A 115,343-nucleotide genomic window follows, 5' to 3' on the forward strand; every position below is an offset into this window, starting at 1 on the left:
TGCCGTCGAGCGTTTGTCTTTGCAAAAGAAAAGAGAAACGGAAATCCTGCATGCACTGAACTTGGAAGTGAAGGGGATTTCTGAAACCTTACATGAAAAACAAAAAAGCCTGGGCCTTTTCAATAGTGATATTGAAGCGATGATCGAAGCGAAAAAGAGTGACTATATCGAGTGGCTGAACAAGCAGGCATCGGCAAAAAACGAAAAACAATACCTGCTCCAGCAATTAACGCAGCAGGAACATAAAAATGCTAAACTTGATATGGAAAATGAAAAGTTCTTAACCGAAAGAATGGATATCACTGCTAAAAAAATGGAATATTCACAGCTGATGGAAAATATGACTAAGCAGCTTGAAGAGCATGTCACTTATTTCCGAAATCAGCAGAATAAATTGAATGCTGCAAAAGATACGTATCAAAAACAAGAAACCACCCTTTATAAGGCCTATCAATTCCTTCAACAGGCAAAATCTCGTAAAGAACTTCTTGAAGAAATGGAAGATGATTATGCAGGCTTTTTCCAGGGTGTAAAAGAGGTTTTGAAAGCGAAAGAAACCCTTCGAGGCATTGAAGGGGCAGTTGCGGAATTGATAAAGGTTCCAAAGGAATATGAAACGGCCATCGAAACGGCTCTGGGCGGAGCGATGCAGCATGTTGTCGTGGAACGCGAGGAGCATGCACGGGAAGCCATTTCCTTCTTGAAGAAAAATAGGTATGGGCGTGCGACGTTCTTGCCTTTATCAGTCATAAAGGCAAGAGAGGTATCAGCTAACCAACTATCGATGCTGAAGAGTCATCCAGCTTTTGTGGGGACAGGTTCCTCATTGATACAATATGATGATAGGCATGCAGCGATTGCTGAAAATCTATTAGGAACGGTGATGATCACCACTGATTTAAAAGGTGCAAATGACCTGGCGAAAATGATGCAGCACCGTTTCCGCTTCGTAACACTTGAAGGGGATATCGTCAATCCAGGTGGCTCAATGACTGGTGGAGCCTTAAAGCAAAAAACGACCTCCCTGCTTTCAAGGAAAACGGAATTGGAAGAGCTCCATCAAAAACTTGCTGCAATGGAAGCTAAAACGAATCAGCTAGAAAAGCAAGTCAAACAGCTCAAAGTGGATTTGGGTGTTCAAGAGCAAACGCTTGAACAAACCAGAAAAACAGGAGAGAGACTTCGATTACAAGAACAAACCCTTAAGGGCGAGCTCCGTGAAGTGGAGCTGCAGGAAAGAAATGTGAATGAACGGCTGCATCTTTATGATTTGGATAAAAATTCATATTTAGAAGAACAACAGCAAAAAACAGCAAGACTTGAAGAGCTGGAAGAACTTTTGGAATCATGTAAAACTGAGATTGAAGGGCTGGACCGGTTGATTTCCGAAATGACCGAACAAAAGCAATCTCAGCAATCCTCAAAAGAGAGCCTTTCTGAAGAAACGAATGAACTGAGGGTAATGCTTGCCTCTAAGCGCGGCCAGCTGCAAAACCAAAAAGAGAAGATGGAACGCATTGAATCGGATCTTTCAAAGGAAACAAGCAGGCTTGCCGAAAACAAAGATGATTTAGGGCTCCTGACCAATGAAATGACAGACAGTTCAAGCGGGGAAGAGTCCCTGGAAGATATGGCTCAGCAGAAATTGCTCGATAAAAATGGAGCAATTGAAGGAATCGCCATGAAAAAACAGGAAAAAAACGAGCTTCTCACGGAAGTTGAAACGCTTGAACTGTCCTTGAAAGAAGAAAATCGACTTTATAGAGGCATTGTCGAAGTGATAAAGGATGAAGAAGTGAAATTAACTCGTCTGGATGTCGAACTGGAAAATCGCCTCGACCACTTGAGAGAAGAATATACCCTTTCCTTTGAAGGTGCTAAAGAACAGTATCCATTGATGATGCCTGCAGAAGAGGCTCAAAAAAGGGTGAAGTTAATCAAGCTTGCAATCGAGGAACTGGGGACGGTGAATCTAGGTGCAATTGATGAATACGCACGTGTAGCTGAACGCTATGAATTCCTTCTTAGTCAAAAGGAAGATCTTCAACAGGCGAAAGATACATTATTCCAAGTCATCGATGAAATGGATGATGAAATGAAGCGGCGCTTTGCCGAAACCTTCTATTCGATCCGTGAAGAATTCGAACAAGTCTTCAAAGCTTTATTCGGCGGAGGCAGAGCGGAGCTGAAGCTGACAAATCCGGATGATTTACTAAATACAGGAGTAGATATCATTGCACAGCCTCCCGGGAAAAAACTGCAAAATTTGAGCCTCTTATCCGGGGGAGAACGAGCATTGACAGCCATAGCCCTTTTATTCTCCATTCTAAAAGTGCGTCCGGTGCCTTTCTGTATCCTTGATGAGGTCGAGGCAGCGCTTGATGAGGCGAATGTCGTCCGGTTCAGTCAATTTTTAAGGAAGTTCAGCAGGGAAACGCAGTTCATCGTGATCACTCACCGCAAAGGCACGATGGAAGAGGCGGATGTCCTATATGGAATTACGATGCAGGAGTCAGGTGTCTCCAAACTTGTTTCCGTCCGGATGGAAGAATCAGAAAACTTTATGGAAGTTTAAAATTCATGAATTAGAGGAAGTGGGACAATGAGTTTTTTCAAAAAGCTAAAAGAGAAATTTACGACCCAGGAAGAAAAAGAAAAATCAGTTGAAGCAGAAATATCCATAGGAGAAAAATTCAAACAAGGTTTGACAAAGACGAGGAATTCCTTTACGGGAAGGGTTAATGAACTTGTTGCCCGTTATCGGAAAGTGGATGAGGACTTTTTTGAAGAACTTGAAGAAATCCTGATACAGGCAGATGTAGGCTTTGATACTGTGATGGAACTGATTGATCAATTAAAAATGGAAGTCAAGCTTCGCAATATCTCTGATACGAGGGAAGTGCAGTCCGTTATCTCCGAAAAGCTTGTTGAAATCTACCAAGGTGATGATGAAGCGACTTCAAGCCTCAATATACAAGAAGAAGGTTTGACGGTCATTTTGTTTGTAGGGGTTAATGGGGTAGGTAAAACGACGACCATTGGTAAACTCGCCCATAAATTCAAAACAGAAGGTAAATCTGTCGTATTGGCTGCCGGGGATACCTTCCGTGCCGGTGCGATCGAACAGCTTGAGGTTTGGGGAGAGCGTGTCGGTGTCAGTGTAATCAAACAGGGTGAAGGCTCTGACCCTGCAGCGGTCATGTTCGACGCCATTCAGGCCGCCAAGGCACGAAAAGCGGATATACTGATCTGCGACACGGCCGGCCGCTTACAGAATAAAGTTAATTTAATGAAGGAATTGGAAAAGGTGAAACGTGTAATTGAACGTGAAGTACCAGGTGCACCACACGAGGTGTTGCTTGCCCTTGATGCTACAACCGGGCAAAATGCCCTTATTCAGGCCAAGACATTCAAGGAAGCGACCAATGTTTCCGGGATTGTTTTAACAAAGCTTGATGGCACCGCAAAAGGTGGGATTGTTTTGGCAATTCGTAATGAATTGGCCATTCCCGTTAAATTTGTCGGGCTAGGTGAAAAAATGGACGATCTACAGGAATTCGATGCTGAGAAATATGTTTATGGCCTTTTCGCTGATATCATCGATAAAGAAGAGGTTTAGAAAAATTGTAAGCCGGAAGAGATAATTCTCTTCTGGTTTTTTGTTCACAGTGTTTATTTGGAGGAACAATTGCAGAAAGGTCTAAAAAAGCGGCGGAAAAAAGAAAAAAATAATGCTTTGCAATCAAGTGGTAAGGAGTTTAACTTGACATCAAATAAACAAGGCTTTACAATATAAACTTGTAAAGGGTTTTCACTTAACAGCAGGGAGGCTTGCTAAGATGCTTGAAAAGACAACGCGGATTAATTATTTGTATGACTTTTACCAATCGTTGTTAACGGAGAAGCAGCAGAGCTACATGTCCCTCTACTATCTGGATGATTACTCTCTTGGCGAGATTGCCGAAGAATACGAAGTCAGTAGGCAGGCAGTCTATGATAATATAAAAAGAACGGAAGCGATGCTTGAGGAATATGAAGCAAAGCTTTTGTTATTTCAAAAATTTCAAGAGCGTAACCAGTGGATTGCGAATATGAAGGGACTCATAGAAAAGGATTCCTTTTCAAAAGAGGAGCTGCTTGACGCAATCACAACGCTTGAGAAGTTGGATTAGGAGGCGGCAATATGGCATTTGAAGGATTGGCCGACCGACTGCAAAGCACGATGCAAAAAATTCGCGGAAAAGGGAAGGTCAACGAAGCGGACGTAAAAGAAATGATGCGTGAAGTCCGATTGGCCCTGCTTGAAGCGGATGTTAACTTTAAAGTCGTGAAGGATTTTGTAAAGCGTGTCAGTGAACGTTCGGTAGGTCAGGAAGTGCTGAAAAGCTTAACCCCCGGTCAACAGGTAATTAAAGTAGTTAAGGAAGAATTGACGGAGCTGATGGGCGGCGAACAAAGCAAGATTGCCGTTGCCTCGAAACCGCCGACTGTCATTATGATGGTTGGGCTTCAGGGTGCTGGTAAAACGACGACCACCGGAAAGCTTGCCAATCTTCTTAGGAAAAAATACAACCGCAAGCCATTGCTCGTTGCGGCTGATATTTACCGTCCGGCGGCGATTAAGCAGCTTGAAACACTTGGCAAACAATTAAGCATGCCTGTTTTCTCCCTTGGGGACCAGGTCAGCCCTGTTGAAATTGCCAAACAGGCAATTGAAAAAGCTAAGGAAGAACATCATGATTATGTGTTGATTGATACCGCAGGCCGCCTTCATGTTGATGAAAACTTGATGGGCGAACTGAAGGATATCAAAGAGTTGACAAAACCTGATGAAATCTTCCTGGTTGTCGATGCGATGACAGGTCAGGATGCGGTCAATGTAGCCCAAAGCTTCAATGAACAGCTAGGCCTGACTGGAGTCGTCTTAACGAAACTTGATGGGGATACACGTGGTGGTGCGGCACTTTCAATCCGTTCAGTCACCGACACGCCGATTAAATTCGTCGGTATGGGGGAAAAATTGGATGCACTTGAAGCGTTCCATCCAGAACGGATGGCGTCAAGGATTCTCGGCATGGGTGATGTATTGACCCTAATCGAAAAAGCACAGGCCAATGTAGATGAAGAAAAAGCGAAAGAATTAGAGAAAAAGATGCGTACAGCCACTTTTACCTTTGATGATTTCCTTGATCAGCTTGGTCAGGTGCGGAATATGGGACCGCTTGATGATATTCTGAAAATGATTCCCGGTGCGAATAAAATGAAAGGGATGGACAACCTTCAGATCGATGAGAAACAGATCGGTCATGTGGAAGCTATCATCCGTTCAATGACTACGCATGAAAAGGAACATCCGGAAACCATGAATGCATCCCGCAAGAAACGGATTGCCAAGGGAAGCGGCAGATCGATTCAAGAAGTGAACCGTCTACTGAAGCAATTCGAAGAAATGAAAAAGATGATGAAACAGGTTACGAACATGCAAAAAGGAAAGAAAAAGGGATTCAAATTCCCGTTCATGTAAGGTTTATTTTAGGTCGAAACTGAAGTGAAATACAGGTCAAATCCATGTATTTCAACACTTTTTTTACCTGTTAAGAAAAAAACCTTTACAAACATGCAAGACATTTGATATTATACTATCTTGTGTGAAACTATTCGGAGGTGCTTATTTAAAATGGCAGTAAAAATTCGCTTAAAACGTATGGGAGCTAAAAAATCTCCTTTCTATCGTATTGTAGTTGCAGATTCTCGTTCACCACGTGACGGACGTTACATTGAAGTGGTAGGAACTTATAACCCGGTGTCTCAACCAGCTAAAGTTGAAATCAACGAAGAGCTTGCTCTTAAATGGTTACAAGATGGAGCTAAACCATCTGATACAGTTCGTAACTTATTCTCTACACAAGGCATCATGGAAAAATTCCATGTTGCAAAAAACAGCAAGTAATCGACGGTAGTTGATGAAAGCACTGATTGAAACGATTGTTTCAGCACTTGTGGATTATCCGGAAGAGGTCATCGTGAGCTCCAAGGAAGAGTCCGACCGGATTGTTTATACCCTCTCCGTTCATAAAGAGGACATGGGCAAGGTGATCGGTAAACAAGGGCGTGTTGCTAAGGCGATTCGGACTGTGGTATATGCAGCAGGATCTTCACAGCAGAAGAAAATCTATTTGGAGATTTCCGAATAAGGAGGGTTAATACCCCTCCTTTTTTTGTACTTCAAGAAAGTGAAATTCCGACTTGGATCCTTATTGAATAGACCAGGACTTTAAACTTTACGCCTTTTTAAGACGCATCTTTTAGCGATTTACGTTATACTTAAGAGAATGACCCCCATTTCAAAAAGATTACCCCATCATACATATTTTTTGAAGGAAATAAGAAATCATAGATAATAGGAGGTGCTGGAATGAAAATTCTCCAAAATGTAATCGTTAACCAAGTATTAACGGAATCCAGCAAGAATCAGCTCCTCGAGAAATACAAGTCAAAACGCCTTCAGCTTCAAAAAGAGAGTGAACAGCTTCGCTTTGAACTGAAAAAACTTGAAAAAACAAGAACTCTCCAACCTGCTAGTCTCCGTGCTCATTTTGAAAAAGAAATAAACCAGAGGCAAGAAAAAATTAAACTGCTTGAATTTCAAATGGAGCAGTTGGAGATCCTTCCCGCAGGTAGTGAATTGAAGGAACGGGAAGTTCAAAGTATCATTGATGTGGAAATTGGGGCAGATTGGGACGAAATTATGGCAACGAAGACCATTGTCATTAAAGATGGAATCGTCTCGGAAATTCGTTAGAGGTGAAAGAATGGAAAAATGGTTTAATGTAGGTAAAATTGTCAACACACATGGTCTTTTAGGAGAGGTCCGTGTTATTTCTTCAACAGACTTTCCAGAAAAACGATACAAAGTGGGAAATACTCTGTATTTGTTTAGGGACACGGAGAAAAAACCTTTGCCGCTTATCGTCAGGTCGCATCGCACCCATAAAAATTTTAACCTGTTGACGTTCGAGAACTATTATAACGTCGGACAGGTCGAGGCTTTTAAAAACGGGGTCCTGAAAGTCAAGGAAGCACAGCTTGGTAAATTGGACGAAGGTGAGTTCTACTTCCATGAAATCATCGGCTGTTCGGTATTTACGGATGAAGGCATGGAAGTTGGGGAAATCATTGAGGTTCTTACTCCTGGTGCCAATGATGTTTGGGTCATTAAGAAAGCTGGCAGTAAGGACATCCTGATCCCGTATATTGAACAAATTGTAAAAGAAGTGGATATTTCCGCTAAAAAGGTCATCATTACACCGATGGAAGGACTTTTGGACTGATGAAAATCGATGTGCTTTCGCTTTTTCCAGAAATGTTCGAAGGGGTATTTGGTTCGTCAATCTTAAAAAAGGCTGCGGAAAAGCAGGCTGTCAGCTACAAGGTGACCAACTTTCGAGATTATGCAGATAATAAACATTCGACGGTAGACGATTATCCGTACGGCGGCGGTGCCGGAATGGTATTGAAGGCACAACCGATCTTTGATGCTGTGGAGGCTCTAAAAGGGCAAGGTGAGCTAACCCCAAGGGTAGTCCTGCTTTGTCCCCAGGGAGAGCGTTACACGCAGAAAAAAGCCGAAGAGCTTGCTGGAGAGGAACATCTCATTTTCATTTGCGGGCATTATGAAGGGTATGATGAGCGCATCCGGGAGCATGTCGTCACTGATGAAATATCGATTGGTGACTTTGTGCTTACAGGAGGGGAATTGGGTGCAATGGTCATTATTGACAGCGTTGTGCGCTTGCTTCCTGGCGTTCTGGGAAATGTTGACTCCCCGATTCTTGATTCCTATTCTTCTGGTTTGTTAGAGCATCCCCATTATACTAGGCCTGCAGATTTCCGGGGGATGAAAGTTCCCGATCCGCTAATATCCGGGAATCATAAAAAAATCGATGAATGGCGGATGAAGGAATCTCTGCGCAGAACTTGGATTCGACGTCCGGATTTGCTCGATAGTTATGAACTATCGGAAGTTGAAAAAAAATTATTATCCGAGATTAAAAAAGAAGACTGATGGCTATTGCATCGTCGTTTATAGTATGATAGGATATAACTTGTGACTTGGGCAAAATGCTCAGTCTTATAACGATGTTCCGCTGCAAACAATGAGTATTTGCAAGAGCGTCCAGGAGGAGTTGAAATCGATGCAAAATCTTATTAACGAAATCACAAAAGAACAACTTCGCTCAGATCTTCCATCATTCAGACCTGGTGACACAGTACGTGTACACGTAAAGGTTATTGAAGGAACTCGCGAACGTATCCAGTTGTTTGAAGGCGTTGTAATCAAACGTCGTGGCGGCGGAGTTAGTGAAACTTTCACAGTGCGTAAGATCTCTTACGGCGTTGGAGTAGAACGTGCTTTCCCTGTTCACACACCAAAAATTGCGAAACTAGAAGTTATCCGTCACGGTAAAGTACGTCGTGCGAAACTTTATTACCTACGCGAACTTCGTGGTAAAAAAGCACGTATTAAAGAAATTCGTCGTTAATTCTTCGAATATCTTCATGCGGGTTTACCATGATCCACATAAGGTGAATAACCAAACAGTATCATGCAAAAAAAGGGAGCTTGTTTATCAGGCTCCCTTTTTGCACTTTAAGAAACGATGAATACACATACGGTGAGAACTATATAGAATCCTGCTCGCTATAGCGTCCGTATCATGTTAAAATAATTGTTGATATGCTTCAAAAAGGGTGGGTAAGGATGGCGAAAAAGAAAAATGAATTGTGGGAATGGACGAAGGCGGTCATAATCGCGGTTATAGCGGCGACGCTGATTCGTTATTTCCTCCTGGCTCCTATTGTTGTGGACGGTAATTCCATGATGCCGACATTAAAGGATACGGACCGCATGATCGTTAATAAAATCTCCTATTCGATCGGCGAACCGAAAAGATTTGACATTATCGTTTTCGAAGCTCCAGAAGGCAAAGATTACATAAAGCGGGTCATCGGATTGCCAGGGGAAAAAGTGGAATATAGAGATGATACTCTTTACGTGAATGGAAAAGCTTATGATGAGCCATACTTGGATGAATATAAAGAACAATTGATTGATGGCGGGGATTTGACGGAGCCTTTTACATTGAGCGATGTCATAGAACAAGGAACGGTACCTGAAGACACCCTATTCGTCCTAGGGGATAATCGCCGTTTTAGTAAGGATAGCCGCCATATTGGCGTGGGTGTCGTTCCTTACGATAAAGTGTTAGGAAAAACTAAATTAGTTTATTGGCCAATTGAAGACTTTCGGTTGGCGGAATAGTAGGAAGGTGGATTCCATTGACAATACAGTGGTTCCCTGGCCATATGGCCAAAGCAAGACGGGAAGTAACAGAGAAATTAAAACTGATCGACATCATCTTTGAACTTGTGGATGCCCGGATTCCGGCGTCTTCACGAAATCCGATGATCGATGAAATCATACAGCATAAACCGAGGGTTATCCTTTTGAATAAAGCTGATATGGCCGATCCGGTTAAAACCAATATGTGGCTTGAGCATTATAAATCGCAGGGGAAAACGGCGATTGCCATTAATTCGCAGGCAGGAAACGGTTTAAACCAGATTACGGCCGCTGCCAAAAAACTTTTAAAAGAGAAGTATGAGCGGATGGAATCAAGAGGAATAAAGCCGAGAGCGATCCGTGCCATGATAGTAGGCATTCCGAACGTGGGGAAATCGACACTGATCAATCGACTTGCCAAAAAGAACATTGCCAAGACAGGGAATACTCCTGGCGTCACGAAAGCGCAGCAATGGATAAAAGTTGGTAAGGAATTGGAATTGCTGGATACGCCGGGGATTCTCTGGCCGAAATTCGAGGATCAAGAAGTTGGTTTGAAGCTTGCATTGACAGGTGCGATCAAGGATACGATTTTAAACTTGCACGAAGTCTCTTTATACGGTCTCCGCTTTTTGGAAAAAGAATATCCGGATAGAATGAAATCCCGTTATAACCTGGATGTAATTCCGCAGGAAACGCTCGAATTGTTCGATGCGGTCGGAAAGTTCAGGGGCTGTTTGGCTTCTGGGGGCTTCATCGATTATGATAAAACCGCAGAGTTGGTCGTACGTGAAATCCGTTCTGAAAAGATGGGCCCGCTTACGTTTGAGGTCCCGTTGGATTATGAAGAGGTTGATATCCCCGATTAACATGAAGTGATACGGAGCTGGAGTTGGATGTCGAAAAGGTATTTCTTTTTGATGTCTCTTTTCCGCTCCGTATTTTTGTCTGAACTGAAGAAAGGAAGCAGTACTGCCGATAATTAATATGATGGGTGATAAAAGATGATAACTGCAATGAGCATTAAGGAAATCTCCTTAAAGTTAATGACTATAAGAGAGCCCGAAGATTCATTTTTACAAGAATGCCGGGAGGACGGAAGAAAGGGTGTAACCGACTTAGTAAGCAAATGGCAAAGAGCTTATGAAAAAGAACAACAGGTAAGGGATGCATTCACGGAAATGACGGAGTTTGAACGGCAATTGCGAAAACAGGGGTTTTCCATTCTGGCCGGTATCGATGAAGTTGGAAGAGGACCGCTCGCAGGACCAGTTGTGACGAGTGCAGTCATCTTGCCTGAATCTTTTTACTTACCAGGTCTTAATGATTCTAAAAAAATTCCAGAGTCAAAAAGGGAACGGTTTTATGAGATGATTTTTAAGGAAGCACTATCCATAGGTGTGGGTGTTGTACATAGCGAAGTTATTGATGAAATCAATATATATCAAGCCACGAAAAAGGCAATGGTGGCCGCAGTGAACGATTTGTCAGAACTTCCTGATCATTTGTTGATCGATGCGATGGAACTGGATGTGCCGATTCCGCAGCTTTCACTCATAAAGGGGGACGCAAGAAGCATTAGCATCTCTGCGGCCTCCATAATAGCAAAAGTGACCCGTGATAGGATGATGAAGGAATATGGTGAAAAATATCCGGAATATGGTTTCGAAAAGCACATGGGCTACGGGACTAGCCAACATTTAGAAGCACTCCGCACACATGGGCTTACACCTTGGCATAGAAGAAGTTTTGCACCAGTTAAGGAAATCGCTGCACGAACGAAGGGCTAGGGGGGATGAGTGGTGCAATCTATAACAAGCGGGCAACCCGTTTCTTCACCCATTGAAGTAAAAGGATCTTTGAGTTTGAAAAACCGGGCAAATCCTTATCGGAAAGGTGAATAAGGTTTATCCTGATCAAACGGCCGAGGTACAGATTGTCCATCAAAAAATGATTGCCAATCTCGAAATCCCGCTACGGACAGGAGAAAGGTACTGGTTTCAAGTGAAGCACCCTATAGAAGGGGGTGTGGTGTTAAAAGCTTTAAAATCCCCCGATTTGAACCTTTCCGGCTTAAAGGGAACGGCTGCGCAATTGATCGCTCATCTCGGCATGACGCCTGAACCGGCCGCAATGAAGCTTGCCGAATACCTTCTGACAAATCGGCTTCCGATAACAAAGGAAACCTTTCAGTCCGCCTTGCAATGGTTAAAAGCTGCGGATGCTGCAGAAACTGGTCTGCCTATAATAAAATCGATGTTCAATCAGCAACTGCCATTTGTAAAAGATGTATTTGATGCATGATTCACACAGTCCAAAGGTGAACCTTTCCACAAACTACTCAGTGCCTTCAAGCAACAGCTGCAAGATGTCGGGGCAGTAACGAGGACGTCCGTCAAGCTTATGGAGGTATTGGACTCTTTACATGTTGTTAAACGGAACCAGCTTCAACAAAATGGTTTGCAAAACCTAGTGACCACTTGGCTGGATCCCGATTCAACGCCAGAAATGAAATCCGGTGCATATTCCCTGCTTCAAAAGACGGGTTTAATTCCAAAGGGAATTGCAGAACCTGTCTTTCTGGAAAACTTAATGGATGGAGCTGAGGCAAGGTCCGGTATGGCCAAGAATTCAGTGATTGATAAATTACATCAAGGATTGCAGTTACTTTCCGGGGCAAAAAGCGGTGCATTTGCAAAAGTTGAAGAGATCGAAACGGCCATTTATCGCTTATTTAACGGTCATGATCATGAGGGTGCAAACCTGCCATCTGGTATCCACTCGATACAGAGAAAAAACATTTCTGCCCTCTTGCCTTTCATTTACTCCAGAGTGCTTTTACCGAAGCGACAGCTAAAAAGGCAATAGGCGAAAAAAAGAAGTGAATGATCTTATAGGCTACTTGAATATGGATACAGAGCAAATAGTGGAGTCGAAGGGTAAGGTAGCTGAATTACTGTTCCAATCGCTTATTAAGCTTCCTGAGGCCCGATACGTTGGGATTAATGAGAAGCTTGTCCTTTCACATGTACTGGAAACTGAGTTTCAAACAATCGATTTCACCAAGGGGCCTTCCGTTGCACACCAACTAAAAGAAATGACCAAGGTCCTTGGCCTTCAGCTGGAGCATGCACTCATTAATCTTTCTGGTGATGATATGAATGAGATCCCCAATGACTTAGAAACACTTAAGCCGCTGCTGCTTAAATTGCTGAATGAGCAAATTCCGGCATCTATCAAGGAGATGGCAGAACAAATCCTGAATCGGATTACTGCGCAACAGATCCTTTCGCAGGAAAATGGGCCGATTCAGAATTTGCTCCTGGCACTTCCACTTAATTTGGGATCGATTCAAACGGACCTAACTTTACAATGGAGCGGAAGGAAAACAATAGATGGCAAAATAGACCCGGATTACTGCCGAGTACTATTTTATTTAGAATTGGAACGTCTTAAAGAAACGTTCATCGACATGCATGTTCAAAACCGAATCATAAAAGTGACGGTCATCAATGGGCATGGTGCGGTCCTTGAAGAGGCAGCCGGTCGATATCTTGACATCCTAAGAGAAAATCTTGGAAAAATGGATTACAGATTATCAGGGGTTTCATTTGTAAAACCCGTGAATGAAAAAGAGCGGGACCTAAGGGTGAAACCGATTCCTTACTCAGAAGCCGGTTCATATAGCGGAGTGGATATTCGAATATGATAAATGATCATCGAAAAGAAGCGATTGCCTTAAAGTATGATCAAAGAACATCCAAAGCGCCCGTCATATTGGCGAAGGGGAAAGGTAAAACGGCTGAAAATATTCTGGAAAAGGCCATGAAACTGGATATACCGGTCCAGAGGGACGAATCGCTTGCTGCACTTTTAGGTCAATTGGATATAAATCAAACGATTCCGGAAGAATTATATGGAGCAGTTGCAGAGGTGTTTGCATTCATTTATAAAGTTGATAAGGACATGAATCGGTAGGATCCTAGTTATCCATGTGATTTCACCAAATGGAGTTCTGTTGGTTTATGTAGAATATTAGGGAAATCACTAGCGTATTTTCATTATATTAAAAAAATACTAAACTATTTACAAAAGGACAAGGCAATGGCTTTGTCCTTTTGCTTTTATTTAGGGCCAGACAAAGGATATCCGTAATTTCTCATGAAAAGGTCTCTGAGTCAATATAATGAAAAGGCTTTCACGGTAGTGTTTTAACTAGATTTATAACTGTAATGCCCCTTTTTTTGTAATAGAATTTCAAAGCAAAAATAAATGATTTTAATAAGAAAAAAACAACGGCAAAGAAGGATTTTTCCATTTTACACAGGGGTATGGAAGTATATTATAATAATATTTTAAAAATTTCGTGAAAGAAAATTATGCACGAAGGAGAATTTTGTTGTAATATGGTAGAGAAAACACGCATTAAATTTCGAAGTTGTTTTTTAGTAGATAAGGAGGATGGGAAATGAATATCCATGAGTATCAGGGGAAAGAGATATTGCGACAATACGGGGTATCCGTTCCAAATGGCCGGGTTGCCTTTACTGTTGATGAAGCAGTGGAAGCAGCGAAGGAGTTAGGTACGGAAGTTGTTGTCGTAAAAGCTCAAATTCATGCGGGCGGCCGCGGGAAAGCCGGCGGAGTCAAGGTAGCGAAGAATCTTGATGAAGCACGTACATATGCAGAAGAGATTCTTGGCAAGACGTTGGTGACCCATCAAACAGGACCTGCAGGCAAGGAAGTTAAGCGTTTACTTATTGAAGAGGGCTGCGACATTACGAAAGAGTATTATATCGGGCTGGTCCTTGACCGTGCTACGAACAGTGTCGTGTTGATGGCTTCCGAAGAAGGCGGAACGGAAATTGAGGAAGTGGCAGAAAAGACGCCAGAGAAAATTTTCAAAGAAGTAATCGATCCGGTTGTCGGCCTGACTGGCTTCCAAGCACGGAGAATTGCTTTCAATATAAATATTCCGGCTTCACTAATAAATAAAGCTTCCAAGCTGATGGTTAACTTATATACTGCTTTCGTTGAAAAAGATTGCTCTATCGCAGAAATCAACCCATTAGTGGTTACGGGCGACGGCAATGTAATGGCACTTGATGCTAAGTTGAATTTTGATGATAATGCGATTTACCGCCAAAAAGACATCGCGGAATTCCGTGATTTGGATGAAGAGGATGCAAAAGAGATTGAAGCATCGAAACATGGCCTTAGTTACATATCGCTTGACGGAAATATCGGATGCATGGTAAATGGTGCCGGGCTTGCTATGGCAACGATGGACATCATTAAACATTATATGGGAGATCCGGCTAACTTCCTTGACGTTGGTGGCGGCGCCACTGAGGAAAAAGTGAAAGAAGCTTTCAAAATCATCCTTTCCGATAAAAATGTTAAAGGCATCTTCGTTAATATCTTCGGAGGAATCATGAAATGTGACATCATCGCAACAGGCGTCGTGGCTGCTGCTAAAGAGCTTGGTCTTGATGTCCCTCTTGTTGTTCGTCTTGAAGGAACGAATGTGGACCTTGGCAAAAAGATTCTAAAAGAGTCAGGTTTAAATATTACGGCTGCTGAATCAATGGCTGATGGAGCGCAAAAAATAGTATCACTTGTAGGATAATAGGCAGGGGGGAACATAATGAGCGTTTATATTAATAAAGATACGAAAGTGATCGTTCAGGGAATCACTGGTGCAACAGCATTATTTCATACAAAACAAATGTTGGAATACGGCACGAAAATCGTTGGAGGAGTCACTCCGGGTAAAGGTGGGACAGAAGCGGAAGGGGTACCTGTATTCAATACAGTTTCCGAAGCTGTCACTGAAACCGGAGCGAATGCTTCCGTTATCTATGTACCGGCTCCATTTGCTGCCGATGCAATTCTGGAAGCCGTAGACGCAGAACTTGATCTTGTCATTTGTATCACGGAACATATTCCTGTCCTGGATATGGTCAAGGTTAAGCGGTACATGGAGGGCAAAAAAACTCGCTTGATCGGACCGAACTGCCCAGGTGTCATTACTCCTGAAGAGTGTAAGATTGGTATCATGCCAGGGTATATCCACAAAAAAGGCCATGTAGGTGTAGTTTCACGTTCTGGAACTTTAACGTACGAGGCCGTTCACCAATTATCGCAAGCAGGCATCGGGCAATCGTCGGCTGTCGGTATCGGTGGGGATCCAGTTAACGGAACGGATTTCATTGACGTATTGAAGGCATTCAATGATGATCCTGAAACACATGCTGTGATCATGATCGGGGAAATCGGCGGAACGGCAGAAGAAGAAGCAGCAATCTGGGTGAAGGAAAATATGACTAAGCCAGTTGTTGGGTTCATTGGTGGCCGTACGGCTCCTGCCGGTAAACGCATGGGACATGCTGGTGCCATTATCTCAGGAGGAAAAGGGACTGCTGACGAGAAAATCCGCGTCATGAACGAATGTGGAATTAAAGTTGCCGAAACTCCATCCGTAATGGGTGAAACATTGATTTCCGTTTTGAAAGAAAAAGAGATTTACGAACCTTGTAAAACTCATTAATTTAAGCTGGGCCGACCTTTCTTTGGGTCGGTCTTCTTTTCCCTCCAATTTCCTCGGGAGACACCGAGTACATCACTATCAACCTACCTTTAAAAATTTCCGTTTAGGGGCGTTTCAAATTGAATAAAAAAGAAAAGTTAATCCATCTCCATCATTGCCGAGGGGCAGGATGGAAATCAATCCAAACAATCATGTCCATAGACCCATCATTATCTTCCCTGTTCACGACGGATTACGTTGAGTGGGCAAAAATGCTTCCTATCCCTTCAAATAAGCTTAACCTCTTTTTCAAAGATTTACATTCACTCAATACCATCGATAAACTTAAAAATTACGAAGATAGCCAAATCCATTGTTTGACGATCTTCGATGATGGATATCCTTTTTTGCTGAAGCAAATATTCGATCCTCCGTGGGTTCTTTATTATAAAGGTGATAAGAAGCTTTTAACAAGGAAGAATACGCTAGGTGTTGTTGGAACGCGTAAGCCAACCTCGTATGGTCTGGAGGCCTTAAAATCGATTCTATTACCGCTTGTAAAGAAAAAGTTCGTGATCATAAGCGGAGTGGCGGCTGGAATCGATGCAGAGTCACATAAGATCACATTAAGCGAAGGCGGAGATACGATTGGGGTTTTAGGAGGGGGGATCATGCAAATATATCCGAAATCCAATGTTACCCTTGCTGAAGAAATCACCAATAACGGCCTGCTAATATCTGAGACTCCACCGGAAATGAAGGCGGAACCTTGGATGTTTCCGCTTAGGAATCGAATCATCAGTGGATTATCACAGGGAGTATTCGTGGTCGAGGCAAAAGAAAGAAGCGGTTCCCTTATTACGGCACAAGCAGCTTTGGAACACGGCAGGGAGGTATTTGCGCTTCCTGGCAATGTTACGAGCCCTGAATCATTGGGTACCAATCAATTGATTTCCGATGGTGCCAAACTTGTTTTGAGTTCCAGGCAGATCGAGGAAGAGTTTTAAACAATATAATATAGAAGATAGACGGAGAATCAAACGGGAAAATAGAAAAAAAGGTGCTTTTTTGGAAGGATGGGTTGAATTATTAGACAAAAAGGTTGAAAATATTGTAAAACTGTTATAAGTTTTGCAAATGGCACCTCTTGTCAAAATACCTATTAATAAATGAATCAGCATGCTTTGAAAAGTAAAGAGGTGTTGACAAATGATTTTTGAATGATTAATAATAGTGAAGATTTATATTACCTCTTTGAGGAGGATTTATTGGATGTCAGAATACTTAGTGATTGTGGAATCGCCCGCAAAGGCGAAAACAATAGAACGTTACTTGGGAAAAAAATATAAAGTAAAGGCTTCCATGGGGCATGTTCGAGATTTGCCTAAAAGTCAAATGGGTGTCGATGTTGAACGTGAATATGAACCTAAATATATAACTATCCGCGGCAAAGGCCCGGTTTTAAAAGAATTGAAAACCGCTGCGAAAAAAGCGAAAAAAATCTATCTCGCGGCTGACCCCGACAGGGAAGGGGAAGCCATTGCCTGGCATTTGGCCCACAGTCTTGATGTTGACGTTAACTCGGATTGCCGAGTGGTATTCAACGAGATCACGAAAGAGGCTATCAAAGAATCATTTAAATCACCGAGGCCAATAAATATGAAATTGGTTGATGCCCAGCAGGCAAGAAGGGTCTTGGATCGTTTAGTCGGATACAATATAAGCCCGCTTTTGTGGAAAAAGGTGAAAAAAGGCTTAAGCGCGGGACGGGTCCAATCGGTTGCTGTACGGATGATCATTGACCGGGAGAAGGAGATCAAAGATTTTATCCCGGAAGAGTATTGGACAATCAAGGCTGATTTTGTAAAAGGAAAAGAACAGTTTGAAGGTTCCTTCTTCAGTCTAGGCGGCGAGAAGAAGGAATTAAATACCGAAGAGGACGTCAAAAAAGTCCTCGCTTCTTTAAATGGCGGCGAATTTACGATAGGAGCCGTGGCTAAAAAGGAAAGAAGACGCAATCCAGCTGCCCCTTTTACAACTTCTTCCCTGCAACAGGAAGCGGCACGTAAATTGAATTTCCGTGCAAAGAAAACCATGATGCTTGCTCAGCAGCTTTATGAAGGAATCGAGCTCGGCAAGGAAGGTACAGTCGGGTTAATCACTTATATGAGAACCGATTCAACCCGGATTTCCGATGTTGCGAAAGAGGAAGTCCATACCTTCATTCAAAATAATTATGGTAAAGATTATGTACAGGCTGAACAGCGCAAGGAGAAAAAACAAACTAATGCCCAGGATGCCCATGAAGCAGTCAGGCCAACAAGCACATTACGTGAACCGGGTGTAGTCAAGGAGTTCTTATCCAGAGATCAATTCCGTCTTTATAAATTGATATGGGAACGATTCGTTTCTAGTCAAATGTCTTCGGCGGTCATGGATACGATGAGCATCGACCTGCATAACGGGGATGTCATCTTCAGGGCAAATGGTTCAAAAATTAAATTTCCGGGTTTCATGAAGGTATATGTTGAAGGGTCCGATGACTCGGTGGAAGAAAAGGAAAATGCACTTCCGGATGTAAAAGAAGGAGATCAATTCTTTTCAAAAGATATCGAGCCGAAGCAGCATTTCACACAGCCTCCGCCCCGATATACTGAAGCCCGTCTTGTCAAAACCCTAGAGGAACTGGGAATAGGCCGTCCTTCTACATATGCGCCTACCTTGGATACGATTCAAAAACGGGGCTATGTTACCTTGGATAATAAACGGTTCATCCCGACAGAGCTTGGTGAGATCGTTCTTGAATTGATACGCGAATTCTTCCCGGATATTCTTGATGCAGAGTTCACTGCCAAGATGGAACAGGAATTCGACAGCGTCGAGGAAGGCAGTATCGAATGGATAAAGGTCATTGATGAATTTTATAAAGAATTTGCAGTTCATCTGGCCAAAGCCGAAGTCGAGATGGAAAAAATTGAAATCAAAGATGAACCTGCTGGTGAAGATTGTGTGGAATGCGGACATGGGATGGTCTTTAAGATGGGGCGTTATGGAAAATTCATGGCATGCAGTAATTTCCCGGATTGCCGTAACACAAAGCCAATCGTTAAAGAGATCGGTGTCAAATGCCCAAAATGTAAAGAAGGAAACATCATTGAAAGGAAAAGTAAAAAACGCCGCCTATTTTACGGATGCGATACTTACCCTGGATGTGACTTTATATCCTGGGATAAACCGCTGCCGCGGAGCTGTCCAAAATGTGAAGGTACACTTGTTGAGAAAAAACTCAAAAAAGGCGTCCAGGTCCAGTGCATGGAATGTGATTTCAAAGAAATGCCCCAGGCATAGAAAAAACGATGAAATCGTTTACTTTCCCTGTGAATTATCGAAAAACCCTAAATATAAATTGACTCGGCGTCTGCCGGGTTTCTTTATGTTCAGGAAAGTATGATATCATGATAATATGTGGATTCGCTTCCAAGAAGAAAATGGATAAAGCTTGAAACTTTTTTATTTAGGCCATGTGATGTAAAATTCAGTGGACAAGTACATTCTTTTAAAGATATAATTCCTATTTGTGTCCGTTACCCTTTTAGAAAAGACGGATTGCAGGAAGAATGCCGGCTTTGAGGCATATGCTTTAAAATTTTCGTTAGCAGGAATGAGTATTTCGGGTATAAATACATAGATATCGTTAAAAATGAAACTTTTATGAAAGCAGTTTTAATGATAAATGATCCTGTCTTATCATATCTATACATGGAGGTTCGAAAAATGAAAGAAACAAAAGTAAGTGTAATCGGTGCTGGGCTTGCTGGAAGTGAAGCGGCGTGGCAGTTAGCTAAAAGAGGAATTAAAGTCGATCTATATGAAATGCGCCCCGTAAAACAAACGCCAGCCCATCATACCGATAAATTCGCTGAACTTGTTTGTTCCAATTCACTTCGGGCAAATACTTTAACAAATGCAGTTGGTGTATTAAAAGAAGAAATGCGTATACTGGATTCGGTCATCATGTCCGCAGCAGATGCTTGTGCTGTACCGGCTGGCGGTGCATTAGCTGTTGATCGTCATGAATTTGCCGGTCTTGTTACGGAAAGGGTCAAAAATCATCCAAATGTGACGGTCATTAATGAAGAAGTGACGGAAATTCCGGAAGGTCCTACCGTCATTGCAACCGGTCCGCTTACAAGTCAGTCACTATCAGACAGCTTAAAGCAAATCATGGATGAAGAATACTTGTACTTCTATGATGCCGCAGCGCCAATTCTTGAAAAAGACAGCATCAACATGGATAAAGTATATTTGAAATCCCGTTATGATAAAGGGGAAGCAGCTTATTTAAACTGTCCGATGACGGAAGAAGAGTTTGACCGCTTTTATGAAGCATTGATCGCTGCTGAAACAGTACCACTTAAAGAATTCGAAAAGGAAATCTTTTTTGAAGGCTGCATGCCCATTGAAGTGATGGCATCACGTGGGAAGAAAACGATGTTATTTGGTCCATTGAAGCCAGTTGGCTTAGAAGATCCAAAAACGGGAAAACGTCCTTTTGCTGTAGTTCAATTGCGTCAAGATGATGCGGCAGGAACACTTTACAATATTGTTGGTTTTCAGACACATTTGAAGTGGGGGCCACAAAAAGAAGTATTGCAGCTCATACCTGGATTGGAAAATGCGGAAATTGTGCGTTATGGAGTCATGCATCGAAACACTTTCATAAACTCACCTAATGTATTGAAGCCTACGTACCAATTCAAGAATCGGGATGATTTATTCTTTGCTGGTCAGATGACTGGTGTCGAAGGGTATGTAGAGTCTGCTGCATCAGGACTTGTTGCAGGTATCAATGCTGCAAGGATCGTCCAAGGATTGGAGCCAATCATATTCCCTGCGGAGACGACGATGGGCAGCATGGCAAGGTACATAACGTCGACGAATGGTAAAAGCTTCCAACCGATGAATGCCAATTTTGGATTGCTTCCAGACCTGGAAGTGAGAATCAAATCCAAAAAAGAGCGGAACGAAACGCATGCTAAACGCGCTTTGGACACAATTCAGAACTTTGTGAAAAATTTGTAAAATATTTGCCTGCTGTTTTAAAGTATGATACTATTTATTAGCCTTTGCGAGGTGTTTCCATGATTAATCAAAAAAAGGCATTATCATCCTACATCGAATATTTACAAATTGAAAAAAACAGTTCACAATACACCATTGAAAATTACAAACGTGATATTCACGAATTTTTTCTGTTCCTTAATGAACAGGGCATTGAGGATATCACGTCCGTTGAATATTTTGATGTCCGGTTATATTTAACGAATTTATATGAGAAAAACCTTTCTAAGCGCACTGTGGCAAGAAAAACTTCTTGCTTGCGGAGCCTTTATAGATTTTTACTGCGTGAAGGCGATGTGAAGGATAACCCTTTTTCTTTGGCTTCTTTACCTAAAAAGGATCAAAGATTGCCACGTTTTCTTTATGAGAAGGAAATGAATCAGTTGTTTTCTACTTTAAAGAAAGATTCACCGATAGGAATAAGGAACAATGCCTTACTGGAATTATTATATGCAACAGGAATTCGTGTAAGTGAATGTTGTGAGATTAAACTGCAGGATATCGATCTTTCCTTAGGGACGGTACTGATCCATGGAAAAGGAAAAAAGGATCGCTACGTTCCGGTTGGTAGTTATGCACAGGAAGCGATAGATTTATACATACGTACAGCCAGGATGGAATTGACTTCGTCTGACGCCAAGGCGCATGTTTATTTATTTGTTAATTTTCGTGGAGACCCTCTGACACCTAGGGGAGTTCGCTATATATTGAATGAATTGATTAAAAAGTCAGCCGCAGATGGAAGTCTTCATCCCCATATGCTAAGGCATTCTTTTGCTACACACCTATTGAATAATGGGGCGGACATTCGCACGGTTCAGGAATTGCTTGGTCATTCTAAAATTTCATCAACGCAAGTGTATACGCATGTTACAAAAGACCAATTGAAAAAAGTCTACAATGCATCACATCCGCGGCCTTAAATGTTGAAAGGGGACACTTTATGACAACGATATTTGCAGTGCATCATAAAGGTGAATGTGCCATGTCCGGTGATGGGCAGGTTACTTTAGGAAATTCAGTAGTGATGAAGCATACGGCGAGGAAAGTGAGAAAAATCTTTAATGGTAATGTCCTTGCAGGTTTTGCAGGTTCCGTTGCAGATGCATTCACTTTATTTGAGATGTTCGAAGCTAAACTTGAAGAGTATAATGGCAATCTTCAGCGCGCTGCCGTCGAAATGGCAAAGCAATGGAGAAGTGACAATGTATTGAGAAAGCTGGAAGCCATGTTAGTAGTGATGGATAAGAACCATTTGCTGCTCGTTTCTGGCACCGGGGAAGTAATTGAACCGGATGATGGGATTCTCGCCATAGGATCGGGCGGAAATTATGCACTGGCTGCCGGCAGGGCATTAATGCGGTTTTCCAGTGACCATTTATCGGCAAAGGAAATCGCTCAATCATCTTTACAAATTGCAGCGGAAATTTGTGTATTTACGAATACGAATATAATCGTGGAAGAGTTGTAAGGAGGAGCGCAAATGTCAAAAAAAGCTAATTTAACACCGAGGCAAATCGTTGAAAAACTGGATCAGTATATCGTAGGGCAGCGTGAGGCAAAACGGGCAGTGGCAGTGGCTCTTCGGAATCGCTACCGACGTTCCCTTCTCTCGGATCAACTTCGTGATGAAGTCGTTCCGAAGAATATATTAATGATTGGACCGACAGGCGTTGGGAAAACAGAAATTGCTCGGAGAATGGCTAAATTGGTAGGTGCTCCTTTTGTAAAAGTTGAAGCAACGAAATTTACGGAAGTCGGGTATGTCGGCCGGGATGTAGAGTCGATGGTTCGTGATTTGGTGGAGACTTCCGTCCGCCTCGTGAAGGAAGAAAAGATGGCAAGCGTTAAAGAGCGGGCAGAAGAAAATGCAAATCGCCGCTTAATAGAACTTTTAGTGCCATCAACAAAAAAACAGAGTAATTTCAAGAATCCTCTTGAAGTCTTTTTTGGAGGCAATAACAATCAAGACGAACAGGATTCGGAAGAAAATTCCGAAGATTTAAGTTTGCAGGAAAAAAGAAAAATCGTCGCTGAAAAGCTGGCTAATGGTGAGTTAGAAAGTGAAATGATAACGGTCGAAGTGGAAGAGCAGGCCGCTTCGATGTTTGATATGCTCCAAGGTTCGGGAATGGAACAAATGGGGATGAACATGCAGGACGCTTTAGGAAGCTTGATGCCGAAAAAAAGCAAGAAGCGCAAATTGAAAGTAAGTGAAGCAAGAACCGTTTTAGCAAATGAGGAAGCGGCAAAATTGATTGATATGGATGAAGTCACTTCCGATGCAGTATACGGGGCTGAGCAAAATGGGATTATCTTCATCGATGAAATAGATAAAATTGCCAGTAAGCAATCTGGAAGTTCATCAGCGGATGTATCAAGGGAGGGTGTCCAAAGGGATATCCTGCCAATTGTTGAAGGTTCAACAGTAGTGACCAAATATGGTTCAGTTAAAACGGATCATGTCTTATTCATTGCTGCAGGGGCCTTTCATATGGCTAAGCCATCCGATCTTATCCCTGAATTACAAGGTAGATTCCCAATCCGTGTAGAATTGAACAAACTGACTGTAGATGACTTTGTACGGATTCTTCATGAACCGGATAATGCCTTGTTAAAACAATATGTTGCTTTATTAGAAACTGAAGGTATAGAAATTGAATTTTCTGACGATGCTGTTCGTAAGATAGCTGAAGTGGCCTTCGAAGTAAATCAAAACACAGACAATATTGGTGCAAGAAGACTTCATACCATTTTGGAACGGTTGCTTGAAGACTTATCTTTTGAAGCTCCGGAAATAACGATGGAGAAGATTACAATTACGCCCCAATATGTCGAAGGTAAGCTTGGTTCTATCGCACGGAACAAAGATTTAAGCCAGTTTATCCTTTAATTAAGAAACAATTTTGGCAATGATTTGCCTAAGCAATGAACATAAAATTACGGAAATACAACTTCATAGTTATTGTGAACCATGGTATTTTTAGGAGGAACAAATCAAATGAACTTATTAGCAAAAACAAGAAAAATCAATGCAATGCTCCAAAAAGCAGCAGGTAAAGCAGTTAACTTCAAGGAAATGGCTGAAAGTTTAAGTGAAGTTATCGAAGCGAATGTATTCGTCGTCAGCCGCCGCGGGAAATTACTTGGCATAGCGGTAAGTCAGCAAATTGAAAACGAACGCATGTACAAAATGCTGGAAGATAAACAATTCCCTGAAGAGTACACAAAAAACCTGTTCAATATTCCTGAAACCTCTTCGAATCTTGATATTGAAAGCGAATATACTGCTTTCCCAGTCGAAAACAAAGAGCTTTTCGCAACTGGATTAACAACGATCGTACCAATTATGGGTGGAGGAGAACGTTTAGGAACATTGGTTCTTGCGCGACTACAAGAAAAATTTCACGATGATGATTTAATTTTGGCTGAATATGGTGCGACTGTAGTCGGTATGGAAATTCTACGTGAAAAATCAGAAGAGATAGAAGAAGAAGCTCGTAGTAAAGCTGTCGTTCAAATGGCAATTTCCTCGTTATCTTACAGCGAATTGGAAGCAATTGAACACATTTTTGAGGAGCTTAAAGGTAATGAAGGTCTGCTTGTAGCATCCAAAATTGCAGACCGTGTTGGCATCACCCGTTCCGTTATCGTAAATGCACTAAGGAAACTGGAAAGTGCCGGAGTCATTGAATCCCGCTCATTAGGAATGAAAGGTACTTATATCAAAGTATTGAACGATAAATTCCTTCTTGAATTAGAAAAGCTAAAAAATAATTAACATACAAAAAAAGGCAGTCCTTTAAAAAGGGCTGCTTTTTTTTGTGGTATTTGGATCTGTTGCTTTCTGGGACTAATAAGCAAAAGCAGGTCAACGTCAGGGGTGAGAAAGGAAAAAGAGGTAGTTCGAATTAAATGGAAACGTAAATATAGGCATGTTTTCTATTAGAATTGAAAAAATAGTTAAATTCTTTAAAAGGGTAATTATATTATTATAACTGTTGTAATAGTGAAAATGAACGTTGCTGTAACTTTTTGATTTTTAAAACCCTATGGATAACAGGTTTTAGCCATTAGGGAATTTTGTCGAATGAATCAGCGTATTGATGACAGTAATCCTTTGTTTTCTTATGAAACCTTTATTTTAAAGGGTTAAATCAACTAAATTGAAATAATTAATTGAAAGCAAATGTAAAAATTAGTTCTAAAGTATCAGGTATATAGATTTGTTTTTCGATATGATATAAAAGATAATGGAAGGAAAATTTGGTTAATATGTATAAAATCATATTAAAATGTAATATTACGTAATATTAATCCTATAATCATACTAAGAAAAACGACAAATTTAAGCAGTTTGTGACAATTTTCGACGATAATAGGTCTGAAGTCTGTGTATTGTTTATGGACATAGTTATAATGTTTCTTTAAAATTAAAACGTAAATGCACTGGGTTAATTTATTGATAATGTAATTAAATGTTGGTTATGGAAAGAGGTGATCGATGTGGAATTATTTTCAAATACTTTTCATGAGGGGAATAGATGTCGGAGGATATGAAAGTAATCGTATTTCAAATTAAGGATAAAGAATATGCAATTCCAGTGGATAAGGTCAGTGGTATCGAAAAACTTATGCATATTACCAGAGTTCCAAAGGCAGTAAAATTTGTAAAGGGAGTCATAAATTTAAGGGGTGTAATCACTCTAATTATTGATTTACGGATTCGTTTTGGTTTCGAAGAGGTTGAATACGATGTATCAACGAGGATTATCGTCGTCATCCTGGATGATATCGAAGTGGGGCTAATAGTGGACTCTGCCAATGATGTTTTGGATATTCCAGTGGAGAGTATCGAACCCCAGCCTGAAGTTGTGGGACATTTGACTTCAGAATACATTAGCGGAGTGGCTAAAATTGAGAAGCGACTGCTCGTCCTAATTAATTTGGAGAAGGCCTTTAGTCTGGAAATGACTGAAAATATGTTAAGAGAAGGATAATCATATGTCATTCATTGAGAAAATCAACCCTCTTCAACTCGATATTTTGAAGGAAATCGGTAATGTAGGTGCAGGGAACGCAGCAACCGCGCTTTCTGCCATCCTGAATAGGAAAATTAAAATGAATGTTCCTAATGTCCGAATCGTTTCCTTTGATGAAATGATGGAAATGGCTGGGGGGCCGATCACGTCGTTGCCAGTGTTTTCCTTAGAATGGAAGGTGATGCTTCAGGGAGTATGTTTTTAATCCTTTCGCTACCTGTAGCTGAATACTTGATTCGTTAAATGACTGGTGATGTGACCTTTTTGATAGATTCAGCACCTTATACTGAATTGGCACTCTCTTGCCTTTAGGAATTAGGGAACATTTTATCTAGATCCTATCTCTCTTCCCTTTCTGATTTCACCCGATTGAATATTCATCCATCCGTTCCATCCTTGAGCATCGATATGGTAGGTGCAACGATCAGTTATGGATTATTGGAATTACCTCAAGTAAGTGACGCAGCCATCGTCATTGATACAGTATTTGATAAAGACCAGCTTTTTGCTGACTCCATTAATGGTCATTTCTTTCTATTACCTGATCCCGATTTTTTTGATATCATTTTTCCGCTTTAGGAGTGTCTCCTAATGACTGAATTGTTAAAGGCCCAGGTTGTTAAGGTTGGAATAGCGGATATGAATATAATAAAACCTCCCAATACGATTCGTACTTCCGGGTTGGGGTCGTGTGTTGGTGTCGTGATTTATGATGAAAAAAAAGAAATTGCAGGTTTGGCCCATATCATGCTGCCTGACTCTTCACTCGCTAAATCTGGACAGATCAACATTGCCAAATTTGCAGATACGGCGATAAAGGAATTGGTACAGATCTTAGTAAAAGAAGGCGCAAGAATGTCATTTCTAAAAGCGAAGTTAGCTGGCGGGGCGCAAATGTTTCAATTTGCCTCCGGAGTGGATTTAATGAGAATAGGGCCCCGGAATGTGGAAGCTGTCCGGAAAGAGTTATCTGATTTACGGATTAGAGTCGTTGCCGAAGATGTTGGCGGGAATAGCGGAAGAACGATCGAATTCAATTTAAATGATTGTTTGCTAAATATCCGGTCCGTAACTAAAGGGACTAAAAACATATAGAATCGGAATTGGTTTTTGAAAAGCCAAAAATATGACAGGTACACTTGCTACTGAATTATTATTGCATTTATGGCTTTAAGGGCCATTTTGATCACAAATCGTATAACAATGTTAGGGGGATGTCCAATGTCTAATCTGACCATCGAAGAAGAGCAGTTATGTTGGAAAAATTGGGTGGATTGCAGAGATCCGCTAGCCGGGGACATTTTGGTAAAGAAATACATACCTCTCGTATCGTATCATGTTCAACGTATTTCAGTAAGTCTTCCTAAAAATGTGAGCCGGGATGATATAAGGAGTTTAGGGATGATGGGGTTATTCGATGCCCTGGAACGATTTGATACGAAGCGTGACCTGAAGTTTGATACATATGCGTCGTTTAGAATTCGTGGTGCTATTTTAGATGGATTAAGGAAAGAGGATTGGCTTCCACGGAGTGCAAGAGATAAAGCCAAGAAAATTGAATCTGCAATAGAAAAGCTGGAGCAGCAATACCTGAGGAACCTTTCGCCAAATGAGGTTGCCGGTGAATTGAATATTCCGGAAGATGAAGTATATGCTGCATTAAATGAGAATTTCTTTGCCAATGTACTATCAATTGATGAAAATCCCCAAGAGGACGATAAAGAAAGCACGAATTTTCATATTAAAGATGAAAAGGCGGATTTACCTGAGGAACATGTATTAAGGGAAGAACTGTATGTGGAATTAGCCAAAGTCATAGAAACGCTTAATGAAAAAGAACAGCTGGTTTTACAGCTTTTTTATAAGGAAGAACTAACATTAACCGAAATCGGACATGTGATGAGCCTATCTACGTCCCGGATATCCCAAATACACTCGAAAGCGATATATAAATTAAGAAACACGATGCAAGGTCTAAATATTTAATCATGATATTTTGATAGAAGAGGGCTTTGGGGTCTGTGGAATTTCCAATTGAACGAAGAAAGCCCCTATATGTCAACTTGGAATTATTCTTACGGGTACCCGCATCAATAAATGTTTCGAAATCACAGAATGTTCGAACTGTGCTTTGTCATGAAAGCAAGGGAAAAGTAATCAAGGCAAAACAACAGTGAAAAAAGATCCCCATCCTTATTAAGGTAACAGGATTGACTATTCCGGTTAATTAGGAGGCAACATGTCAGCGTTTTTTATATTTCTGTTGTTTGTATTAAACATATTCACCATCTTCGCCATCATCGTTTTATATCTTCGCCATCATCGTTTTATATCTTCGCCAAAATCGTTTAAGTAAGTTGGAAAAAGACCAAAAAGCCATCATTGGGGAAATGGAACAACTTTTGTCTGGTTATTTAATGGAAATGATAGAGGACAACGAGACATTGGTAACGGCATTCACCAATTCGCTGGCAAAAAATCACGATCATGGACAAAAAGGACAAGAACATGGTTCAATCAAAGAAACAAAGGAAGATAAACAAGAACAAAACATGCTGATTGGGTATGAAGAGGGAAGTCGTGCCGCAGCTAAAATGCAGGCGATTAACGCTTATAAAATAATGCCTGAAGAAAATGAGGCCAATGCTTTACCCGTAAAAGTCGAGGACGAATTGGAACTTTCATCGGCTGCTGCTTTCCCTCAAAACGAGGGGAAGCCGGCTGGCATGGAATTTTCGGACGTGCTGCAGGCTTCGTTAAATGAACGGTCATTAAATGAAAAAGTGGATATGTTAGCGGATCAAGGGAATTCAATAGAGGAAATCGCCAAAAAGTTAGGTCGCGGTCAAACGGAGATAGAGCTATTATTAAAGTTTCGCAAGAATAGATAAAGTTATCTCTTGATTGTACAGAGCCATTATGGTATATTATGAAATGGTGTTAATACACACGCCCCGTGATTCTTGCAGATGGTGCTGTTACGACAGTTTCTGTATGAAAATGATCGGTGCGGAGGAAAAACAAAACCATTTAGGAGGAACTAAAATGTCAGTCATTTCTATGAAACAATTGCTTGAAGCTGGTGTGCATTTCGGACACCAAACACGTCGCTGGAACCCGAAAATGAAGAAATATATCTTCACTGAGCGTAACGGCATCTACATCATCGACCTTCAAAAAACAGTTAAAAAGGTTGAAGAAGCTTATAACTTCGTGAAAGAACTAGCTGCTAACGGTGGTACTGTTCTTTTCGTCGGAACTAAAAAACAAGCTCAAGAATCTGTTAAAGAAGAAGCTATCCGTTCTGGTATGTACTATGTAAACCAACGTTGGTTAGGTGGAACTTTAACAAACTTTGAAACAATCCAAAAACGTATCGCTCGTCTTAAAGATATCGAGAAAATGGAAGAAAACGGAACTTTCGAAGTCCTTCCTAAAAAAGAAGTTATCCAACTTAAAAAAGAATGGGATCGCTTAGAAAAATTCTTAGGCGGCATTAAAGATATGAAGACTCTTCCAGATGCGATCTTCGTTATCGACCCTCGCAAAGAGCGTATTGCTGTTGCGGAAGCACACAAACTACACATTCCACTTGTTGGTATCGTTGATACAAACTGTGATCCGGATGAAATCGATGTAGTTATTCCTGCGAATGACGATGCAATCCGTGCTGTTAAATTATTAACAGGTAAAATGGCAGATGCTATCTTAGAAGCTAAACAAGGCGAAGAAACAGCAACTGAAACAACTACTGCTTAATAAGTAAAAAAGGTTGCTTATTCAGTAAGAAAAAAGGTGATAAGAGGATAATGCCTTTTATCCCTTTTTTTTGCACTAAATAAACATACATAAAATCACTGTACGGAATGTTTTTTTTTAAAGGTATGGGCGATTTTTGAGGGATGAAAATCATCAACTGGTTTAGTTCCGTCAAATTGACTGAAAAAGTTGATGTTTTTTTAGGAAAATTGTCAAGACTCGTTATTTTCTTTGATGATAACAAGTATTTTTGGCAATAATGGGTAAAGATTGAATAAACTGCATTTAATTTGAGGAGGATATATATTATGGCAATCACTGCACAATTAGTTAAAGAATTGCGTGAAAAAACTGGTGCCGGTATGATGGACTGTAAAAAGGCACTTGTACAAACAGAAGGCGATATGGAAAAGGCAATCGATTTCCTACGTGAAAAAGGGATTGCAAAAGCTGCTAACAAAGGCGACCGTATTGCTGCTGAAGGTTTAACTTCAATCGTTGTGGAAGGAAACCAAGCGGTTATTCTTGAAGTGAACTCAGAAACTGATTTCGTTGCTAAAAATGAAGGCTTCCAAATTCTTGTTAAAGAATTGGCTGCATTCCTTCTTGCTAACAAACCTGAAAGTGTTGAAGCAGCTCTTGAGCAAACAATGGAAAATGGAGCAAAAGTTGCAGATCATATCAATGCTGCTGTTGCAAAAATCGGGGAAAAATTAACTCTTCGCCGTTTCCAAGTCGTTTCTAAAACAGATAACGACGCATTTGGTGCATACCTTCACATGGGTGGACGCATCAGCGTACTATCAGTTCTTGAAGGTACAACTGACGAAGAGGCAGCTAAAGGCGTTTCAATGCATATCGCTGCAATTAACCCTAAATATATCTCTCGTGACCAAGTAGATGCCAGCGAACTAGAACGCGAACGCGAAGTTCTTACTCAGCAAGCACTTAACGAAGGAAAACCTGAAAAAATCGTTGCGAAAATGGTTGAAGGACGTATCAATAAATTCTACGAAGAAATCTGTGTTAACGAACAAGCTTTCGTTAAGAACCCTGATCAAAAAGTGGGACAATTCGTTGAATCAAAAGGCGGAAAAATCCAATCATTCGTTCGTTATGAAGTAGGGGAAGGTCTTGAAAAACGTCAAGAAAACTTTGCTGAGGAAGTAATGAATCAAGTTAAAAAAGACTAATTGTCAGATAATTAATAATAGGGAACACTCTTGTGTTCCCTATTTTTTGAAATGTCATGAATTTTTGGTAGTATTGCAAGAAAGCATGATGAACGAATGAAAAGATTACATAGTTGGAGGTTCTCATGAGTAACGCTAAATATAAACGTGTCGTTCTAAAACTAAGTGGTGAAGCATTAGCCGGTGAAGAAGGATTTGGAATTAACCCTGCAGTAATTAAATCCATTGCTGAACAAGTCAAGGAAGTGGCTGAGCTTGATGTGGAAGTGGCTGTTGTTGTCGGCGGCGGAAACATTTGGCGCGGAAAAATAGGCAGTGAAATGGGCATGGATCGTGCTAATGCCGATTATATGGGGATGCTGGCTACAGTCATGAACTCATTGGCATTACAAGACAGCCTTGATCAGCTTGGAATTGAAACGCGCGTGCAAACTTCCATTGAGATGAGACAAGTCGCAGAACCATACATTAGACGCCGTGCAATCAGGCACCTAGAGAAAAAGAGAGTGGTGATTTTTGCAGCTGGTACAGGTAATCCATACTTCTCAACGGATACCACTGCCGCCCTGCGTGCTGCTGAAATTGAAGCTGATGTCATCTTGATGGCGAAGAATAATGTGGATGGCGTATACAATGCAGATCCGGTTAAGGACAAAAATGCAGTGAAGTATGATAAACTTTCCTATCTTGATGTGATTAAAGAAGGGTTAGAAGTAATGGATTCAACTGCGTCCTCACTATGCATGGACAATGATATTCCATTGATCGTCTTCTCGATCATGGAAAAAGGCAATATTAAACGGGCCGTTTTAGGCGAAACGCTTGGAACTATCGTAAGGGGGAAATAAAAGATGCCGAAACAAGTTATTTCGAATGCGAAAACGAAAATGGAAAAAGCCATTGGAGCGTACACACGTGAATTAGCAAGCATCCGTGCCGGAAGGGCAAATGCCTCATTGCTTGATAGAATCTCGATTGATTATTATGGTTCGCCGACACCAGTTAATCAAGTGGCTGGCATTTCTGTCCCGGAAGCTAGATTATTAGTCATTCAACCATATGATAAAACGGTATTGGGTGAAATCGAAAAGGCTATTTTAAAGTCAGACTTAGGCTTAAATCCTTCTAATGATGGATCGGTCATAAGGATAGCCATTCCGGCGTTAACTGAAGAGCGCAGAAAAGAGCTTGTGAAAGTTGTGAAAAAAGAAGCGGAGGAAGCGAAAATAGCTGTCCGTAATGTGCGTCGAGATGCTAATGATGATTTGAAAAAGCTTGAAAAAAGCGGTGAAATCACTGAAGATGATTTACGTGGCTATGCCGAGGACATCCAAAAGATGACAGATGGCAATATCACGAAAATCGATGAAATTACAAAAGATAAAGAAAAAGAAATTTTGGAAGTATAATTTCCGTTGAAGAATTGATTAAATAAAGAGGGCCGAATCCAAACCGGGTCATGTCTTGGTTCTAACATATAGGTGTGCTTAAAGGAGAAAACTGTTATAATAAGGTTTCTCCGATAATGATTACTCCTTGAGTTAGTATGTTGCATGCAAACGTTGGAGGTGGTCCTTTTTTTGCATTTTTCATGGTGATCATAACCGGATTTACAAAAAAAGAAGTAATGATTTCTCCCTTTCTAGCTTCTAATGAAGAAATAATTTTCATAATAATAATATGAGAACCAGTTTTTTTTTGATATTATAATATAGATTCTTTTTAAGCGGCAGAAAGCTTGCTATACATAGTGCACGAAAACTTTGCCTTTGTAGAGAGATAAGTACAACCTGATGGGGGACTAACATATGTATTCACTTTGGAAGCGTTTCGTTAAAAAAGATGCTTCTTCCGATGTAACAAATAGGATTCAGCATATTAAACAGTTTGATGTTCCTCAGCATATCGCCATTATCATGGATGGGAACGGCCGTTGGGCCAAAAAGCGTGCATTGCCACGTGTGGCGGGTCATCATGAAGGTATGAAAACCGTTCGTAGAATTACGAAAGTTGCCAATAAATTAGGGGTCAAAACTTTGACAGTCTATGCGTTTTCCACTGAAAATTGGAAACGTCCGAAAAGTGAAGTCGATTTTTTGATGAAGCTTCCACAGGAATTTCTTGGGACATTTTTACCCGAGCTCATTTCTGAAAATGTAAGAGTTGAAATGATAGGGGACTTGTCTCTCATTCCGTCACATACTCAAAGTGCCGTTAAACGGGCAATGGAAGACACGAAAGGCAATGATGGGATGATTCTGAATTTTGCCCTGAATTATGGAAGCCGCGGGGAGATTGTATCTGCAGTGAATAACATCATTCAAGATGCTAAGAATGGTATAATAATGGAAAATGTAACTGAGGAAATGCTATCCAGTTACCTGATGACCAAACATTTATCGGATCCTGATTTACTGATCCGTACAAGCGGTGAAATCCGTTTAAGTAATTTCATGCTTTGGCAGGCGGCTTATACTGAAATGTGGTTTACTGAGGTGCTATGGCCGGATTTTAGTGAAGAGCATTTATTGCAGGCAGTTGAGGAGTATCAAAAGCGTTCACGAAGATTCGGTGGCGTTTAATGTAGAAGGCGAGGAAAATGGAATAATGAAACAACGAATTATTACGGCGGTCGTAGTTGCCGCTATCTTCATTCCACTAGTCATTTTAGGGGGCACTCCCTTTTTACTGACGGTTTATCTGTTAGGGTCAATTGGTTTGTATGAACTGATGAAAATGAAAAAGTTACGTGTACTGTCTTTTGAAGCATTTCTTTCACACATATTATTGTGGGTGCTTTTATTGCCTAATGAGCATACCGCTTTTTTAGCGGAAATAAATTACGATAAAGTTCAAGTCTTCTTAATCGGGGTTTTGCTGCTGTTACTTTATACAGTCGTTTCAAAAAACCGTTTCACATTTGATGACGCAGGCTTTCTGGTGATTTCAATCCTATACTTGGGGATAGGTTTCTACTACCTATTTGAAACACGTGACTCTTTGGGGTTGGGGCTGATCTATATCCTGCTTACCCTATTTACGATCTGGGCAACCGATTCCGGAGCCTACTTCATTGGTAAATCACTTGGTAAAAGAAAGCTTTGGCCAGAAATAAGTCCAAACAAGACGGTGGAAGGATTTATCGGCGGGTTATGTTCCGCTATGGTAGTGGGTGTTCTATTTTACGCATTCTCCAACCTTGACTACACGTTATTCCAATTATTATTGATTTCATTAATCATTGGTGTATTCGGGCAATTGGGTGATCTTGTCCAATCGGCGTATAAACGTCATTATGGCGTAAAAGATTCAGGGAAGCTTCTTCCGGGACATGGAGGAATTTTGGACAGGCTTGATAGCGTGATATTCATTTTACCGATTTTGCATTTATTGCATGTTTTATAATATAAATATAGGCAAGCGTTATTGAATTAGGAGATGAACAATTTGAAAAGTATCAGCCTTATGGGCGCGACAGGATCGATTGGTCAACAAACAGCGGATGTAGTTAGGTCCCATCCAGATCAATTCAAGATCGTGGCGCTTTCTGCTGGAAAGAATATAGAATTGGTCAGGACTTATATACAAGAGTTTGAACCGAAACTGGTTTCAGTCCAGACGGAAGAAGATTATCATGTTTTGAAAAGTGAATTCTCCAGCCGCAAAGATATCGAGTTCATGTATGGAGATGAGGGATTGACTGCTGTTGCTGTTTATGGTCAGGCGACGATATTGGTCAATGCTGTCATCGGAAGCGTGGGTCTTTATCCGACCCTTCAAGCAATAAAGGCTAAAAAAGATATTGCTATCGCCAACAAGGAGACATTGGTGACAGCAGGTCATTTGGTCTTAAGTGAAGCAAAAAAAGCGGGGATCAGATTGCTGCCGGTTGACAGTGAGCATTCCGCTATTTTTCAGGCATTGCAAGGTGAAAAGGAAAAAAATATAGAACGTCTGGTCATTACCGCTTCGGGAGGCAGTTTTCGAGATCGGTCCAGGGAAGAACTGAAGGATGTAACGGTGGAAGAGGCACTGAACCATCCGAACTGGTCAATGGGAGCTAAAATCACGATCGATTCAGCATCAATGATGAATAAAGGATTGGAAGTTATTGAGGCCCACTGGCTATTCGATCTTCCCTACGATAAAATTGATGTATTGCTACATAAGGAGAGTATCATCCATTCCATGGTTGAGTTTCATGACTCCAGCGTGATAGCACAACTGGGTACGCCGGATATGCGGGTGCCGATACAATATGCACTTACATATCCAGACCGTATTCCGCTTGCAGGTCGCAAACGACTTAATCTTGCTGAAGCAGGCAAACTGCATTTTAGCGATATGGATTTCACCAGATATCCTTGTTTGCAATTCGCATATAAAGCAGGTAAAATGGGCGGAACGATGACTACTGTGTTGAATGCCGCCAATGAAGCCGCAGTCTCTGCATTCTTATCTGGAAAGGTAACCTTCCTTGAGATTGAAACGTTAATTGAAAAAGCGCTGAATCAGCATTCCGTCATAGCCCTTCCAGATTTAGAAATGATTCAGGAAGTAGATAATATGACAAGGCAGTATATAGAATCTTTAGTGAAAGATAGGTGACCGGAACATGCAGACTTTAGAAACGATTATAGCGTTCATCATCATTTTTGGAGCTTTAGTATTTTTCCATGAGCTTGGGCACTTAGTGTTTGCAAAGCGAGCAGGAATTTTATGCCGTGAGTTCGCAATCGGTTTCGGGCCAAAAGTATTCACATATAAAAAGAAGGAAACCGTATATACCATTCGATTGCTCCCTCTTGGCGGGTACGTGCGTATGGCTGGTGAAGACGCTGAGAATATAGAATTGAAGCCCGGCTATCGGGTGGGATTGATGTTTGATAATGAAGAGAATGTTACCAAAATCATTTTGAACAATAAAGATAAATATCCTGATATTCGTCTTGTGGAAGTTGAAGTGATCGATCTTGATCATAAACTGATCCTTACTGGTTATGAGGAGGGCGAGGAAGATACACTTAAAACGTTTGCCATTCATAAAGAAGCGGTGATCGTTGAAAATGGTGTAGAGAACCAGATTGCTCCTTTTGACCGGCAATTTGCCTCAAAGTCGCTTGGTCATCGTTTCCTGACGATTGTAGCTGGACCGGCAATGAATTTCGTTTTGGCTTTTGTCATTTTTGTGTTGATCGGCCTGTTTCAAGGAGTCGTGGTGGATGAAGCGAAACTTGGTGAGTTGACTCCAGATGGTTCGGCTGTAAATGCCGGTTTAAAATCGGGAGATGTCATTCAATCCATAGAAGGTACGGAAGTCTCCACTTGGGGAGATGTTCAGGAAAGCATTCAAAAGAATCCCGGGCAAGAGATCGAGTTCGTCGTTGACAGGGACGGGAAAACATTAGAAGTTCCGGTTGTTCCACAAGAAGTGGAGAGGGAAGGGAAGAAAATCGGCATTATCGGTGTTTACCCTCCGGTTGAAAAAGCACCGATTAAAGCTATACAATATGGTTTTACAGAAACGTATTTTTGGACAAAACAAATCTTCATCATTCTTGGTGACCTCGTAACTGGTGGATTTACGATCGACAGTTTATCCGGTCCTGTAGGAATATATAAATCAACTGAGGAAGTAGCGAAACAAGGTATATTCACGTTAATGAAATGGGCAGGGCTGCTCAGCATTAACCTGGGTATCATGAACCTGCTTCCGCTACCGGCATTGGATGGGGGAAGACTGTTATTCTTTGTGGTCGAATTCTTAAGAGGGAAACCAATTGACCGTCAAAAAGAAGGAATGGTCCACTTCATCGGCTTTGCTTTGCTGATGTTATTGATGATTGTCGTTACATGGAATGATATCCAGCGATTCTTCCTGTAAGACATGTTGGATAATGCAAAACAGGCCAGCAGATTTATCTGTTGGCCGTTTTCTTATCTGAAGGATTTCCTAGTTTTTTAACCGTTTTAGGAAAATTGTTTGTTTTCTAGGGAAATCGTAAGTATAATCGAGAATGAGTATATTAAATTAGCTTTTCTGAATAACGCGGAAAGTCTTTTTTGTATGAAATGACCGTATTCAAGTTGCGGTATGAATTTTACCGTAGCCGCAAGTAATTTATAGGAAATATTGAAGAGGTGCAGATATGAAACAAAGTATGACGTTGATCCCTACATTGAGGGAAGTGCCTGCAGATGCTGAAATCAAAAGTCATCAGCTGCTATTACGTGCAGGATTTATGAGACAAAACTCCAGCGGGGTTTATAGCTTTATGCCGCTTGGAAAGAAGGTGCTTCAAAAGGTTGAGGCGATCGTTCGGGAAGAGATGGAAAATGCTGGTGCAGTGGAACTGTTGATGCCGGCTCTACAGCAAGCCGAATTCTGGCAGGAATCTGGACGCTGGTATACCTATGGTCCAGAGTTGATGCGGCTGAAGGATCGCAACAACCGTGAATTTGCGCTTGGTGCTACACATGAAGAAGTGATAACCAGCTTAGTTCGTGATGAAGTGAAATCCTATAAGCGTCTTCCATTAACGGTTTACCAGATCCAAACCAAATTCCGTGATGAAAAAAGACCGCGTTTCGGATTGTTGCGTGGACGTGAGTTCATCATGAAGGATGCGTATTCTTTCCATGCCAATCAAGAAAGCCTGGATGCTGTTTATAAAAATTTATATGCGGCATATTCGAATATATTCAGCCGTTGTGGGTTGAACTTCCGTGCCGTCATTGCCGATTCCGGGGCAATGGGTGGTAAAGATACACATGAATTCATGGTCCTGTCTGATATTGGGGAGGATACCATCGCATATTCTGATACTTCCGATTATGCAGCTAATATTGAAATGGCACCTGTGAGCGTAAAATACGAAAAAAGCTCCGAAGAACAAATTGCACTTGAAAAAATTCATACACCAGGTCAAAAAACGATTGAAGAAGTTGCTTCATTCTTGAAAACGGGTGCAGAGAAACTAATAAAATCGTTATTGTTTAAAGTGGATGAAAAGTATGTGCTTGTTTTGGTACGGGGAGATCATGAAGTCAATGATATCAAGCTGAAGAATTTCTATAACGCTTCAATCGTTGAATTGGTCGATCCAAATGAGACGAAAGAAGTCTTAGGATGTACAATTGGATCTCTTGGACCAATCAATGTCACTTCTGAAGTCGAAGTGATTGCGGATGTTGCCGTCGAGGTCATGGTTAATGGAATTTGTGGTGCAAATGAGGAAGACTACCATTATGTGAACGTAAATCCCGCTCGTGACTTTAACGTGGCCAATTATATAGATCTTCGTTTCATCCAAGAGGGAGACCCATCACCGGACGGAAACGGAAATATTAAATTTGCCAAAGGGATTGAAGTAGGCCACGTATTCAAACTGGGAACTAAATATTCTGAAGCTATGAATGCGACATTCCTGGATGAGAATGGACGGACGCAGCCTATGATAATGGGCTGTTATGGCATTGGTGTTTCCCGTACACTTGCCGCTGTTGCTGAACAATTCAACGATGAAAAAGGATTGGTTTGGCCAGCGAATTTAGCGCCATACCAAGTCCACTTGATTCCAATCAATATGAAGGATGAGGCTCAGGCTGCCCTGGCAGAAGATTTATATAATGATCTAAAGGCACAAGGCATGGAAGTTCTTATGGATGATCGTCAAGAACGTGCGGGCGTAAAATTCGCAGACTCTGACTTGATGGGTCTTCCTGTAAGGGTGACTGTTGGCAAAAAGGCATCCGAGGGAATCGTCGAAGTGAAAATCCGTAAAACGGGTGAGGTTCTTGAAATTGAAAAAGCTGAACTGACTCAAAAGCTTCACGAAATAATGGCATAATTTAAAAATAGGGAATTAGGCATCATTCAATTGGATGATGCCTTTCCTTTTCATGGATTTGGATACTAGTGAAACATTCATGATATGTTATAATAGCCTCTGGTATCAAAAGAAAATGATAGTGAAAAATAAGAGATAGTAGATAGGGGAGAGAGGGAATGGATCAAAATCCAAATAGCGGTAGAGAGAGATTTCAACTCTTGCTCCAGCAAATGGGCTTGACTGAGGATGCCTTTGTGAATTATTTCATAGGTGCCGAAATTGATAAACTCTCAATCGAGAGGGAGTCCAAAACATGGCATTTTGCCTTTAATATACCTGCATTAATTCCCTGCAGTGTTCATACAAGACTTGCTACTCATCTAGCAAGTACGTTTTCCCATATTGCGAAGGTCACATTCAATTTGAATGTGGCCAATCCGCAAGTGACGGAACAATTGGTGAAGGAGTATTGGAAAAACTGCATTGGCGAGCTTGAAGGCATGTCTCCTGCACTGTTATCACTTCTAAATGAACAAGTGCCGACGGTGAATGGATATAAGCTTATCGTTAGCGCCCGGAATGATGCGGAGGCTGGTCAGTTGAAACGAAAATACTCCGGCATCATTTCGAATATCTACCAAACATTCGGTTTTCCTCCATTGACACTTGAAGCGGAAGTGAAGGAAACTGTTTCGAATCCTGATTACCAGAAGTTCTTAGAAGAGAAACAAAAGGAAGACGCAGAAAAGGGACTTGCCGCCCTAGTGGAAATGCAGAAAAAAGAATCGGAAAAAGGCGGCGACGATGCCGTCTACGACGGACCGGTTAAAATTGGCTATACGATTAAAGAAGATGCGGATTTCCGCAGAATCGAACAAATTATCGATGAAGAGCGCAGGATTGCTATCGAAGGCTTCGTATTTGATGCAGAAGTGCGTGAGTTACGCAGCGGACGAAGCCTGTTGACTTTTAAAGTCACTGATTATACGAGCTCGATATTGGTCAAAATGTTTTCGCGTGATAAAGAAGATGCTGCCATACTTGCCCGAGTGAAAAAAGGGATGTGGGTACGTGCCCAAGGCAGCATCCAAAATGATACATTCGTACGTGACCTTGTAATGATCGCAAATGATATAAACGAAATTTCCAAACAAGGACGGCAGGATAAGGCTCCAGAAGGGGAAAAGCGTGTAGAACTGCATATGCATACCCCAATGAGCCAGATGGATGCAGTGACACCTACTTCTGCGCTTGTTGCCCAGGCTGCAAAGTGGGGGCATAAGGCTGTGGCCATTACAGATCATGCGGGAGCACAATCATTCCCTGAAGCATATAGTGCCGGGAAAAAGAATGGTATCAAAATCCTTTATGGTGTCGAAGTGAATCTTGTAAATGATGGTGTACCCATTGTTTATAATGAGGCGCATATCGCTTTGGCAGATGCCACCTATGTTGTGTTTGACGTAGAGACGACAGGCCTGTCAGCCGTGTATGATACGATCATCGAATTTGCTGCAGTGAAAATTCGTGACGGTGACATCATTGATCGATTCGAGTCATTTGCTAATCCGCATCACCCACTATCCAATACGACGATAGAATTGACAGGAATTACTGATGATCTTGTAGAAAATGCTCCGGAAGTCTCGGAAGTACTTGAAAAGTTCAAGGAATGGGCGGGGGATGCGATTCTGGTTGCCCACAACGCAGCCTTCGATATGGGGTTTTTGAATATAGGCTATAAAAACTTGGGTTATCCCAAAGCTTCCAATCCTGTACTTGATACATTGGAACTTGCCCGTTTCTTATATCCGGAGTTTAAAAATCACCGGTTAAATACATTATGTAAAAAGTTCGATATTGATTTGACCCAGCATCATAGGGCCATTTATGACGCCGAAGCTACAGGTTACCTTATGCTGAAGATGCTAAAGGATGCAATGGAAAAGGAGATTACCCATCATGATCAACTTAATGACAATATGGGTAAAGGAAATGCTTATCAGCGTTCCCGGCCGTCCCATTGTACGCTGATTGCGCAAACACAGGCTGGCTTAAAAAACCTTTTCAAATTAATTTCAATATCACACATCGATTATTTCTATCGTGTGCCCCGACTACCACGTTCACAACTTAAAAAGTATCGTGAAGGAATCTTGGTCGGATCGGGATGCGATAAAGGGGAAGTTTTTGAAGGGATGATGCAGAAGGGTTTTGAGGAAGTCGTCGATATTGCCGAATTCTACGATTATCTTGAAATCCATCCGAAGGAAGTGTATCAGCATCTGATTGAGCTTGAATATGTACGGGATGATAAATCATTGGAAACGATCATCTCCAATATCGCCAAGCTTGGTGAAAAATTGGATAAGCCAGTAGTAGCCACGGGAAATGTGCATTATTTGGATCCGAATGATAAAATTTACCGTAAAATCCTTGTGAATTCACAAGGTGGCGCAAATCCGCTGAATCGTCATAAGCTTCCTGACGTCCATTTTCGGACAACGGATGAAATGCTACGGGAATTCTCCTTCCTCGGTTCTGAGAAAGCCAAAGAGGTCGTGGTAACCAACACGAATAAAATCGCTGATATGATTGAAGAAATCAAGCCAATCAAGGATGAGTTATACACACCTAAAATTGAAGGTGCAGATGAAGAGATGCGTCAGATGAGTTATGGCATGGCAAGGAAGATTTATGGAGAGAACCTGCCGGAAATCGTGGAAGCCCGTCTTGAGAAAGAATTGAAAAGCATCATTGGCCACGGTTTTGCCGTAATTTATTTAATTTCTCACAAGCTTGTTAAAAAATCCTTGAATGATGGTTATCTAGTTGGCTCAAGGGGATCGGTTGGGTCATCTTTCGTTGCCACCATGACTGAAATTACAGAGGTGAATCCGCTTCCGCCGCATTATGTATGTCCGGAGTGCAAGAAATCCGAATTCTTCAATGATGGTTCTGTAGGTTCCGGGTTTGACCTGCCAGATAAAGACTGTCCAGATTGTGGCATTGCTTATACAAAAGACGGGCATGATATCCCGTTTGAAACTTTCCTTGGATTTAAAGGGGATAAGGTTCCCGATATTGACTTGAACTTCTCCGGTGAATATCAGCCGAAGGCCCATAACTATACGAAGGTCTTATTCGGTGAAGAATATGTATATCGTGCCGGAACGATTGGTACGGTCGCTGAAAAAACGGCGTATGGATATGTAAAAGGGTATTCCTCTGATAATAACATCCATATGCGTGGAGCAGAGACCGATCGCCTTGTTGCCGGTTGTACTGGTGTGAAAAGGACGACTGGACAGCACCCGGGCGGAATTATCGTTGTTCCGGATTATATGGATATCTATGATTTCACACCAATTCAGTTCCCGGCAGACGACAGGAATTCCGAGTGGAAAACAACTCACTTTGATTTCCATTCCATTCACGATAATATTTTGAAACTTGATATACTTGGTCACGATGATCCGACTGTAATCCGGATGCTTCAAGATTTAAGTGGCATCGACCCAAAGACCGTTCCTACCGATGATCCAGAAGTAATGAAAATATTCAGCAGTACTGAATCATTAGGAGTTACCGAAGAACAGATCATGTGTAAAACGGGTACGCTTGGCATCCCGGAATTTGGTACGCGTTTTGTCCGGCAGATGCTTGAAGATACGAAACCTACGACATTTTCCGAGCTTGTTCAGATTTCAGGGCTTTCCCACGGTACGGATGTATGGCTGAGCAATGCACAGGAACTGATCCACAACCGCATATGTACACTAAGTGAGGTTATAGGCTGCCGGGATGATATTATGGTTTATCTGATATACCAAGGTCTAGATCCTTCCCTAGCGTTTAAAATCATGGAATCTGTACGTAAAGGGAAAGGGCTCTCGGAGGAATTCGAAGAGGAAATGAGGAAAAATGAGGTGCCGGAATGGTATATCGATTCATGTAAGAAGATTAAATACATGTTCCCGAAAGCCCATGCCGCAGCTTACGTCTTAATGGCTGTCCGGATTGCCTATTTTAAAGTACATCTGCCTTTATTGTATTATGCAGCCTATTTCACAGTACGTGCCGATGATTTTGAAATCGACGCCATGACACGGGGATCGCAAGCAATCAAATCAAAAATGGAAGAAATCATGGTAAAGGGATTGGATGCATCCACAAAGGAAAAGAATACATTGACGGTTCTTGAACTTGCTTTGGAAATGTGTGAACGCGGTTATTCATTCGCTAAAGTGGATTTGTACAAATCCAGTGCAGATCAATTCTTAATTGAAGGAAATACTTTGATACCGCCTTTCAATTCGATACCTGGTCTTGGAACGAATGCGGCGATCAATATCGTAAATGCGCGGAAAAATGGTGAATTCCTTTCCAAAGAAGACCTTCAACAACGGGGGAAGGTTTCGAAGACCATCCTTGAATACCTTGATAAACAAGGCTGTCTGGAATCATTGCCTGAACAAAATCAGTTATCTTTATTTTAAAGAGGAAACTGATTCCAAAAAGGAAGAAACAGACATCATATTTGCATAAATATCTTGATTATGGTATATTTTTATTGGAAATACTAAGAGGAACCAATGGCAAGAGTGGGGAAACCCACTCTTTCGTGTTGTATTGACCATTTAATTTTGAATCCGAAACCAAGCGCATACAACGCACGTATGGAGGAAACAAATGAGTAAAAAGGTAACGGAAGTCGTAGAGGAATTAGCATTACCAATTCTTGAAGAATTGCAGCTTGAATTAGTCGAAGTGGAGTATGTGAAGGAAGGTAAAAGCTGGTTCCTTCGAGTGTACATTGATAAAGAAACAGGCGTAGATATTGATGATTGCGGAAATGTGAGTGAAAAACTCAGTGAAAAGCTTGATGAGGTTGATCCGATTCCACAAAATTATTTTCTCGAAGTTTCATCACCCGGAGCTGAAAGGCCTCTGAAAAAAGAGAAGGATTTCCTTAATGCTATCGGTAAAAATGTTTACATAAAAACATACGAGCCCATTTTAGATGAAAAAGAATTCGAAGGAATCTTAACCAGTTTCGATGGTACAGAAGTGACACTCGAAGTCAGAATCAAGACAAGAAAGAAAACGATCATCATACCATTCGAAAAGGTAGCCAAAGCGAGATTGGCGATTACCTTCTCTTAAGTCAAGCAAATCATTAATTTAAATATCCGTAAGGGGGATCACCATGGGCAATGAGTTATTGGATGCTCTCTATATTTTAGAAAACGAAAAAGGAATTTCCAGGGAGGTTTTGATCGACGCGATTGAATCTGCCCTTATATCGGCATATCGCCGTAACTTTAACCAAGCACAAAATGTACGTATCGACTTGAATCTTGGTAAAGGAACTATGCGTGTATTTGCCAGAAAAGACGTTGTTGACGAAGTGTTCGATTCACGTCTGGAAATTTCTGTTGAAGAAGCAAGAGCAATTGATCCCAACTATCAGTTAGAGGATATTGTCGAAATGGAAGTAACACCTAAGGATTTCGGCCGTATTGCTGCACAAACAGCAAAACAGGTCGTCACTCAAAGAGTGCGTGAAGCTGAACGGGGCATCATTTATGCCGAATTCATCGATCGCGAAGAGGATATCATGACTGGCATCGTTCAACGCCAGGATTCCCGATTCATTTATGTGAGCCTAGGTAAAATCGAAGCTTTGCTCCCGGTGAATGAGCAAATGCCGAATGAACAGTATAAACCTCATGACCGCATTAAAGTTTTCATCACTAAAGTTGAAAAAACTTCCAAGGGTCCGCAAATTTTTGTATCCCGTTCACACCCTGGCCTTTTAAAACGTTTATTCGAAATCGAAGTGCCTGAAATTTTTGATGGAACAGTAGAAATTAAGTCAGTTGCCCGCGAAGCAGGCGACCGTTCAAAAATCTCCGTGCACTCCGATAACGAAGAAGTCGATCCTGTCGGTTCTTGTGTAGGCCAAAAAGGACAGCGTGTTCAGGCCATCGTCAATGAATTGAAAGGTGAAAAAATCGATATCGTTAAATGGTCGGAGAATCCGGTCATTTTCGTTGCGAATGCTTTAAGCCCTTCAAAAGTACTTGAAGTTATTGTTAAAGAAGAGGAAAAGGCGACGACTGTAATCGTTCCGGATTATCAACTTTCCCTGGCAATTGGTAAGCGTGGACAAAATGCCCGTTTAGCTGCCAAGCTTACAGGCTGGAAAATTGATATCAAGAGTGAAACGGAAGCCCGCGAAGCTGGTATTTATCCTGTGGAAGAACAGGAATTCCTTTTGAGCAGAGATAGTTATGTTACTGAAGAGGAAACAGATTTCGAAGAGGATAACGAGTAATTCGAGGTGAAAAAGATGAATAGCCGAAAAAAAATCCCGATGCGTAAATGTGTGGCAACAGGCGAAATGAAGCCGAAGAAAGAACTCATTCGCATCGTTCGATCTAAAGAAGGGGAAGTCAGCCTTGATCCGACCGGAAAAAAATCGGGAAGGGGAGCTTATTTGACTCTTGATCGGGATGTTATCGAGCTGGCCAAAAAGAAAAATGTGCTGGCTAATCACCTTAGTACCCAAATCGATTCTTCCCTTTATGAACAATTGCTTGAATTAGTGAATAAGGAGAACAACTAACAACATGACCCAACAACAACAATGGATGTCTCTATTAGGTTTGGCCAATCGAGCACGCAAGCTAATTTCGGGTGAAGAATTAGTGGTTAAAGAGATTAGAAGCGGTAATGCCAAAGTTGTTATTTTATCCGCGGACGCTTCAAAAAACACTGAAAAAAAAATATCTGATAAGTGCGCATTTTATCAGGTTCCTTTAAAAAGAGTCGAAAGCAGGTCAATGCTCGGCCATGCGATAGGTAAGGATGCTAGAGTTGCCGTCGCAGTTCTGGATGAAGGTTTTGCACAAAAACTCCGAACGCTGCTCGATTAAATTTTACGGGGGTGAACGTATGACAAAATTGCGTGTATATGAATATGCAAAACAAAAGAACGTTTCAAGCAAGGATGTAATAAATAAACTTAAAGAAATGAATATAGAGGTAACAAACCATATGACAGCATTAGACGATTCAACTGTAAATAAATTAAACGATTCAATCAAACCTAAAAATGAAGAAAAAAACCAAGCTGCTGAACCAAAAGCTAACGCTACCGTCGCGAAGTACGAAGCTGAAGCGGATGAAAAGAGCACAGTCAATAAAGAAAAACTGAAGAAGAAACCACCAGTTAAACCTGTAGGTACGAAAAAACCAACAGGTGGTCAGTTCAACAAGGGTCGCAATAACAAGAATAAAAATAATAAACAAAGACAACAAGCGCCTCAGGCACCTGTTACTAAACGTAAAGAAAGAGAACTTCCAGAGAAAATTACGTTTTATGAGTCTTTGACGGTTATGGAACTTGGAAAAAAACTTCACCGTGAACCTTCTGAAATCATTAAAAAGCTCTTTATGCTTGGTGTTATGGCAACAATCAACCAAACTTTGGATAAAGATGCAATTGAATTGATTTGTGCGGAATACGGTGTAGTGGCAGAAGAAGAGATTCGTGTCGACCTAACAGACCTTGAATCACTTGTCACTGAGGACGCTTCTGAAGATTTGATTGAACGTCCGGCTGTCGTGACGATCATGGGACACGTTGACCATGGTAAAACGACATTGCTTGATTCTATCCGACATACAAAAGTTACTGAAGGCGAAGCTGGCGGAATCACTCAGCATATCGGTGCATATCAAGTTAAAGTTAACGATAAGAAAATAACTTTCTTGGATACACCAGGTCATGCCGCGTTTACAACAATGCGTGCCCGCGGTGCACAAGTTACCGATATCACCATTCTTGTCGTCGCTGCGGATGATGGCGTCATGCCTCAAACGATTGAAGCGATCAACCATGCCAAAGCGGCAGAAGTTCCAATTATCGTCGCTGTCAATAAGATGGATAAAGAGGCTGCCAATCCGGACCGTGTCATGCAAGAATTGACAGAACATGGTTTAGTTTCTGAAGCATGGGGCGGAGACACGATTTTCGTACCAATTTCAGCTAAAAACGGTGAGGGTATCGATAGTTTGCTTGAAATGATTCTTCTTGTCAGTGAAGTGGAGGAGTATAAAGCGAATCCATCTCGTAAAGCAAATGGAACGGTTATCGAAGCACGTTTGGATAAAGGGCGCGGATCGGTTGCCACATTGCTTGTTCAAAACGGAACGTTGAAAATCGGTGATCCGATTGTTATCGGTAATACATTCGGACGTGTTCGTGCTATGGTCAACGATCTTGGACGCCGTGTTAAGGATGCAGGTCCTTCAACACCGGTTGAAATCACTGGATTGAACGAAGTGCCACAGGCCGGCGATCGTTTCATCGTCTTTGAAGATGAGAAAACGGCCCGTCAAGTTGGGGAAGTGCGTGCACAGAGACAACTTGCTTCACAACGTAATGAGAAATCCCGTGTAACCCTGGATACATTATTCGAGCAAATGAAAGAAGGGGAAATTAAAGAATTGAACATCATTCTAAAAGCTGATGTTCAAGGTTCTGCGGAAGCAGTAGCCGCTTCCCTGAATAAAATAGAAGTGGAAGGCGCTAAAGTGAAAATCATACACATTGGCGTCGGTGCAATTACAGAGTCTGACATCATCTTAGCTACAGCTTCGAATGCAATCGTCATCGGATTTAATGTCCGTCCTGACGTGAATGCGAAACGTGCAGCTGAATCAGAAAATGTTGATGTCCGTCTTCACCGCATCATCTATAAAGCGATCGAAGAGATCGAGTCGGCTATGAAAGGGATGCTTGACCCTGAATTCGAAGAAAAAATCATCGGTCAGGCTGAAGTCCGTACGACTTTCAAAGTATCCAAAGTAGGTACGATTGCCGGTTCTTACGTTACAGAAGGAAAAATTACACGTGATAGCGGAATTCGCTTAATTCGTCAAGGTGTCGTCATTTACGAAGGGGAAATTGATGCATTGAAACGTTTTAAAGATGATGTAAAAGAAGTGGCAACGAACTATGAGTGCGGTATTACGATTAAAAATTACAACGACCTTAAAGAAGGCGATGTAATTGAAGCGTTTGTAATGGAAGAGATCGAACGTAAATGATCGTTGGCTCTGTCCAATGTGAATGCATCATCCATGACACCCATTCTTTGAAAGAAAAAAGGGCCGTGCTTCAGCGTGTCATGACACGGCTTAAGCAGAAGTTCAATATTTCTGTAGCAGAGACCGATTTTCAGGATTTATGGCAGCGGACAAAGATTACTATCGTAACCGTAACATCCTCAAGGAAGGCTACTGAACGGGAACTTCAGAATGCCCTTAAATTTCTAGATTCTTTTCCGGAACTAGAGCGAACAATAACAGATATAGACTGGCTTTAGGCTATCGAGGTGATATTATGAGCCTTCGTTCAAATCGTGTTGGCGAACAAATGAAAAAAGAGCTGAGTGAAATTATCGGCCGAAAAATTAAAGATCCAAGAATCGGATTTGTAACAGTGACGGATGTCGCGGTTACAGGCGATTTACAACAGGCAACAGTTTATATTTCCGTTTTGGGTGACCAGGAACAAAGGGAGAAAACCCTGCAAGGTCTTGCTAAGGCGAAAGGATTCATGCGTTCAGAAATTGGGCAGAGAATCCGCCTGCGCAAAACCCCTGAGCTGTTTTTTGAATTTGATGAATCGGTCGATTATGGTAATCGTATCGAGTCGTTGATTTCCCAAATCAATTCAGAGGATAAACCGGCTGAAAAAGACGAGGAATAAGCAAGCAGTAAAAGGAGGCCGACTCAATAAGTGCTTTGCACTTCTTGAAGTCGGTCTCTTTTTTTTGAAAAAGGAAAAACACCTTTCGGAATTGGAATTCATTTTGCTTTATGATAGTCGTTTAGGGTGTTTTATAAATGATGAGGTGAAAGTGTGAACGGTATTCTTCCATTATGGAAACCCAAGGGATTGACATCCCATGATTGTGTTTTTAGATTAAGAAAGATTTTAAAGACAAAAAAGGTTGGGCATACAGGTACTTTAGATCCTGAGGTAACAGGGGTATTGCCTATTTGCATTGGCAGGGCAACTAAGATAGCCGAATATTTGACAGAAGCCGGTAAAGCGTATGAAGGGGAAGTGACCCTTGGTTTTTCAACGACAACTGAAGACGCTAGCGGTGAAAAAGTGGAAGAGAAGAAGATTGATCAAGTGATTCAGCGTAAACGGATTCTTGAAGTACTGGAAACATTGACTGGGAAAATTGAACAGACGCCGCCGATGTTTTCAGCGGTAAAAGTAAACGGGAAGAAGTTATATGAATATGCCCGTGCAGGGATAGAAGTGGAGAGGCCGACAAGGGAGGTGACCATCTATGAAATCACCCTTCTCGATGATCGTTCTGAATTTAAAGGGGAAACCATTTCTTTTCGTTTTCGGGTCAAATGCAGCAAAGGAACGTATATTCGGACGCTTGCAGTCATGATGGGTGAAGAACTGGGTTTTCCTGCCCACATGTCAGACTTGACACGTATTGAATCAGCAGGTTTTAAGCAGGAGGACTGTTTCACATTTGCTGAAGTGGAAGAGTTCATGGAGAGTGGACAAACGGATGAATTTCTGTTGCCTTTGGAGCGGGGATTATTTCATTTGCCCAAATTTAAGATTAGTGATAAAGTAGCAAAGAAAGTACTTAACGGTGCGGTATTGGAACAAACAAAGGATGTTGTTGTTGAAAAAGGGAAGCCTTTTGTGATGGTCGATCCAGCAGATAAGGCCATTGCCATTTATCAAATACATCCGACAAAAGTGGGATTAATTAAACCTGTAAAAGTATTGGCACAAGAATTATAGACCGTTTTACCGCCGGAAAGAGGAGATTGAAAGGTGAAAGTGATCGCAATAGAGCATCCTCATCAATTTAATTCGGATGATTTTCCCGAGCTTGTAATGGCGCTTGGATTTTTTGATGGTATACATAAAGGTCATCAGATTGTCATTCAAACCGCCAAGAAAAAAGCCGATGAAATGAATCTTAAGTCAGCAGTCATGACATTTGACCCGCATCCTTCTGCAGTACTGGGTAGGAAAACGGAAAATATCCGCTATATCACTCCACTTGAAGATAAGGTGGATATCATAGAGTCGATGGAGATCGATTATTTATTCATTGTCCATTTCAGCAAGGAATTTGCTTCGGTACTGCCGGAACGGTTCGTTGACGAATACATTGTCGGGCTGAATGTCCGTCACGTAGTTGCTGGCTTTGATTATTCATACGGTCGCTATGGACAAGGAACGATGGAAGATTTGCCTGTTTACGCACAGGGAAGGTTCTCGCAGACAGTCGTTGAAAAACAGACACTTGAGGATGAAAAGGTTAGCTCGACTAGAATCAGGGAAACGCTCGGTAATGGCAACTTTTCCGACTTTTATCATTTGGCTGGCCGCCGCTATTTAACGAAAGGTAATGTCGTACACGGTGAAAAGCGGGGCAGGAAGTTGGGTTTCCCCACCGCTAATATTGAAGTAAGTGACGATTATATCTTCCCTGCTGCAGGCGTATATGCCGTCAGGATCAAAATAAGCGGTAAATGGTATAATGGTGTTTGCAATGTCGGGTACAAACCTACGTTCCACGAAGAAAAGCCGAAGTATCCCACTGTAGAGGTTCATGCATTGGAGTTCTCGGGAGATATTTATGGCAACCAGGTATCGGTGGAATGGCATACAAGACTTCGGAGTGAACAAAAATTTTCCGGACTTGAAGCATTGGTCGCACAGATCGAAACGGATAAGCAAAATGCAATAGCCTATTTTGCAAAGCTTGGAGCATAAAAGACAAGACTTGCAATTTTAATGAAAAACATGTATTCTATTGTATGTATGAAAATAACCATTGCTTGGCTAGTCGAGACTCCGACGCTGGCTCGGTAATAGGTGATTTTACAGAATTTTAGGAGGAATAATAACATGGCAATTACACAAGTACGCAAAAACGAACTTATCGCTGAGTTCAGAACTCACGATACTGACACTGGATCTCCAGAAGTTCAAATCGCAGTATTAACAGAAGAAATCAACAACTTGAACGGTCACTTACGCACACACAAAAAAGACCACCATTCACGTCGCGGTCTTCTAAAAATGGTAGGTAAACGTCGTAATCTTTTAACTTACCTACGTAACAAAGACGTTACTCGTTACCGTACACTAATTAACAAATTAGGTCTACGTAGATAATTTTTTCAGGAAGGCGGGAAATTTCCCGCTTTTTTGATGTTAATCAAATGATTTGGACGTGTTCTACTTAAGGCTGGGCCTTCGTCCTTGGGACTCGGCAGGAGCCGGGTCCTTTTCCATTTATAAATGATCAGGATATACATAATCAAATGAATGAAATTTTTATTCATTTTACTGTTAATGCTTGTTTTTTTCGTGCATAATAGGAATAGTTTGGTTTTAACTCGAGTTCAGTTACTTTCACATATAAATGATTTAATCCAATACAGGTTTAGGTAAACTAAGCCTCTAAATGAAGATCCAGAGAGGGGTTTAATAAATGGGACAGGAAAAACATACGTATTCATTTGACTGGGCCGGCCGTAATGTAACGGTAGAGATAGGGCAATTAGCCAAACAAGCGAACGGGGCAGTTTTAGTCCGTTATGGAGAAACTGCTGTATTAAGTACTGCGACAGCGTCAAAGGAACCTAGAAATGTCGACTTCTTCCCTTTGACAGTAAACTATGAAGAAAGACTTTATGCAGTCGGTAAAATTCCGGGAGGTTTCATCAAACGTGAAGGACGACCAAGTGAAAGGGCAATTCTTGCAAGCCGTTTAATCGATCGTCCAATCCGTCCGCTTTTCGCCGATGGTTTCAGGAACGATGTTCAGATCATCAGCATGGTCATGAGTGTCGATCAAGATTGCTCTACGGAAATGGCAGCTATGCTAGGTTCTTCCCTTGCACTTTCAGTTTCCGATATTCCGTTCGAAGGTCCAATTGCTGGAGTTGTGGTGGGGAGAATCAATAATGAATTCATTATTAACCCTACTGTTGACCAACTGGCCAAAAGTGACATCAATCTGACGGTTGCCGGCACTAAAGATGCTATCAACATGGTTGAAGCCGGAGCAAATGAAGTACCAGAGGAAACCATGCTTGAAGCAATCATGTTTGGACATGATGAAATCAAGAAGATCATTGCATTCCAAGAGAAAATCGTTGCTGAAATCGGCAAGGAAAAAATGCAGGTCACTTTATATCAAGTGGATGCTGAACTGGAAGCAGAAGTGAAAGGCCTATGTGAAGCAGACTTGAACAAAGCTGTACAAGTTCAGGAAAAACATGCTCGTGAAGACGCGATCAAAGCAGTAAAAGATCGTGTGTTGGTTCATTATGAAGAAGAAACTGATGAAGAAAAATTAAAGCAAATCAAGGAAATCCTGAATAAATTGGTCAAATCCGAAGTCCGCCGTTTAATCACGGAAGAAAAAGTGCGTCCGGATGGCCGTAATCCTGACGAAATCAGACCATTATCATCGGAAGTTACCATTCTGCCCCGTACACATGGTTCCGGATTGTTCACGCGCGGACAAACTCAAGCGCTATCCATCTGTACATTAGGTGCTCTCGGTGATGTGCAGATTCTGGACGGACTTGGAACCGAAGAGTCAAAACGTTTTATGCACCACTATAATTTCCCGCATTTCAGTGTTGGTGAAACTGGCCCTATCCGTGGGGCAGGACGCCGTGAAATCGGTCATGGTGCACTTGGTGAAAGAGCATTGGAGCCTGTCATTCCAAACGATAAAGACTTCCCATATACAATCAGACTTGTTTCTGAAGTCCTTGAATCAAATGGTTCAACATCACAAGCAAGTATCTGTGCAAGCACTTTGGCAATGATGGATGCCGGTGTTCCATTGAAAGCTCCAGTTGCCGGTATTGCTATGGGTCTTGTCAAAACAGGTGAGCACTATACAATCTTAACGGATATTCAAGGTATGGAAGATCATCTGGGAGACATGGACTTTAAAGTCGCAGGGACTTCAAAAGGTGTTACTGCCCTACAAATGGATATTAAGATTGAGGGTCTTTCAAGAGAGATTCTTGAAGAAGCTTTACTACAAGCCAAACATGGCCGGATGCATATTTTGGAATCAATGATGTCAACAATCAATCAACCGCGTGAGCAGTTATCCAAATATGCTCCAAAAATCGTTACAATGTCCATAAATCCGGATAAGATCCGTGATGTAATTGGACCGAGCGGAAAACATATCAACAAAATCATTGAAGAAACTGGCGTGAAAATCGACATCGAACAGGATGGAACGGTATTCATTTCTTCTACTGATGAACCAATGATCCAAAAAGCGAAGAAAATCATTGAGGATATCGTACGTGAAGTCGTAGTGGGCGAACTATACTTAGGTAAAGTTAAACGTATCGAAAAGTTCGGTGCCTTCGTTGAAATCTTCAATGGTAAAGACGGTTTGGTACATATTTCTGAACTGGCTGAAGAAAGAGTCGGAAAAGTGGAAGATGTCGTTTCACTTGGCGATGAATTATTGGTCAAAGTTACTGAGATCGATAAGCAAGGAAGGGTGAACCTTTCCCGTAAAGCGGTCTTGAAAGAGCAAAAAGAGGCAGCCAACCCTTCTCAATCGTAATGGAAAATGAAAATCCGGCATGCGATTCCTTGTGAATCTGCATGCTTTTTTTGTTTGAAAGTATTGGAATATCCATTTTGCGAATGGCGTTATAAGCATGTCATGTTCTACCTTGTCCGTTTTCTTCATACATTTTGGTATGAAGGGGGCGTAAAAAATGAATAATAAGTGGAAGCAGATAGTTGCGATAAGTGCCATTGCAGGTATATCATGGTTATTAGTGCAAAATCCATATACACAAGTTTATTTGACCCAATTAACCAATGATTCAGTTGCTTCAATGAAGCAAGAAGACGAGCTTCTTTTACAAATAAAAGAATCAACAAAAAAATATGAGATTGCACCACAGGATGCACGAATAGATTCTGTTTGGAAAACCGTTCCTGCATATAACGGCCTGAAGGTAAATATTGATGAATCGTATAAAGCCATGAAGAAGGAGGGCGTGTTCGATAAGGATAAGCTGGTATTTCAGCAGGTCCCTGCAAAGATTCATATGGAGGATCTGGATCCGGCTCCGATTTACCGGGCCCACCCCGAAAAGCCAGTGGTTTCATTTTTAATCAATGTGGCCTGGGGGAATGAATACTTACAAGATATGCTTGCCGTGTTAAAAAAGAATAATGTCAAGGCCACTTTTTTCCTTGAAGGGAATTGGACCAAGAAAAATCCTGATTTGGCCAAGATGATTAAGGGCGGCGGGCATGAAATTGGAAATCATTCTTATTCACATCCCGATATGAAAAACATATCCGCACAAGCTACACGTGAGGAAATTCGAAAAACGAATGAAGTCATTGAAGCGGTTACAGGTTTGAAAATGAAATGGTTCGCACCACCAAGTGGAAGCTACCGGGATGAAACGGTGAAAATCGCGGATTCTTTCGGTATGGAGACCGCCATGTGGAGTGTGGATACGATCGACTGGCAAAAGCCAAGCCCTGAAGTCCTTCAACAAAGAGTGCTTTCTAAGATACACCCTGGAGCATTTATATTGATGCATCCGACGGAATCTACCGCAAAATCATTGGAGACGTTAATAATTGAAATAAAAAAGAAAGATTTAGATGTTGTTACCGTTTCGGAAGCAGTAGATGAAGAGCGATCGAATCCATAAAACATTGGTAACGATAGCAGCATAGAATGATTGGGAGGAATGTTAGTTGATTAAGAAATACACGTGTCAAAATGGAGTTAGAATTGTATTGGAGAATATTCCAACTGTACGCTCAGCAGCAATTGGAGTATGGATCAAAACAGGTTCAAGAAATGAAACACCAGAATTGAATGGGGTTTCACATTTCCTGGAGCATATGTTCTTCAAAGGGACAACTACGAGAAATGCGCGGGAAATTGCCGAGTCGTTCGATAGTATTGGTGGACAGGTGAATGCATTCACTTCAAAAGAATATACATGCTACTATGCCAAAGTGATGGATAACCATGCAAGCTATGCGCTTGAAATCCTTGCTGATATGTTCTTCAACTCAACATTTGATGGGGAAGAATTGAAAAAAGAAAAAAATGTCGTCTACGAAGAAATCAAAATGTACGAAGACACACCCGATGACATTGTCCATGACCTCTTAAGCAAGGCGGTATATGAAAACCACCCCCTTGGCTATCCTATACTTGGGACGGAAAATACGCTTGAAACCTTCAATAGTGATACATTAAAAAAATACGTCCATGATATGTATACACCCGATAAAGTAGTAGTGTCGATTGCTGGGAACGTGGATGAAAAATTGATCCAGGAAGTCGAAAACTATTTTGGCTCATATCAAGGAGGGGAAGACCGTCTTGAATTGGTCAAACCTTCCTTCCATGAAAATAGGATCACCCGTAAGAAAGATACCGAACAAGCCCACTTATGCCTTGGTTACAAAGGCTTGGAAATCGGCAATGATAAAACATACAGCCTGATCACCTTAAATAATATTCTTGGAGGGAGCATGAGTAGCCGCCTATTCCAGGACGTCAGGGAGCAACGCGGCCTTGCCTATTCCGTTTACTCCTATCATTCCAGCTATCAAGATAGCGGTATGGTGACAGTATATGGGGGGACAGGCACAAACCAGCTTGACAGCCTTTATGAAACCATTCAGGAAACATTGGATACTTTAAAAAGGGATGGCATTACGGAAAAGGAATTACGGAATAGTAAAGAGCAACTTAAAGGAAGTTTGATGCTCAGCCTTGAAAGCACGAATAGCCGCATGAGCCGGAACGGAAAAAATGAGCTAATGTTGGGTGAGCACCGTTCCCTTGATGATATCATCATCAAGATTGACGAAGTGACAGAGGATACCGTCAATGAATTGGCAAATCAGATCTTTACGGAGCATTCCTTGTCATTAGTGAGCCCGCTGGAAAACTGGGACAAATAATAACGACTAAGCCTGAACCTTCCTTTTATTAAAGGGAGGTCAGGCTTTTTTTCTTTGAATGTGGGAGGGTCCAGTGTTTTGGACAATATTTGGATAAATGCCTTCTAAGTTTACCTTTTTCGGATATAGATTGAATAGAAGGCGAAAAAGGGGGAACCAATTTTGAGGTTAAGCGAACTGAGCGGTAAGGAAATAGTCGATGTGAATAGGGCGGAAAGATTAGGAATCCTTGGTCAGACGGATTTGGAAATAGATGAAACTGGACAAATTACCTCGTTGATCATCCCATCCGTCAAATGGTTCGGCCTTTTAAGGAATGGCAGTGAAATAAGAGTGCCATGGGATCACATAAAAAAAATCGGTGCGGATATGGTCATCATTGATTTTCAAGAAGGACTTTCACTAAAAGACGGAGAGCAAATGGACGGATAATGACGTTCGCGCCCACTCCGTGGAATTTCTCGAAATGCAATCCCGAAAACGCCTTAGCTGGCAATAGCTAAGGCGTTTTATGATTTCTTATCACCGTTTTTTAACTAAAAACATAAGATGGCAGGGTAACTAGAGAATGTAGCAAAAACCGAATTGCTTCCTGAAGGGATTGTATCACGGGGCAAGGAATGTTTAGGATCTTTTATATAAAGAAGGTGACGGTTTTAATGCTCACAGGCATGCAAATCGCTGTAATTGGTGGAGATGCGCGTCAGCTTGAAGTTGTCCGTAAACTGACGGAGCTTGATGCAAAGCTATTATTGGTAGGTTTTGAACAGCTCGACCATGCTTTTACCGGAGCGGTTAAGGAAAAAATGGAGGATATAAATTTCAATGAATTAGATTCAGTTATTTTACCTGTCCGGGGCACGGATTCAGATGGGAAAGTAGAAACGATTTTTTCCAGTGAAGAGGTTGTCTTAACTGAAGAAATGATAAAAAAGACCCCGGCGCATTGCACATTTTATGCAGGAATCAGTAACGATTACCTAGATGAGATATTCAAGAAAGTGGATCGCAAACTCGTACTATTGTTCGAACGTGATGATGTGGCTATTTATAATTCGATTCCCACTGTTGAGGGTGCGATCATGATGGCCATCCAACATACGGATTTTACGATCCATGGATCGAATGTAGCCGTTCTCGGACTGGGAAGGGTCGGTATGAGTGTAGCCCGGTCATTCCATGCACTGGGTGCAAAAGTGAAGGTGGGAGCAAGAAAAAGCGAAGATATTGCGAGGATCAGTGAAATGGCATTAGACCCTTTTCATTTAAATGATCTTGCTGCTGAAATGAAAAATGTTGATATATGTATCAATACGATTCCTTTTCCGATAATTACCGCACAAGTTATAGCTAAAATGCCCGTTCATACATTAATCATCGACCTTGCTTCAAAACCGGGGGGGACGGATTTTCGTTACGCTGAAAAAAGGGGAATTAAGGCGCTGTTGGCACCGAGCCTGCCGGGTATAGTTGCCCCGAAAACAGCTGGTCAGATATTAGCGAATGCACTGGGACTATTGATACAAGGCGAGTTCACGAAAAGGAAGGGGAAAATGATATGAGTCTCAAAGGTAAACGGATTGGTTTCGGATTAACAGGATCTCATTGCACATATGACGAAGTGTTCCCGGAAATAGAAAAACTTGTAGATGAAGGGGCGGAAGTCATTCCAATCGTAACATCGACAGTTCAAAACACGGAGACCCGTTTTGGAAAGGGCGAGGATTGGGTCGAAAGAATAGAAAAATTGACGGGGAATCATGTCGTTGATACAATCGTCAAAGCAGAGCCTTTAGGACCTAAATTGCCACTTGATTGCATGGTGATCGCTCCTTTAACGGGTAACTCAATGAGTAAGATGGCAAATGCTCTTACCGATTCGCCAGTACTTATGGCTGCAAAAGCGACGATGAGAAATCACCGTCCAGTCGTGGTCGCAATATCAACAAATGATGCACTTGGGTTAAATGGTGTCAATCTAATGAGGCTGATGGCTGCAAAAGATATTTATTTCGTTCCATATGGCCAAGATAATCCCACAGGCAAACCAAGTTCAATGGTTGCAAGGATGAGCATGATAAGGGATACGATCATAGCTGCACTGGAAAGGGAACAGATTCAACCTGTCATCGTCGAAAGATTCAAGGATGATTTAGCCTGAACTAGTATTTCTGCTTTCATCCCTCCTTCTAACGACTGACATATATGCATAAATTTGTAGGTTGAAGTTATGAAAAACCACTCCACTACCAGAATATTTTGTTAAAGTGCGACCCTTTGGAATGTTAATGTGATAAAATAAATGATATTCTGAACAAGAAGCAGTAAATCCAATAAATAACTAATTTAAGAGATAGAAAAGGAGTATGGATAAATGACTGAGACACAGGGATTGCGTATTGCAGTTGTGGGAGCAACTGGGGCGGTAGGACAACAAATGATTTCAACACTCGAACAAAGGGACTTACCGATTAAGAAAATCATCTTTTTATCATCGGCTCGTTCCGCTGGAATCAAACTTACGTTTAAGGGCGAAGAAATCGAAGTGCAGGAAGCAAAACCTGAAAGCTTTGAAGGCATCGATATCGCTTTATTCAGTGCTGGAGGAAGCGTGTCTAAGGAATTGGCTCCAGAAGCAGTGAAACGCGGTGCGATAGTGGTGGATAATACGAGCGCATTCCGCATGGATGAAAATGTGCCGCTAGTCGTTCCTGAAGTAAATGAAGAAGACTTGAAACAGCATAATGGGATCATTGCAAACCCGAATTGTTCAACTATCCAAATGGTTGTGGCATTAGAACCTATCCGTAAGACATACGGCTTATCAAAAATTGTTGTTTCCACGTATCAGGCTGTCTCCGGTGCAGGTGCAGCAGCGATAAATGAATTAAATCAACAGGCTCGCGACTTGCTTGATGAAAAAGAAATAGATCCGAAGATTTTACCGGTAAAAGGGGACGAAAAGCATTATCAAATCGCATTTAACGTCATTCCCCAAATCGATAAATTCCAAGATAACGGGTACACATTCGAAGAGATGAAAATGATTAATGAAACAAAGAAAATCATGCACATGCAAGACCTTCCAGTGGCTGCAACTTGCGTGAGGCTTCCTGTCGTAACAGGTCATTCGGAATCTGTATACATTGAAGTTGAAAAAGAAGGCATTGCGGCTTCTCAAATCAAAGATTTAATGAAAACGGCACCTGGAATTGTGTTAGAAGATGAACCGGAACAACAAGTTTACCCTACGCCTGCTTCATCCGTCGGCAAGAATGATGTATTCGTCGGTCGGATTCGCAAAGATTTGGATGAAGATAAAGGCTTCCATTTATGGGTTGTTTCCGATAATCTATTAAAAGGAGCAGCTTGGAATTCCGTTCAAATTGCTGAGAGCCTTTTAAAATTAGGTTTGGTTACCGTTAAGTAATAACTTATTTTTAATGAACTAGATAAAAAATTATATTCCAATAGGATAGAGAGTTTTTGTCAGCTTCCCTGATTGGGAGGCTGGCTTATATTTGGGGTGCTTATTATGAAAATTATCGTCCAGAAGTACGGTGGGACATCCGTTCGCGATGAGGAAAGCCGTTCATTTGCCAAGGGGCATATAGAAAATGCGATTAAAGAAGGCTATAAAGTGGTGGTTGTGGTTTCAGCAATGGGAAGAAAAGGCGATCCTTATGCAACGGATACTTTACTTTCCCTTGTAAATGGAGCGAAAGCCAGCCTTTCAAAACGGGAACAGGATTTACTTATGTCAGTTGGAGAAACGATATCTTCAGTCGTATTTACGAACATGCTCTTGGAACATGGTATTGATGCGGTGGCTTATACTGGAGCTCAAGCGGGATTCTTGACGAATACCGACTATTCAAGTGCGAAAATTATCGAAATGAAATGCGACCGTCTCATGAAAGAACTTGAAGTGAAGGATGTAGTCGTTGTAGCAGGTTTCCAGGGAGCGGCTAAAAACGGGGACATCACGACCATCGGCCGTGGTGGAAGTGATACTTCAGCCGCTGCATTAGGTGCGGCATTGCAAGCTGAACGGGTCGATATTTTTACGGATGTGGAAGGAATCATGACGGCAGATCCACGTATTGCCGATCAAGCTCGTCCATTATCAATCGTTTCATATACGGAAGTTTGCAATATGGCATATCAAGGGGCGAAGGTCATTCATCCGAGAGCTGTTGAAATTGCGATGCAGGCGAAAGTCCCGATTCGGATAAGGTCAACATACAGCGAAGGTTTGGGGACCCTTGTTACAAGCATGAACAAGGGAAGCCAGGGCAGTGACATACGTGAAAGGCTCGTGACCGGGATTGCCCATGTACCAAAGATCACTCAAATCAAGGTCCGTGCGAAAAAAGATCAATATAATCTGCAGGCAGAGGTTTTCAAAGCAATGGCCAATGCCTCTATTTCAGTGGACTTTATAAATATATATCCAAGCGGCGTAGTGTATACCGTTTCGGAAGAGATGACAGAACTAGCCCTCTCGATCTTGGCCGAGCTTGGTCATGAACCGGTCATTGAAAGAAATTGTGCCAAGGTTTCAGTAGTCGGTGCAGGTATAAATGGGGTGCCAGGCGTTGCAGCGAAGATTGTCACAGCGCTTTCCGAAAAGGAAATTGCCATTCTCCAGTCAGCGGATAGCCATACGACAATTTGGGTACTCGTAAAAGAGGAAGATTTAATAGAAGCTGTTAATTCCCTGCACTATGCATTTCAATTGCATGAAATGGAAGTCCAATGATCAGGGTTTTTTAATGAATAAAGGTTTTAAAAATTAAAGAGGTGTTAGATGATGATATTTGGTAGAGTATCAACCGCAATGGTCACCCCTTTCGATGGCAAGGGAAATGTCGATTTTCAAAAAACGACTTCATTGGTTAATTACTTATTAACGAATGGAACCGATTCGCTTGTGATTTCGGGAACGACAGGGGAATCTCCAACTTTATCTTCGGAGGAGAAAATTGCGTTATTGCGTCATGTTGCTAAGGTTGTAGAAAAGCGTGTGCCCATCATCATGGGTACAGGAAGCAACAATACGTATGCTTCCATCGAGTTGACAAAAAAAGCGGAACAAAATGGCGCCGATGCGATAATGCTGGTGGCCCCGTATTATAGTAAAACGAATCAAGAAGGTCTGTACCAGCATTTTAAGGCTATTGCAGCTAGTACGACTCTTCCTGTTATGATATATAATATCCCTGGGCGCGCTTCGATTAACATTGAACCGGAAACGATCATCCGCCTTTCAAAAATTCCTAATATTGTAGCCGTTAAGGAAGCGAGCGGGGATTTAAACGCTATGACCCAAATCATAGCTGGCACGGATGAAGATTTTGCGTTATATAGTGGGGACGACGCTTTAACACTCCCAGTATTGGCGATTGGTGGTGTGGGTGTAGTTTCGGTTGCTTCACATATTGCTGGTAATGAGTTGCAGAAAATAGTTGAGGCCTTCATCAGTGGGAATTTGAAAGAGGCAGCCAGGCTGCATCAGGAACTGTTACCGCTTATAAAAGGTTTATTTGCAGCGCCAAGCCCTGCACCTGTCAAAACAGCGCTTCAGTTAAATGGAATTGACGTTGGCTCGGTAAGACTTCCAATCGTGCCATTGACTGAACAGGAGCGCCTTGCATTAACCAAGGTATTAAATAAATAAAAAGACACGGAACAAGCTGATCGTTGAAGATTGGCTTGTTTTTACATAATGATGTATATGAATGGGATATCCTTTCCGATTTCGGGATGAAAATATTGAATTTTTTAATTATCAACCGAAATAGGATGAAAGTACCGAATATTTCTTACATAAAAGGTTGTTTTATTAAATTAAATGAAAAAGTCCCTCTGAAAATGGTAAGTGTTGTCATGTTTTTTGAACATCGGTTATAATGAATTCATTGGGAAATTATGAACGGGAATTTTTAAGGAGGATATTCGATTGGGTAAAGATAAAAATAATGGTATAAAAGTCATTTCTCTTGGAGGACAAGGGGAACTTGGTAAAAATATGTACGTCGTTGAGGTGAACGAGGACATCTACCTTCTTGATGCAGGGTTAATGCTGCCAGAAGATGAAATGCTCGGAATCGATGCGGTTATCCCTGATATTTCTTATTTGATGGATAATAAGGAACGGGTGCAGGGGATATTCATTACCCATGGTCATGAAGACCATATGGGAGCGCTTGCTTATGTCTTGAAATATTTACCGGCACCTGTTTATGGAACAAAGCTTACACTAGCTTTAATCAAAACGAAATTAAAGGAAGATGGCTTTAACGGCAGGGCAACATTCACTGAAATCGATTCGGATTCTCTTTTAAGTTTCCCTCAAGCGGCCGTGTCTTTTTTCCGGACAAACCATAGTATTCCCGATTCCGTCGGAGTCGTGATCCACACTCGTGAAGGTGCAATCGTTTATACTGGGGATTTTAAATTCGATCAAGCAGCAACAGATCTATATAAACCTGAAATCGGTAAAATGGCTGGTATCGGTGAAGAAGGTGTCCTATGCTTGCTTTCGGATAGTACGGGTGCCGAGAGGCCAGGTTATACGACATCAGAAGCAGTTGTGGCCAAAGATATTAGAGAGGTTTTTCATGCAGCCTCCGGAAGGATCATCGTAGCGTGCTTCGCTTCGAACATCAACCGGATTCAACATGTTTTCAATGCAGCGGCAGCAAGTCGCAGGAAAGTGGCAGTTGTAGGAAAAAGCCTGCAGCGCGTTTATGAAACAGCCTTGAACCTTGGCTACTTAAAGGTCGAAGAAGAGCTGATAATCCCGATTAATGAAATTAGCCAGTATGACGACCGTGAAATCGTCGTGTTATCGACAGGTCATCAGGGGGAGCCCATTGCGGCACTTCAAAAAATGGCAAAACAGACCCACAAGCAGGTAACGATCAAAAAGGGAGACACAGTTTTGATCAGTGCATCACCCCTACAGGGCGGCGAACTTATTCTATCCAAAACCGTCGATTTGCTATATAGGGTAGGTGCTGAAGTGGTATCCGCAAATAAATATAAAGTGCACGTAACAGGGCATGGCAGCCAGGAAGAACTTAAAATGATGATCAATTTGATGAATCCTAAATTCTTGATCCCTGTACATGGGGAATACCGCCATTTATATGCCCATCAAAAAGTTGGGGTTGCTGCGGGAATTAAACGTGAAAACATCATAATTGCCGAAAAAGGTGATGTCATCGAACTAAAGGGCAATAAAATGGGTCTTTCCGGCAAAGTCTCTGCAGGGAATATCTTGATAGATGGCAGCGGTGTTGGAGATGTGGGCAATATCGTTCTTCGTGATCGGCGCTTGTTATCCCAGGATGGCATTTTGATTGTGGTGGTCACGTTGAACCGTCAGGATAAAAGCATTGCAGCAGGACCTGAAATCATTTCACGGGGCTTTGTATATGTTCGCGAATCAGAAAAAATGATTGGGGAAGCAACTGAAATAGTAAGTGAAATCGTAAAGAAAAATGGGTCGCGCCAACCTTTTGATTGGTCCACGCTGAAGCAGGAAATGCGTGATGCGTTAAACCAATTCTTTTATGAAAAAACGAAACGCCGCCCAATGATTTTACCAATAATCATGGAATATTAAGTAAGGAACCCCTGGTTTAAACAGTCAGGGGTTCTTTTTTCTGTGTCGAACCTCTTATATCTTGAAGAATGAAGTCCGAGACTCGAGACATAATAAAGCTATAGGCTTAAGAGAAAGGGGTTGGCATAGTGGATAATGCACCATTACCAAATGAAAATGTAGGCAAGCAGGAAGGTAAGAATTCAACTTTAATCGAAAAGATCCAGCAGCTGGGGGCTACTAATGTTCCGCAACTATCTCAGGACTCAAAAATCCATTGTTTGACGATCATTGGTCAAATTGAAGGACATATGCAGCTGCCTCCTCAAAATAAAACGACCAAATATGAACATGTTATTCCGCAAATTGTGGCAATTGAACAAAATCCCAATATAGAGGGGCTGCTTGTCATTTTAAATACAGTCGGAGGAGATGTCGAAGCGGGACTGGCCATCGCAGAAATGCTGGCTTCCCTTTCAAAGCCATCCGTCTCGATTGTACTTGGGGGAGGTCACTCGATCGGTGTGCCGATTGCGGTTTCGTGTGACCATAGCTATATAGCAGAAACAGCAACGATGACGATTCATCCCATTCGTTTGACAGGGCTAGTCATCGGCGTGCCTCAAACCTTTGAATACTTGGATAAAATGCAGGAAAGAGTCATTAAATTCGTTACACGGCACTCGAACGTTTCGGAAGAAAGTTTTAAGGACTTAATGTTTGCTAAAGGAAATTTAACCCGTGATATCGGCACGAATGTAATCGGGGCCGAGGCAGTTGAAATCGGTATGATCGATGATGTAGGAGGAGTAGGCCAGGCCATGAGAAAACTAAATAGCTTCATGGAAGAAAGAAGGCCAAAAATTGCCGGGGAAGAGGAGGGGCTTCTGCAATGACGCTTTATACGATCGTTCCTGAAGAAATAATTTTCCCTCATCACCATGAGAAGACGGCAAATTTAATAGAAATGATCTATAATGGCGTACATGTAATGGTTGAACATGACGGTGGCCGCACGTTGCGCATCGATCGGATTGTAAGCACGGATCCTGAAGATTATATGAATGTACACATTCAGCCGGGGGCTGTCATAAATGTGTTCGAACAGATGAATCATTTAGTAAAAACGACTAACTGAGGTAAATTATGATATACTGGAATGAAAATCAGCAGCCGCTTGGCTGCTTTATTCATTATATGGGCAAAATGTTCGTCTAAATAATAAATGGTATATATAACAAGGACATGTTTATATATATTTGATATAATCAGTGAGCGAACGTTTGTTTCGAGAAGGGAAAACATGTAGTGATGTTGAATAGGAAAGTTAGAATAGTTTCATGAAGAATCAGGTGATATTATGGCAAAGAAGAAACGCAGAAAAAAGAATAGTACAGAGAAGTTAAAACTAACGCTTAAATATGAATTGATCGGCCTCACTTTAATAGGTTTGGCCATCATTGCCATTGCCAAGCTTGGAGCAGTGGGAAACGGGACGGTCTTTTTAATCCGCTTCTTCATGGGGGAATGGTATATCCTGTTTTTGTTGGGAGCAATTGCAGCTGGCTTCTATTTGATGATAAAGAGGGAGGTCCCTTACCTGTTAAAACGGCAATTCGTCGGGATGTACTTTCTTGTCGCGAGCATGCTCCTGCTAAGTCATGTGACACTGTTTAACATGCTAGCAGATGGAGGACCGTTTACGAAGCCAAGCGTCATTTCGAATACTTGGGAACTATTCTGGATGGAAGTGACCGGCAAGGCCAGCACAAAGGACCTTGGGGGCGGTATGATTGGAGCGATATTATTTGCAGCCTCATACTTTTTATTCGATGAAGCTGGATCGAAAATCGTTTCATTCCTTTTTATCATTGTAGGCGCCGTCCTATTGACCGGGAAGACGTTAGGTGAAACCCTCGGGAAGTTTTTCAGGGGTCTTGGCGGCTTTTTCAAACAGCAATGGTCCGCATTCAGAGATGATATGAAAACGTGGAATGACGACAAAAAAGAAAAGAAAAAGAATCCCGTGAAAAAGAAGAAACGGGAAAACGATCCGGTGGAGGAAACGGATCAGCCCCTTCATCAAGAAGAGGAAACACAGCAAATGGCGACCGAACGAATCATTTCCAGCTTTGCAGATAAAGCCTATAGCGACGAAAACGAAATAATTCCCGTAGTTACGGAACCAGCAGCTGAAAGTGCAGAGGACCAGGATGATGCCGTTCCGCCAATGAATTTTACGGAAGTGGAGAATAAAGAATACCTTTTACCGCCTCTTTCCTTGTTACTGCAGCCCAAAAAAACGGACCAAAGCGGAGAGTACCAATTGATCCATGAAAATGCGGCAAAGCTTGAGCGCACCTTTCATAGCTTTGGAGTGAAAGCGAGGGTCACTCAAGTTCATTTAGGCCCAGCCGTAACCAAATATGAGGTCCATCCGGATGTAGGGGTGAAGGTAAGTAAAATTGTCAGCCTATCCGATGACTTGGCCCTTGCCCTTGCCGCAAAGGATATTAGGATCGAAGCGCCGATTCCCGGAAAGTCGGCTATCGGAATAGAAGTGCCTAACTCCGAAGTGGCAATGGTGTCATTAAGGGAAGTATTAGAGGCCAAAGAAGTTGACAAGCCTGACGCAAAACTGCAAATAGGCTTAGGGCGGAATATTTCTGGTGAAGCAGTTAAGGCGGAGCTTAATAAAATGCCGCATTTACTAGTGGCTGGTGCTACCGGCAGCGGGAAATCCGTTTGTATCAACGGGATTATCACGAGTATTCTGATGCGGGCAAAACCGCATGAAGTGAAAATGATGATGATCGATCCAAAAATGGTGGAGTTGAATGTCTATAATGGGATTCCCCACTTACTCGCACCTGTAGTGACAAATCCAAAGAAAGCTGCACAGGCTTTGCAAAAAGTGGTCAGTGAAATGGAAAGGCGCTACGAGCTATTTTCTCATTCCGGTACCCGTAATATTGAAGGCTACAATGATTATATTAACCGGTATAATATTGAAGAAGATGCCAAACAACCGCTCTTGCCTTATATCGTAGTCATTGTCGATGAGCTGGCAGATTTGATGATGGTCGCCTCAAATGATGTAGAGGATGCCATCACACGGCTTGCACAAATGGCACGTGCCGCTGGCATCCACTTGATAATTGCCACTCAGCGGCCATCCGTAGATGTAATTACAGGGGTCATTAAAGCGAACATCCCATCTCGGATTGCTTTTAGTGTCTCATCAATGACCGATTCGAGAACGATCCTCGACATGGGCGGAGCCGAAAAACTGTTAGGACGGGGTGACATGCTCTTCCTGCCTGCAGGAGCTTCAAAACCGGTTCGCGTTCAAGGGGCCTTTTTATCCGACAATGAAGTCGAGGAAGTTGTCACATATGTCATTTCACAGCAAAAAGCACAATATAACGAAGAGATGATACCGGATGAAATTGCAGAAACTTCAAATGGTGAAGTCGAAGATAATTTATACGGGGATGCGGTATCCTTGATCGTAGAAATGCAGACTGCATCTGTTTCCATGCTGCAGCGCCGTTTCAGGATTGGCTATACCCGGGCAGCAAGATTGATTGATGAAATGGAAGCGAGGGGAATTGTCGGTCCATATGAAGGCAGTAAACCCCGAAATGTATTGGTTACTAAAGATGAACAGGATGAAGCTCATTCATCATAGTTGAAAAAAACCGGGCTGCAGCCCGGTTTTTTAATTATTCATCGCTTCGTCTAAATGTTTAAGGCAGAAGTCGGTAATCATCGCTTCTTCATCTTCTTCTAAATCGAATTCGAGTGCGACTTCGTTCCCTTTTTCAAAAATATCATATTTAATCAATTTGCCTATTTGTTCTTCCACGGCAAAAAGCACCCGGATATATAAACCATTTTCTGAAAAGAGCTCATCCTCTTCAGGCACTTCAATATCCAAGAACAACTCGTAACGTTCCCCGGACAAAATACCAAATGGATCATTCAATTTTTCAATAGTGTATTCTGTAATCTTTAACATCTTGTGTACATCCCTTCAAAGAAGATAAATCCTATTATACAGGAAAACATCATCTTGAACAGAGCTGCATTCATTTTGCATTTTCAAAATGAATTTATCTGATTTAGGAGAATAATCGTACATATTCCGCAGCCGTATCTAGATTGAAAGACACAGGGAAGGGTAATTTTTCCTAAATTCTTTTAAAGTAAATAGTAAAACACTATTTATTTATGTCAAAAAAAATGTTATATTATTTTCGATTAGTAGGAATGATTCAACATCAGAGGTCTGATGTCTTAAGAAATTAGCTGGGGGAAACTGTATGTCAATAAAATCAGATAGTCGACATTTATATTTGCAGGTCATTGATTACCTGAAGCAGGATATTGAAGCAGGAGTCTATCAGGAAAATGAAAAATTCCCTTCAGAATTCGATCTTGCAAAAAAATTGGGAGTGAGTAGGGCGACACTTCGAGAAGCGCTGCGAATTTTAGAAGAAGAAAACATCATCATCCGCCGCCATGGAGTTGGGACTTTCGTCAATCCGAAACCTCGGTTCACTTCAGGTATCGAGCAATTAAAAAGTGTCACGAACATGATTGAAGAGGCAGGAATGAAACCGGGTACGATTTTCTTAAGCTCGACGGCCCTAGAACCTACAGAAGAGGATATTCGCAGGTTTTCATGTTCAACAGATGAACGCATCGTCATCATCGAGCGAGTAAGGACAGCGAATGGGGAGCCGGTTGTCTACTGTATTGACAAAATTCCTGAATCTATACTATCAGAAAATTTTGACCGTAATGATGAGTCTCTTTTTGATATTTTGGAAAGAGATGCGCATCGGAAAATTACGCATGCCGTAGCGGAAATTGAGCCTATTGGATATCATGAGAAAGTTTCTCCTATCCTTAAATGCTCTCCAGAAGCCGCACTGCTCGTTCTAAAGCAGATGCATCTGGATGATTGGGACCAGCCTATCCTGTATTCTGTTAACTACTTTAAAGCCAATATGTTCAGCTTTCATGTTCTTCGTAAACGTGTGTAGGCCTTGCTCTGCACACGGGTGAATGCAAGCGTTTGTTTTAGATTCCGTAAAAGTCAAATCAAACGTATGCAAAAAAAATTAACGAGAAGTGAAAACGCAAACATAAATGACTTTTCAGAACATTCCTGCTCAAAAAACTATGTAAATTAGGGGGATAAAAATTGAAAAAGCGCAAATTAGGACTAGCTCTTTCACTTGTTCTTGCAGCCGGTACGCTACTAGGGGCATGTGGTAATTCAGAGAATGATGATAAAGAATCTTCAAATGGGAAAAACAAAGATAACTTCACGGTTGCGATGGTAACTGATACTGGCGGCGTGGATGACGAGTCGTTCAACCAATCCGCATGGAAGGGCATTCAGGAATTCGGTAAGGATAATGGTCTGGAAAAAGGTAAAGATGGCTATAACTACCTGCAATCTAAATCAGATGCCGATTACGCTAAAAACCTGAATACGCTAGTACGTGAAGATTACCAACTTATTTATGGGATCGGTTTTCTTTTAGCCGAATCTGTTGGTGAAGTGGCTGACCAACGTCCGGATTCACACTTTGCTATCGTGGATACTGTTGTTGATAAAAAGAACGTAGCCAGCATTAATTTTAAAGAGCAGCAAGGTTCATTCCTTGTAGGTGTTATTGCGGGATTACAAACGAAAACAAACAAGGTCGGTTTTATCGGCGGAGTTGAATCTGAATTAATCAAGAAATTCGAAGTTGGCTTTAAGGCTGGGGTTTTATCTGTAAATCCGGATGCGAAAGTTGAAGTTAAATATGCCGGAGATTTCAATAAAGCTGATATCGGTAAATCAACTGCAGGCTCCATGTATTCTTCTGGTATCGATATCATTTATCATGCTGCTGGCGGAACTGGAAAAGGTGTATTCACTGAAGCTGTCGAGCAAAAGCAAAAAGATCCAAAGAGGGAAATCTATGTTATCGGTGTAGATAGCGACCAAGCTAAATTAGGGGCAGTTCCTGGAACTGATGACAACATCACGCTGACTTCCATGTTAAAACGTGTTGACGTAGCAGTTAAAGACCTTTCCGAGAAAGCGAAAGAAGGAAACTTCCCAGGCGGAAAAGTAATTGAGTACGGTATCGAAGAAAATGGTGTAGGCATTTCCGATACAAAAGATAACGTAACAGAAGAATCTTTAAAAGCGGTCGAAGAGTGGACAGAAAAAATTAAATCAGGTGAATTCGTAGTTCCGGGCACGGATGAAGAATTCGAAAAACTTGGTTTATAAGCTGTAATGCCAGAAAGAATAGGGAGGCAGAAGTGCCCTCTATTCTTTCTTTTCCCAACTGAAAAATATCGAATGAAAAACTATGATAGAATCGTAGTTTTTCATTTGGTTTTTTTTAAAATCAATAAGCTAGTAGAAGCAATTAAATGATTTAAGAATATTTACACTCATTTTAGGAGTTGATAATACGTGGAATATGTAATTGAGATGCTCAATATCCGTAAGGAGTTCCCCGGAATCGTCGCAAATGATAACGTTACCCTTCAGGTTAAAAAAGGGGAGATTCACGCATTATTAGGTGAAAATGGCGCGGGTAAATCCACTTTGATGAACGTTTTATTCGGCTTATATCAGCCTGAGCAGGGAGAAATCCGTGTGAATGGCAAACCAGTCAAGATTACCAGTCCTAACATTGCCAATGATTTAGGGATTGGGATGGTCCATCAGCATTTTATGCTCGTTGACCCTTTTACAGTAACGGAAAATATCATTTTAGGGAAAGAACCATCAAAAGCGGGTAAGATCGATTTGAAAGAAGCGAGCGAGGAAGTTAGGAAACTATCAGAACAATATCAGCTTCGTGTTGACCCCTATGCAAAAATTGCCGATATATCAATAGGGATGCAGCAGCGTGTCGAGATTCTTAAAACGCTTTACCGCGGTGCGGAAATATTGATTTTTGATGAACCGACCGCTGTATTGACCCCTCAAGAAATCAAGGAATTGATATATATTATGAAAGCCCTTATCAAAGAGGGGAAATCTATCATTTTAATTACACACAAACTTAAGGAAATCATGGAGGTTTGTGACCGGGTAACGGTTATACGCAAAGGGCAAGGAATCGGTACAGTGAATGTCAACGAAACGAACCCTGACGAATTGGCCAGCTTAATGGTCGGTAGGGAAGTTCTATTCAAGACGGAAAAAACGGCAGCTACTCCTTCGGATGTAGTTCTCGAGGTTCAGGAACTGGAAGTCAAGGATTCCCGAGGCGTTTCAGCAGTTCGGAATTTGGATTTAACTGTCCGGGCAGGAGAAATTGTCGGTATCGCTGGTGTAGATGGGAATGGTCAATCCGAACTAATTGAAGCATTGGCTGGCCTAAGGAAGACAACAGCAGGTTCGATAAAGCTAAACGGAAAAGAGATCGGGAATCTTAAGCCGCGTAAAATCACTGAAGCAGGTGTCGGCCATATTCCAGAAGACAGACATAAGCATGGTTTGGTTTTGGATTACAGCATTGGTGAAAATATTGTCTTGCAAACTTACTATCAAAAGCCTTTTTCAAAAGCCGGTATCTTGAACTCAAAGAAAATATTCGAAAAAGCCCGTTCATTGATCAAAAGTTACGATGTTCGCACCCCGAGTGAATATACCCCGGCAAGGGCGCTTTCTGGAGGGAATCAGCAAAAAGCGATCATCGGCCGGGAAGTTGATAGGAACCCGGATTTATTGATTGCCGCACAGCCAACACGCGGGCTTGATGTCGGAGCGATCGAGTTTATCCATAAACGTCTGATTGAACAGCGTGATGCAGGAAAAGCGGTACTTCTCATATCATTTGAATTGGAAGAAATCATGAATGTGAGCGATAGAATTGCCGTTATATACGAAGGGGAAATCGTCGCAATTGTCGATCCGAAAGAAACGACTGAACAGGAGCTTGGCCTTCTTATGGCCGGCAGTAAACGGACGGAAGCAGGTGGAAAACAAAATGTCTAAGTATTTATCTAAATTAACGAGTCCGTTAATAGCAGTTATCCTCGGATTAGTCGTTGGAGCAATAATCATGTTAGTAAGCGGCTATGACCCAGTTGCGGGCTATGGCTCCATGATAAATGGAATTATTGGGGATTCTTATTATGTAGGGGAATCCGTCAGGACAATCATCCCTTATATCCTTGCTGGTTTGGCAGTGGCTTTTGCTTTCCGTACGGGCCTATTCAATATCGGTGTGGAAGGGCAATTAATTGTAGGCTGGCTGGCGGCAGTTTGGGTCGGTATTGCTTTTGATCTTCCAAGGATCATCCATTTGCCATTTGCCATCTTAGCTGGTGCAGCTGCTGGCGCGTTGTGGGCATTTATCCCTGGTTATTTAAAAGCTAAGTTTCGCGTACATGAAGTAATCGTTTCTATCATGTTGAATTATACAGCTTTATATGTGACGAATTATTTAATTAGGAATGTAATGACTGACAAACTGGATAAAACAGAAAGAATTGCTGAAACAGCATCACTCCGGTCTCCTTTTTTTGAAAGCATTACGGATTTTTCCCGGATGCATTGGGGAATAGTGGTAGCAATTATTTGCGTGATCATCATGTGGTTCCTTCTTGAAAGAACAAAAACTGGTTTTGAACTGAAAGCGGTAGGTTTCAATCAGCACGCGTCCGAATATGCAGGGATGAGTGTAAATAAGAACATCATACTTTCCATGGTTATTTCAGGTGCGTTTGCAGGGCTTGCAGGTGCGATGGAAGGCCTTGGAACTTTCGGTTATGCCGCAGTCAAAGGCGGGTTCACAGGCATGGGCTTTGACGGGATTGCAGTAGCCTTACTAGGAGCGAATACGGCTATTGGTGTTGTGCTGGCAGCTTTACTATTTGGGGGACTGAAAGCAGGTGCCTTAAATATGCCGCTAGAAACCGGCATACCAAGTGAAATCGTAGATATTGTCATAGCATTGATCATTTTCTTCGTCGCATCCAGTTATTTTATTCGTTGGATTGCCGCTCGATTTAAGAAAGGGGTGAAATAAGTGGATTTTTACCAAGTATTACAAATTATTATTCCATCTATGATTGCTCTAGCTGCTCCACTTATTTTTACTTCACTCGGGGGAGTGTTTTCTGAACGGGCAGGTGTCATAAACATCGGTTTAGAAGGCTTGATGGTCATTGGTGCCTTTACAGGAATTGTTTTTAACTTAATGTTTGCTGATGTATTTGGGGAATGGACTCCTTGGCTCGCAGTCTTGGCGGCAATGATTGCCGGCTTGCTGTTTTCCATTCTGCATGCTGTTGCATGCATTACGTTCAGGGCGGACCAAACGGTCAGTGGGGTCGCCATCAACTTGTTGGCAGTAGGTCTGACCATGTTTTTGGTGAAGCTGATTTTTGACAAGGGTCAAACTGATAGAATCACAGAAACATTCCCAAGGATTGATGTTCCGTTACTAAGTGATATTCCATTTATAGGACCCATCTTTTTCGCAAATGGTTATTATATCGTATATATAGCAATCCTAATATCCTTTGTCGTTTGGTATGTACTTTATAAAACACCATTCGGGTTAAGGATCCGTGCAGTGGGTGAGCATCCGATGGCTGCTGACACGATGGGTGTCAATGTTACGAAAATCCGCTATGCTGCCGTTTTATTATCAGGTGCTTTTGGCGGTATCGGCGGAGCGATTTATGCTACCATTTTTTCGAATGAATTCAATCATGCGACAATTAATGGTCAAGGTTTCATGGCCATTGCAGCCATGATTTTTGGTAAGTGGCACCCGATCGGGGCAATGGGTGCTGCCTTATTCTTTGGTTTGGCTCAAAGTTTAAGTATCGTTGGATCGAGCCTTCCCTTCTTCAAGGATATTCCATCGGTTTACCTCTTGATCGCTCCTTATGTTCTGACGATCATTGCACTAACTGGTTTCATTGGACGTGCAGATGCTCCGAAAGCATCCGGACAGCCATACATCAAAGGGAAAAGATAAGTATTTAACCGGTCAGAAAACATTGCTGGCCGGTTTTTTCTATTGAGATCGAGCCATAAGTGATGGTGAGCTGGTTAAATACCAAAAAAAGTAGCTGTAACTTGCATGATTTTTCCTTTCACATGTATATTTTAAGTAGATGTTTAAAAGGGTTCCAATCTACAAACAATAAGCTAATAAAGGTGATTTATATAATGAGGAGGATTATTCATGTCTATTGCTTCCGATACAATTACGGAAAAAAGCGGCTACAAGCTTCATGTGGTCCAGACGGATAAATATAAAACGAATACTCTCGTGCTGAAGATGAAAGCCCCGTTGACAAAAGAGGACGTTACATATCGTGCATTGCTGCCATATGTGTTACAAAGCAATACAAGTAAATACCCTACAACACCCGAGCTTCGATCTTATCTTGATGATTTATATGGAGCAGGGTTTTATGTCGATGTAGCTAAAAAAGGAGAATATCAAATCATAAGTTTTACGATCGATATCGTCAATGAAAAATTCCTTAGTGATTCAACCCCGCTTCTCGAAAAGGCTTTTGGGTTATTATCAGAGGTGATCTTCAATCCGAAGAAGAACGGCGAAGCCTTTGACGCTAAAACGGTTTCCAATGAAATCCGTTCTTTAAAACAGCGGATTCAATCCATTTCGGATGACAAGATGCGATATTCAGCTACACGCCTCGTAGAGGAAATGTGCAAAAACGAACCATATGCTTTAGAAGCGAGCGGCAATCTTCAAGACTTGGAAACGATGACTCCAGAATCCCTTTACGCCTATTATAAAAAAGTGCTGACCGAGGATGAAATCGATTTATATGTAATCGGTGACATCGATGAATCGGAAGTGGGGGCTCTAGCTGACAAGTATGTGTCGTTGCAAGAACGAGTGCCTGTGAGACTGTCAAGGAAGCCGGGCAAGGAAGTGGAGAAGGAAAAAGAAATCATTGAAAATTCGGATGTGAAACAAGGAAAATTGAATATCGGTTATCGAACCCAAGTTGCATACGGTGATCCGGATTATTATGCTCTTCAGCTATTCAATGGGATTTTTGGTGGCTTTTCACATTCGAAACTTTTCATTAATGTCAGGGAGAAAGCTAGCCTTGCTTATTATGCAGCTTCAAGGCTCGAAAGTCATAAAGGACTTTTAATGGTCATGGCCGGCATTGAAAATGCCAACTACAAGCAGGCATTGGATATCATCCATGCGCAAATGAAGGAAATGAAGCAAGGTAACTTTTCCGAAGAAGAACTGGCACAGACAAAGGCGGTCGTTAAGAACCAACTCCTTGAAACCATTGACGTTTCGAGAGGGCTTGTGGAAATTTTATATCATAATGTGGTTTCCGGGCAGGATATATCACTCGACGATTGGTTTGCAAAAACAGAGCGGACGACAAAGGAAGAAATCATTGCAGTCGGTCAAAAGATTCAGCTTGATACGATTTATTTCCTAACGGAAGCGGAGGTGCAAGGGTGATGGAAAAAATAACATTCACTCAATTGAAAGAAGAACTTTTCCATGAAAAAATGGATAATGGTCTCGAAGTATATATTCTTCCGAAAAGTGGGTTCAATAAATCATTTGCGACTTTCACGACGAATTATGGTTCAATCGACAACCATTTCAAACCATTGAATGGAACGGAATTTTCTAAAGTACCTGATGGGATCGCCCATTTTCTTGAACATAAGCTATTTGAAAAGGAAGATGGTGATGTTTTTCAGCAATTTTCAAAGCAGGGAGCATCTGCAAATGCCTTTACTTCTTTCACCCGTACAGCATATTTATTTTCCAGCACGTCCGATTTCGATAGGAATCTAACTACCTTAATCGACTTTGTCCAGGATCCTTACTTTTCGGAAAAGACGGTAGAGAAGGAAAAAGGAATCATTGGGCAGGAAATCAATATGTATGATGATAATTCAGACTGGCGATTATATTTCGGTACGATAGCCAATATGTATCATCAACACCCAGTGAAAATCGATATTGCCGGAACTGTGGAATCGATTGCGGATATTACGAAGGATATGCTTTACGAATGTTATAATACGTTTTACCATCCTAGCAACATGCTCCTATTCGTTGTAGGACCGGTAGATGTCGAAAGCACCATGAAACTGATTCGGGATAATCAAAATAATAAAGGGTACAACGAACAACCTGCAGTGGAACGTAAATTTGACGAAGAGCCGGAAGTCGTTGCCAAGGATAAAGAAGTCTTAAGGATGAATGTCCAGACACCAAAAGTGATGCTGGGCATCAAGGCCATCAATGTGCACCAATCTGGTTTAGAGCTTTTGAAAAGGGAATTGGCGACCAATATTTATTTGGAAATGCTGTTTGGCAAGAGTTCACCTTTACATGAGGAGCTATATGAGGAAGGGTTGATCGATCAAAGCTTCTCTTATGATTATACACAGGAACAAGGCTTTGGGTTTGCGTTAATTGGCGGGGACAGTGCCAAACCTGATGAGTTGACGGAGTCTTTATTTGCTATCCTGCAAAAATCAAAAGCAGGAACCGGACTGAATGAAGAAAGCCTGCAAAGGACAATCAAGAAAAAAATCGGTTCTTTCCTTCGTTCCCTGAATTCGCCGGAATATATAGCGAATCAATTCACCAGATATGCATTCAATGATATGAACTTGTTCGATGTTGTATCGGTATTGGAAAAACTAACGATCGAAGATATCAGGGAGGTCGCCAAGGACTTAATATCCGATCAACGGATGACTGTCTGCCAGGTACTTCCTAAATAATATAAAGGGGGCGGCAATGTGGGGAAACGTTTTGCCCTTATTACTGGAGCCAGCGGAGGAATCGGCAGGGAAATCGCAATAAAGCTCGCCGAGGAGAATTACTCACTTTATTTACATTATAATAGCAATGAAGAAGCGATACTTGAACTGATTGAAGAATTGAAGCCTCATCAAGTCGAACTTATTCCGGTTCAAGCGGATTTGGCTGCAGCCGATGGATACAAGAAATTGGCGGAAAATATTTTTGCCCTCCATGCAATCGTCCTTAATAGTGGCAATAGCTATTATGGGCTTATATCGGACATGGATGAGACAATCGTTAATGAAATGGTCCAGCTGCATGTAACGAGCCCTTTCCAATTAACAAAGGAACTGCTTCCAAAGCTTATGTACCAAGAACAGGCTGCCATCGTTGCGGTCACATCGATTTGGGGGCAGACAGGTGCATCTTGTGAAGTATTATATTCCATGGTCAAGGGCAGTCAAAATGCTTTTATCAAGGCACTTAGCAAAGAGGTATCGCTCAATGGGATCCGGGTGAATGCCGTTGCCCCCGGTGCGATTTCCACTTCCATGCTCGAATCATTCAGTGCGGAAGATCTGGAGATCATCAAAGGCGATATCCCGATGGGCAGGATGGGGCATTCCAAAGAAGTCGCCGAGGCCGTATATTATTTGCTTTCCGACAAGTCGTCTTATATAACCGGGCAAATCTTAGGTGTAAATGGCGGATGGTACACATGATTTTTTTTAGACATGTATAATTTTCTCGGTTCCTTCACAAAATATCTATGTACTATTTTGAAGGAAAGGGTGACCATTCATGTCTGTACTGGACAATTGGGATCAATGGAAAAATTTCTTAGGAGACAGATTAAATCAAGGTGAACAACAAGGTTTGTCAGAAGGTGCTGTTAACAACTTGGCTTTCGAAATCGGTGATTACCTGGCTAATCAGGTTGAGCCCCAGAATGATCAAGAGAAAGTGCTTGCTGATCTTTGGTCGGTCGCAAGCGATGAAGAAAAGCATGCCATGGCAAGCGTCATGGTCAAGTTAGTCGAGAACAATGGAACGAAGTAAAATATCAATCCAAAAGGCCCTGTTATTAATAACAGGGCCTTTTGGATTGAAGTGGATGACTATTTATCCCCTTATATAAAAATGAATATTTTTCTAGGGTTTTTCCTTTTAACTTATCACGAAATGCTATATTATAGAAGCTAGACAATTAATATTAAAGTGTTCAGACCTTGAAAATTTACGATGGATAAGTTTTTTGCCCCTGAGAGGGTAAAGACTTTTAGGCTTAAGGAGTGTTATCGTGGATAATAAAGAATGGTATTTTGAATATGAAATTCAAGTCAACCGTCCTGGTTTATTAGGGGATATTTCTTCCCTTCTGGGTATGCTTTCCATTAATATCATCACCATCAACGGGGTCGATGAAGGCAGGCGTGGTTTACTTTTGTTGGCGAAAGACAGCCGTAATATAGAAAGATTCGAGTCAATCCTCCGTACGATGGATACGATTAAGGTCATTAAGCTTAGGGAACCTAAATTGCGTGATCGCCTCGCAGTCAGGCATGGACGTTATATTCAACGCGATGCCGATGAGAAAAACACCTTTAGGTTTGTTCGTGATGAACTAGGCTTGCTTGTCGATTTCCTGGCCGAGCTATTTAAACAGGAAGGTCATAAATTAATTGGGATACGAGGGATGCCTCGTGTCGGGAAAACTGAATCTATCGTAGCCTCGAGTGTATGTGCTAATAAGAGATGGTTGTTTGTGTCATCGACCCTTTTAAAGCAGACTATCCGCAGTCAGCTAATTGAGGATGAATATAATAATGATAATTTGTTCATTTTAGATGGAATTGTTTCCACTCGCCGTGCAAATGAGCGTCATTGGCAATTGATTCGCGAAATCATGAGGCTTGATGCTGTCAAAGTAATCGAACATCCGGATGTCTTTGTCCAAAATACGGAGTATACCCTTGAAGACTTTGATTATATTATTGAATTGCGAAACAATCCTGAAGAAGAAATAACATATGAAGTTGTCGACCAAAAAGACCAGTTTTCAGGGTCCGATTTTGGTTCCTTTGACTTTTAAAATGGCAGGTGTTTTATTTGACTGAGTTAGGTAATCGATTAAAGGAAGCTAGGGAAGCCAAAGGTCTTAGCTTGGATGATTTGCAGGAATTAACTAAGATTCAAAAGCGTTACCTCATTGGCATTGAAGAGGGAAATTACAGCATGATGCCTGGAAAGTTCTATGTACGGGCATTCATAAAGCAATATTGTGAAGCGGTCGGACTGGATTCGGATGAGATTTTCGAACAATATAAGAGTGAAATACCATCGGTCTATAGCGAGGAATTGCCAGAACAGCTTTCAAGGGTCCAATCCAGAAAAACGATACCGGCAGGGGATTCGAAGGTTGTAGAAATGTTACCGAAGATCTTGGCTGTCGTTTTAGTAATTGGTGCGGCCGTATTGATTTGGGTGCTGGTATCGAACTATATGAGTAACCCGGATAATGATGACAAAAAGAACGCTAAAGAGAATGAAGCCGTGGGCTACAATAAAAGTGATGGGTTTAACGAAGAAAAAGAGAATGCAGACCAAAAACAGAATGAAGAAAAATCGGATTCATCTGATGAGAAGAATGAAGATGATGCAGTTGTCAAAGATGAAAAGAAAGAGCAAAAACTTGCCGTCACCAGTTCCAGCGGTAAAAATAGTACGTATGAATTAAAAAATACCGATACCTTTAAATTGAAGGTGACCTCCAAAGGCTCACCATGGGTAGGCATAAAAAATGGTGAAGGTAAATTACTTTTCCAGGGCACTATCGACAAGGACAAAAGCCAGGAAATTGATTTCACCAATGAGAAAGAAGCTGTCATCAACATAGGCAGAGCATATGAAACTGAGATTTATGTGAATGATGAGAAGCTGGAGTATTCCATTTCACCGACTGAAGTGAATACGCAATTGGTTACGATACAATTTACGAAAGCCGAATAGTCATCTTATAGATGACTATTTTTGCTCTATTTAATAGTAAGGCGGCGTGAAATGGTTTACCCGGCATATAAGATTGGATTTTGAGTTAAATTATACATATAAGCATTATTTTAGTCTAAGACGCATTGCCCGAATGGCAGGCGTAAATTTTGGAGGTAAAAGTTTTGAATCTGCCTAATAAGATTACAGTAGCAAGAATCTGTTTAATACCTGTATTTTTAATCATCATGCTCGTTCCTTTTTCATGGGGAACGCTAACTTGGGGAGAATACAGTTTGCCAGTGGCGCACCTGGCTGGAGCCATCCTCTTTATTATCGCTTCCACTACGGATTGGATCGATGGCCATTTTGCCAGAAAATATAATATGATTACTGATTTAGGGAAATTTTTAGATCCATTGGCTGATAAACTTCTGGTTTCGGCTGCCTTGATCGTTTTGGTTGATCTAGATTTAATGTACGGTCAATCTTGGATTGCCATCGTGATCATAAGTCGCGAGTTTGCAGTCACCGGATTGCGTTTGGTGTTAGCGGGTACTGGGGAAGTGGTAGCAGCTAACCAGCTTGGAAAAATTAAAACATGGGCACAAATTGTTTCTATTTCGGCTTTATTGCTGCATAACCTTCCATTTGCCCTCATTTCACTTCCTTTTGCAAATATCGCATTATGGATTGCATTAATCTTTACAATCTGGTCAGGTTTGGATTATTTTATAAAAAACAAAGAAGTATTTGTTAATTCAAAGTAAAACGAATGGTGGTTTTGAAAAGATGGATGCAGAAATCATTGCAGTGGGCTCAGAGCTTCTTTTAGGGCAAATCAATAACACTAATGGAAGATTCTTATCGCAGCAGTTTGCGGAAATGGGGATCAACGTTTTTTACCATACTGTGGTCGGGGATAACGACCGCCGTTTACAACAAGCCATAGAAATCGCTGAATCAAGGGCGAACTTGATTGTCTTTACCGGTGGACTTGGTCCTACCAAAGATGATTTGACGAAAGAAACGATTGCCCGCCATATAGGGAAAAAGCTCGTTTTTAATGATGAAGCTTTGCAATCCATTGAAGCTTACTTCCAAAAACGGGAACGTCCGATGACGGAAAACAACAAAAAGCAGGCCCTTGTCTTAGAAGGCAGTGAAGTGTTGGCAAACGATCATGGGATGGCACCGGGAATGGTCTTGTCCAAATCTGGGATTACATATATGCTTCTACCTGGTCCGCCAAGTGAAATGGAGCCGATGTTTTTAAGTTATGGTTATGAAAAGATCATGAATAAATTGGAAAAGCATGAACGGATCGATTCCAAGGTTCTTCGGTTCTACGGTATAGGTGAAGCCGAGCTGGAAACGGTGATTGAAGATCTCCTTGTCAATCAAACGAATCCGACAATTGCTCCGCTGGCAGCCGAAGGGGAAGTGACGTTAAGGATCACCGCTAAGGGCGCATCTAAAGAAAAATGCGAAGAGCTTATTTTGGAAGCTGAAAAAGAAATTCTTGGCAGGGTCGGCAAGTTCCATTATGGAAGTGATAATACTTCGCTAATAAAGGAACTTGTAAAAGAATTAACGGTCCGCAAGCTTTCGATTGCGGCAGCTGAAAGCTTGACCGGAGGGATGTTCCAAGAACAGCTGACAACCATCCCGGGCGCCGGTAAAGTCTTCAAAGGCGGAATTGTCTGCTATACGAATGATGCGAAGTCAAATGTCCTCGGCGTCAGTGATGATACCATATCAAAGTATGGGGTGGTCAGCGGTGAGTGTGCTATGGAAATGGCCTCTAATGTCCGGAACAAGCTCGATGCGGATGTAGGCATAAGCTTTACGGGCGTTGCAGGGCCGGATGAACAAGAAGGCAAGCCTGTAGGTACTGTATTTATTGGCATTTCCTATCGGGATGGAAACACTCATTTCAAGGAGTTGAATCTTTCAGGAAGCAGGGCGCAAAACCGTATTCGGAGTGTGAAGTACGGCTGCCATTACCTATTAAGGGATTTATAAACGTTAAAAGCAGAGCTTTTTACAGCTCTGCTTTTTATTTGGTTTTAGAAGTTTGTTTCTTGAAAAATAGGGAAAAAAAGAAAAAAGTTAATTCAATGAAAATGTTTTTTTTAGGGAGAACGTGAAACGAAATGGAAATTTCCATTAGATAAAACGCTTTTTTACAAAGAATATCCCGAAAGAAAAAAACGAATGAATGTTCGACTTTTTGCTTGGCAAAATAGTAAAAAGAGTATATAGTAAAGATAGGTTTTGAGACAGGGTACAAACCTTGATCTCAAATAATTGCTAACGTAAGTACACCTTTAATCGGGCAGCCGATTATTTGAATATAGAGGAGGAAATTGAGTGAGTGATCGTCAAGCGGCTTTAGATATGGCGTTAAAACAAATTGAAAAACAATTTGGTAAAGGTTCCATTATGAAACTTGGGGAACAGTCTGATCGTAGGATTTCAACGATTTCAAGCGGTTCTTTAGCATTGGACGTAGCATTGGGAGTGGGCGGATATCCAAGAGGCCGGGTCATTGAGATATATGGACCTGAAAGCTCCGGTAAAACGACTGTTGCATTACATGCTATTGCAGAGGTACAAAAGACTGGCGGCACGGCTGCATTCATTGATGCCGAGCATGCTTTAGATCCAGCATATTCAGAAAAACTTGGTGTGAATATCGATGAGTTACTGCTTTCACAGCCTGATACGGGTGAACAAGCCTTAGAGATTGCTGAAGCGTTAGTTCGAAGTGGAGCGGTGGATATCATTGTCATTGACTCGGTGGCAGCACTTGTTCCTAAAGCTGAAATCGAAGGCGAAATGGGAGATTCCCATATGGGTCTTCAAGCCCGGATGATGTCTCAGGCACTTAGAAAACTGTCTGGTTCCATTAATAAATCAAATACCATTGCCATTTTCATCAACCAAGTCCGTGAAAAAATCGGTGTTATGTTTGGGAATCCGGAAACGACTCCGGGAGGCCGGGCATTGAAGTTCTATTCAACTGTTCGTCTGGAAGTGCGCCGTGCGGAACAATTAAAACAAGGTAATGAAATCGTCGGTAATAAAACGAAAATCAAGGTTGTAAAAAACAAGGTTGCTCCACCATTCCGTCAAGCAGAGGTTGACATCATGTATGGTCAAGGGATTTCACAAGAAGGTGAAATCATTGATATGGGTGCAGATCTTGATATCGTCCTTAAAAGCGGCTCGTGGTATTCATACAATGAAGAGCGTGTCGGACAAGGTCGCGAAAATGCTAAGCTGTTCTTGAAAGAAAACCAGGATATCGCTCAGGAAATTTCTCAGAAAATCAGAGATCACTATAATCTCGATGGAGAGCATGAACTACCGCCAGAAGAAAATGAACCAGAAGAGCATTTTGAATTGCTTGATTAATGATATTTGGGAAAGGCCTAAGCTTGTTCGCTTAGGCCTTTTATGTATATTTTGAGAAAAGTGCGAAATTTTCAGCGGATTAAAGGGCATTGAAATCAGATTTACAGACTTCTTCCATAATGAATGCTGTAGATTATGATGGTTGATATAAAGAAAACTTGAATAATCATTGATACATAAGGGACAAACGCTTGACAATAAAAATTCTCAACTATACAATTAATATGTATATTTTACAATTTTTCAAACTAAAATTTTGAAAATTAAGTGCTGTATATTGAATTTATGTGCAATGTACTTGCCGACAGTTCAACATTTTATGTAAAAAGTTCATAGCAAGGGGAGGTGAAACGATGGAACCCATGACAATCATCTTCACTTTGCTTGGCCTAATCGTCGGTGCAGTTGTTGGTTATTTTATTCACAAATCAAAATTTGAGAGTAAAATAGCAGGGGCAAAGGGCTCTGCAGAACACATCCTTGAGGATGCGAAACGTGAAGCGGAAGCACTTAAGAAAGAAGCCTTGTTGGAAGCAAAAGATGAAATTCATAAAGTTCGTGCCGATTCGGATCGGGAAGCCCGTGAAAGAAGGAACGAATTACAAAAACAAGAAAATCGGTTATTGCAAAGAGAAGAGAATCTGGACCGCAAGGATGAAACGTTAGACAAACGTGAGAGCCTTTTGGAGAAAAAAGAAGATTCTCTAAACCAAAGACAACAGCATATTGAAGAGATGGAAAGCAAAGTGGACGAGACGGTTCGTAAGCAGCAAACAGAGCTTGAACGTGTTTCCGGTTTAACTCGTGAAGAAGCTAAAGCAATCATTATCGACCGAATGGAAAACGAGCTGGCTCACGATGTAGCGCTTATGATTAAAGAAAGTGATACCCGTGCCAAAGAAGAAGCTGATAAAAAAGCAAAAGAAGTCCTTTCTCTTGCCATTCAGCGTTGTGCGGCTGATCATGTTGCAGAAACCACCGTTTCTGTAGTAAATCTTCCAAACGATGAAATGAAAGGACGGATAATCGGACGTGAAGGACGAAATATCCGGACGTTAGAAACGCTAACAGGTATTGACCTTATTATTGATGATACTCCTGAAGCTGTCATTTTATCCGGATTCGATCCAATTAGACGGGAAACGGCACGCTTGGCTCTTGAGAAACTTGTTCAGGACGGACGGATCCATCCGGCTCGCATTGAAGAAATGGTTGACAAAGCAAGACGTGAGGTAGACGAACATATTCGTGAAATTGGTGAACAAACAACTTTTGAAGTTGGAGTTCACGGTCTCCATCCAGATCTCATCAAAATACTAGGACGTTTGAAGTTCCGTACCAGTTATGGGCAAAACGTACTTAAACATTCAATTGAAGTGGCCCAGCTTTCAGGTTTACTGGCAGCTGAGCTTGGTGAGGATGAAGTTCTTGCCCGCCGTGCAGGTTTATTGCATGATATTGGGAAAGCGATTGATCATGAAGTGGAAGGCAGTCATGTTGAAATTGGCGTTGAATTAGCAACCAAATATAAGGAGCATCCAACTGTCATTAACAGCATCGCTTCACATCATGGCGATACGGAACCAACTTCCATCATATCAGTGCTTGTGGCTGCCGCTGATGCATTATCAGCTGCAAGACCGGGAGCTAGAAGTGAAACGCTTGAAAATTACATTAGAAGACTTGAAAAACTTGAGGAAATTTCCGAATCCTATGATGGAGTGGAAAAATCTTTTGCGATTCAAGCCGGACGAGAAGTGCGGATTCTAGTGAAACCAGAACAAATCGATGATCTTTCGGCCCATCGACTCGCACGTGATATCCGGAAAAGGATTGAAGAAGAGCTCGATTACCCGGGTCATATAAAAGTCACGGTCATCCGTGAAACAAGAGCAGTCGAATACGCCAAATAATGTAAATGAAAGACGAAGTGGTGCAAACCACTTCGTTTTTTCTATTTCCGATATTAGTCATTAAGCGTAATTCCGATAATTACCCCAAATTATGTTACAATACATACTTGAATAATTCATATAATTAGGTGAATCTAGAAAGGATTTTACAATGAAATTGCTATTTATTGGAGATGTAGTAGGGTCTCCCGGTCGTGACATGATCCAAGAATACCTTCCTAAGTTAAAAGAAAAGTATCGTCCGCATATCACGGTCATCAATGGCGAGAATGCAGCAAGCGGCCGGGGAATTACAGAAAAGATATACCGCAGTTTTTTAGAGTGGGGAGCGCAGGCGGTGACCATGGGAAATCATACATGGGATAATCGTGATATTTTCAACTTTATCGATGAAGCGAAATATCTCGTCCGTCCAGCTAACTTTCCAGACGGGGCACCTGGAGAAGGAATGAAATTTTTAAAATTGAACCATCATGAAATAGCGATCATCAATTTGCAAGCGAGAACGTTCATGCCTGATTTGGACTGCCCTTTCAAAAAGGCGGAAGAACTCGTGGCGGAGGCCCGAAAAAAGACACCGATCATCTTTGTCGATTTTCATGGAGAAGCTACGAGTGAAAAGCAAGCTATGGGGTGGTTCCTGGATGGGAAGGTTACAGCCGTTGTCGGTACACACACACACGTCCAGACTGCCGATAACCGTATATTACCTGCAGGCACCGCTTACATATCAGATGTAGGCATGACAGGACCATATGATGGCATCCTTGGTATGGAAAGAGGGGCAGTCATCCATCGGTTCCTAACTAGCCTTCCTGTTCGTTTTGAAGTGCCAAAAGAGGGTCGGACCCTATTAAGTGGGGTTCTCCTTGAAATTGATGATAAAACCGGCAAGGCAATAAAAATAGAAAGGATACTGATTAACGAAGATCATCCTTTTTATCAATGATTCAAACGGATGGACAGTCAAACTGTCCATCCGTTTTTCCATTCATTAATAAATGGTGGACAATCCCGGTTTTCTTTGTCATACAAGTTTTACTTGATGAATATAGTAGCAGTGGAAAGTGTTATTACCATTGAGCCAAGTTAGAATCGGCAGGGAAAACAAGGAGGACTAGGAATGGAAATATTAAAAGTTTCAGCAAAATCTAATCCTAATTCTGTAGCAGGCGCACTAGCGGGAGTGCTCAGGGAAAGAGGAGCAGCCGAAATTCAAGCAATCGGTGCAGGTGCGTTAAATCAAGCCGTCAAGGCAGTAGCAATCGCGAGAGGGTTTGTCGCACCTAGTGGAGTCGACTTGATTTGTATTCCTGCCTTTACAGATATACTTATTGATGGCGAAGAGAGAACGGCAATAAAACTAATCATTGAACCAAGATAATTTCATGTTTGGATGCCCTGTTTGTCGGAAAGGCGAGCAGGCTCTTTTTTGTCCTGAAATCCAATGACGGAAAATCAATGTCCCTTTATAATGGAATATATAATCTTAAAAAAGATACAGGAAGGGGAATTACATTGGCGATTTTTGATGCACATTGTGATGTGCTGATGAAAATGTTCATCGATCCGGATATTTCTTTTACGAATAGTGATGAATTACATATAACAAAGCGGGGATTATTGGATGAAGGGGGAAAAGTCCAATGTTTTGCAATATATATTCCTGAAAAAGTCCACCCTGATATGAGGTTTCAAGCGGCTTTGGCAATGGTGGATATTTTTCATGAAAAGATTTTATCAGAGCCGGATATGAGATTTATCAAGACCAGGGCAGACATCGAATCTTTAAAAGAACAGGAAATAGGTGCAATGCTAACTTTGGAAGGGTGCGATTGCATTGGGAATGATTTGTTAAAACTGAAAACACTTATTCATCTTGGCGTGTCCTCCGTAGGTCTAACTTGGAATTATGCTAACTTGGTAGCGGATGGGGCATTAGAAACAAGAGGAGGCGGCTTGACAGGGTTTGGAACAGAGGTAGTGGCCCTATTGAATGAGAAATCAATTTGGTGTGATTTATCCCATTTATCTGAAGCTGGATTTTGGGACACCCTAAAGTTGGCGGAATTCCCAATTGCCTCCCATTCGAATGCTTATCATCTTTGTCCGCATCCACGAAATTTAAAGGACGGGCAGATAAAGGCCCTTTTGCAGAAAAATGGGGTGATTGGCGTAACCTTTGTCCCGCAATTTCTTTCAAATGGCGGTTCGGCTACGATTAAGGATATCTTGAAACATATAGAGCATATATGCAGTTTGGGAGGGGAAAGACAAATTGGATTAGGGTCTGACTTCGATGGAATCGAACATATGGTAGAAAATTTAATGTCTTATAATGATTATCATAACTTAATCAATGAACTGAACAGGCTTTATTCCAGTGAGTTTGTAAAAGGTCTCCTTTTTGATAATTTCACTCGTAATTTTCCGCTTGAAAAGGTAATATCTTAAGTGATTTTCAATTCATACTATATAGATATGAATAAATATTCTGAAAATATAAAAAATAAAAGCAAAAAGGTTGCAATTTCATGATTTAACCGATAGAATTGAAAGCGTTTAGTACACCTTTCCTAAATTAGAACGATTAATTATACATAGTTGAATGTTCTGAAGAGAGGTGCGGTTAAATGCATTTATATACGAACGTCCTAAAGGAGTGTAAGACATGATCAATCAACTTTCATGGAAAGTTGGCGGACAACAAGGTGAAGGTATTGAAAGTACAGGAGAAATATTCTGTATTGCCCTCAATCGCTTAGGTTATTACTTGTATGGCTACCGTCATTTCTCATCCCGAATCAAGGGTGGACACACGAATAATAAAATTCGTGTAAGTACTACGGAAACTCGTGCTATCTCTGATGATTTAGACATCTTAGTTGCTTTTGACCAAGAAACAATTGACGTCAATTATAAAGAATTACGTGAGGGTGGCATCATAATCGCGGATGCAAAATTCAAACCTGTCTGCCCAGAAGATACAAAGGCAGAATTATATATTGTTCCATTTACGGAAATAGCAGCCGAATTAGGAACATCATTAATGAAAAATATGGTGGCGATCGGCGCGACATGTGCTGTGCTAGGAATGGAAATTTCCGTATTCAACGATGTGGTTGATGAAATATTCGGCCGTAAAGGTGAAGAAATCGTTAAGAAGAATATGGATGCCATTACTGCTGGCTATAAGGCAATGGAAGTGTTGCTTGGAGAAAAACTGGGAGCAATGGAACTGGAAAAGGCAGACGGCCAAAAACGAATGTTCATGATCGGTAACGATGCCATCGCTTTAGGCGCAGTTGCAGGCGGTTGCCGCTTCATGGCAGCTTACCCGATAACTCCGGCCTCTGAAATTATGGAATACTTAATTAAAAAACTTCCTCAATTTGGTGGGACGGTCATACAGACTGAAGATGAAATCGCGGCGGCTACAATGGCAATCGGTGCAAACTACGGTGGTGTACGTGCCATCACAGCTTCAGCTGGACCTGGACTTTCCTTGAAAATGGAAGCGATTGGTTTAGCGGGCATTACTGAAACGCCAATTGTCATCGTCGATACTCAACGTGGCGGTCCATCTACGGGACTTCCTACAAAACAGGAGCAATCCGATTTAATGGCGATGATTTATGGTACACATGGTGAAATACCTAAAATCGTCATGGCTCCGAGTACTGTTGAGGAAGCTTTTTATGATACGGCAGAAGCATTCAACCTTGCAGAGGAATATCAATGTCCAGTTATCGTTTTATCCGACCTACAGCTATCATTAGGTAAACAAACGGTTCAGCCGCTTGATTACGGCAAAGTGGAGATAAGACGCGGAAAATTGGTTGACTTTGAAATCGAAGAGTCTGAAAAAAAATCTTACTTCAAACGTTATGAAGTAACGGAAGACGGAGTCTCACCACGTGTAGTGCCTGGTATGAAAAATGGAATTCACCATGTTACAGGTGTTGAACATGATGAAACGGGCAGACCTTCCGAGACGGCATTGAATCGTAAATTGCAAATGGATAAACGGATGCGTAAGTTGAATAATTTAACTAACACATTCCAAACACCAGTATACAAAAACACACCGCATGAAGAAGCGGATTTATTAATTCTTGGCTTTAACTCAACACGCGGGACGATTGATGAAGCGATCGGCCGGTTAGAAACGGATGGAATGAAAGTGAATCATGCGCATATCCGTTTGATTCATCCTTTCCCAGCAGATGAAGTCCTATCATTGGTGCAAAGTGCTAAGAAAGTAGTAGTTATTGAAAATAATGCGACTGGACAATTGGCTAATATTATCAAGATGAATGTTGGACATGTTAATAAAATTAAAAGCATCCTAAAATATGATGGCAACCCATTCCTCCCGCATGAAATTCACACACAATGCAAGGAGATGTTCGAATATGGCAACGTTTAAAGAGTTTCGGAATGATGTAAAACCTAACTGGTGTCCTGGCTGCGGAGATTTCTCCGTTCAGGCTGCCATGCAGCGTGCGGCAGCGAATGTAGGATTGGAGCCGGAGAATTTGGCCGTAGTTTCCGGTATCGGCTGTTCAGGTCGTATATCGGGTTACATCAAGTCCTATGGTTTCCATGGCATCCATGGCCGCTCACTGCCAATTGCCCAAGGAGTAAAAATGGCCAACCGTGAATTGACCGTTATAGCTTCAGGCGGTGACGGAGATGGTTTTGCGATCGGGATGGGACACACAATCCATGCGATCCGCCGTAATATCGATATTACGTATATCGTCATGGATAACCAGATTTATGGATTGACAAAAGGCCAGACTTCTCCTAGATCCGCTGCTGGATTTAAAACCAAATCCACTCCAGAAGGATCAATAGAACAAGCAGTTTCACCTATGGAATTAGCATTGTCAGCTGGTGCTACGTTTGTCGCCCAAAGCTTTTCCACTGACTTGAAAGACCTGACGGCGATCATTGAAGCAGGGATAAACCATAAAGGGTTCTCCTTTATCAATGTTTTCTCTCCTTGCGTAACATATAATAAGATCAATACGTATGATTGGTTTAAACAAAACTTAACTAAATTGAACACGATCGAAGGCTATGATTCATCAAATAAAGAACAGGCCATGCAGACTTTGATGCAACATGACAGCCTAGTGACAGGGATTATTTATCAAGACTCTTCACGCCCTTCGTACCAGGAATTAGTGCCAGGGTATGCTGAAAAATCGTTAAATAAATCAGATCTGACACTGGATCAAGCGCACTTTGATAAGCTTGTTGCGGAATTTATGTAAAAATTAAAAGGTTCACCCCTTAAGAGGGGTGAACCTTTTTTGTGATTAATTGGAAAGCTCAAGTAGAGAGAATCACTATCCTCTCAATATTAACTTATCAAAAACCGTTATTGCATCCACAGCCGAATGAGAAGAGATTGCAACGATTCCTTCTGCGACAATGGCGGTTGCGATCCCGGTCGCGATCGCGATCACGGTCCCGGTCCCGATCGCGGTCGCGGTCGCGCCTATTACAGCCTCTCACAGCACGACAAAAATCGTCTGCGATTCTATCGTTATCCCGGTCCCGATCGCGGTCCCGATCGCGGTCCCGATCGCGGTCCCGATCGTGGTGCCGATCGCGGTCGCGCCGATTGCAGCCCCTTACAGCACGACAAAAATCGTCTGCGATTCTATCGTTATCTCTGTCCCGGTCGCGGTCCCGATCATGATGATCGTGATTATTGCATCCACATGACATATAAGTCACTCCTTCATAATTTTGTTGTACAAGATATCTTATTCGAGAGCGGACGAGATGCTATAGAAACATGCCCCATTTAACAAAAATGTACGAACGCCCTAAAAATCATCATTATTAATGTGAAAAGGCCGGTACAAAAGCGATTATGGTATTTTTGTGATTCATTTTTCATATCTTTACATATTAAGGTAGATGAAGAGAGCAGCCCTATTTCAGGGGGAATGTACATGTTGAGAGGTAAAATGAAAGCCATCGTCAAACACCACCGAGGTTATGGGGCCCAATTACAAGTGGTCGATATACCGGATATTCGTGATGACGAGGTCTTGATTAGAGTGAGGATGACCTCAATCTGCGGAACGGATATTCATATTTTCACGTGGGATGAATGGTCACAGGGAAGAGTGAGTCCGCCATACGTATTTGGGCACGAATTTGCTGGGGAAGTAATCGAGATAGGGGCAAGGGTCAGCAATGTTTCAGTTGGTGATTGTGTATCTGCCGAAACACATATCGTTTGCGGTACATGCAGGCAGTGTTTAACTGGTAAATTCCATATTTGTCAAAAAACGAACATTATCGGTGTTGATAAACAAGGGTGCTTTGCAGAGTATATAGCTCTGCCAGCCAAAAATTTATGGAAAAATCCAAGTGATATGCCACTCGATATAGCTACCATCCAAGAACCGATGGGTAATGCAGTCCATTCCGTGCTGGCTGGGGAGGTGCTGGGTAAAAGGGTGGCAATAATCGGCTGTGGTCCAATTGGGCTTATGGCAATTGCTGTTGCAAAGGCCGCAGGAGCTGATAAAGTATTCGCTCTGGATATTAATGATTATCGACTTCAGCTTGCAAAAAAGATGGGTGCTACAGACCTCATTCATTCAATTAAACAGGATCCATTGGAAATCACGAGAGGACTCACAAGTGAGGATGGGGTGGATGTTGTTTGCGAAATGAGCGGTAATCCTGCAGCTATCCAACAAGGGTTTAAGATGGCGACGAATGGTGGAAGAATATCAATACTAAGTCTGCCTTCTAAGCCCGTCACGCTTAATATAACGGAGGATATTGTATTCAAGGGCCTTACTGTCCAAGGGATAACCGGGAGGAAGATGTTTGCAACCTGGCAACAGGTTTCAAGTCTGCTTGAAAGTGGCAAGGTTGATGTAAAACCAATGATTACCCACCGTTTTTCACTAAGCGATTTTGAAAAGGGATTTGAACTGATGATCAAAGGTCAGTGCGGTAAGGTTCTCCTTATTCCTTAATCATCTAAAAGGTGGAACTTGCATTGTCTACATTTGAAAAATCTTGAAAGGAGAAATCGTCATCCAAAAATGAGAAGAGGCTAATTTTGTAATAGCCTCTTTTTTTTCATGTTCTTATTTTCCTCATTTGTGAAAAAATTCTTACAATTGAAGAAGCAATGACAGAATGATTGTTTCTTGCAGTTAAAAGCTTTATACTATAATAATGTGGATATATCACACTTAATAGCTAATATTTATTGGTAATTCTTATAAAGGAATCCGTATAAAACCATTTGAAGATAGGTCTTGAAATAGTTGGTGAAAGAAATAAACTAACTATTTTGAAAGGAGATTAACTATGAACGAGAAACAACGATTAGAATCACAACAAGTACAGGCTGAGAACCCAGCGGACAAAAAATCCGAAAAGGACTTCAGTAAGTACTTTCAAGCCGTTTATATTCCACCATCCTTAAAAGATGCGAAAAAGCGAGGAAAAGAAGAAGTAGAATATCATGATGACTTTGCAATTCCTGAAGGTTTCCGTGGAATGGGAGAAGGTAAAAAGTTTTACATCCGCACTTATGGCTGTCAAATGAACGAACATGATACAGAAGTCATGGCGGGCATCTTTATGGCACTTGGTTATCAGGCGACAGACACGGTGGATGATGCTAACGTCATTTTACTTAACACTTGTGCGATTCGGGAAGGCGCAGAGAATAAAGTGTTCGGTGAATTGGGGCATTTAAAATCATTGAAATTGGAAAAGCCGGATCTACTGCTTGGGGTTTGCGGTTGTATGTCACAAGAGGAGTCAGTTGTAAAGCGGATTCTAGAGAAGCACCATTTTGTTGATATGATTTTCGGAACCCATAATATCCACCGGCTGCCGCAAATTCTTAATGAAGCTTATCTTTCCAAGGAAATGGTCATTGAGGTTTGGTCCAAAGAAGGTGATGTAATCGAGAACCTTCCGAAAGTGCGTAAAGGAAAAACGAAGGCATGGGTCAATATCATGTATGGCTGCGATAAGTTTTGCACTTACTGCATCGTACCTTACACAAGGGGGAAAGAAAGAAGCCGCAGGCCTGGAGATATCATCCAAGAGGTCCGTCATTTAGCGGCACAGGGTTACAAGGAAATAACCCTGCTTGGACAGAATGTGAATGCTTACGGTAAAGATTTTACGGATATCGAATATCGTTTCGGCGATTTGATGGATGAAATCCGTAAAATCGATATTCCACGTATTCGTTTTACGACAAGCCATCCCCGTGATTTTGATGATCACTTGATTGAAGTACTGGCTAAAGGCGGCAATCTCGTTGACCATATCCATCTTCCAGTTCAATCGGGAAGTACGGACACACTTAAAATCATGGCCCGTAAATATACACGCGAACAATATTTAGAGCTAGTAAAAAAGATCAAGAAAGCTATCCCAAGTGCATCGCTAACCACTGACATCATTGTAGGATATCCGAATGAAACGGAAGAGCACTTTGAAGAAACGATGTCTTTATACCGTGAAGTCGGTTTCGATGCAGCATATACTTACATCTATTCACCACGTGAGGGAACACCGGCTGCTAAAATGCAGGATAATGTACCGATGGAAGTGAAAAAGGAACGTCTGCAACGCTTGAATGCCCTTGTCAATGAAACGTGCGCATTGAAAATGAAGGAGTATGATGGACAGATTGTTGAAGTGCTCGTTGAAGGCGAAAGTAAGAAGAATGCTGAAGTATTAGCAGGTTATACAACGAAAAATAAGCTCGTGAACTTCAAAGGACCAAAATCCGCTATCGGCCATATCGTAAAAGTGAAAATCACCGGAACGAAAACATGGTCATTAAATGGGGATATGGTTGAAGAAGCAACGGCGATTGAGGTGGAGTAATATGACTAAATATACTAAAGATGACATTCTGAACAAAGCGGCCGAGCTTGCTGAAATGATCGCCAGCACGGAAGAAGTCGATTTCTTTAAACGGGCAGAAGCTCACATCAATGAAAACCAAAAAATCCGTGAAATGATCGCCAGCATCAAGAGCTTGCAAAAACAGGCTGTAAACTTCCAGCATTACGGCAAAGAGAAAGCATACAGCCAAGTTCAGGCCAAAATTGATGCACTTGAAAAACAATTGGATGAACTTCCGATCGTGCAGGAATTCAAACAATCCCAAGTGGATGTAAATGATCTTTTGCAAATGGTCTCTTCACAAGTATCGAACAAGGTGACGGACCTGATCATTGAATCGACCGAAGGAGACGTCCTTCGCGGTGAGACAGGTTCACAGGTACAAGCAGGCGGCGGAAGCTGTTCATGAATATCAAAAAAGCCCTTCTGATTTCTAGAAGGGCTTTTTAATATGCGGAAATCCTTATACAGTGCCCATTCGTGACACATATCCCAAAACTTGCGCATAAAATAACCTAGGTTTAAAACATTACAGCAGTTTTCAAACAATTAAAATTCTACGCACACTAGACTTTTACCACGCATAGGATGAATGGAAACTGTATGAGGAGGGTTCGCTAGCATGTCACAATATAGAGAGATAATTACTAAAGCGGTGGTGGCAAAAGGACGTAAATTCACAAAGTCCTCTCACACCATTTGCCCGGCTCATCATCCTTCTAGCATTCTAGGTTGTTGGATCATCAACCATAAATACGATGCAAAGAAAGTCGGCAAAAAGGTAGAAATTCACGGCAGCTACGAAATCAACGTCTGGTATTCTTATAACCAAAATTCGAAGACGGAAGTTGTAACTGAAAAAGTGCAATATACCGACGTTATTTCGCTGAAATACCGTGATCCCGATTGTCTTGATGACCATGAAATAGTTGCAAAAGCTGTCCAACAGCCGAATTGTTTAGAAGCTTGCATCTCCCCATGTGGACAAAAAATCATTGTCCATGTGGAAAGGGAATTCTTTGTGGAAGTCGTCGGCGAAACGAAAATTTGTGTCGCTGTTAGTCCAGATGGCCGCTGTGAGGATGACTGGGGCTCTGATTTCGATGATGAGGATTTCGAAGATTTAGATCCGGATTTCCTTGATGAATTCGAAGACGAATAGAATTTAGAAATTAATACCGGATGACATTCCCTTCATCCGGTTTTATTTAATTTGAAGCGGGACAAGTCCAGTGCAGGCCTGGGCATGATAAAAATAGGGATGGAGTGTAACTATATCCGTGCGTATGCTTTCAAAGGCAGCCCAAAAAAAGTTTGAATTCAAAGTATAATTGATTTTCCATGCAATTTCGAATACAGGCAATGTTGCTTTCCCGTATGTTATAATGAAGGACATAAATGTGTAATAGATTTTAGTTTGGAAAGGTTTTGAAGGAATGGCTGGATATACTCCGATGATACAGCAATATTTAAAAATTAAGGCAGAGTATCAGGATGCCTTTTTATTTTTTCGTTTAGGCGATTTTTATGAAATGTTTTTTGACGATGCACTGAATGCATCACAAGAGCTCGAAATCACATTAACGAGCCGAGAAGGCGGTAGTGAAGAGCGAATTCCGATGTGCGGCATTCCGTATCACTCGGCTGCTAATTATATTGATATATTGATAGAAAAAGGTTTTAAAGTAGCTATTTGTGAACAAACCGAAGATCCGAAGCAAGCCAAAGGTGTGGTACGCAGGGAAGTTGTCCAGCTGATTACTCCGGGAACGAAAATGGATAGTAAGGGTCTACGTGAAAAGGAAAATAATTATATTGCCACCATCACTTATTTCACGGATGGACAGTTTGGCTTTGGATACAATGATTTATCGACAGGGGAAAATAAGGTCACTTTAATTGAGAGTTTCGAGGAAGTCCTGAATGAATTTGCCATCCTTGGTGCGAGTGAAGTGGTCATTGCCGAGGATTTCAATGAAGAATGGAAAAAAAGGCTGCAAGAACGGGGCGCTGCCGCTCTTTCACTAGAGAGTAATTTACTTCAAAGCGAGTCATTCGTTGCATTGCTTCATCTATTAAAAGACCAGAAACTGGCGACAACGATCTCACGTTTATTGAATTATCTTTACCGTACCCAAAAACGCAGCCTGGATCATTTACAGCCAGTGCTTGCATATGAAACGTCACAATATATGAAAATTGATTATTATAGCAAACGTAATTTGGAATTAACTGAAACCATTCGTTCCAAAGGTAAAAAAGGCTCATTATTATGGCTGCTTGATGAAACGAAAACAGCGATGGGCGGAAGGATGTTGAAACAATGGATTGATAGACCGCTCATTAATAAAAAACAGATCGAGCGGAGACAAAACCTTGTTGAAACCCTGAAAAGTCAATACTTCGAACGGCAGGACTTACGTGAACGCCTTAAGGAAGTGTACGACTTGGAGCGGCTTGCCGGAAGGGTGGCCTTCGGGAATGTAAACGCTCGTGACTTGATTCAACTGAAACGTTCATTGCAGCAAGTGCCGATCATTCGTGAAATCGTGAAGTCAATGGCTTCCAATCAGGATATTTCAATTCTCGCCGATAAATTGGATCCTTGCGAAGAAGTGACGGATTTGCTTGAAACGGCGCTTGTAGAAAACCCGCCATTGTCCGTGAAGGAAGGGAATATCATTCAGGAAGGTTTCCATAAGGAGCTGGATACATACAGGGATGCCAGCAGAAATGGGAAAACTTGGATTGCGCAGCTTGAACGCGAAGAGCGGGAACGTACCGGGATCAAATCATTGAAAATCGGATATAATCGTGTATTTGGCTATTACATTGAAGTCACACGAGCCAATTTGCATCTGCTTGAAGAAGGCCGGTATGAACGGAAGCAGACCTTGACGAATGCCGAACGTTATATCACACCTGAATTGAAAGAAAAGGAAGCTTTGATTTTACAAGCAGAAGAAAAAAGCATCAGTTTGGAGTATGACTTATTCCTCAATCTTCGTGAAGAGGTCAAAAGCTATATCCCGCGCTTACAGGATTTAGCGAAAGGCGTCAGTGAACTGGATGTCCTGCAGTGCTTTGCAACGATTAGCGAAGAACGTCATTATGTGAAGCCAGTCTTTTCTGATGATCGAAGAATCGTACTGAAGGAAGGCCGGCATCCAGTGGTCGAGAAAGTCCTTCAATCACAGGAGTATGTCCCCAATGACTGCTTTATGGATGGAGACCGGGAGTTACTTTTGATCACAGGGCCCAATATGTCGGGTAAAAGTACGTATATGCGTCAAATTGCGCTAACATCGATTCTAGCGCAAATTGGATGCTTCGTATCCGCAAATATAGCTGAATTGCCTATTTTTGATAAGGTGTTTACTAGGATTGGCGCGGCAGATGATTTGATTTCCGGTCAAAGTACATTCATGGTCGAGATGCTTGAAGCAAGAAATGCCATCATGAATGCGTCAGAAAACAGTTTGATATTATTTGATGAAATAGGGCGGGGAACATCGACTTATGATGGGATGGCGCTTGCTCAGGCCATCATTGAATATATTCATGAGGAAATTGGGGCAAAGACTCTCTTTTCGACTCATTATCACGAATTGACTGTATTGGCAGCGGAACTGCCAAAATTGAAAAATATCCATGTCAGTGCCATTGAGCAAAATGGAAATGTCGTTTTCCTTCATAAAATTAAAGAAGGGCCAGCAGATAAAAGCTATGGAATCCATGTGGCTAAGCTAGCTGATTTACCGGAGCAGTTAATAGATCGGGCGGCCGCTATTTTAGCGCAGCTAGAGAATGAAAATGGACATGAAAAGGCGATGCCTGAACAGCCTGCTGTTGCTGTAGAAGCACCTATTGCCGAAGCTGACCCGGTAACATCCGTCAATGAAGCACAGCTTTCCTTCTTTGGGGAAGAGGCTCCTAAAGGAAGAGTGAATTCTTCACCTAAGGAAAAAAAGGTGCTGGATGACATAAAATCACTGGATATCCTTGAAATGACGCCGCTTGAAGCAATGAATACCCTTTATAAATTACAAAAGAAACTTAAATGAGAATTAAAGCGAGGCGATAAAAATGGGAAAAATCATACAGCTTGATGAGGCTTTATCTAATAAAATCGCAGCTGGCGAAGTTGTTGAACGCCCAGCCTCAGTCGTTAAGGAACTTGTGGAAAACGCAATAGATGCAAACAGTACTATTATAGAGATTGAATTGGTGGAGGCTGGACTTGGCTCCATTCGGATCGTGGATAATGGCGATGGGATTTTGGCTGACGACATAGAAGCGGCATTTAAACGCCACGCTACAAGTAAAATAAAAGATGAAAATGATCTTTTCCGAATTCGAACACTTGGCTTCCGCGGTGAAGCAATGCCCAGTATTGCTTCAGTTTCCCGTTTTGAAATGAAAAGCAGCACAGGCGAAGATGTGGGAACGCGCATACTTCTTGAAGGCGGCATGGTTAAGGAACTCGAGGCTTCATCCAGCCGGAAAGGAACGGATATCCTGGTTTCCGATTTGTTTTACAATACTCCTGCAAGGTTGAAATATATGAAAACCATTCATACCGAGCTAGGAAATATTACGGATGTCGCTAACAGGCTCGCACTTTCGCATCCGGATGTTTCCATACGGTTATCACACAACGAGAAGCGAATCCTGCATACGAATGGTAACGGTGATGTCAGGCAGGTGCTAGCCGCAATCTATGGTACGAATATTGCCAAAAAAATGATTCCGGTTCAGGCAAGCTCCTTGGACTTCAAATTATCCGGATATATCGTTATGCCTGAGGTCACCCGGGCTTCTAGGAATTATATTTCAACAATGATTAACGGCCGCTTCATTAAAAACTATGCGCTCGTGAAAGCAATCCTGGATGGGTACCATACACTTCTTCCAATTGGGCGTTTTCCAATTGCTTTGTTGAATATTGAAATGGATCCGATTCTTGTCGATGTCAATGTACATCCATCCAAAATGGAGGTAAGGCTCAGCAAGGAACAGGAATTGTATAGTCTTGTATCGGAAACGATTAAATCTTCGTTTAAAAAGATGACTCTAATACCAAGTGGATATGCACCAAAGCCGGAACAGGTGAAAAGTGAGCAAACTACGCTGGCATTGGACCATGTTGTCGAAAGCGGCAAGCGGGTCCTTGAAGAAGCCAAGAAAGAAGCTTCACTCTTGAAGGACACCTTGATTCGGGAAAAGCAGGAACAAAAGAGACACGTGGATCATAATGAAGATTTCAATCTTGAACCAATAAAGGAAATAATCTATAGCAATGAACAGCAGCAAATGGAAGATGCCCATATTCCGGTCTTACAAGTTGATGAAAGCAAACCGAATTACGAGTCAGCTGAAAAGTATACAACCTACACTGTCGAACAAGAGGAAGAAATTGAGGTGAATGAACCGGATACCCGCATCCCTCCCATGTACCCAATTGGGCAAATGCATGGTACCTATATTTTCGCCCAAAACGAAAAAGGTTTGTACATCATAGACCAACATGCTGCCCAGGAACGGATCAAATACGAATATTTTAAAGAAAAGGTCGGACGCGTTGAAAACGAGCTACAGGATATGCTGGTTCCCATCACCCTTGAATTTTCAACAGACCAATGCATCAGGATAAATGAATATCGTCATGAATTGGAAAAAGTCGGCGTCTATTTAGAAGAGTTTGGCTATAACGCCTATATTGTCCGATCGCATCCACAATGGTTCCCTAAAGGAATTGAACAGGAAATCCTTGAAGAAATGATAGAGCAATTGCTATCGATGAAAAAGGTCGACCTCAAAAAATTGCGTGAAGAAGCAGCCATCATGATGAGCTGTAAAGCGTCAATAAAGGCAAACCGTCATCTGCGCAATGATGAAATCCAAGCACTATTGGACGAACTAAGGCGGACAACCGATCCCTTCACATGCCCACATGGAAGACCTATCATCATCTCTTATTCCATTTATGAAATGGAGAAAATGTTCAAGAGGATCATGTAATGAAAAGCAATGGAGGACCCTAATGTAATAGGGTCCTCCATTGCTTTTTTGATGGTCAAATAGAATATCACCTGTATCAGAAGAACAAGACGCACTGGGGATATTTCAACAACTCCAAGTGCTGTCGGGACAGCTAATAAGTTTGATATTTTACATAATATTTATTCCTAGAGTTGGAAGGGAATACCCCCTAAGAAGTTTGTTTAAAAAAGAAAAACTAAAGTTAATTTTAGGTATATCGTATCTGAAGAACACGTTAAAATGTAAAAACAAAATTCCAGAGTGTTACAAAGAGTCAGGCAGTTAAATTTTATAGAACTGGTTTCAACAACATCTTGAAAAGTGTAGGTTCCTTTAAAGATAAGTTCTGGCCAATCGCAAAATTGAAGTGAATGATCTGTTGTTATATAGGGGAATCAATCAATTTGAAATTTCTTATATTATAAGAAGAAACTCGGTAGAATATATATAAGAAAAGAAAATCTCAGTTGCCAAGTCTATGTTTAATACCCATACACCGCATTGAGTGACCACCATAATGAAAGATGTGGCGAAAGTATATGAGATCGGCTTTTTAAACGGGTCATGTAATGAAAAACAATGGAGAATCCTGATGTAATGGGATTCTCCATTGCTTTTTTTGATTCCGATTTATTAGACGCCATCCATGAAGCGGGGAAAGGACTTGAACAGGGTTATTCAAGTTCCCAACTTTTTCAATAATAATAATATGGAGGGGTGGGCTGGAATGGATAGTTATATGCCGGGGCAGTATACATTTGGTTATCATAGTGATTATTATATTGCGGATATTGCTGCATGTCTTCTTCGGTCGCTCGTTGGCAATTGGCTGGCGGACCGATGAATGTTGAGGGTTGAACCGGTGCAATCGCTTTTTTCCATTGGTTTTCATCCAGGCAATACGTATGTGCCATAATATTTGCAGGTGTCAATTTCAAGATATCCGAACCCAGGATCACCTCAGGTGTCGGTGCATTAAAAATGGCCAGCAGGTGAGTATTATCCGTATTAGCCACTTCATAATGCCACCAACCTTGGGGAACGTTGGCTACTTGGCCAGGTTTAATGGGATAATTTTGTATTTGCTTAGTAAAAGGATTCAGTAATGAAACGGTTGCGGCTCCAGAAATGCAGTACACTAGCTCTGCAGCATTTTGATGATAATGCGGTTCTACGACATTATTTGAACTAAGGTAAATATCTAATAAAGAAACATTTTCGAGAGTGTTCAATTGTTTGATACCTAATATATTAATATAGTTTTGATTGTCTTTTTTCATTAAATTGCTTTTATTAATATCAAAAAAGTATTGTGTGGATGGTGAAGTATAGTCCATATAAGAGACCATGGATTTATCATTCCTTTTTTTAAGACTTGATTTTTCAGGATATGTTAGATCTCATTTTAATGTGCAATAACCCAGTGGGTTATTTGCTCATGGAGCTAATAAGGAGTGCTGATGGTCAGTCATCGAATGAATGAAATGCAGTGAGTTTCATGTAACGATTAGGCCCATTACAGATGGTTATGAGATTAATGTTTTTTAAAAAAATTCAAAACCGAAACTACTAATCTGATTATTTGATATAATCAGGCTTTTAATAAGCAGAATTTTTCCATTGCGTGACTTTAAATTACAGTGATATAATGTTCTCTGTGATTTTAAAGTTTAACATAGGAAGTGGCTAAATTGTCGAACAATTCAAAAGAGAGTAAATTCGTCCCGTACGTCTCTGCATCTAAATCTCTACCGGAATTGACTGCAACTGCAATCATTCTAGGGATCATTCTTGCAATCGTATTCGGGGCGGCAAATGCATACTTAGGCCTACTTATTGGTTTAACTGTCTCTGCTTCAATACCCGCAGCGGTAATTTCAATGGCTATCTTAAGAGGGGTTTTTCGCAGGGATTCAATATTAGAAAACAATATTGTGCAAACGATGACCACGGCAGGTGAGGCTATTGGTGCCGGTGCTGTATTTACCATACCGGCATTATTCATGTGGGACATGGACGTGAGTCAAGCGTTCATCATTTTCGTTGTATTAACTGGGGGATTTTTAGGGGTCTTCATGATGGTTCCCCTTCGCCAGCTTTTGATTGTAAGGGAACATGAAACATTACCATATCCTGAAGGTACGGCATGTGCCGAGGTCCTGAAGTCAGGAGAAAAGGGTGGTACAAGCGCGAAACTAATCGGAGCCGGTTTGGTTATCGGCGGTGTCGTTAAAGGGCTTGGTGATGGGTTTAAGCTTTTCAAGACAGAGGTTGAAACAGGAATCACGAATTTTAAAAATGCAGTGGTTGGTCTTGATGCCTTTCCTTCCCTTTTGGGTGTAGGTTATATTATTGGACCGCGTGTTGCAGGACAAATGTTAGGTGGGGGTTTATTAGCCTGGGTTGTTCTAATACCGGCCATCAGCTTTTTTGGCGGAAGCAATGAAACAGCCATTTTTCCTTCTGATGTACCGATAGGTGAATTGGATGCATGGGGAATTTGGGATAATTATATACGCTATATTGGTGCTGGTGCCGTTGCAACTGGCGGATTGATCACATTGATCAAAACATTACCAATACTTTTCAGTTCGGTTTTTGATACTATTAAAGGCGTAAAAGCCAATAAAGGACAACTAAAATCAGGTTCGATCCGTACAGAACAAGACATGCCGGCTAAATACGTTTGGCTGGGAACGATCATCGTCATTTTAATCATTGCTTTCACACCTATAACAGATGTAGGAATCATCGGTGCGATTGCAATTGCGATTTTTGGATTTTTATTCGTGACAGTGGCTTCAAGGGTTGTTGGAATCGTCGGAAGTTCTTCTTCCCCTGTTTCTGGAATGACGATAGCTACACTTTTGATTGTGGCCATTGTCTATAAAGCTACTGGTTTTACTGGTACGACTGGAATGGTAGCCGCATTAACCGTCGCTGCGATCATTTGTACAGCACTTGCGGTTTCAGGTGATGTTTCACAAGATCTAAAAACAGGTTATATCGTCGGCGGGACACCATGGAAACAACAAGTTGCCATGATGATCGGTGTTGTTGCTTCCGCGTCCGTAATTGGTTTTATCCTGGTTCTGATGGATAATGCATATACGATGGGATCTGCAGAACTGCCTGCACCTAAAGCGGCACTAATGAAAATACTTGCTGAAGGTGTTCTAGGGGGGGATTTACCTTGGACCCTCATCTTTATCGGTGCAGCTATTTCCATCACATTAGAGTTTTTCGGTCTGAATTCACTTGTTGTTGCAGTCGGCATTTACTTGCCGGTTCATACTAGTGCCCCAATCATGGTCGGTGGATTTATTCGTTTCTTCGTTGAGTTCTTCTCGAAAACAAAAGAAGCGCTTAAAGCAAGGGTTGATAGAGGTGTATTATTTGCTTCTGGTTTAATAGCAGGTGAATCATTGATTGGTGTTCTTATTGCCATATTGATCGCAGCAGGTGTCCAAGTTCCGGCTGCGGCTAAATTAGCCAGCAATTTGCTGCCATTCTTACTATTCCTTGCTCTGGCTGGATTGCTTTGGTTCGTATCCAGCAAAGGGAAAAAAGAAGATGCTTCGTAAACGCCAATCAAAAAAGAGGAACCTGTTAACTATGGTTCCCCTTTTGGAAAGACGCGTCACTATGGTACATGAATCTTCGGAAGCAACTTTTCTGGTCATTCAAAGGATTAATTTTGTGGAACGAATTACAATTCGTTTCTTTAAACAGCCATCAGTCCGTAAAATCAAGCTTGATAAGTTTGGTGCATATGCCATTAAACAGATGCAGTCCCAAAGGAATGTAAATCAGATTTCTGAAGCGATGAGTGAACATTTTGGTGAGGAAGCAGAGCCAGCCTTACCGCGGTTGATGAAATTTCTGGAAATTCTTGAGGCTCATGATTGGATCATATGGGATAATGAAGAAGAAAAATGAAAAAAAGCTGAAGCTCTTTTTGATGCTTCAGCTTTTTTCTGTTTTGGATTTGAAAACAAGATTTTCATTAGGTTCATGACATTTAAATCATCTCCATTTTACAAAAATGGAATGCGGGTATAATTATTTTTAATAACTTTATATATTGTATTCTTGTACCGTTAGTCATGAGTAATAACAGTAATATTCAATTTTGAAGAGCAGGTGGGTTATTATGGGAAGAGTACAAGGTAAAGTAGCATTAGTGACAGGTGGAGCTTCAGTATAGGATTATACATATCCACACTAATGGCTAAAGAAGGCGCAAAAGTCGTGATTGCTGATTTTAATGAAGCAGGAGCAAAGGAAGCGGCCGAAAACTTGGATGCTGGACAAGCGGATTCTATCCAGGCAGCAGTCGACTTTACAATTGAACAATATGGAACGGTTACGGTACTAGTTAATAATGTGGGTTTAACTAATCTGCATAAAGATCTGGATGTCGTGAATGGATGTGAATTTAAAAGTGTCCTCTTGGGAAGCAGGTTTGCGATTCCTCATATGAGTAAAGCAGGAGGGGATTCGATAATCAATACGGCCTCCATGGCTGGATTTACAGGTGACTCCGTACGATCTGCATATGGTGCGTCCAAAGCGGGGGTAGTGAATTTGACCCGTTATATCGCTGCACAGTATGGTAAAGATCATATTCGTTGTAATGGAGTGGCACCGGGCCTTATTTTAACTCCTGCAGCGAAAAATAATATGCCTCCTGCCGTACTCGATATTTTTGCCAAATTTAATGCATTGCCATATCATGGTGAAGCGGATGATATCGGTTATACCGTTCTATTCCTTGCATCTGACGAGTCCATATTCATTACAGGTCAGACGATCCAAGTGGAAGGCGGTCATTACATAGCCAACCCAAGCATCTCTGATTTTAATGATTATGTAACTAAAGCAAAATCCAATTAATTGTCTGGACATTCTTATATCAAAACCTTACCCTGGATAAGATCAAGCTTATCCGGGGTTTTTAATTAGTAGGCCCTATATTTTTAAAAAACATGAAGCAGGTGCATATAACAATGGAAGAAACGAATTATGATGAAATGCTGAACATCAGGACGGTAGGCGAACAAAAAAATTTCAATGATTCTTTGCATTATCACCGCTACGAACCTACGCCATACAGTGCATTAGAACATTTATTCAAAAAATATGCTCTGAAAAGAGATGATCGCATTGTGGATTTTGGATGCGGTAAAGGACGCTTGAATTTTTTTATCCATCACTTATATCAATCAGCCGTGGTTGGCGTGGAGATGAATGAAAATTTCTATAAAGAAGCGATCGAGAATCTGAATGGCTACATGAAGAAAAGGAAAAACATCAATGGCAATATAGAATTCCGCTGTTGTTTGGCAGAAGAATATGATATTGATACGAAAGACAATCGTTTTTATTTTTTTAATCCGTTCTCGGTACATATTTTCATGAAAATCATCAATAACATTTTGCTTTCCTTTGAAAAAGAACCGCGCCAAATCGAACTTATATTATTTTATGCTTCACAGGATTATATTTTTTTCCTCGAAAATCAAACCGCATTCGAGCTGAAAAACGAAGTGATGTTACCTGGCTTGACTGAATCTAATCCTTTTGAGAAATTCGTCATATACGAATTGTTGAATTGAATGGATACTCGTTTTTTTGTGATGATCAAGTAAATATAAAAAAACACCCAAGCAATCATTGGTGCTTGGTTGCAATGAGTGAAGCCATCAAAGGTGCTTAATTTACAGCATATTGTAAAATCTTTTGAGACTGTGGTTCATATTGTCTTCCTATATAAATTTGATGCCTAATCATATAAGTTAAAATGGTCCAGAGCTTCCGGCTGTTGTCCGTATATCCCTAGTATATTAGATTAGGCTATGATTTCCTCTCATAATATAGTCGATTTGCGTACAGAGTTTTTTTAATAAAAGTTCCATTTGGTTTCAGAAATTCTCCCCCTTTCCGCCGACTGTCTGCAGAGCCTCATCAAAGCAAGCATCCAGCGGAGTCTTGGCTAGCCAGTTATTGGGCAGCAGTGTCGCAGATTTCTTCAATCTTGTGAGGGTTTCTTCAGTGAAAAATGGCTCCTTTTAAAAATCATGATTCGGTCGAGAGTTCCGAATTAGAATCAACTTGCCGTATAAAAAGTATAAAAGAAGACGGATGGATGCCTTAATTAATAAGGCATCCATCCGTCTTCTTTTATATAATCAATAGTTCCGCTCGATGACAAAGTGTGCACGATCGCCTCTAAAGAGAGTTTTAGAGAATTCAATGACCGATCCATCATTCTCATATGTGTAAGTTTCTAATGAAAAACAAGGTGAGCCGTTCGGTACATCCAATTTGTCAGAAATGGAATCGTCGGCAAGTGAAAACTCCAAGTGTTCGACGGTTTTTTTTACTTTTAAATTGAATTGTGTTTCAAGTACTTTAAAAAGTGATTTTTCGCAGGCTTCGATATTAAGCCCGGGTGTTTTATACCAAGGGAGAAAGGCAATTTCATATTGAAGGGGGATGTCGTTTACGTAACGTATCCGTTCCAGTTTGTTTACGGGGTCTCCAATATTTTGTTTGAAAAGCTTGGCAAGGGTAGCGTTTGCTTCAATCACCTTTAAGCTAATGACCTTTGTAGAAGGATTTTTACCTTGCATCGTGACTTGCTCAGAGAATTTTTCAACCGTGCTTGAAAGAAATTGCTTCACTTTATTCTCCGCAACGAAAGTCCCTTTGCCTTGGACACGGTAGATGTAGCCTTCGACGTTCAATTGCTGTAAGGCCGTACGAACTGTTGTCCTGCTTACTCCGTATATTTTACAAAATTCAGCCTCAGTCGGTAATTTTGTATTTGGTTGATATTCGCCATTTTTTATGAGATCGATAATCGATTCCTTGACTATGGAATGCAATGCCGCTTCTTTATTCATGGTCTCCACAGTGATTCCTCCTATGTTCATTCCCAATCTATACATATAGATTATCTCGGATAAGTTCAATAATCAACTTTAAATCGAAAATTTGTAGTAACAAATTAAAAATTGTGTTGATATTTTCTTGATTTGTAACTACAATGTATGTATAGGGTAATAATGCCCATTTCATATAGCCTTTCAAAGGGAAGTGATAAGACAAAGCAACATCGATTATTACAAAAATGCGGTTTAGTCTTACTTAAAAATACTGAATAATCAATCATTAAAAGGGGGGTAATTTCAATGAATATCTTATTATGTTGTTCTGCGGGAATGTCTACTAGTTTATTAGTTACCAAGATGGAGGAAAGCGCTAAAAAACAAGGAATGGAATGTCGTATATGGGCTGTGGGTTCTACAGAAGTGAACAATGAAATTGATAAGGCCGATGTGATTTTATTAGGTCCGCAGGTTAGATATCTTCTTTCCAAGTTACAGGAAGCGGTGAAAGAAAAGGGTATTCCAGTCGCAACCATCAATCCAATGTTCTATGGACTATGTAATGGTGAAGAAGTACTGAAACAAGCCACTACTTTAATAAAAGGAGAATAAGGATATGATGACTTTTATTGATAAGTATATTATGCCTGGGGCGGTAAAGGTAGGAAATAACCGGCATTTGCTTGCAATTCGTGACGCATTGATTGGAATGATAGCGATTACAATGATTGGATCATTCGCCGTCCTGTTTAATAATCTCGGGCAAGTCATCAAGCCTTACGGAAGAATGATGGAGGCCATCTTCGGTCCTGCATGGAATACGCTGGGCGGTGATATTTGGTTTGGAACCTTTGCATTCATGACGGTATTCGCTGTATTCGGCATCTCTTATAAATTGGCACGATCATACGGTGACGATGGTTTTGAAGCGATGCTGGTTTCCGCAGCCTGTTTCTTCTTATTATTGCCTCAAATCGGAAATGTCACTTTAACCATCGATGATAAGGATGTAACAGGAGGGGCATGGGGTTTTGTAAGCGTTAACTATTTTAATGCTACAGCCTTATTTACAGGAATTGTCGTTGCTTTAATTGCCACTGAAATCTTTGTGAGACTTTCACGAGTGAAATATTTAGTCATCAAGCTGCCTGACGGAGTACCCCCAGCGGTAGCACGTTCATTTGCAAAGTTAGTGCCGGGTATGGCTACGATCTTTATCGCTGGTGTATTCGGACTGCTATTCCGTAAAGTTACGGATGGGCAGGTACTGAATGACTGGCTTAGTAAAGTGATTGTATCTCCATTGCAAAGTGCAGTAGATTCATTGCCATTCGCTATTTTACTAGTATTTCTTGTTCATTTATTATGGATGATCGGTTTGCATGGACCGAATATCCTCGGCGGGATAACGACACCGCTTTTTGAAAGTTCAGGAGTGAAAAATATCGATTTATATGCAAAAGGCGTCAAAGACATGGATCAATACGGGGTATTGGCGGGTTCTTTCCTGGATGCATTTGTTTATTTAGGCGGATCTGGTGCAACATTGGGCCTGATCATTGCAATGATCATTGCCGGTCGGAAACGGTATAAACAGATGATTGCACTCGGAGGGGCACCAGGAGTGTTCCAGATTAACGAACCGATTCTTTTCGGATTGCCTATCGTTCTGAATCCAATGTGGTTCATCCCATTTGTTCTCGGCCCGGTCATTACAACGGTGATCTCTTATATCGCGGTAAGCAGCGGAATGGTTTTCCCGATCGTCGCTAAGATTCCATGGGTTACCCCTCCGATCGTGGGTGGATTCCTGGCCACAGGCGGGCATATGTCCGGAGCGGTCCTGGCTGCAATCAACTTAGTCATTTCAACAGCGATTTATTTACCATTCGTTTATGCTCAAGTGAAGATAGACACCAAAAATAAAACAGAGCTTACAAAAGATTCAGAAACGCTAAGCGTTTAAGAAAGTAGTGATGAAAATGGAAAAAGAAGAATTATACCAACTATCCTTTCAATTGATTTTATATAGCGGGAATGCGAGAAGCTTTGCAATGGAAGCGATGCAGGAAGCAAAGAAAAGGAATTTTGATTCTGCCCGCGTGAAAATAGCCGAGGCTGAAACGGAATTACTGCAAGCCCATAAATACCAAACCCAATTAATCCATGCTGAGGCGGGCGGGGACCAATTTGATCTTCCCATTATCCTGGTGCATGCACAAGATCATTTAATGACAGCGATGACTATAAAGGATCTTGCAATTGAAATGATTGATCTACGCGAAGAATTCTTACATGCAGATGCTGTGAAGGAGAGGACTGCTGAATGAGCAAGGGGTTGAAGATTGTCACGATTGGCGGAGGTTCGAGCTATACGCCTGAACTGATCGAAGGTTTCATCAAATATCATGAAAAACTTCCTGTGAGTGAAATTTGGCTCGTGGACATTGAAGCGGGAAAGGAAAAACTTGAAATTGTCGGGAATTTGGCAAAAAGGATGATTGAAAAGGCCGGTGTGAATATTGAAGTCCACCTCACGCTAGACAGAAAGAAAGCGCTTAAAGGCGCTGATTATGTAACAACCCAGCTGCGGGTTGGCCAGCTCGCAGCAAGGGCTCTTGATGAAAAGATTCCATTGAAACACGGAGTGATCGGACAGGAGACGAACGGACCAGGCGGGCTTTTCAAGGCTTTTAGAACGATCCCCGTCATTCTGGATATTGCTCATGAAATGGAGGAATTATGTCCGGAAGCATGGCTGATTAACTTCACGAACCCTGCAGGAATGGTAACGGAAGCAGTTCTGCGTCACAGTAATATTTCCAAAATCATCGGCCTTTGCAATGTGCCGATTGGTATGGAACGAGGTGTTGCGGATTTAATGGATGTAGAGCCATCAAGAGTCCGGATCGACTTTGCTGGCTTGAACCATATGGTTTACGGCTTGGATGTATTCGTTGATGGCGAGAGTGTCAAAGATCAAATCATCCATTTGATTACAGATCCATCTAATGCTGTCACGATGAAGAATATCCATGCAATGGGCTGGGAACCGGAATTCCTAAGAGCGTTAAACCTGTTTCCTTGTCCATACCACAACTACTATTATAAAACGGGAGATGTGCTAGCCCAAGAATTGAAGGATGCAGAAAAAGGGGAAACACGTGCAGAGGTCGTTCAAAGACTTGAAACAGGTTTATTCGAGCTATACAAAGACAAGGATCTGGCTATAAAGCCGCCGCAGCTTGAAGAGCGCGGAGGTGCGTACTACAGTGATGCTGCAGTGCGGTTGATTTGCTCGATGCATACAGATAAGCGAGATATTCAAGCGGTAAATACCGTAAACCACGGTGCGATTGAAGGCATCCCCTATGGCTCGGCGATTGAAACCAGTTGTGTGATAACTAAGGATGGTCCTAAGCCAATCAATGTAGGTGAGCTTCCTGTCGCAGTCCGCGGTTTAATTCAGCAAATCAAATCCTTTGAAAGGGTAGCCATCGAAGCTGCAATTACAGGGGACTATGATACTGCGCTGCTTGCCATGACGATCAATCCACTCGTTCCAAGTGATCGGGTTGCAAAACTTATCTTAGACGAAATGTTGGAGGCGCATAAAGATTATTTGCCGCAGTTTTTTGAAAAAAAGGAGTTGCAGGATAATTTATCATGATTGATGTCCTTGTAAATGCAGATGATTTCGGGTTAACTAAAGCGGTGAATTATGGGATTTTGGATAGCCACAAATATGGAATTGTCAATTCGGCAACGATCATGATGAATGCGAAAGCAACGGAGCATGCAATTGAAATCGCAAAGAAGACACCTTCATTGAAGGTAGGTATACACTTAGTGCTGACATGGGGTAAACCTTTATTGAGTGATGTTCCGAGTTTAGTTGACGAATCTGGTTTCTTTAAAAAGCAAGGGTTGATATATGGAGACCCTGCTGGTATTTCCTTGAGGGAATTGGAGAGGGAGTGGTCCGCACAAATCGAAAGATTCTTGGAATTTGGTCTATTTCCGACTCATTTTGACAGCCATCATCATGTACACGGGATCACAGCATTTCTACCTGTAATAAAAAAGCTGTCTGATAAATACGGATTGCCAGTGCGTAATGCCGGAAGGCACCTGGATGGGATTCAAACCGTTACAGATGTATTCCTGGATGATTTTTATGGAGATATGGTGGTTGAAGATTATTTTCAAAACTTGAAGGGGAGGGTAACGGATGGGGCAAGCGTGGAAATCATGACCCATCCTGCTTATATGGATGAAGAATTAATGGAAGTCTCCTCTTATAATGATAAACGCTTGAAAGAAGCCCGGATTTTGACTAATGCAAAATTACCTGAGGGATTTTCCCTTAGATTCAGCATTAACCAAGTTAAGATTTGATTTCTTTAATTACAAAAGAGGACCATTCATCAATGATGAATGGTCCTTTTAAATTCAATGAGTGCTATATCTAAAAATTAATAAGCCAGGCTGAATAAGGCCTTGATGTGTGATAGATAGCGAACATTACTTGCTTCTTTCATCAATGTAGCCGGCAGGCCTTTAAGGGAAGTGTTATTGGCGCCGACGGTGGCCACTGCATCCTTACGGCCAAGGCTCGCAAGTGTACCTGAGTTTACAGGTGCAAATTCTTCAAGTTTCTTGCCTTCAAATGCTGCATATAGGTTGTATCCAACAAGCTCACCCATTTGCCAAGCATTTTGTGCAGTAGGAGCGTATGGACGTCCGCCTTCTGGAGGGAACGCAACGGCACTGTCCCCGACAACGAATACGTCATTATGGGATTTTGATTGCAAATACTCATTAACGGTCGCTTTGCCGCGATCCACTTCAAGGCCTGATTCGCCTACGATAGGAAGAGCCGCAACTCCGCCTGTCCAAACAAGCGTGTTGGCCGTTATCGTTTGTCCATCTTTCAATTCGATTTGATTTCCTTTAACACCCGTTACAGGCAGACCTGTCAAGAATTCAACGCCGCGTGCTTCCAAGCTTGTCATCGCACGTTCGATCAAGTGATCAGGCAGGACCGGAAGGATTTTTGGACCAGCTTCCACAAGCTTGATTTTCAAGTCCTTGAAGTCCACTCCGAATTTTTTGGCGATTTTAGGGAAATGGTCGACGATTTCACCGATTAACTCGACGCCCGTCAATCCGCCTCCGCCGATCACGATGGTTGCGTCCGCTTCATTATTCGTTTGTGCATAGGCGCGGATGCGATCTTCGATATGTTTGTAAATCTTGTTTGCATCGTTTACGGATTTCAAGACCATGCTGTTTTCCTCAAGTCCCGGAATGCCGAAGAATCCTGTTTGGCTACCTAAAGCAACAACCAGGGCATCATAAGATAAAGTGGAACCATTGGCAAGTTTCACTACCTTATTATCGACTGAGAAAGACTCCACTTTGGAAATGATAAGGTCGATATCTTTTCCTTTGAAAAGTTTTTCCAACGGAATGGAAACGGCTTGTTCAGAAATGGATCCGCCTGCAAGACGGTGCAATTCGGTGATGATTTGGTGCGTTGGAAATTGGTTCACCACTGTAACTTGCACTTCATCTTTATTGTAATATTCACGTACGGATAAGGCAGATAGCAATCCTGCGTATCCTGCACCTAAGATGACGATTTGTTTTGACATAGTTAATCCCCCGTCCTTACTGATTGAAAGTTTATCAAATGATTATTGGTTTTTACGTTCTGCAGAGACTTCAAGAAAAGCTTGGGCGAAACGGAAAAGTTTTTGTGCTTGAGGGTCTTTCATCATTTTTAACAGACCAAAAAGACCGATCACGTCATGATTCACTTCAGCACGATCCTTAGCTTCGATGGCATTAGCCGCAAGCCCTTTCACCGAATGTACTACAGGTGTCGCGATTTCCGAAATGGCGCTGACCGTATCATTTTTCAACACATCATCAGTCGCAACCGATTGAGCGAAATCATAAGACTTTGTTAAAATATTCACTAACTCAGTCAGTTTTGGTAACTGCTCGACTAAAGTGTTCAATGATTCCTGTACCTCGGGCTTTAAAAGCTGATCAAGGATATCCAATTGTTCTTGGTTTGCAGAAATATTAAGTGTTTCATGTTCAGGTTTTGAGACTACATCTACCATATCTAATTCCCCTTTAAACTTAATTATTTTAATTTATGTGTTTTCCGCCGATACTACTAATCATACGACTCTAACCTCTTAATTTCAAATATTTCTTTTGTGATACGAATATAATTTTTATAGTTATTATTAACAATTATTAGGTGGGTTTTGTGATTTCTCTTAATATTCCAAAAAAACATTAAGATTATTCTGGTTATAATACCTTAAATAAAGAGACCTTCTGTAAGATTACGTTGGGATTCACCGCATTTCCTATAATAATAGGGGGCATGATCCCCGGCTATCGGCAGAATATGTAGGCATCTTTTGTTTTGAATATATGTTTGGTTTGCTATAATGTCCATAATCTTTGAATATGCCATGGCTGAATGTGACCCAGGAATATTTTATCTGATTTAGGGTAAAGAATATTATCGGAATTGGAGATGATGCCCTTGGTAGAACGCAGGATATTAAAGATCCGTGGTGAGAATATCGAAATATCCTCCAGGTATAATGAAAAATATAGTAAATGGAATTGTACAGCCAAAATTCCCGATAGTTCCATCATTGCTTATTGTCGTGATAAGAATAGGCTTCGTGCTGAGACAGTTTCTATGAGCAGGTTATTAATTACTTATGATGACTATAAAGTTGTTTGAGATGTAATGGGATAATTCATAAATAGGAAAAAGGCGCATAACCTAGAAGATGATGGTTGGGCGCCTTTTTCATTGTATAAAGAAGAAGGAATAATGATAAGTTTCATCATCGTCTCCCTATATATCTTCGAAAACTCCCGATTTATCTACAAAAACTCTATATAAAAAAGCTATCTTCTTATGAAATGCAACGAAATTGTCAAAAAAAATATCAGAAAATACTGATAAGGATAGTAAAATTATGTTAATATATTTAAAAAAAGTATTATTTTCTAAGTAATAATAATTTATTTTTCAACGATCTCCATAAATGGAGTGTAGGGCCTGACCTTTTTATAAACAGCAATTAGCAGGCTTACAGAATAAGTTTATCAATTGATTTTACTACTATAAACTGAAATGGAGTGATAGAATGGTTAATATTACCGGATATGGAAAAGCGACACAAGAAGCAGTGAGTAATTTTCAGGAATTTGTGGGTTTTGAGATTCCTGCAGATTATAAACAATTTCTCCTTACGCATAATGGCGGCACAACTGCGGTTCAAAACAGTAAGTTTTATGTAGATGCATTAGACACGCTCGTTTGCTTAAACGTACTTTATGGATTAGGGCTTCAAGATAAAGAACTGGATTTACAGAAATGGCATGAAGAAAATAGGGACGACTTACATAAGAATTGCATTATAATAGGTAATGATACGTTTGCTGGTAAAATCTTGCTGATAGATAACGAAGAGGAAAAGGGAGTTTACTTCTGGGATCAGGGTTGGTATTCGGATCCATCAAGCCAGGATGAAAATATTTATAAAGTTGCATCGAGTTTTAAATCCTTCATTGAGGGATTGAAAATCCCGGAAGAAATCTAATTTTATTTGAATCCCCTTGATTGGCTCATACCATTCAAGGTTTTTTATTTTCATTTTAATAGCTGGATTGATATGAAGGATTGTCATGATAATGAGGAGAAAAAGATGTATAAAATATTATTGGTTGAAGACGATTTCAAAATAGCGGGAATCTTGGTCAATTATTTAAAAAGGTACGGGTATGAGGTATTTGAAGTGAAGCAACTGGACCAAGTCTTTGCGGAGTTCCAAGAGGTAAAGCCAGATTTGGTTTTATTGGATATTAACCTGCCCCATTATGATGGTTTTCATTGGTGTCGGCTAATAAGGACGGTTTCAAAGGTTCCCATCATATTCATCTCTGCAAGGACAGATGAAATGAACCAAGTCATGGCCATTGAATATGGGGGAGATGATTATTTAACAAAACCGTTTCATTTGGAAGTGGTACAAGCGAAAATAAAGAGTGTCCTACGCAGGGGTTATGGTGAATATGCGGAAATATCTTCATTCCACAAAAAAATAAAGGAAATGGATGGATTGACGCTTTATATGGAAAAAGCGATGATCGAATATCAGGACAATCGGGTAACGTTAACTCAAAATGAGTTGAAATTATTGAGTTGTTTACTACGACAGTATGACACCATTGTCTCGCGTGAAGACTTACTTGAAGCATTATGGAATGATGATTCATTTGTTGATGACAATACATTGACCGTCAATGTCACAAGGGTACGGAGAAAACTTGAGGATATTGGCGTCAATCACGCCATAACGACTAGCAGGGGAAAAGGATATCGACTAAAACTAGTGCAAGGTGAAGAAAAGTGAAGCTGAAATCCTTTTTAAATGACCGTCTTTATTTTATTTTTTATACCGTTCTATTGGTAAGCCTGCTTATCATTGCTTATACATTAGCCGTTCTGGAAGCTGGGAATCACATATCGATTTCGAATATCATCTATTTAATTATTCTCGCGTTGTTTATGATGCTTCTATTTTTAGGGGCTGATTACATAAGGCATTACCGTTTTCTTAATCAATTAGCAAGGATGAAGCAAGAACCGAGCTTGTCGTTTGAATATGTCGAAGCTTTTAGGGAACCCCTGTCAAATGAACAAAAGTTGTGGATGGAACTTTTTCAACAAATGAACCAGGTAACAATTGGACAATTACAAGAACAAATCAAACAGAAGGAGCAATATGAACTG

The 115,343-nt window shown here is 41.3% G+C and carries 105 protein-coding genes and 2 pseudogenes (2 of these 107 running past the window's edge); 102 read left to right on the plus strand and 5 right to left on the minus strand.

Annotated features, from left to right (window positions below):
• The 64 genes and pseudogenes from smc to QNH43_RS08285 all read left to right on the plus strand — a co-directional run.
• On the plus strand, window positions 1–2,575 hold the 3' portion of the coding sequence (smc, locus tag QNH43_RS07970) for a chromosome segregation protein SMC (RefSeq protein ID WP_283917402.1). It extends 989 nt beyond the left edge of the window; only the last 2,575 of its 3,564 coding nucleotides appear in the window; its start codon lies off the left edge, out of view; the stop codon is at window positions 2,573–2,575.
• Between the two features lie 27 nt (window positions 2,576–2,602).
• A complete protein-coding gene (gene ftsY / locus QNH43_RS07975; protein ID WP_076366573.1) occupies window positions 2,603–3,619 on the plus strand; it encodes a signal recognition particle-docking protein FtsY in 1,017 nt (338 codons plus the stop codon).
• 220 nt (window positions 3,620–3,839) lie between these two features.
• A complete protein-coding gene (locus QNH43_RS07980) occupies window positions 3,840–4,172 on the plus strand; it encodes a putative DNA-binding protein (protein WP_076366571.1) in 333 nt (110 codons plus the stop codon).
• An 11-nt stretch (window positions 4,173–4,183) separates the two neighbouring features.
• Window positions 4,184–5,524, plus strand: coding sequence for a signal recognition particle protein (ffh, locus tag QNH43_RS07985; protein WP_034313716.1), 1,341 nt, complete (start codon window positions 4,184–4,186; stop codon window positions 5,522–5,524).
• Between the two features lie 153 nt (window positions 5,525–5,677).
• Window positions 5,678–5,950: a 30S ribosomal protein S16 gene (gene rpsP / locus QNH43_RS07990; protein ID WP_076366569.1), complete on the plus strand. Its 273-nt coding sequence runs from the start codon at window positions 5,678–5,680 to the stop codon at window positions 5,948–5,950.
• Between the two features lie 13 nt (window positions 5,951–5,963).
• On the plus strand, window positions 5,964–6,194 hold the full coding sequence (locus QNH43_RS07995) for a KH domain-containing protein (protein WP_076366567.1): 231 nt from the start codon (window positions 5,964–5,966) through the stop codon (window positions 6,192–6,194).
• 221 nt (window positions 6,195–6,415) lie between these two features.
• Complete coding sequence (locus QNH43_RS08000; protein WP_034313711.1) at window positions 6,416–6,802, plus strand: YlqD family protein; 387 nt, start codon at window positions 6,416–6,418, stop codon at window positions 6,800–6,802.
• Between the two features lie 10 nt (window positions 6,803–6,812).
• On the plus strand, window positions 6,813–7,331 hold the full coding sequence (rimM, locus tag QNH43_RS08005; protein ID WP_283917403.1) for a ribosome maturation factor RimM: 519 nt from the start codon (window positions 6,813–6,815) through the stop codon (window positions 7,329–7,331).
• Window positions 7,331–8,065: a tRNA (guanosine(37)-N1)-methyltransferase TrmD gene (gene trmD / locus QNH43_RS08010; RefSeq protein ID WP_192204009.1), complete on the plus strand. Its 735-nt coding sequence runs from the start codon at window positions 7,331–7,333 to the stop codon at window positions 8,063–8,065. The genes rimM and trmD overlap by 1 nt, the downstream gene beginning before the upstream one ends.
• Window positions 8,066–8,195: 130 nt before the next feature.
• On the plus strand, window positions 8,196–8,543 hold the full coding sequence (gene rplS, locus QNH43_RS08015) for a 50S ribosomal protein L19 (RefSeq protein ID WP_034313702.1): 348 nt from the start codon (window positions 8,196–8,198) through the stop codon (window positions 8,541–8,543).
• A gap of 218 nt (window positions 8,544–8,761) precedes the next feature.
• Window positions 8,762–9,322 (plus strand): signal peptidase I, encoded by a 561-nt coding sequence (gene lepB / locus QNH43_RS08020; RefSeq protein ID WP_076366561.1) that lies wholly within the window; start codon window positions 8,762–8,764, stop codon window positions 9,320–9,322.
• Window positions 9,323–9,339: 17 nt separating this feature from the next.
• Complete coding sequence (ylqF, locus tag QNH43_RS08025; protein ID WP_076366559.1) at window positions 9,340–10,212, plus strand: ribosome biogenesis GTPase YlqF; 873 nt, start codon at window positions 9,340–9,342, stop codon at window positions 10,210–10,212.
• A gap of 138 nt (window positions 10,213–10,350) precedes the next feature.
• Entirely contained in the window at window positions 10,351–11,133 is a 783-nt protein-coding gene (locus QNH43_RS08030; protein ID WP_434060188.1) for a ribonuclease HII, read from the plus strand.
• Window positions 11,134–11,239: 106 nt separating this feature from the next.
• Entirely contained in the window at window positions 11,240–11,647 is a 408-nt protein-coding gene (locus QNH43_RS08035) for a hypothetical protein (protein WP_283917404.1), read from the plus strand.
• A gap of 99 nt (window positions 11,648–11,746) precedes the next feature.
• Window positions 11,747–12,211 carry a hypothetical protein gene (locus QNH43_RS08040; RefSeq protein ID WP_283917405.1) on the plus strand — a complete coding sequence of 155 codons (465 nt, stop codon included), beginning with the start codon at window positions 11,747–11,749 and terminating at the stop codon, window positions 12,209–12,211.
• A 13-nt stretch (window positions 12,212–12,224) separates the two neighbouring features.
• The gene (locus QNH43_RS08045) at window positions 12,225–13,052 is read left to right on the plus strand and encodes a hypothetical protein (protein WP_283917406.1); all 828 of its coding nucleotides are present in this window, start codon (window positions 12,225–12,227) and stop codon (window positions 13,050–13,052) included.
• On the plus strand, window positions 13,049–13,321 hold the full coding sequence (locus tag QNH43_RS08050) for an EscU/YscU/HrcU family type III secretion system export apparatus switch protein (protein ID WP_283917407.1): 273 nt from the start codon (window positions 13,049–13,051) through the stop codon (window positions 13,319–13,321). Before QNH43_RS08045 ends, QNH43_RS08050 begins: the two co-directional genes overlap by 4 nt.
• A gap of 490 nt (window positions 13,322–13,811) precedes the next feature.
• On the plus strand, window positions 13,812–14,972 hold the full coding sequence (gene sucC / locus QNH43_RS08055) for an ADP-forming succinate--CoA ligase subunit beta (RefSeq protein ID WP_076366553.1): 1,161 nt from the start codon (window positions 13,812–13,814) through the stop codon (window positions 14,970–14,972).
• 18 nt (window positions 14,973–14,990) lie between these two features.
• A complete protein-coding gene (sucD, locus tag QNH43_RS08060) occupies window positions 14,991–15,893 on the plus strand; it encodes a succinate--CoA ligase subunit alpha (RefSeq protein WP_076366551.1) in 903 nt (300 codons plus the stop codon).
• Between the two features lie 119 nt (window positions 15,894–16,012).
• The gene (gene dprA / locus QNH43_RS08065) at window positions 16,013–16,879 is read left to right on the plus strand and encodes a DNA-processing protein DprA (protein ID WP_283917408.1); all 867 of its coding nucleotides are present in this window, start codon (window positions 16,013–16,015) and stop codon (window positions 16,877–16,879) included.
• A gap of 265 nt (window positions 16,880–17,144) precedes the next feature.
• On the plus strand, window positions 17,145–19,220 hold the full coding sequence (gene topA, locus QNH43_RS08070) for a type I DNA topoisomerase (RefSeq protein ID WP_283917409.1): 2,076 nt from the start codon (window positions 17,145–17,147) through the stop codon (window positions 19,218–19,220).
• A gap of 426 nt (window positions 19,221–19,646) precedes the next feature.
• A complete protein-coding gene (gene trmFO / locus QNH43_RS08075) occupies window positions 19,647–20,954 on the plus strand; it encodes an FADH(2)-oxidizing methylenetetrahydrofolate--tRNA-(uracil(54)-C(5))-methyltransferase TrmFO (protein WP_063231875.1) in 1,308 nt (435 codons plus the stop codon).
• A 59-nt stretch (window positions 20,955–21,013) separates the two neighbouring features.
• Window positions 21,014–21,916 carry a tyrosine recombinase XerC gene (xerC, locus tag QNH43_RS08080; RefSeq protein ID WP_076366545.1) on the plus strand — a complete coding sequence of 301 codons (903 nt, stop codon included), beginning with the start codon at window positions 21,014–21,016 and terminating at the stop codon, window positions 21,914–21,916.
• A 20-nt stretch (window positions 21,917–21,936) separates the two neighbouring features.
• A complete protein-coding gene (gene hslV / locus QNH43_RS08085; RefSeq protein ID WP_048684874.1) occupies window positions 21,937–22,464 on the plus strand; it encodes an HslVU peptidase proteolytic subunit in 528 nt (175 codons plus the stop codon).
• 12 nt (window positions 22,465–22,476) lie between these two features.
• Window positions 22,477–23,886, plus strand: a complete 1,410-nt coding sequence (hslU, locus tag QNH43_RS08090) for an ATP-dependent protease ATPase subunit HslU (protein ID WP_283917410.1) — start codon at window positions 22,477–22,479, stop codon at window positions 23,884–23,886.
• Between the two features lie 108 nt (window positions 23,887–23,994).
• Window positions 23,995–24,774, plus strand: a complete 780-nt coding sequence (gene codY / locus QNH43_RS08095) for a GTP-sensing pleiotropic transcriptional regulator CodY (protein WP_057278408.1) — start codon at window positions 23,995–23,997, stop codon at window positions 24,772–24,774.
• A 763-nt stretch (window positions 24,775–25,537) separates the two neighbouring features.
• On the plus strand, window positions 25,538–25,993 hold the full coding sequence (locus QNH43_RS08100; protein WP_283917411.1) for a chemotaxis protein CheW: 456 nt from the start codon (window positions 25,538–25,540) through the stop codon (window positions 25,991–25,993).
• Between the two features lie 4 nt (window positions 25,994–25,997).
• Window positions 25,998–26,634 (plus strand): annotated as a pseudogene (locus QNH43_RS08105) (chemotaxis protein CheC).
• Window positions 26,627–27,130, plus strand: a complete 504-nt coding sequence (locus tag QNH43_RS08110) for a chemotaxis protein CheD (protein ID WP_283917412.1) — start codon at window positions 26,627–26,629, stop codon at window positions 27,128–27,130. The pseudogene QNH43_RS08105 and the gene QNH43_RS08110 overlap by 8 nt, the downstream one beginning before the upstream one ends.
• Window positions 27,131–27,256: 126 nt before the next feature.
• Entirely contained in the window at window positions 27,257–28,021 is a 765-nt protein-coding gene (locus QNH43_RS08115) for a FliA/WhiG family RNA polymerase sigma factor (RefSeq protein WP_283917413.1), read from the plus strand.
• Between the two features lie 371 nt (window positions 28,022–28,392).
• Entirely contained in the window at window positions 28,393–28,926 is a 534-nt protein-coding gene (locus tag QNH43_RS08120) for a hypothetical protein (RefSeq protein ID WP_283917414.1), read from the plus strand.
• 154 nt (window positions 28,927–29,080) lie between these two features.
• Window positions 29,081–29,794 (plus strand): 30S ribosomal protein S2, encoded by a 714-nt coding sequence (rpsB, locus tag QNH43_RS08125; protein WP_034313644.1) that lies wholly within the window; start codon window positions 29,081–29,083, stop codon window positions 29,792–29,794.
• A gap of 308 nt (window positions 29,795–30,102) precedes the next feature.
• Window positions 30,103–30,987: a translation elongation factor Ts gene (gene tsf / locus QNH43_RS08130; RefSeq protein WP_283917415.1), complete on the plus strand. Its 885-nt coding sequence runs from the start codon at window positions 30,103–30,105 to the stop codon at window positions 30,985–30,987.
• Window positions 30,988–31,112: 125 nt separating this feature from the next.
• On the plus strand, window positions 31,113–31,835 hold the full coding sequence (pyrH, locus tag QNH43_RS08135) for a UMP kinase (RefSeq protein ID WP_034313639.1): 723 nt from the start codon (window positions 31,113–31,115) through the stop codon (window positions 31,833–31,835).
• A 3-nt stretch (window positions 31,836–31,838) separates the two neighbouring features.
• Complete coding sequence (gene frr / locus QNH43_RS08140) at window positions 31,839–32,396, plus strand: ribosome recycling factor (RefSeq protein ID WP_076366477.1); 558 nt, start codon at window positions 31,839–31,841, stop codon at window positions 32,394–32,396.
• A 399-nt stretch (window positions 32,397–32,795) separates the two neighbouring features.
• On the plus strand, window positions 32,796–33,569 hold the full coding sequence (locus tag QNH43_RS08145) for an undecaprenyl pyrophosphate synthase (protein WP_076366475.1): 774 nt from the start codon (window positions 32,796–32,798) through the stop codon (window positions 33,567–33,569).
• 25 nt (window positions 33,570–33,594) lie between these two features.
• The gene (locus QNH43_RS08150) at window positions 33,595–34,392 is read left to right on the plus strand and encodes a phosphatidate cytidylyltransferase (protein ID WP_283917416.1); all 798 of its coding nucleotides are present in this window, start codon (window positions 33,595–33,597) and stop codon (window positions 34,390–34,392) included.
• 42 nt (window positions 34,393–34,434) lie between these two features.
• Complete coding sequence (gene dxr, locus QNH43_RS08155; protein ID WP_283917417.1) at window positions 34,435–35,595, plus strand: 1-deoxy-D-xylulose-5-phosphate reductoisomerase; 1,161 nt, start codon at window positions 34,435–34,437, stop codon at window positions 35,593–35,595.
• Window positions 35,596–35,602: 7 nt separating this feature from the next.
• Window positions 35,603–36,871, plus strand: a complete 1,269-nt coding sequence (gene rseP, locus QNH43_RS08160) for an RIP metalloprotease RseP (RefSeq protein ID WP_283917418.1) — start codon at window positions 35,603–35,605, stop codon at window positions 36,869–36,871.
• 265 nt (window positions 36,872–37,136) lie between these two features.
• The gene (locus tag QNH43_RS08165; protein WP_283917419.1) at window positions 37,137–38,837 is read left to right on the plus strand and encodes a proline--tRNA ligase; all 1,701 of its coding nucleotides are present in this window, start codon (window positions 37,137–37,139) and stop codon (window positions 38,835–38,837) included.
• 158 nt (window positions 38,838–38,995) lie between these two features.
• Window positions 38,996–43,318: a PolC-type DNA polymerase III gene (locus QNH43_RS08170; RefSeq protein ID WP_283917420.1), complete on the plus strand. Its 4,323-nt coding sequence runs from the start codon at window positions 38,996–38,998 to the stop codon at window positions 43,316–43,318.
• Between the two features lie 193 nt (window positions 43,319–43,511).
• Window positions 43,512–43,985, plus strand: coding sequence for a ribosome maturation factor RimP (gene rimP / locus QNH43_RS08175; protein ID WP_283917421.1), 474 nt, complete (start codon window positions 43,512–43,514; stop codon window positions 43,983–43,985).
• Window positions 43,986–44,028: 43 nt separating this feature from the next.
• Complete coding sequence (nusA, locus tag QNH43_RS08180) at window positions 44,029–45,159, plus strand: transcription termination factor NusA (protein ID WP_076366463.1); 1,131 nt, start codon at window positions 44,029–44,031, stop codon at window positions 45,157–45,159.
• Between the two features lie 15 nt (window positions 45,160–45,174).
• Window positions 45,175–45,450 carry an RNase P modulator RnpM gene (gene rnpM / locus QNH43_RS08185; protein WP_076366461.1) on the plus strand — a complete coding sequence of 92 codons (276 nt, stop codon included), beginning with the start codon at window positions 45,175–45,177 and terminating at the stop codon, window positions 45,448–45,450.
• A gap of 4 nt (window positions 45,451–45,454) precedes the next feature.
• Window positions 45,455–45,760, plus strand: coding sequence for a YlxQ family RNA-binding protein (locus QNH43_RS08190; protein ID WP_061144653.1), 306 nt, complete (start codon window positions 45,455–45,457; stop codon window positions 45,758–45,760).
• 19 nt (window positions 45,761–45,779) lie between these two features.
• Window positions 45,780–47,939: a translation initiation factor IF-2 gene (infB, locus tag QNH43_RS08195; protein ID WP_283917422.1), complete on the plus strand. Its 2,160-nt coding sequence runs from the start codon at window positions 45,780–45,782 to the stop codon at window positions 47,937–47,939.
• Window positions 47,936–48,217 carry a DUF503 domain-containing protein gene (locus QNH43_RS08200; RefSeq protein WP_057913375.1) on the plus strand — a complete coding sequence of 94 codons (282 nt, stop codon included), beginning with the start codon at window positions 47,936–47,938 and terminating at the stop codon, window positions 48,215–48,217. Before infB ends, QNH43_RS08200 begins: the two co-directional genes overlap by 4 nt.
• A 17-nt stretch (window positions 48,218–48,234) precedes the next feature.
• Window positions 48,235–48,603 carry a 30S ribosome-binding factor RbfA gene (gene rbfA, locus QNH43_RS08205; protein ID WP_034313607.1) on the plus strand — a complete coding sequence of 123 codons (369 nt, stop codon included), beginning with the start codon at window positions 48,235–48,237 and terminating at the stop codon, window positions 48,601–48,603.
• Between the two features lie 153 nt (window positions 48,604–48,756).
• The gene (truB, locus tag QNH43_RS08210; RefSeq protein ID WP_283917423.1) at window positions 48,757–49,677 is read left to right on the plus strand and encodes a tRNA pseudouridine(55) synthase TruB; all 921 of its coding nucleotides are present in this window, start codon (window positions 48,757–48,759) and stop codon (window positions 49,675–49,677) included.
• A gap of 33 nt (window positions 49,678–49,710) precedes the next feature.
• Window positions 49,711–50,661 (plus strand): bifunctional riboflavin kinase/FAD synthetase, encoded by a 951-nt coding sequence (gene ribF / locus QNH43_RS08215; protein WP_283917424.1) that lies wholly within the window; start codon window positions 49,711–49,713, stop codon window positions 50,659–50,661.
• A gap of 135 nt (window positions 50,662–50,796) precedes the next feature.
• Complete coding sequence (gene rpsO / locus QNH43_RS08220; protein WP_053345367.1) at window positions 50,797–51,066, plus strand: 30S ribosomal protein S15; 270 nt, start codon at window positions 50,797–50,799, stop codon at window positions 51,064–51,066.
• 319 nt (window positions 51,067–51,385) lie between these two features.
• Entirely contained in the window at window positions 51,386–53,503 is a 2,118-nt protein-coding gene (gene pnp, locus QNH43_RS08225) for a polyribonucleotide nucleotidyltransferase (RefSeq protein WP_283917425.1), read from the plus strand.
• Window positions 53,504–53,660: 157 nt separating this feature from the next.
• Window positions 53,661–54,620, plus strand: coding sequence for a polysaccharide deacetylase family protein (locus QNH43_RS08230; RefSeq protein WP_076366451.1), 960 nt, complete (start codon window positions 53,661–53,663; stop codon window positions 54,618–54,620).
• 46 nt (window positions 54,621–54,666) lie between these two features.
• Window positions 54,667–55,893 carry a M16 family metallopeptidase gene (locus QNH43_RS08235; protein ID WP_283917426.1) on the plus strand — a complete coding sequence of 409 codons (1,227 nt, stop codon included), beginning with the start codon at window positions 54,667–54,669 and terminating at the stop codon, window positions 55,891–55,893.
• A 162-nt stretch (window positions 55,894–56,055) separates the two neighbouring features.
• A complete protein-coding gene (locus tag QNH43_RS08240; protein ID WP_076366447.1) occupies window positions 56,056–56,325 on the plus strand; it encodes a YlmC/YmxH family sporulation protein in 270 nt (89 codons plus the stop codon).
• A 227-nt stretch (window positions 56,326–56,552) separates the two neighbouring features.
• Entirely contained in the window at window positions 56,553–57,455 is a 903-nt protein-coding gene (gene dpaA / locus QNH43_RS08245) for a dipicolinic acid synthetase subunit A (protein WP_283918312.1), read from the plus strand.
• The gene (locus tag QNH43_RS08250) at window positions 57,452–58,054 is read left to right on the plus strand and encodes a dipicolinate synthase subunit B (RefSeq protein ID WP_076366443.1); all 603 of its coding nucleotides are present in this window, start codon (window positions 57,452–57,454) and stop codon (window positions 58,052–58,054) included. The genes dpaA and QNH43_RS08250 overlap by 4 nt, the downstream gene beginning before the upstream one ends.
• A 213-nt stretch (window positions 58,055–58,267) precedes the next feature.
• Window positions 58,268–59,323: an aspartate-semialdehyde dehydrogenase gene (gene asd, locus QNH43_RS08255; protein WP_283917427.1), complete on the plus strand. Its 1,056-nt coding sequence runs from the start codon at window positions 58,268–58,270 to the stop codon at window positions 59,321–59,323.
• 105 nt (window positions 59,324–59,428) lie between these two features.
• On the plus strand, window positions 59,429–60,655 hold the full coding sequence (gene dapG, locus QNH43_RS08260) for an aspartate kinase (RefSeq protein WP_076366439.1): 1,227 nt from the start codon (window positions 59,429–59,431) through the stop codon (window positions 60,653–60,655).
• 48 nt (window positions 60,656–60,703) lie between these two features.
• Window positions 60,704–61,573, plus strand: a complete 870-nt coding sequence (dapA, locus tag QNH43_RS08265) for a 4-hydroxy-tetrahydrodipicolinate synthase (RefSeq protein ID WP_283917428.1) — start codon at window positions 60,704–60,706, stop codon at window positions 61,571–61,573.
• Window positions 61,574–61,855: 282 nt separating this feature from the next.
• Entirely contained in the window at window positions 61,856–63,526 is a 1,671-nt protein-coding gene (locus QNH43_RS08270; RefSeq protein ID WP_283917429.1) for a ribonuclease J, read from the plus strand.
• Window positions 63,527–63,654: 128 nt separating this feature from the next.
• Window positions 63,655–64,401 (plus strand): ClpP family protease, encoded by a 747-nt coding sequence (locus QNH43_RS08275; protein WP_283917430.1) that lies wholly within the window; start codon window positions 63,655–63,657, stop codon window positions 64,399–64,401.
• Window positions 64,398–64,643, plus strand: a complete 246-nt coding sequence (locus tag QNH43_RS08280) for a YlzJ-like family protein (protein ID WP_283917431.1) — start codon at window positions 64,398–64,400, stop codon at window positions 64,641–64,643. The genes QNH43_RS08275 and QNH43_RS08280 overlap by 4 nt, the downstream gene beginning before the upstream one ends.
• A gap of 222 nt (window positions 64,644–64,865) precedes the next feature.
• On the plus strand, window positions 64,866–67,196 hold the full coding sequence (locus QNH43_RS08285) for a DNA translocase FtsK (RefSeq protein WP_283917432.1): 2,331 nt from the start codon (window positions 64,866–64,868) through the stop codon (window positions 67,194–67,196).
• Window positions 67,197–67,226: 30 nt separating this feature from the next.
• On the opposite strand, the gene QNH43_RS08290 is transcribed toward QNH43_RS08285, so the two are convergent.
• A complete protein-coding gene (locus QNH43_RS08290) occupies window positions 67,227–67,526 on the minus strand; it encodes a DUF6509 family protein (RefSeq protein ID WP_283917433.1) in 300 nt (99 codons plus the stop codon).
• A gap of 304 nt (window positions 67,527–67,830) precedes the next feature.
• On the opposite strand from QNH43_RS08290, the gene QNH43_RS08295 reads away from it, so the two are divergent.
• From QNH43_RS08295 to mutL, 26 genes are all read left to right on the plus strand, one after another.
• On the plus strand, window positions 67,831–68,556 hold the full coding sequence (locus QNH43_RS08295) for a GntR family transcriptional regulator (protein ID WP_283917434.1): 726 nt from the start codon (window positions 67,831–67,833) through the stop codon (window positions 68,554–68,556).
• 161 nt (window positions 68,557–68,717) lie between these two features.
• Complete coding sequence (locus QNH43_RS08300; RefSeq protein WP_192204072.1) at window positions 68,718–69,806, plus strand: BMP family lipoprotein; 1,089 nt, start codon at window positions 68,718–68,720, stop codon at window positions 69,804–69,806.
• Between the two features lie 189 nt (window positions 69,807–69,995).
• Window positions 69,996–71,531, plus strand: a complete 1,536-nt coding sequence (locus QNH43_RS08305; protein ID WP_283917435.1) for an ABC transporter ATP-binding protein — start codon at window positions 69,996–69,998, stop codon at window positions 71,529–71,531.
• Entirely contained in the window at window positions 71,524–72,567 is a 1,044-nt protein-coding gene (locus QNH43_RS08310; RefSeq protein WP_283917436.1) for an ABC transporter permease, read from the plus strand. The genes QNH43_RS08305 and QNH43_RS08310 overlap by 8 nt, the downstream gene beginning before the upstream one ends.
• A complete protein-coding gene (locus tag QNH43_RS08315; protein WP_094246576.1) occupies window positions 72,568–73,527 on the plus strand; it encodes an ABC transporter permease in 960 nt (319 codons plus the stop codon).
• Window positions 73,528–73,737: 210 nt separating this feature from the next.
• The gene (yfmF, locus tag QNH43_RS08320) at window positions 73,738–75,018 is read left to right on the plus strand and encodes an EF-P 5-aminopentanol modification-associated protein YfmF (RefSeq protein ID WP_283917437.1); all 1,281 of its coding nucleotides are present in this window, start codon (window positions 73,738–73,740) and stop codon (window positions 75,016–75,018) included.
• Window positions 75,018–76,304, plus strand: coding sequence for an EF-P 5-aminopentanol modification-associated protein YfmH (gene yfmH, locus QNH43_RS08325; RefSeq protein ID WP_283918313.1), 1,287 nt, complete (start codon window positions 75,018–75,020; stop codon window positions 76,302–76,304). The genes yfmF and yfmH overlap by 1 nt, the downstream gene beginning before the upstream one ends.
• Before the next feature lie 18 nt (window positions 76,305–76,322).
• Window positions 76,323–77,048 carry an elongation factor P 5-aminopentanone reductase gene (ymfI, locus tag QNH43_RS08330; RefSeq protein ID WP_192204078.1) on the plus strand — a complete coding sequence of 242 codons (726 nt, stop codon included), beginning with the start codon at window positions 76,323–76,325 and terminating at the stop codon, window positions 77,046–77,048.
• A gap of 79 nt (window positions 77,049–77,127) precedes the next feature.
• The gene (locus tag QNH43_RS08335; RefSeq protein ID WP_283917438.1) at window positions 77,128–77,385 is read left to right on the plus strand and encodes a DUF3243 domain-containing protein; all 258 of its coding nucleotides are present in this window, start codon (window positions 77,128–77,130) and stop codon (window positions 77,383–77,385) included.
• 241 nt (window positions 77,386–77,626) lie between these two features.
• Entirely contained in the window at window positions 77,627–78,418 is a 792-nt protein-coding gene (locus QNH43_RS08340) for a DUF3388 domain-containing protein (protein ID WP_034313530.1), read from the plus strand.
• A 17-nt stretch (window positions 78,419–78,435) separates the two neighbouring features.
• A complete protein-coding gene (locus QNH43_RS08345; protein ID WP_283917439.1) occupies window positions 78,436–79,335 on the plus strand; it encodes a helix-turn-helix domain-containing protein in 900 nt (299 codons plus the stop codon).
• Window positions 79,336–79,499: 164 nt separating this feature from the next.
• Window positions 79,500–80,084, plus strand: coding sequence for a CDP-diacylglycerol--glycerol-3-phosphate 3-phosphatidyltransferase (gene pgsA, locus QNH43_RS08350; RefSeq protein ID WP_034313524.1), 585 nt, complete (start codon window positions 79,500–79,502; stop codon window positions 80,082–80,084).
• Window positions 80,085–80,106: 22 nt separating this feature from the next.
• Window positions 80,107–81,339 carry a competence/damage-inducible protein A gene (locus QNH43_RS08355; protein ID WP_283917440.1) on the plus strand — a complete coding sequence of 411 codons (1,233 nt, stop codon included), beginning with the start codon at window positions 80,107–80,109 and terminating at the stop codon, window positions 81,337–81,339.
• A 348-nt stretch (window positions 81,340–81,687) separates the two neighbouring features.
• Window positions 81,688–82,734 (plus strand): recombinase RecA, encoded by a 1,047-nt coding sequence (gene recA, locus QNH43_RS08360; protein WP_260284301.1) that lies wholly within the window; start codon window positions 81,688–81,690, stop codon window positions 82,732–82,734.
• A gap of 353 nt (window positions 82,735–83,087) precedes the next feature.
• The gene (gene rny, locus QNH43_RS08365; RefSeq protein ID WP_063231807.1) at window positions 83,088–84,647 is read left to right on the plus strand and encodes a ribonuclease Y; all 1,560 of its coding nucleotides are present in this window, start codon (window positions 83,088–83,090) and stop codon (window positions 84,645–84,647) included.
• Window positions 84,648–84,798: 151 nt separating this feature from the next.
• A complete protein-coding gene (locus tag QNH43_RS08370) occupies window positions 84,799–85,596 on the plus strand; it encodes a TIGR00282 family metallophosphoesterase (RefSeq protein WP_076366401.1) in 798 nt (265 codons plus the stop codon).
• A gap of 174 nt (window positions 85,597–85,770) precedes the next feature.
• Entirely contained in the window at window positions 85,771–86,031 is a 261-nt protein-coding gene (gene spoVS, locus QNH43_RS08375) for a stage V sporulation protein SpoVS (RefSeq protein WP_029281188.1), read from the plus strand.
• A 134-nt stretch (window positions 86,032–86,165) separates the two neighbouring features.
• Window positions 86,166–87,101: a dipeptidase gene (locus tag QNH43_RS08380; protein ID WP_283917441.1), complete on the plus strand. Its 936-nt coding sequence runs from the start codon at window positions 86,166–86,168 to the stop codon at window positions 87,099–87,101.
• Between the two features lie 217 nt (window positions 87,102–87,318).
• Complete coding sequence (locus tag QNH43_RS08385; RefSeq protein WP_283917442.1) at window positions 87,319–89,076, plus strand: 2-oxoacid:acceptor oxidoreductase subunit alpha; 1,758 nt, start codon at window positions 87,319–87,321, stop codon at window positions 89,074–89,076.
• Complete coding sequence (locus QNH43_RS08390; protein WP_048684708.1) at window positions 89,063–89,929, plus strand: 2-oxoacid:ferredoxin oxidoreductase subunit beta; 867 nt, start codon at window positions 89,063–89,065, stop codon at window positions 89,927–89,929. The genes QNH43_RS08385 and QNH43_RS08390 overlap by 14 nt, the downstream gene beginning before the upstream one ends.
• 693 nt (window positions 89,930–90,622) lie before the next feature.
• On the plus strand, window positions 90,623–91,663 hold the full coding sequence (tdh, locus tag QNH43_RS08395) for an L-threonine 3-dehydrogenase (protein ID WP_283918314.1): 1,041 nt from the start codon (window positions 90,623–90,625) through the stop codon (window positions 91,661–91,663).
• A gap of 340 nt (window positions 91,664–92,003) precedes the next feature.
• On the plus strand, window positions 92,004–93,548 hold the full coding sequence (gene miaB / locus QNH43_RS08400; protein ID WP_283917443.1) for a tRNA (N6-isopentenyl adenosine(37)-C2)-methylthiotransferase MiaB: 1,545 nt from the start codon (window positions 92,004–92,006) through the stop codon (window positions 93,546–93,548).
• Window position 93,549: 1 nt separating this feature from the next.
• Window positions 93,550–93,978: a YlbF/YmcA family competence regulator gene (locus QNH43_RS08405; RefSeq protein ID WP_034313499.1), complete on the plus strand. Its 429-nt coding sequence runs from the start codon at window positions 93,550–93,552 to the stop codon at window positions 93,976–93,978.
• 213 nt (window positions 93,979–94,191) lie between these two features.
• Window positions 94,192–94,731: an outer spore coat protein CotE gene (locus QNH43_RS08410; RefSeq protein ID WP_034313495.1), complete on the plus strand. Its 540-nt coding sequence runs from the start codon at window positions 94,192–94,194 to the stop codon at window positions 94,729–94,731.
• A gap of 274 nt (window positions 94,732–95,005) precedes the next feature.
• Window positions 95,006–97,633, plus strand: coding sequence for a DNA mismatch repair protein MutS (gene mutS, locus QNH43_RS08415; RefSeq protein WP_283917444.1), 2,628 nt, complete (start codon window positions 95,006–95,008; stop codon window positions 97,631–97,633).
• Between the two features lie 22 nt (window positions 97,634–97,655).
• Window positions 97,656–99,590: a DNA mismatch repair endonuclease MutL gene (gene mutL, locus QNH43_RS08420; protein WP_283917445.1), complete on the plus strand. Its 1,935-nt coding sequence runs from the start codon at window positions 97,656–97,658 to the stop codon at window positions 99,588–99,590.
• A gap of 716 nt (window positions 99,591–100,306) precedes the next feature.
• On the opposite strand, the gene QNH43_RS08425 is transcribed toward mutL, so the two are convergent.
• The gene (locus QNH43_RS08425; RefSeq protein ID WP_283917446.1) at window positions 100,307–100,960 is read right to left on the minus strand and encodes a cupin domain-containing protein; all 654 of its coding nucleotides are present in this window, start codon (window positions 100,958–100,960) and stop codon (window positions 100,307–100,309) included.
• Between the two features lie 342 nt (window positions 100,961–101,302).
• Here QNH43_RS08425 and QNH43_RS08430 point away from each other — a divergent pair, with 342 nt between their 5' ends.
• The 4 genes and pseudogenes from QNH43_RS08430 (at window position 101,303) to QNH43_RS08445 (ending at window position 105,229) form a co-directional block, all read left to right on the plus strand.
• Window positions 101,303–103,195 (plus strand): OPT family oligopeptide transporter, encoded by a 1,893-nt coding sequence (locus tag QNH43_RS08430; protein ID WP_283917447.1) that lies wholly within the window; start codon window positions 101,303–101,305, stop codon window positions 103,193–103,195.
• Window positions 103,185–103,550, plus strand: coding sequence for a PqqD family protein (locus QNH43_RS08435; protein WP_283917448.1), 366 nt, complete (start codon window positions 103,185–103,187; stop codon window positions 103,548–103,550). Before QNH43_RS08430 ends, QNH43_RS08435 begins: the two co-directional genes overlap by 11 nt.
• A 214-nt stretch (window positions 103,551–103,764) precedes the next feature.
• Window positions 103,765–104,507 (plus strand): annotated as a pseudogene (locus QNH43_RS08440) (SDR family NAD(P)-dependent oxidoreductase).
• Between the two features lie 113 nt (window positions 104,508–104,620).
• A complete protein-coding gene (locus tag QNH43_RS08445) occupies window positions 104,621–105,229 on the plus strand; it encodes an SAM-dependent methyltransferase (RefSeq protein ID WP_283917449.1) in 609 nt (202 codons plus the stop codon).
• A gap of 573 nt (window positions 105,230–105,802) precedes the next feature.
• Here the strand turns inward: QNH43_RS08445 and QNH43_RS08450 are convergent.
• The gene (locus QNH43_RS08450; protein ID WP_283918315.1) at window positions 105,803–106,519 is read right to left on the minus strand and encodes a GntR family transcriptional regulator; all 717 of its coding nucleotides are present in this window, start codon (window positions 106,517–106,519) and stop codon (window positions 105,803–105,805) included.
• 288 nt (window positions 106,520–106,807) lie between these two features.
• Here QNH43_RS08450 and QNH43_RS08455 point away from each other — a divergent pair, with 288 nt between their 5' ends.
• From QNH43_RS08455 to chbG, 5 genes are read left to right on the plus strand one after another with little or no spacing between them, the layout of a single operon-like run.
• Window positions 106,808–107,116 carry a PTS sugar transporter subunit IIB gene (locus QNH43_RS08455; protein ID WP_283917450.1) on the plus strand — a complete coding sequence of 103 codons (309 nt, stop codon included), beginning with the start codon at window positions 106,808–106,810 and terminating at the stop codon, window positions 107,114–107,116.
• Between the two features lie 4 nt (window positions 107,117–107,120).
• Window positions 107,121–108,470, plus strand: coding sequence for a PTS sugar transporter subunit IIC (locus QNH43_RS08460; protein ID WP_283917451.1), 1,350 nt, complete (start codon window positions 107,121–107,123; stop codon window positions 108,468–108,470).
• Window positions 108,471–108,486: 16 nt separating this feature from the next.
• On the plus strand, window positions 108,487–108,834 hold the full coding sequence (locus QNH43_RS08465; RefSeq protein WP_098370952.1) for a PTS sugar transporter subunit IIA: 348 nt from the start codon (window positions 108,487–108,489) through the stop codon (window positions 108,832–108,834).
• The gene (locus QNH43_RS08470; RefSeq protein ID WP_214790147.1) at window positions 108,831–110,174 is read left to right on the plus strand and encodes a 6-phospho-beta-glucosidase; all 1,344 of its coding nucleotides are present in this window, start codon (window positions 108,831–108,833) and stop codon (window positions 110,172–110,174) included. The genes QNH43_RS08465 and QNH43_RS08470 overlap by 4 nt, the downstream gene beginning before the upstream one ends.
• Complete coding sequence (gene chbG / locus QNH43_RS08475; RefSeq protein WP_283917452.1) at window positions 110,171–110,902, plus strand: chitin disaccharide deacetylase; 732 nt, start codon at window positions 110,171–110,173, stop codon at window positions 110,900–110,902. The genes QNH43_RS08470 and chbG overlap by 4 nt, the downstream gene beginning before the upstream one ends.
• Window positions 110,903–110,979: 77 nt before the next feature.
• Here the strand turns inward: chbG and QNH43_RS08480 are convergent, their stop codons facing one another.
• Both QNH43_RS08480 and QNH43_RS08485 read right to left on the minus strand, forming a co-directional pair.
• Entirely contained in the window at window positions 110,980–112,161 is a 1,182-nt protein-coding gene (locus QNH43_RS08480; RefSeq protein ID WP_283917453.1) for an NAD(P)/FAD-dependent oxidoreductase, read from the minus strand.
• Between the two features lie 42 nt (window positions 112,162–112,203).
• Window positions 112,204–112,638, minus strand: a complete 435-nt coding sequence (locus tag QNH43_RS08485) for a helical membrane plugin domain-containing protein (protein ID WP_283917454.1) — start codon at window positions 112,636–112,638, stop codon at window positions 112,204–112,206.
• A 1,056-nt stretch (window positions 112,639–113,694) separates the two neighbouring features.
• On the opposite strand from QNH43_RS08485, the gene QNH43_RS08490 reads away from it, so the two are divergent.
• From QNH43_RS08490 to QNH43_RS08500, 3 genes are all read left to right on the plus strand, one after another.
• Window positions 113,695–114,150 carry an SMI1/KNR4 family protein gene (locus tag QNH43_RS08490; protein WP_283917455.1) on the plus strand — a complete coding sequence of 152 codons (456 nt, stop codon included), beginning with the start codon at window positions 113,695–113,697 and terminating at the stop codon, window positions 114,148–114,150.
• A gap of 105 nt (window positions 114,151–114,255) precedes the next feature.
• Window positions 114,256–114,963: a response regulator transcription factor gene (locus QNH43_RS08495; protein WP_283917456.1), complete on the plus strand. Its 708-nt coding sequence runs from the start codon at window positions 114,256–114,258 to the stop codon at window positions 114,961–114,963.
• Window positions 114,960–115,343, plus strand: partial view of a sensor histidine kinase gene (locus tag QNH43_RS08500; protein ID WP_283917457.1) — the 5' portion only. Its footprint extends 678 nt past the window's final position; 384 of the gene's 1,062 nt are visible here — the first part of the coding sequence; the start codon lies at window positions 114,960–114,962; the stop codon falls past the right edge of the window. Before QNH43_RS08495 ends, QNH43_RS08500 begins: the two co-directional genes overlap by 4 nt.

Source organism: Peribacillus simplex, assembly GCF_030123325.1.
Taxonomy (GTDB): domain Bacteria; phylum Bacillota; class Bacilli; order Bacillales; family DSM-1321; genus Peribacillus; species Peribacillus simplex_D.

Coding starts and splice junctions, on each gene's coding strand:
- ftsY (WP_076366573.1), top strand. CDS start 2,603: ATGAGTTTTTTCAAAAAGCTAAAAGAGAAATTTACGACCCAGGAAGAA.
- QNH43_RS07980 (WP_076366571.1), top strand. CDS start 3,840: ATGCTTGAAAAGACAACGCGGATTAATTATTTGTATGACTTTTACCAA.
- ffh (WP_034313716.1), top strand. CDS start 4,184: ATGGCATTTGAAGGATTGGCCGACCGACTGCAAAGCACGATGCAAAAA.
- rpsP (WP_076366569.1), top strand. CDS start 5,678: ATGGCAGTAAAAATTCGCTTAAAACGTATGGGAGCTAAAAAATCTCCT.
- QNH43_RS07995 (WP_076366567.1), top strand. CDS start 5,964: ATGAAAGCACTGATTGAAACGATTGTTTCAGCACTTGTGGATTATCCG.
- QNH43_RS08000 (WP_034313711.1), top strand. CDS start 6,416: ATGAAAATTCTCCAAAATGTAATCGTTAACCAAGTATTAACGGAATCC.
- rimM (WP_283917403.1), top strand. CDS start 6,813: ATGGAAAAATGGTTTAATGTAGGTAAAATTGTCAACACACATGGTCTT.
- trmD (WP_192204009.1), top strand. CDS start 7,331: ATGAAAATCGATGTGCTTTCGCTTTTTCCAGAAATGTTCGAAGGGGTA.
- rplS (WP_034313702.1), top strand. CDS start 8,196: ATGCAAAATCTTATTAACGAAATCACAAAAGAACAACTTCGCTCAGAT.
- lepB (WP_076366561.1), top strand. CDS start 8,762: ATGGCGAAAAAGAAAAATGAATTGTGGGAATGGACGAAGGCGGTCATA.
- QNH43_RS08040 (WP_283917405.1), top strand. CDS start 11,747: ATGGAGGTATTGGACTCTTTACATGTTGTTAAACGGAACCAGCTTCAA.
- QNH43_RS08050 (WP_283917407.1), top strand. CDS start 13,049: ATGATAAATGATCATCGAAAAGAAGCGATTGCCTTAAAGTATGATCAA.
- sucC (WP_076366553.1), top strand. CDS start 13,812: ATGAATATCCATGAGTATCAGGGGAAAGAGATATTGCGACAATACGGG.
- sucD (WP_076366551.1), top strand. CDS start 14,991: ATGAGCGTTTATATTAATAAAGATACGAAAGTGATCGTTCAGGGAATC.
- topA (WP_283917409.1), top strand. CDS start 17,145: ATGTCAGAATACTTAGTGATTGTGGAATCGCCCGCAAAGGCGAAAACA.
- trmFO (WP_063231875.1), top strand. CDS start 19,647: ATGAAAGAAACAAAAGTAAGTGTAATCGGTGCTGGGCTTGCTGGAAGT.
- xerC (WP_076366545.1), top strand. CDS start 21,014: ATGATTAATCAAAAAAAGGCATTATCATCCTACATCGAATATTTACAA.
- hslV (WP_048684874.1), top strand. CDS start 21,937: ATGACAACGATATTTGCAGTGCATCATAAAGGTGAATGTGCCATGTCC.
- hslU (WP_283917410.1), top strand. CDS start 22,477: ATGTCAAAAAAAGCTAATTTAACACCGAGGCAAATCGTTGAAAAACTG.
- codY (WP_057278408.1), top strand. CDS start 23,995: ATGAACTTATTAGCAAAAACAAGAAAAATCAATGCAATGCTCCAAAAA.
- QNH43_RS08100 (WP_283917411.1), top strand. CDS start 25,538: ATGTCGGAGGATATGAAAGTAATCGTATTTCAAATTAAGGATAAAGAA.
- QNH43_RS08110 (WP_283917412.1), top strand. CDS start 26,627: ATGACTGAATTGTTAAAGGCCCAGGTTGTTAAGGTTGGAATAGCGGAT.
- QNH43_RS08115 (WP_283917413.1), top strand. CDS start 27,257: ATGTCTAATCTGACCATCGAAGAAGAGCAGTTATGTTGGAAAAATTGG.
- rpsB (WP_034313644.1), top strand. CDS start 29,081: ATGTCAGTCATTTCTATGAAACAATTGCTTGAAGCTGGTGTGCATTTC.
- tsf (WP_283917415.1), top strand. CDS start 30,103: ATGGCAATCACTGCACAATTAGTTAAAGAATTGCGTGAAAAAACTGGT.
- pyrH (WP_034313639.1), top strand. CDS start 31,113: ATGAGTAACGCTAAATATAAACGTGTCGTTCTAAAACTAAGTGGTGAA.
- frr (WP_076366477.1), top strand. CDS start 31,839: ATGCCGAAACAAGTTATTTCGAATGCGAAAACGAAAATGGAAAAAGCC.
- QNH43_RS08145 (WP_076366475.1), top strand. CDS start 32,796: ATGTATTCACTTTGGAAGCGTTTCGTTAAAAAAGATGCTTCTTCCGAT.
- QNH43_RS08150 (WP_283917416.1), top strand. CDS start 33,595: ATGAAACAACGAATTATTACGGCGGTCGTAGTTGCCGCTATCTTCATT.
- rseP (WP_283917418.1), top strand. CDS start 35,603: ATGCAGACTTTAGAAACGATTATAGCGTTCATCATCATTTTTGGAGCT.
- QNH43_RS08165 (WP_283917419.1), top strand. CDS start 37,137: ATGAAACAAAGTATGACGTTGATCCCTACATTGAGGGAAGTGCCTGCA.
- QNH43_RS08170 (WP_283917420.1), top strand. CDS start 38,996: ATGGATCAAAATCCAAATAGCGGTAGAGAGAGATTTCAACTCTTGCTC.
- rimP (WP_283917421.1), top strand. CDS start 43,512: ATGAGTAAAAAGGTAACGGAAGTCGTAGAGGAATTAGCATTACCAATT.
- nusA (WP_076366463.1), top strand. CDS start 44,029: ATGGGCAATGAGTTATTGGATGCTCTCTATATTTTAGAAAACGAAAAA.
- rnpM (WP_076366461.1), top strand. CDS start 45,175: ATGAATAGCCGAAAAAAAATCCCGATGCGTAAATGTGTGGCAACAGGC.
- QNH43_RS08190 (WP_061144653.1), top strand. CDS start 45,455: ATGACCCAACAACAACAATGGATGTCTCTATTAGGTTTGGCCAATCGA.
- infB (WP_283917422.1), top strand. CDS start 45,780: ATGACAAAATTGCGTGTATATGAATATGCAAAACAAAAGAACGTTTCA.
- QNH43_RS08200 (WP_057913375.1), top strand. CDS start 47,936: ATGATCGTTGGCTCTGTCCAATGTGAATGCATCATCCATGACACCCAT.
- rbfA (WP_034313607.1), top strand. CDS start 48,235: ATGAGCCTTCGTTCAAATCGTGTTGGCGAACAAATGAAAAAAGAGCTG.
- rpsO (WP_053345367.1), top strand. CDS start 50,797: ATGGCAATTACACAAGTACGCAAAAACGAACTTATCGCTGAGTTCAGA.
- pnp (WP_283917425.1), top strand. CDS start 51,386: ATGGGACAGGAAAAACATACGTATTCATTTGACTGGGCCGGCCGTAAT.
- QNH43_RS08230 (WP_076366451.1), top strand. CDS start 53,661: ATGAATAATAAGTGGAAGCAGATAGTTGCGATAAGTGCCATTGCAGGT.
- dpaA (WP_283918312.1), top strand. CDS start 56,553: ATGCTCACAGGCATGCAAATCGCTGTAATTGGTGGAGATGCGCGTCAG.
- QNH43_RS08250 (WP_076366443.1), top strand. CDS start 57,452: ATGAGTCTCAAAGGTAAACGGATTGGTTTCGGATTAACAGGATCTCAT.
- asd (WP_283917427.1), top strand. CDS start 58,268: ATGACTGAGACACAGGGATTGCGTATTGCAGTTGTGGGAGCAACTGGG.
- dapG (WP_076366439.1), top strand. CDS start 59,429: ATGAAAATTATCGTCCAGAAGTACGGTGGGACATCCGTTCGCGATGAG.
- dapA (WP_283917428.1), top strand. CDS start 60,704: ATGATGATATTTGGTAGAGTATCAACCGCAATGGTCACCCCTTTCGAT.
- QNH43_RS08280 (WP_283917431.1), top strand. CDS start 64,398: ATGACGCTTTATACGATCGTTCCTGAAGAAATAATTTTCCCTCATCAC.
- QNH43_RS08285 (WP_283917432.1), top strand. CDS start 64,866: ATGGCAAAGAAGAAACGCAGAAAAAAGAATAGTACAGAGAAGTTAAAA.
- QNH43_RS08290 (WP_283917433.1), bottom strand. CDS start 67,526: ATGTTAAAGATTACAGAATACACTATTGAAAAATTGAATGATCCATTT.
- QNH43_RS08295 (WP_283917434.1), top strand. CDS start 67,831: ATGTCAATAAAATCAGATAGTCGACATTTATATTTGCAGGTCATTGAT.
- QNH43_RS08310 (WP_283917436.1), top strand. CDS start 71,524: ATGTCTAAGTATTTATCTAAATTAACGAGTCCGTTAATAGCAGTTATC.
- yfmF (WP_283917437.1), top strand. CDS start 73,738: ATGTCTATTGCTTCCGATACAATTACGGAAAAAAGCGGCTACAAGCTT.
- yfmH (WP_283918313.1), top strand. CDS start 75,018: ATGGAAAAAATAACATTCACTCAATTGAAAGAAGAACTTTTCCATGAA.
- QNH43_RS08335 (WP_283917438.1), top strand. CDS start 77,128: ATGTCTGTACTGGACAATTGGGATCAATGGAAAAATTTCTTAGGAGAC.
- QNH43_RS08355 (WP_283917440.1), top strand. CDS start 80,107: ATGGATGCAGAAATCATTGCAGTGGGCTCAGAGCTTCTTTTAGGGCAA.
- rny (WP_063231807.1), top strand. CDS start 83,088: ATGGAACCCATGACAATCATCTTCACTTTGCTTGGCCTAATCGTCGGT.
- QNH43_RS08370 (WP_076366401.1), top strand. CDS start 84,799: ATGAAATTGCTATTTATTGGAGATGTAGTAGGGTCTCCCGGTCGTGAC.
- spoVS (WP_029281188.1), top strand. CDS start 85,771: ATGGAAATATTAAAAGTTTCAGCAAAATCTAATCCTAATTCTGTAGCA.
- QNH43_RS08385 (WP_283917442.1), top strand. CDS start 87,319: ATGATCAATCAACTTTCATGGAAAGTTGGCGGACAACAAGGTGAAGGT.
- QNH43_RS08390 (WP_048684708.1), top strand. CDS start 89,063: ATGGCAACGTTTAAAGAGTTTCGGAATGATGTAAAACCTAACTGGTGT.
- miaB (WP_283917443.1), top strand. CDS start 92,004: ATGAACGAGAAACAACGATTAGAATCACAACAAGTACAGGCTGAGAAC.
- QNH43_RS08405 (WP_034313499.1), top strand. CDS start 93,550: ATGACTAAATATACTAAAGATGACATTCTGAACAAAGCGGCCGAGCTT.
- QNH43_RS08410 (WP_034313495.1), top strand. CDS start 94,192: ATGTCACAATATAGAGAGATAATTACTAAAGCGGTGGTGGCAAAAGGA.
- mutS (WP_283917444.1), top strand. CDS start 95,006: ATGGCTGGATATACTCCGATGATACAGCAATATTTAAAAATTAAGGCA.
- mutL (WP_283917445.1), top strand. CDS start 97,656: ATGGGAAAAATCATACAGCTTGATGAGGCTTTATCTAATAAAATCGCA.
- QNH43_RS08425 (WP_283917446.1), bottom strand. CDS start 100,960: ATGGTCTCTTATATGGACTATACTTCACCATCCACACAATACTTTTTT.
- QNH43_RS08435 (WP_283917448.1), top strand. CDS start 103,185: ATGCTTCGTAAACGCCAATCAAAAAAGAGGAACCTGTTAACTATGGTT.
- QNH43_RS08445 (WP_283917449.1), top strand. CDS start 104,621: ATGGAAGAAACGAATTATGATGAAATGCTGAACATCAGGACGGTAGGC.
- QNH43_RS08450 (WP_283918315.1), bottom strand. CDS start 106,519: ATGAATAAAGAAGCGGCATTGCATTCCATAGTCAAGGAATCGATTATC.
- QNH43_RS08455 (WP_283917450.1), top strand. CDS start 106,808: ATGAATATCTTATTATGTTGTTCTGCGGGAATGTCTACTAGTTTATTA.
- QNH43_RS08460 (WP_283917451.1), top strand. CDS start 107,121: ATGATGACTTTTATTGATAAGTATATTATGCCTGGGGCGGTAAAGGTA.
- QNH43_RS08465 (WP_098370952.1), top strand. CDS start 108,487: ATGGAAAAAGAAGAATTATACCAACTATCCTTTCAATTGATTTTATAT.
- QNH43_RS08470 (WP_214790147.1), top strand. CDS start 108,831: ATGAGCAAGGGGTTGAAGATTGTCACGATTGGCGGAGGTTCGAGCTAT.
- chbG (WP_283917452.1), top strand. CDS start 110,171: ATGATTGATGTCCTTGTAAATGCAGATGATTTCGGGTTAACTAAAGCG.
- QNH43_RS08480 (WP_283917453.1), bottom strand. CDS start 112,161: ATGTCAAAACAAATCGTCATCTTAGGTGCAGGATACGCAGGATTGCTA.
- QNH43_RS08485 (WP_283917454.1), bottom strand. CDS start 112,638: ATGGTAGATGTAGTCTCAAAACCTGAACATGAAACACTTAATATTTCT.
- QNH43_RS08490 (WP_283917455.1), top strand. CDS start 113,695: ATGGTTAATATTACCGGATATGGAAAAGCGACACAAGAAGCAGTGAGT.
- QNH43_RS08495 (WP_283917456.1), top strand. CDS start 114,256: ATGTATAAAATATTATTGGTTGAAGACGATTTCAAAATAGCGGGAATC.